This is a genomic window from Mycolicibacter senuensis (assembly GCF_002101885.1).
Lineage (GTDB): Bacteria > Actinomycetota > Actinomycetes > Mycobacteriales > Mycobacteriaceae > Mycobacterium > Mycobacterium senuense.
In genome coordinates this window covers 1-112,742 of the sequence record NZ_LQPS01000037.1, presented here as the reverse complement: position 1 = coordinate 112,742, position 112,742 = coordinate 1, and the positions used below count along the sequence as shown (strand labels likewise).

The following is a 112,742-nucleotide window of genomic DNA, read 5'->3' as shown; positions in this document are numbered from 1 at the left end:
AGTGGCACGATCAGCCCGGAGCTGCGGGCGACCTTGGAGCCGGTGCTGGCCAAACTGGCCGCCCCGGGGATGTGCAACGCCGCCGACGAGAAACCCTGCGTGTCCGGCACCGCCAGCCAGGACCAGATTGAGCACGATCACCGCAGCCGTGATCAACGCCAGCACGACGCGCTGCTGGCCGCCTTGCGCGCCGTGCTGGCATGTGGCGACCTCGGTCAGCTCAACGGCCTGCCGGTCACGGTGATCGTCTCGACCACCCTGGCCGAGCTGCAGGCTGCGACCGACCACGCACCTCACACCGATCAGCCGCGGCCCGAACCGGCACCGCCGGTAGGCGAGTCCCGTATCACCGGCAAGGCGTACACCGCAGGCGGCAGTCTGCTGCCCATGAGCGATCTGCTGCGCATGGCTTCGCACGCCTACCACTACCTGAGCATCTTCGACGGGAACGGACGGGCATTGTGGTTGGGCCGCGCCAAACGCCTCGCCTCGGCGGATCAGCGCATCGTGCTGCACAACCGCGATCGGGGCTGTACCCGGCCGGGATGCACCGTATCGGGATATCTGTCCCAGGCGCATCACCTACAGGATTGGTCGAACAACGGCCAGACCGACGTCGATGACCTGGCCCTGGTGTGCGCGCCGGATAACCGGATGGCCAGCGAACAGGGCTGGACCACCCGACTCGGCGAATCCGGCCGGGTCCAATGGATTCCCCCACCGAAACTTGACCACGGCCAACCCCGGGTCAATCCGTTCCACTTCATCGAAGCCGTCATCGACTACCACCGCCGCCCGCCGCCCGAGGAGCTGCCACCGCCCGACGCCGAGTGGCCGTGGCCCGACGACCCGGTTCGCGATGATCCATTGTTCGACGATCCATTGTTCGACGAGGCCGCCTACGAAGCGGTGGCCGTCGAGGGCCTCGCGCAACGACACATCTTCGAGGAAGACGACTGGGCGGAAGCCGGATGAGGACGGCGGCTAAGCCGATGCCGACGCCGCCGGCGGGTAGCGCAGCACCGCCGCGACGCCATCGGCCGGACGGATCGTGCCGCCCGCGGCCACCACGGCCGCGCCGACCGCGATCGCGCCCCACGGCAGCGCCTCATCGGCGCGAAGCGTATGTGCTGGCGCCGCACCGTATTCGGAGAGTACGTCGGCATCCGGCGCGGTAACGGTGAGGCCCGCGTCGGCCACCACCGTCGCATCGCCGATGTCGCCGATGATCAGCGTCTCCACCGCACCCTGGCTCAGCGCGGCGCATACCGCGGCGAGCCCTTCGACGGCCAGCCCGGACAGCCGGCCCGATTCGGCGGTGAAGCGCTGCACCGCCGCTTGGATGTCGGTGAGTTGCCGCCGCAGGCATTCGGCCTCGATCGCGTCCTGTATCTCACCGGCGTCGTGTCCCCGGGCGCCTACCGGAAGCTCCCGCGCCAGCGCCGTGATCCGCTTCGGCAAGGCCTCCAGCAATGCCGACCGAGACTGCACCTCGCCGACCAGGAAGACCGCGTCGTGGCCGGGCGGGTCGGCGAGTTCGGTAACCCGGGCGGCCACGGCACGGATGTTCTTGCGAGCGGCCTCCTCGACATGCGGTTGCGGATCCCCGTAGCCGGGGGTCTCCGCCCCGGCGGCCTTGTGGACCGGATAGCCGCCGCCGTCAACGGTTTCCGAGCGCAGTACACCGTCGGTGTGGACGGTGATGTCAGCGCCGGTCTGGTCGACTTCGGCCAACACGTAGTTCGGGTACTCGAAGCCGTGCTCGATGATCGGCAGCAGATAGGGGAGCCGGGACAGTCGAGCAGTACTCGCAGCGGGGGCCTGCAGATGCTCGTTGAGCACCACACCGTCGGCGCCGGCGATCACCGCGCGCCCAGTCTTGCCGACCGGCGGCCGCAGCTCCCGCACAGCGCGTTCGATCTCGCCGACCAACTGCTGGTCGGCGCCCTGCCGGGTGAGCTGCTCACCGACCTCACGCCAGGTGAGGTCGAGCTTGGTGGCCGCGTCCTCGGTGTCGTGCGAGTCCTCGAAGTACACCGAGACGAACGGGGCACGGGCGGTGAGCAATCCACGGAATCGTTCGGCATCCACGGCTATCCGGGTTGCCCGGTGACCGGCCCGGCAAACGTGGTCGCACTTTCGGGATGGTTGCCGAACCGGTTCGGGGGGTATGCAGACCGGACTGCAGTCGCTGATTGGAGGTCTCATGCCCAAGACGACGAAGAGCGGCGCCGCCAAGAAAGGCGAGTTGCCCAGCACGCTGCAACGATCCAGCGTGAAGGCGCAACGCACCTTCGCCAAAGCGCATGACGCGGCCGCCAAGGAGTACGGCAGCGAGCAGCGCGCGCACCGGGTCGCCTACGCGGCGCTCAAGCACAGTTTCGAGAAGGTCGGAGACCACTGGGAGCCCAAGAAGAAGCGCGGCCCGTCGGACAAGCGCGCCCAGGGCGGGGGCCCGAACAACTCGGGACCGTCCGCCGAGGGTGTCGACGCCAACGCCAGCAAGCAGCATCTGATGGACGTCGCGCGCCGGCTGGACATTCATGGCCGTTCGACGATGCGGAAATCCGAACTGGTCTCGGCGATCAAAAAGGAGAACCGCCGGGTCCGGGGCAAGTAGCCGCGGTCGGGACTCCGTTGATGACGGTGTAGGACGCCCGGATCAGCGGCTGGGCCACATTGCGCACCGGGACACCGCCGGCGGTGCGGCCGGCCTCGATGCCGGAGTGAGCGTGGCCGTGCACCGCCAGGTCGGCCCCGGCGTCGTCGATGGCCTCGGCGAGCAGACACGACCCCAGAAACGGATAGATCTCCGGCGGCTCACCCAGCAGGGTGTCGGCCACCGGGGAGTAGTGCAACAGCGCGATCCGGTAGTCGGCGCGCAGCGCACTCAGACCGTCAAGGCCATCGCGCAGCCGCGCCGCAGCCGTCGCGGTGGCGGCCACGAACGCCTTCATCTCCGGTTCGCCGAAGGCGGTCGCACACCTGCCGGCGAAACCGCCGCCGAAGCCTTTCACGCCGGCGATGCCCACCCGCCGGCCCGCAACCTCGACGGTGTGGGTCTCGCCTTCCAGGACGACGACCCCGGCGTCGCGCAACGCGACGGTGATCTGGTCCTGCTGATTCCGGTGATAGTCGTGGTTGCCCAGCACGCAGACCACCGGCACCGGGCACCCGGACAGTTCGTCGGCGACCACCCGGCCCTCGGCGGCGGTGCCGTGGCGGGTCAGGTCGCCGGCCACCAGCAGCATGTCGGCCCGATCGTCGATATCGTGCCAGCGCATAGTGCCGCGCGAGTCCTCGCCCAGGTGGATGTCGCCGACCGCGGCTACCCGGATCACCCGGTCACCTGCTCGACGGGTTCGCACAGCTGCACCACTTCGATGTCGTTGACCACCGCGCGCGGTTCGACGATGCCGCGAACCACCGCCTCGATCGTCGCGCGGCGTTGTGGGCCGTTGACCGACCCGGTCAAACACACGGTGTCGGAGCGTATTTCGATCCCGATGCCCAGCTCGCCGATCTCCGGGTCCTCGGCGAGCTGGCGTCGCACCACCGCCACCAGGTGATCCGGCTGCTCGGGTTCGGCGGTGTCATCGCCGTCGACGATGGACAGCCCGCACAACAACTGCCAGAACGCCTCGGCGAACGGTGAACCCCGCAACCGCAGCCGCAGCCGACCCCAATCCACCTGTTCGCGCAGGATGCGCGCCACGACGAGCAGCTCGGCGTAATCGCAGCGGTGGCAGTCCAGCACCGCGAGCTTCTGCACCATCAGATCGGTGGCGCTGATGACGCGCGCGGTCACCGAGCCGACCGGAAGCAGCGGGGCGCGCGCGATGGTCTCCGTGCTGACCGGGGTGCCGCCGAGCCGATGGATGAGATCGATGAGCACGTCGCCGTCGAACACCTTCAACAGCCAGTCCTCCGGCGGCTGGAACCGCGTCATTCCGGCTCGGGTGAGGGCTTCGGCGGCGCGTTCGGCGTCGGGCGGCTCCACCAGCAGATCGATGTCGTGCTGCGAGTGCGGACCGCCGCGGGCGTATACCGCCGCGCCACCGGCCAGCGCGAACGGCACATCGGCACGCTGCAGGGCGCCGACGGCCCGGATCAGCGTGGTCAGGAACGTAGCCTCATCCATGCCCGGGCCGCCCGTCGGCCAGGTCTGTGATCGGTGTCCGGTCCAGCTGTGCGAGCAGGTCCTCGGCGTTGTCGAAAACGCCCACGGCGCCTGCTTCTTCCAACTCGGCGCGGGACACGCCGCCGCTGAGCACACCGATACACCGCAGGCCGGCACGCACGCAGGCCTGCACGTCCCAGACCGCGTCGCCGACGAAAACCGCCCGCTCCGCCGTCGCGCCGATGCGATCCAGGGCGATCCCGATGATGTCCGGCTCCGGTTTGGCGACGTCGACGTCGGCAGAGGAGGTGACCGCGGCGACCAGGTCGTCACAGTCGAGCGCCTTGCGCAACACCGCCAGCTCGTCGTCGGGTGCCGAGGTGGCCAGCACCACCGGCAGGTCGAGGGCGGCGATGCGTTGCAGCAGCCGCCGGGCGCCCGGCAGCGGCGACAGCAGCGGCGCCGACTCCAGGTAGAAGCGCGAGTGCAGCTCTTTGAGCCGCCGCCGCACGTCTTCGGGCGCGTCATCGGACAGCAGTCGCACCAGCGCGGAACCATCCATTCCGATGGCGCGGTGGATGCGCCAGGACTCCACCTCGATGCGCTGCTCGGCGAACGCCCGCCGCCAGGCGTGCACATGCAGGTAGTTCGAATCGACCAGCGTGCCGTCGACGTCGAACAACACAGCCGATTGGGCCGTCACGGTCTTCCTCTCTCGTTTGCGGATGTCCCGGCTGGGATACCCACGCAGGGAATTCCCAATACGCCGACGAGAGGAACCGTGGTGGCTACCGACGACCCCAAGCAGCGACAGCTCGACGAGCACCGGTACGACCGGCAGTCCGGGCACCTGACCACCCAGCAGGGCCTGCGGGTCGACCACACCGACGACGCGCTGACGGCCGGGGAGCGCGGGCCCACGTTGCTGGAGGATTTCCACGCCCGGGAGAAGGTCATGCACTTCGACCACGAACGGATCCCCGAGCGGGTGGTGCACGCCCGCGGGTCGGGCGCCTACGGCTACTTCGAGCCCTACGACGATTCGCTCGCCGAGTACACCGCAGCGAAGTTCCTGACCACGCCCGGCACCAAGACCCCGGTGTTCGTGCGGTTCTCCACCGTGGCCGGCTTCCGCGGATCGGCCGACACCGTGCGCGACGTGCGCGGGTTCGCCACCAAGTTCTACACCGAGCAAGGCAACTACGACCTGGTGGGCAACAACTTCCCGGTGTTCTTCATCCAGGACGGCATCAAGTTCCCCGACTTCGTGCACGCGGTGAAGCCCGAACCGGACAACGAGATCCCGCAGGCGCAGTCCGCCCACGACACGCTGTGGGACTTCGTGTCGCTGCAGCCCGAGACGCTGCACGCCATCATGTGGCTGATGTCGGACCGATCCTTGCCGCGCAGCTACCGGATGATGCAGGGCTTCGGCGTGCACACCTTCCGCTTCGTCAACGCCAAGGGGCAGGGCACCTTCGTGAAGTTCCACTGGAAGCCCAAGCTCGGTGTGCATTCGCTGATCTGGGACGAATGCCAGAAGGTCGCCGGAAAAGACCCGGACTTCAACCGCCGGGACCTGTGGGACGCGATCGAGGCCGGCCAGTACCCGGAGTGGGAACTGGGGGTGCAATTGGTGCCTGAGAGCGACGAGTTCAATTTCGATTTCGACCTGCTGGACGCCACGAAAATCATTCCCGAGGAACAGGTTCCGGTGCGCCCGGTGGGCAAAATGGTGCTCAACCGCAACCCGGACAACTTCTTCGCCGAAACCGAGCAGGTGGCCTTCTGCACCGCCAACGTGGTGCCGGGGATCGATTTCACCAACGACCCGCTGCTGCAGTTCCGCAACTTCTCCTACTTGGACACCCAGTTGATCCGGCTCGGCGGGCCGAACTTCAACCATCTGCCGATCAACCGGCCGGTGGCGCCGGTGCACACCAACCAGCACGACGGCTACAGCCAACACGCCATCCCGGTCGGCAAATCCAGCTACTACAAGAACTCGCTGGGCGGCGGCTGCCCGGCACTATCCGGTTCGGGGGACGACGCCGAGGTGTACCGGCACTACACCCAGAAGGTGGACGGCGACAAGATCCGCAAACGGGCCGCGAGCTTCGAGAACCACTACAGCCAGGCGCGGATGTTCTATAAGAGCATGTCCGAGCCGGAGGCGAAGCACATCGTCGCCGCGTACGCGTTCGAACTGGGCAAATGCGAAACCATCGAGATCCGGCAGCGCGTCGTCGAGCAACTCAATCTCATTGACCACGACCTGGCGCGGCAGGTGGCCGAACAGCTGGGACTGCCGGCCCCCGACGAGCAACAACTCGACGCCGCAGCCGAGAAGGTCGGGACGTCGCCGGCGCTCTCGCAGCTGCACACCGCCACCCTGCCGCCGGAGGATCGGGGCACGCCAACCATCGAAAGCCGCAAGATCGCGGTGCTCGCCGCCGGCGGTGTCGATGTGACGGGTGTTCAAAGCTTCGTCGAGGCGATGCGCCGCCGCGGCGCCGTCGCCGAAGTGCTGGCGCCGACCGCCGGCGGTGAACTCGCCGGCGGCTCAGGTGGGAAGCTGGCTGTCGACCGGGCGATCACGACCATGGCCTCGGTGCTCTACGACGCGGTGGTGGTGCCGTGCGGTCCCGATGCGATGCGCACGCTGTCCGCCGACGGTTACGCCATGCACTTCATCACCGAGGCCTACAAACACCTCAAGCCCATCGGTGCGTTCGGAGCCGGTGTCGAGCTGTTGCCCAAGGCGGGGATCGCCGAGCGGCTGGCCGAGGACACCGGCGTCACCGTGTCGACCGGCGTAGTCACCACCACGGCGGCCGCCGGCGATCTGGGTGAGGAGTTCTTCGACGCCTTCGCCGCGGAGCTGGCCAAGCACCGCGCCTGGGACCGGACGGCCGACGCGGTGCCCGCGTAGGTCAGGTCACCGCGCGCAGCGGGCGGCCGGACTTCTGCACGTCGGCCAGGGCGTCGGCCAGCGAGGACACCAGCGGAAGGCGGGACTGCGGGTCGCAGATCCGCAGCACGCTGGTCACCGCCGGGCTCGGTATCACCATCAGCTGGGTCTGCGCCGCGGCGCAGCGGGCGCTGACCGATTGCAGCGCCGTAAACCCGACCGTCCCAATGAATGTCAACTCCGCCAGGTCCAAGACCAGCCATTCGCAGCAGTCGGCGCAGCGCCTGGCGTAGTCGGCGAACGGTCCGGCGTTGGCGGCGTCGATCTCGCCGTCCGCGGCGACGACGGCTCCCGACCGGCCCCAGTGGATGGTGAAAATCGCGGTGTGGCTCCGCCAGGCCTGGGTGGCTTCTGTTGCGGGAGTGGCGAAGGCGGTATCGGTAATCCTGCTGGTTGTCATTTGTGGCTCCATCAGTCGACGAATCGTGCTGTTGGATCACGTCAGCGTAATCTCTTGACGAGCTGCTTAAACACGGTGACGTTCAATTGCGGCTGTGAACTCAACCGGAGGAACCAGACGTTACCGATGCCTGCTTCGATTGGCAAAGAGATGAGCGACAAATTCCGCAAAATCCCAGTGAAAGCTTAACTTTCAAATTGCGAGTAACGACGATCTCTCCGTCGTCCAGGCCGCCATCATGAGGTCCGCGAGCCTGTTCTCGACGACATCACGGGCCCGCATGCCGAAAACCACGTCGGCCTCCAGGTGCGGCGCGTGACGTATCAGGTCGCCGACCACGCCGGTTCGCACCACCTGCTCGTGTACCGCGTCGGCCTCGACATGCTCGGCGTAGAACCCCACGCACGCGTCCGGCGCGCCCATCCGCCGCAGCGCGGCCACCAGGCGGCTCGAGCCGGGCGGCGAGGTGATCTCGGTCGAGGCGAAGTGCCCGACGGCCGCCCCCCGCCAACGGCGGTGCAGCCCGAACAGCGACATCAGGTTGACCACCGCGAGCGACTCGGCGGGAACAACGTCGAGGTAGGCGAGGTAATCGGCGTCCAAACCGGCAGCGGTGAGCAGGTCGGCGAAGAGTTGCTGGTGCACGCGCGGCCCCCGGCCGGCGCCGTACTCGTCGAACTCGACCGCGACGAAGGAGGCCTTGGCCTGGCCGGTCAGGCGGGGGATCGCCCAGGCGTGCGGATCGCCCTCCTTGAGGTGATACAGCGACCGGTGCACGAAGTACTCCCGGGCCTGTTCCCAGGTGCCGTGATCGCGCAGGTACCACGATGGGCCGCTGCCGTGCACGGGTTCGGTTGCTGCAGCGGCCATTTCGTCGTTCGCGCTGGTGTCCTGAGGTATCGGTCCGGCGTCCCGGCGAACACTATCGAGGAATACGCGCTCCATCCGCGCCCGCAGTTCCAGTAAGGTGGCGTCCCATTCCCACCCCGGGTCCACACCGGCGAAGCCGCGGTAGTGCAACTCGTAGCAGACGTAGAGCGCCAGCTGCAGGTCCCGCCCGTAGGGGTCGGCGCCGGTGGTCGCGACGGCGACGCCGCCGGTCGCGCCCGAGGGTCGGCGCAGCAATCCGCAGACCGTGGCCGACAGCGGCCCGCACGCCACCGGCAGCTCGGGTTCGAGGGCGGGATCGGTGCGCTGCGGTGCGATAGTCACGCTCGCGGGTACCCCGGCCGGGGCCGCGACCAAACGGCACCGCGGCGCATCGACCCGTTTCGGGCGTGAGCCGGCGGGGGTACCCGGGGAACCATGACACGGTTCGGCTACACCCTGATGACCGAGCAGAGCGGTCCCAAAGACCTTGTCCGTTACGCCGTCGCCGCCGAAGAACGAGGCTTCGACTTCGAGGTCTGCAGCGACCACTTCTCGCCCTGGCTGGCGTCGCAGGGCCACGCCCCGAACGCCTGGGCGGTGTTGGGGGCGGTCGCGCAGGCCACCGAACAGGTCGGCCTGTGCTCGTATGTGACCTGCCCGACGATGCGCTACCACCCGGCGGTGGTGGCACAACAGGCCGCCACCGTGCAGATCCTGGCCGACGGCCGGTTCACGCTGGGGCTGGGCAGCGGGGAGAACCTCAACGAGCACATCGTCACCGGCGCCGGCTGGCCGAACGTCGGGCGCAGGCAGGCCATGCTCGGTGAGGCGATCAAGATCATTCGTGAGCTGCTGATGGGGGAGACGGTCAACCTGTCCGGCGAACACTTCCAGGTCGACCGGGCGCGGCTGTGGGATCTGCCGGAGATTCCCGTCGCGCTGGCCGTCGCGGTCTCCGGGGACAAGGGCGTCGACAGATTCGCCACCGCCGCCGACGATCTGATCGCGGTGGCGCCCGACGCGGACCTGGTCAGCGCCTGGCACACCGCACGGCAGGCCTCGGGGCTGGGCGGCGGCCGGGTCATCGGGCAGCTACCGGTGTGCTGGGACCCCGACCGCGACACCGCGGTGCAGCGCGCCCACCGGCAGTTCCGCTGGTTCGGCGGCGGCTGGCTGGTCAATTCCGAGTTGCCCACACCGGCCGCGTTCGCCGCCGCCACCCAGTTCGTCACGCCGCGGGACGTCGCCCACGCCATCCCGTGCGGCCCCGACCTGGATCCGATCGTCGAGGCGGTGGGCGCCTACCGCGATGCCGGTTTCACCGACATCGCGCTCATTCAGATCGGCGGGGAGTCGCAGGAGGCCTTCCTCAAGGAGGCCGCGGAACCGCTGCTGGCGGCGCTGCGCGACGCCGCGGCCTGAGCCGCCCCGGTTTCGGGACCGCCCGCGGCGGGTACCAGAGAGCCATGGACGAGACCGAACACCCGATCGATGAGGCCCGCACCACGCGGCCGCGGGCCGGAATGATGTTCAAGGATCGCCGTGAGGCCCCCGGCCTGGGGATGCTGCTGATGGCGGTGCTGGCTCTGGTGGGCTTCATGAGCGCTGCCGTGCAGCATCACACCGGCTGGTCGCTGGGGTTCGGAATCCTGGCCCTGGCGCTGGCCGTCGGAGGTGTGGCCTGGATATGGGTCGGGCGAAACCGTGCCCTCCGGTCAACCGGTACCGGTAATCACCGGCGTCAGACCTAGCGCGCCGGCGGCGAACCGGGACACCGCCCGAGCCCCGGTCAGCGCCGCCTCCTGATGGCCCGGCCGGCTGCGGGTGGCGATGTCACCCGAGGCCGGGTTCAGTGTCACCTCGGCCAGCAACTCCCCGGTGGTCGGCTCGCAGACCGCCCACAGATACCGGGTGCCATCGGCCCAGCCGGCCTCCGCGTCGGCGACGTAGTCCGGGTCGGACTCCCCGAGCTCGGCCAGTGTCGGACGGTCATCGACGCGATCGTCGGCCCGTGGCATCCGTAGATACCACGGGCCGGCGTTGATCTCGATCGGCTCGATGTCGGACTACTTGATCTCGCAGAGCACCGTGCCCTGGGTGATGGCAGCGCCGGCCTCGGCCGCCAGGCCGGTGATCACACCGTCCTTGTGCGCGGTCACCGGGTTCTCCATCTTCATCGCCTCCAGGACGACGACCAGGTCACCGGCGGCGACCTCCTGGCCCTCCTCGACGGCCACCTTCACCACGGTGCCCTGCATGGGCGCGGTCACCGCGTCCCCGGACGCCGCCGCCCCGCCCTGCGCACCGCGCTTGCGGGCCTTGGGCTTCTTGCGAACGGCTCCCGCGGCGCCACCCGCGCCGCCGCCACCGAGGGCCAGGTCACCGGGCAGCGACACCTCCAGGCGCCGGCCGCCGACCTCGACGACCACCTTCTGCCGCGGCTGAGCGTCTGCTTCCTCGTCGAGCGCTCCGCCGCCGGTGAACGGCTCGATGGTGTTCTCGAACTCGGTCTCGATCCAGCGGGTGTGCACCGTGAAGCCGTTCTCGTCGCCGACGAACGCCGGGTCGCGCACCACTACCCGGTCGAACGGGATGACCGTGGCCAGCCCCTCGACGTGGAACTCGTCCAGGGCACGCCGGGCGCGTTCCAGCGCCTCGGTGCGGGTCGCCCCGGTGACGATCAGCTTGGCCAGCATCGAGTCGAACTGGCCGCCGATCACCGAACCGGTCTCCACACCGGAGTCCATCCGGATGCCGGGGCCGGTCGGCGGGTCGAAGCGGGTGACCGGGCCGGGGGCGGGCAGGAAGCCGCGGCCGGCGTCCTCACCGTTGATCCGGAACTCGATGGAGTGCCCACGCGGCTCGGGGTCTTCGGTGATGTCGAGCTGCTCGCCGTTGGCGATGCGGAACTGCTCGCGCACCAGGTCGATGCCGGAGGTCTCCTCGGTGACCGGGTGCTCCACCTGCAGGCGGGTGTTGACCTCCAGGAAGGAGATCAGCCCGTCCTGGCCGACCAGGTACTCCACCGTGCCGGCACCGTAGTAGCCGGCCTCCTTGCAGATCCGCTTGGCGGACTCGTGGATCTCCTTGCGCTGCGCGTCGGTCAAAAACGGCGCCGGCGCTTCTTCCACCAGCTTCTGGAACCGGCGCTGCAGCGAGCAGTCCCGGGTGCCCGCGACGACGACGTTGCCGTGCTGGTCGGCGATGACCTGGGCCTCGACGTGGCGCGGCTTGTCCAGGTAACGCTCCACGAAGCACTCACCGCGGCCGAACGCGGCGACCGCCTCGCGAGTGGCCGACTCGAACAGCTCGGGGATCTCCTCGATGGTGCGGGCCACCTTCATGCCGCGACCCCCGCCGCCGAACGCGGCCTTGATCGCGACCGGCACGCCGTACTCCTTGGCGAAGGCCACCACCTCGTCGGCGTCCTTGACCGGGTCCGGGGTACCGGGCACCAGCGGCGCCTTGGCGCGAGCGGCGATGTGCCGCGCGGTGACCTTGTCCCCGAGGTCGCGGATCGACTGCGGGCTCGGCCCGATCCAGATCAGACCGGCGTCGAGCACGGCCTGCGCGAAATCGGCGTTCTCCGAAAGGAAGCCGTAGCCGGGGTGGATCGCGTTGGCGCCGGACTGCGCCGCGGCGTCCAGGATCTTCTCGAAGACCAGGTAGGACTCCGCCGAGGTCTGCCCGCCCAGGGCGAACGCCTCATCGGCGAGCCGCACGTGCGGTGCATCGGCATCGGGCTCGGCGTACACGGCCACGCTGAGCAATCCGGCGTCGCGCGCCGCGCGGATCACCCGGACTGCGATCTCCCCCCGGTTGGCGACGAGCACCTTGGAGATCTTCGAGCTGGCATGGTTCGCCACTGGCCCTCCTGATGGCATGTTTAAGAAATGTCTTTAAGAATGTAGTTCACAGCAGTGTAAGGCGCGACCGCCGAACCTGTTCCAGGTGCCCCTTACGCGGCTTGCAGTCGCCGCTTGATCCGGGTCAGCATCGCCGACATCCCACGCAGCCGTAACGGGCTGATCAGCGCGGCCAGCCCCAGACTCGAGGCGAAATCCTCCGGCACCGCCAGGATGACGTCGGCCGGCTGCCCGTCCAGGCCGGCGGCCCAGATCGAGGCGAACCCGCGCGTGGTCGGCGCCTCCGGAGGAGCGCTGAAATACAACCGCACCCGCTGCCGGTCGGCGGCATCGACATGCAGGAACAACGGCGACTGGCACTCCGGCACCGGCTCCATGGCGGATTCGACCAAGTCGTCGGGCAGTTCCGGGAGTTCGTCGGAGAACTCCAGCAGCAGCTTGAGTTTGTCCTGGCCTTCGACTTCGGCGAAGTCGGAAACCACCTGCGCCAATCCCTCCGGCAGGCTCATCAGGCCGGCACGGCTCCCGGTGCTTCACCGTCGACGATCGGCACCCGCACCGTGTTGCCCCACTCGGTCCAGGAGCCGTCGTAGTTGCGCACGCCCGCCATGCCCAGCAGGTAGGTCAGCACGAACCAGGTGTGGCTGGAACGCTCCCCGATGCGGCAGTAGGCCACCGGATTGTCGCCCGGCTTCAAGAAGCCGTAGAGCTGTTCCAACTCCTCGCGTTTGCGGAACCGGCCGGCGTCGTCGGCCGCCTTGCTCCACGGAATGGAGACCGCGGTGGGGATGTGGCCGCCGCGCAGCACCCCCTCCTCCGGGTAGTCCGGCATGTGGGTGCGCTCGCCGGTGTACTCCTGCGGCGAGCGGACGTCGATCAGCGGCGCCCGGCCGATGATCTCCAGCACGTCTTCCTTGTACGCCCGGATCGGGGCGTCGTTGCGCTCGACGACGGGGTAGCCCGTGGTGGTCTTGCTCGGCACCTCCAGGGTGGTCTCCCGGCCCGAGGACACCCACAGGTCGCGGCCGCCGTCGAGCAGCCGCACGTCCTCGTGGCCGAACAGGGTGAACACCCACAGTGCGTAGGCCGCCCACCAGTTGGACTTGTCGCCGTAGATCACCACGGTGTCGTCGCGGGAGATGCCCTTGCGGTTCATCAGGTCGGCGAACTGCTCGCCGGTGATGTAGTCGCGGACCGGCGCGTCGTTGAGGTCGGTGACCCAGTCGATCTTCACCGCACCGGGAATGTGGCCGACGTCGTAGAGCAGCACGTCCTCGTCGGACTCCACCACGACGAGACCGGGTTTACCGAGATTTCCCGCGAGCCAGTCGGCGGTCACCAACCGTTCCGGGTGAGCGTAGGACTGCAGGGCGGGGCTGGGGTCGGCAGGCACTGGCACGGTGTCGAGCCTACTCACCCGATCGCGCGCGTCGCGGCTAGACGGCACCAAACACTCAGCCGCACCTCATCGGCGAGGCGCAAGCGGCGAATACCCGGGGGTACACGGCGGGGTTGGGGCCGCAGCGGGCGGGTACCCCCTTTCCGACGGCTGACGCACACACCGGAGGAACGTTTCATGGCTGACAGCGAACAGGACTCGGCAACCGCAGACGTCGTCGACATCCTCACCACCGACCACAACGAGATGATCGACCTGCTGACCGAAATCGAGGGCACTGTCGACACCGACACCCAGCGCGACCTCGCCGACACCGTGACCGCCGAGGTGATGCGCCACTCGGTGGCCGAGGAGATGTTCGTCTACCCGGTCGTGGAGGACAAGCTGCCCGGCGGTGCCGACGATGTGAAGCACGACAAGGAAGAGCACGACGAGCTCGTGCAGCTCATGAAGAAGCTCGAGGATGTCTCCGCGTCGGATCCGGCGTTCCTGGACCTGGCTGGACAGCTGAAGTCACTGCTGCGTCATCACGCGAACGACGAGGAATCCGAGCAGTTTCCCAAACTGCGGGAACACCTCTCGGCCAAGGAACTCGTCGAGATGGGCGAAAAAGTCCAGACCGCCAAAAAGGTGGCGCCCACTCGCCCGCACCCGCAGGCACCGCATTCGGAGTTGTTCCACAAGACCCTCGGCGCGGGGGTGGGAATGGTCGACCGGATCCGCGACAAGCTGACGGGACGACAAACCGGCTGAGCGCCCGGATTCTCAACCGCCGAGGTTGCGGACGGCGGTATTCAGCGCCCGAGCTTGGTCGTCGAGTTCCCGGTCCGAAACCGCTTCGCCTCCGCCGGTGCGCTCGATGATCTCGTCGCGGGAAGCGACCCGTAATGCGCCGCGATACTTACCCGATGTCAGCTCGGCGGCGGGCACGATTTCCAGGCGGCCCTCGATCAATACCAGCACCGGGTCGTCGGCCTCGTTGGCGCCGAGCAGCCGGCGTACGTCGTCTGCGGAGATGTCCATCACCGACACTGACTTCCCCGTCGGCGCGTCGCCTACACCGGGTTGGCCGCCCACAATGCGGCGACGGACAGGCCGGCACCGGCCAGCAGCGAGCGCGTCAACGGCAGGCTGATCCCGATGACGCTGGATGGGTCGCCGTCGACGCCGTCGATGAACCAGCCGCCCAGGCCGTCCAGCGTGAATCCGCCGGCCACCCGCAGCGGCTCGCCGGTGGCCAGGTAGGCCTCCAAATCCTCTCCGGTGGGTGTCCCGAATCGGACCGTGGTGACCGCAGTCGCGGCCGCACGATGCCGAATCGCGTTGTCCTGCAGCCGGATCAGGCTATGGCCGGTGTGTAGCTGTCCGGTGCGCCCGGCCATCGACCGCCAACGGTGGCGGGCCTGGTCCACCGAAGCCGGCTTGCCGGCCAATTCGCCGTCGATGTAGAGCATCGAATCGCAGCCGATCACCACGCAATCCCGCGCGACGGACCGGTCCAGAACGGTCGCGACGTGTTCGGCCTTGACGCGCGCCAGGGTTCGCACGACGTCGGCAGGGCCGGTACCGGGATCCAGGCCCGCCAGCACGGCGTCCTCGTCCACTCCGGACACCACGACCAACGGGTCGACGCCGGATTGGCGCAGCACGCCCAGCCGCCCCGGTGAGGCCGATCCGAGGACGAGGCGCGTCACCGACGCATATGTGTGCGCTCAAGCAGCGTGATCCGCTGCCAGCTGAACAGCGGGTACCGCAGTTTGTCGACCGGGTGCCCCCACATGTTGCGCTCCGGCGGGCCGGTGTCGGCCGCGCCGCCGCCGGCAGTGCCCAGCACCGCGACCAGGGCTGCCACTTCCTCGTCGGAGGGGTTACCCCGCAGCACCGTGATGTGCGGCTCGTTGGTCGCTGGAGTCTCTTCGGCCGGTGTGGTCGCCTCGCCGCTCATCGGATCTCCGCTCACAGGGTCTCCGCTGCTCGCGTCACTTGCGTCATTCGCTGCGCTCACTCCGCTCGATCCGCTCACAGGGGAATGTTCCCGTGCTTCTTGGGCAGCGGCTGGACGATCTTGCGTTCCAGCAACCGCAGCGACGTCGCGATGTAGCCGCGGGTGTGCGACGGCGGGATCACCGCGTCGACGTAACCGCGCTCGGCGGCGACGTACGGGTTCACCAGGGTGTCCTCGTACTCCTGCTGCAGTTGTAGGCGCAGCGCATCGACATCCTGGCCGTTCTCGGCCGCTTCCTTCAGCTGCGAACGGTAGACGAATCCGACCGCCCCGGAGGCGCCCATGACCGCGATCTGGGCGGTCGGCCAGGCCACGTTGACGTCGGCGCCCATCTCCTTGGAGCCCATCACGCAGTATGCGCCGCCGTAGGCCTTGCGGGTGATGACGGTGATCTTGGCCACGGTGGCCTCACCGTAGGCGTAGAGCAGCTTGGCGCCGCGGCGGATGATGCCGTTGTACTCCTGCTCGGTGCCGGGCAGGAAGCCGGGCACATCCACCAGCATCACGATCGGAATGTTGAAGCAGTCGCAGGTCCGGATGAACCGGGCGGCCTTCTCCGAGGCGTTGATGTCCAGGCAGCCTGCGAACTGGGTGGGCTGGTTGGCCACGATCCCGACCGTGCGGCCCTCGACGCGGCCGAAGCCGACGACGATGTTCTGCGCGTAACCGGACTGCACCTCGAGGAACTCGTCGTCGTCGAGGATCCGGGTGATCACCTCGTGCATGTCGTACGGCTGGTTGGGCGAGTCCGGGATCAGCGTGTCGAGCTCGACGTCCTCGTCGGTGAGGTTGTCCTCGATCGCGCCGTCGGGGGGCGGCACCGCATAGCGCGGCGGGTCGGCGTAGTTGTTCGGCGGCAGGTAGCTGAGCAGGTCGCGGACGTACTCGAAGGCGTCCTGCTCACCGGAGGCGACGTAGTGCGCGGTGCCGGATTTGCCCATGTGGGTGTGGGCGCCACCCAACTCCTCCTGGGTGACATCCTCGCCGGTGACGGTCTTGATCACGTCGGGGCCGGTGATGAACATCTGGCTGGTCTGGTCGACCATCACGATGAAGTCGGTCAGGGCGGGGGAGTACACGTGGCCGCCGGCGGCGGCGCCCATGATCAGCGAGATCTGCGGGATCACCCCGGAGGCCCGGATGTTGTTGTGGAAGATCTTGCTGTACAGGCCCAGCGAGACCACGCCCTCCTGGATGCGGGCGCCGGCGCCGTCGTTGATACCGATCAGCGGCCGGCCGGTCTTCATGGCCAGCTCCTGGACCTTGACGATCTTCTCGCCGTAGACCTCACCGAGGCTGCCGCCGAAGACGGTGGCGTCCTGGGAGAAGATGCAGACCTCGCGGCCGTCGACGGTGCCGTAGCCGGTGACCACACCGTCGCCGAGCGGGCGCTTCCCGGCCAGGCCGAAGTTGGTGCTGCGGTGCTTGGCCAGCGCGTCGAGCTCGATGAACGACCCCTCGTCGAGCAGGGCGAGGATGCGCTCGCGGGCGGTCAGCTTGCCCTTGGCGTGCACCTTCTCCACCGCGGCCTCACCGACCGGATGCAGCGTCTGCTCGGCGCGACGCTTGAGGTCGGCGAGCTTGCCGGCGGTGGTGTGGATGTCGACGACGTGCTCGCCTTGGGCTTCTACGGCGGACTCCCCGGAGTGCTCAGAAACACTGGTCATAAGAAATGATCTTAATCGCGAGCTATCGGATCACCCGCGCGGACCCGGTAACGCCACCGCAGAGTGGGGCGCGGGCGGCCGCCGGGCCGGTTTACCGGTTCGGTGTCAACGGGTACGCGGCCAGCTATGAAGCCCAACGTCGCGATCACTCACCCAGACCGGGTGCTCTTCCCGGCGTCCGCCACCCACGAGGCGATCACCAAGGGCAACCTCATCGACTACTACGCCGAACTCGCGCCGGTGATGGTGCCGCATCTGGACGGCCGCCCGCTCACGCTGACCCGGTTCCCCGGCGGCATCGACGAGGAAGGGTTCATCCAGCAGAATTTCGCCGCCTCGTTGCCGGACTGGATGGACCGGGTCGAGGTCGCCCGGACGTCCGGCGAGGGAACCGTCGTGCATCCGGTGGTGTCGCGGAGGGAGGCGCTGGTGTGGGCGGCCAACCAGGACTGCATCACGCTGCACTCCTGGCTTTCCCGGCATCCGCAACTGGAGAACCCCGATCGGCTGGTGTTCGACCTGGATCCCGCCGACGATGACTTCGCGGTGGTCCGGGCCACCGCCCGGGCGGTCGCCGACGTCCTGCAGGACCTCGGAATGACGGCCTACGTGCAGACCACGGGTTCGCGGGGCCTGCACATCGTGGCACCGCTGCGCGGCGACGCCGATTTCGACACCGCCCGTGAGTTCGCCCGCACCATCGCCGGCCTCGTCGTCGACGACGACCCGCTGCACCGCACCCGCGAAGTCCGCAAGGCCGGCCGCGGCGGCAGGGTGTATGTGGACGTGATGCGAAACGCCTACGGCCAGACCGGCGTTGCGCCGTACGCGGTGCGGGCTCGCGCCGGTGCGCCGGTGGCGGTCCCGTTGGATTGGGACGAGCTCGACGTCCCCGGGATGCGCCCGGACGGATGGACCCTGCGTGACGTGCCCAAGCGGATGTGCGAACGCGGCGATCCGGGCGATCCGTGGGCCGACATGTACCGCCAGTCGTGTTCGCTGGCTCCGCTGCGGAATCGGTTGGCCAAGCTCGGCGCCTGAGTAGCACGGCCCTGAGTAGCACGGCCCTGAGTAGCACGGCCCTGAGTAGCCGGCGAGGCCTCAGGCCACCGCCGTACCGGGTTCGGGCGGTTCGGTGACGTCGGTGACCTGCTTGACGAAGTCGCCGATGTAACGGATCGCCCGCCGGCCCTCCGGCAGCACATCGGCGGCCAGCGGGAAATCGTGAATCTGGCCGTCCCACAGGTGCAGCTCGCACGGCACGCCGGCGGTGCCCAGCCGCTCCGCCATGACCTCGGCATCGGGCAGCAGCAGTTCGTCGGAGCTGGCGTGGATGGTGACCGGTGGCAGTGCCGACAGGTCGGCATCCACCGGGGACACGACTTGGGCGCGGCGGAGATAGCCGGTGAACGCCGGTAGCGCCCCGCACGGGAACATCGCGCACCGGTGTGCGTTGCGGTGCTGCATCTTCGCCGTCGGATCGGCGTCGGTGAACGGTGAAACCACGCCAATGCCAGCAGGTTTCGGCAGATCGGATTGCGCCGCGGCCAGGGCGGTCATAAAGGCCAGATAACCGCCGGCCGAGTCGCCGGCAACCACGATGCGTTCCGGGTCGTAGCCGCGCCGGAGCAGCCATCGCAAGCCGCTCAACCCGTCCTCGATCGCATCGGATATCCGGTGCGAGGGCAACATTCGGTAGTCGATGTTGAGCACACAGGCCCCGGCCGCCCGCGACAGCCGGACCACCAGCGCACGGTGGGTGTTGAGTCCACAGGTCAGGAACGCACCGCCGTGCAGGTAGAGGATCGCCCGCTGCGCTGAGGTCTGCTTGGCCTGAACACGTTCGGCGACACAAGAACCCAGGCGGAAGCGTTCGACCGTCACGGCCGGCCGGTAGGGCACCCAGCCGGCGAACCGGTCCACCGAGGCCAGCTGCCACGGCATGTCGGGCCGAATCGCCCATGCCCGCACCACATTCTTGACGACGAGCCTGCTGGCCAGCGACACCGCAACCGATTGTGCGCTGTGACGACGGTGAATTCGTCGCGTCAACCCCCCGGTGACCACCTCGATCACCCCTCCAACGGGCCGGATACCCCGCGGTCGGGCGTTTCAACCGGCGGCGCGGTGGCGCCGGCTCTAGGCTTGCGAAATGAATGTTTCGCCGCTCGACGCAACCGCGCTGCGCGACGGGCTCACCGGGTCCGGCCGGCCGTGGCGCGCGCTGGACGTGGTCGCCGAGACCGGTTCCACCAACGCCGATCTGTTGGCCCGCTCGGCCGCCGCTGAGGACATCGACGGTGCGGTGCTGCTGGCCGAACACCAGACGGCCGGGCGTGGGCGGCACGGCCGGAGCTGGGTGGCGCCGGCCGGCAGCCAATTGGCCCTGTCGGTGGGGGTCGCCGCCGACCGGGTGCCGGCATCGGGCTGGGGCTGGCTGACGCTGGCGACCGGCGTCGCGGTGGCCGACGCGCTCACCGAGGTCTCGGGCCTGCAGGTCGGTCTGAAGTGGCCCAACGACGTCATCGCGGGCGCAGACCAGCAAGGCAAACTGGCCGGGATCCTGGCCGAGGTGGCCGCCCCCAAACCGCTCGTCGTGGTCGGACTCGGCCTGAACGTCACCATGACCGCACAGCAGGCGCCGGATCCGCGGGCGGTCTCATTGGCCATGCTGGACGCCGCGGTGATCGACCGAAACGTCTGGGCCGACAAGATTCTCCGGAACCTGGCGGCCCGGATCGCGGCCTGGCGTGCGGCCGGCGGGGCGGACCGGGCGCTGGTGGCGGACTACCGACGGCACAGCTGCACGCTGGGCGCCCGGGTGCGCGCCGAGATGCCCGGCGGCCGGCGGGTCGAGGGCCTCGCCCGCTCCATCGACGACACCGGCCGGCTGGTCATCGACACCGGCGGTGACACGGTCACGGTGTCGGCCGGCGACGTCACCCGGCTGCGGCCGGACAGCTAGGACCGGCCATGGGTTACCCCGAGAGCGTGCTGGCCGACGACGAGCAGGTGGTGCTGCACCGGCACCCGCACGTCAAACGCCTGATCGGCCCGGTGCTGGCGCTGCTGCTGACCACCGCCTGCGCCGGCTTCGCATCCGGGTTCGTCAACCCGAGGGCCTGGGACCCCAACGCCAAGAACGTGGTGTTCGCGGTGATCTGGGTGATCTGGCTGGTGGTGGTCGGCTGGCTGGTGCTCTGGCCCTTCCTGAGCTGGCTGACCACACATTTCGTCGTCACCGACCGGCGGGTGATGTATCGGCACGGGTTGCTGACCCGCAGCGGCATCGACATCGCGCTGGCGCGGATCAACAGCGTGGAATTCGTCCACGGGCTCATCGACCGGATGCTGCGCACCGGGACACTGATCATCGAGTCGGCGTCACAAGAACCGCTGGAGTTCTACGACATCCCGCGCGTGGAACAGGTGCACGCGCTGCTCTATCACGAAGTCTTCGACAACCCGTCCGCTGCGCGTTGATGCCGGTCCGGGCGCCGGAACAGGGTCACCACGCCGGCGTGGCCGTCGTCTGAGGACCCGGCGGTGTCTTCCAAGTCTTCCAAGTCTTCCAGGGTGTCCTCGAGGGCCTCGACGAGTGCGCCGCCCTCGATGGAGGCGCTCAACGCGGCGTCCTCGGTGCGCGCGAACTCGTCGGGGAAGACCCAGCGGCGGAACGCCCAGAACCGGAACGCCATCTGCAGCAGGTTGCCGATGATGTAGGCCGAGATGAAGTCGGCGATGTTCTCGATGGTCAGCGACACCATCGGCGCCCGCAGTTGCAGCACATAGCTGGAGAACCACAACGGCGCCATCGACAGCGCTACGCCGACACCGCTGACCCCGAAGAACAGCAGCGCCTCGTGGTGGCGCTCCCGGCCGCCCCGGTCCTTGAAACTCCACTCCCGGTTGAGGATGTAGGAGGCGATCACCGCGACGATCCCGGAGATGACCTTGGCCGTGACCGGCTTGGGCGACAGGATGGTCAGCTTGAGCGTGTAGAACAGCGCCGAGTCGATGACGAATGTGGTCGCGCCGACAATGGCGAACTTGATCAACTCGTGGTGGCGCTCGGCCAGCGGCCGGATCACACTCGGCAACCGGGCGATCGTGGCGTCGGTAAAAGACACAAGTTGCCAGTGTACGGACTTTGCCGGATCCCTGCCTAATGACTGGATAACGCCGTAGCCGAGGCGGCGTGACACGATATTGCCCGTGCCCGTGCCCTCCACGCCCCTGGCTGCCACGCCGGCGCCCGCAAGCGGGCGGTGTCCCCAGGTCGCCATGGTCGGCGGCGGCCAGTTGGCCCGGATGACCCACCAGGCCGCGATCGCGCTCGGCCAGCGGCTGCGGGTGCTGGCCGCCGCGGCCGACGAACCGGCGGCTCAGGTCACCCCCGATGTGGTGATCGGTTCGCACACCGACCTCGACGACCTGCGCCGGGTCGCGTCGGGGGTCACCGTATTGACCTTCGATCACGAGCACGTCCCCGGCGAGCTGCTGGACAAGCTGGTCGCCGAGGGCGTCACCGTGGCGCCGCCGCCGGCCGCGTTGCGCCATGCCCAGGACAAGCTGGTGATGCGACGTAAGCTGGCGGCGCTGGAGGCGCCGGTGCCCCGGTTCGCCGCGATCGAGACCGCTGCTGACATGGCGGCCCTCGAGGAGTTCGCGGCGCTGACCGGTGGCCCGATGGTGGTGAAGGCGGCCCGGGGTGGCTACGACGGCCGGGGGGTCTCGATCGTCGACGACGTCGTCCGGGCGCGGGCCGCGGCCGCCGACTACCTGGCCTCCGGGGTGCCGGTGCTGGTCGAGGAGCGGGTCGCGATGCGCCGGGAGCTCTCCGCGCTGGTCGCCCGTTCGCCGTTCGGCCAGGGCGCGGCGTGGCCGGTGGTCCAGACGGTGCAGCAAGACGGGATCTGTGTGACGGTGATCGCGCCGGCCCCCGAGCTGTCCGCGGAGTCGGCGGCCGCCGCACAGCGACTGGCGCTGCGGCTGGCCGACGAGCTGGGCGTGGTCGGGGTGCTCGCCGTCGAACTGTTCGAGACGATGGACGGCGAGTTGCTGGTCAACGAGCTGGCGATGCGGCCGCACAACTCCGGGCACTGGACCATGGACGGCGCGGCCACCAGCCAGTTCGAGCAGCACCTGCGCGCCGTCCTGGACTATCCGCTCGGCGCCACCGCCCCGGTGGCCGCGGTGACCGTGATGGCCAACGTGCTCGGCGCCCCGCAACAGCCGGCGATGACGATGGACGAGCGATTGCACCACCTGTTCGCCCGCTATCCCGACGCGCGGGTGCACCTCTACGGCAAGGACGAGCGGCCGGGCCGCAAGATCGGGCACATCAACCTGCTCGGTGACGATGCGGCAGGTTGCGCGGAGCTGCGTGAACGGGCCGAAAACGCGGCACACTGGTTGTCGCACGCGGAATGGAGCGATGGATGGGACCCGCATGAGTGAACACAAGCCCGGTCCCCGGGTCGGTGTGATCATGGGCAGCGACAGCGACTGGCCGGTGATGCAGGACGCTGCCATGGCACTGGCCGAGTTCGACATCCCGTTCGAGGTCGGGGTGGTCTCGGCGCACCGCACCCCGCAACGGATGTTCGACTACGCCCGCGACGCCGCCGGCCGCGGTATCGAGGTGATCGTCGCCGGGGCGGGCGGGGCTGCGCACCTGCCCGGGATGGTGGCCTCGGCCACACCGCTGCCGGTGATCGGCGTCCCGGTTCCGCTGGCCCGGCTCGACGGGATGGATTCGTTGCTGTCGATCGTGCAGATGCCGGCCGGGGTGCCGGTGGCCACCGTTTCCATCGGCGGCGCACGCAACGCGGGTTTGCTGGCGGTGCGCATCCTGGCCTCCGCCGATCCGGCCCTGCGGGCCCGGATGGAGACCTTCCAACAGCAGTTGGCCGACACCGTGCTTGCGAAGGACGCCGCACTTCAAGGTAAAGTTACCGGCGAGTAGCTTAGGAGGCTGTGATGGCTGGGTGGGCCGGGAATCCCTCGTTCGACGTGTTCAAACTTCCCGAGGAGCATGACGAGCTGCGGGCCGCGATCCGCGCCTTGGCCGAGAAGGAGATCGCTCCGCACGCCAAGGATGTCGACGAGGCGGCCCGCTTCCCGGAAGAGGCCCTGGCGGCACTGAACGCCTCCGGGTTCAACGCCGTGCACGTGCCCGAGGAGTACGGCGGGCAGGGCGCGGACTCGGTGGCGGCCTGCATCGTGATCGAGGAAGTCGCCCGGGTCTGTGCATCGTCGTCGCTCATCCCGGCGGTCAACAAGCTGGGCACCATGGGGCTGATCCTGTCGGGCTCCGACGAGTTGAAGCAGCAGGTGCTGCCGGGCCTGGCCTCCGGCGAGGTGATGGCCTCCTATGCGCTGTCGGAGCGCGAAGCCGGCAGTGACGCCGCGGCGATGCGCACCCGCGCCAAGGCCGACGGCGACGACTGGATCCTCAACGGCTCGAAATGCTGGATCACCAACGGCGGCAAGTCCACCTGGTACACCGTGATGGCGGTGACCGACCCCGACCTGGACGCCAACGGCATCTCGGCATTCATGGTCCACCTCGACGACGAGGGTTTTTCCATCGGGCCCAAAGAGCACAAGCTCGGCATCAAGGGCTCGCCGACCACCGAGCTGTACTTCGAGAACTGCCGCATCCCCGGCGACCGGATCATCGGCGAGCCCGGCACCGGGTTCAAGACCGCACTGCGCACCCTGGACCACACCCGCCCGACCATCGGTGCCCAGGCCGTCGGCATCGCGCAGGGCGCCCTGGACGCGGCGATCGACTACACCAAGGACCGTAAGCAGTTCGGCAAGAACATCAGCTCCTTCCAGGGGGTGCAGTTCATGCTCGCCGACATGGCGATGAAGATCGAGGCGGCCCGGCTGATGGTCTACTCCGCCGCGGCCCGCGCCGAGCGCGGCGAGACCGAGCTGGGCTTCATCTCGGCGGCATCCAAGTGCTTCGCCTCCGACGTCGCCATGGAGGTCACCACCGACGCCGTGCAGCTGTTCGGCGGAGCCGGCTACACCACCGACTTCCCCGTCGAGCGAATGATGCGGGACGCCAAGATCACCCAGATCTACGAGGGCACCAACCAGATTCAGCGTGTCGTGATGAGCCGGCACCTGCTGCGTTAAATTGGCTCGATGACATCCCGGATCGATATCGCCCGCGCGGCGCGCCAGGCGTTCATCGACACGGTCGACGGGCTCACCGACGCGGAGTTCGACCACGGCGCCACCTTGTGCGCGGGCTGGTCGCCGCGCGACGTGCTGGCGCACCTGATCGGCACCGCCGAGGTCGGCCGGTACCTGCGGGCGCCGTGGCGGTTGCACACGATCAACGCCGAGATCGTGGCGGCCGGACGGCTTCGCGACCGCGACGAGATCATCGCCGCCGGCCGGCGCTGGGCGCAGGTTCCCGACCGGGCCATGGCCGGGTTCTTGCTGGGCGACGTGGCCATGCACCACCAGGACGTGCTGCGCGGGCTGGGGCGGTCCCGGGACATCCCGCCGGCCGAAGAGGCCGCGATCCTCACCGAGGGCGTGAGCCTGACCGCCCAGAAGCTGCAGCCGACGTTGCTGCGGTATCGGGTGGAGCCCACCAACGGGATCGGCCGTCCCCGGGGCCGCGGCACCGTGGTCCGCGGCACCGCCGAGGCGCTGGGGCTGTGGCTGGGCGGCAGAGACATACCCGACGTCGAGATCGGCTCCGTTCGCCCCGCTTAGGAGAGCACCATGCCAGGACTGCTGCCCGACGTCGACCCCGACGGGTTGCTGGAGTATTCGGTCGTCTACACCGACCGGGCGCTCAACCACATGTCGGCGCGTTTCCGCGACGTCATGACCGACATCTCGGCCATGCTGCGCGAGGTGTACCGCGCGGATGCGGCAATCCTGGTGCCCGGCAACGGAACCTGCGGCATGGAGGCGGTCGCGCGGCAGTTCGCCAACGGCGCCGACGTGCTGGTCGTGCGCAACGGGTTCTTCAGCTACCGGTGGAGTCAGATCCTGGAGACCACCCGCATCACCGACGGCGTCACGGTGCTCAACGCGCGCCCGGCGGGCGACGGCGACCAGGCCCCCTGGACGCCCGCCCCCGTCGAGGAGGTCGAGGAGGCGATCGCGCGCACCCGGCCGGCGGTGGTGTTCGTCCCGCACGTCGAGACCGCCAGCGGAATCCTGCTGCCCGACGACTACCTGGCGCGCGTCGGGGCGGCGACGACGGCGGTGGGCGGCCTGTTCGTACTGGATTGCATCGCCTCGGGTGCGGTCTGGGCCGACATGACCGCCCTCGGGGTCGACGTGTTGGTCACCGCGCCGCAGAAAGGCTGGAGTGCCGAACCCGGCTGCGCGATGATCGGGCTGTCCGGCCGGGCGCTCGATGCCCTGGAGCGCACCCGGAGCACCAGCTTCGCCCTGGATCTCAAGAAATGGCGCGAGATCATGGCGACCTACGAGAACGGTGGCCACGCCTATCACGCGACCATGCCGACCGGGGTCATCGGCCGGTTGCGCGACGCCATGGCCGAGACCCGCGACCGCGGCTTCGGTGACGTCCAGGACCAGCAGTTCGCCCTGGGGCGCAAGGTGCGAGCGCTGCTGGCCGAACGCGGCTTTCCCAGCGTGGCCGCACCGGGCTTCGAGGCCCCCGGGGTGGTGGTCAGCTACACCACCGACCCCGACATCCGCACCGGCAGAAAGTTTCTGGGCCAGGGGCTGCAGACGGCCGCCGGGGTGCCGCTGCAGTGTGGCGAACCGGCGACGTTCAGCACCTTCCGGGTCGGGTTGTTCGGTCTGGACAAGCTGGCCGACATCGAGGGGACGGTGGCGCGCCTCTGCTCCGCGATCGACCGGATCAGCTGAGCGCGGCATGACCGAAGCCGATCCGGCCCACGCGTCGAGCATCTACCTGGCCGCCGCCGAGGGCGGCACCGGTAAGGCCGTCATCGCCCTGGGGCTGCTGGATCTGTTGGCCGCCTCGTCGGCACGGGTCGGGGTGTTCCGCCCGATCGTCCGCTCGCTCGACGGGCCCGACGAGCAACTCGAGCTGCTACTGGCGCACGCCACCGCCACGATCGACGACGACGGCAGCTGTCGCGGGGTCACCTACCAGCAGGTCTATGCCGACCGGGAAGCCGCGCTGGGCGAGATCGTCACCCGGTTCCACGATGTCGCGCGCCGATGCGACACGGTGTTGGTGGTCGGCAGCGACTACAGCGACGTGGTCAACCCGAGCGAGTTGACCTTCAACGCCCGCATCGCGGTGAACCTCGGTGCGCCGCTGGTGCTGGCCATCAACGGTCACCACCGCGACGCGGCGGACATCGGTGAGATCACCGCGCGCTGCCTGGCCGAGGCGGCGGGCGTCCACGCGCGCCCGGCGGCGGTGATCGCCAACCGCTGCGACCCCGACCGGTTGACGGAGATCACCCAGGCGATCTCGGCGCAGCCGGCCGCCGCCGACATCCCGGCGTTCGCCGTTCCGGAGGTGGCGCTGCTGTCCGCGCCGACGATGGCCGAACTCTGCGCGGCGTTGGACGGCACCGTCTACAGCGGTGACCCGGAGCTGCTGCGCCGCGAGGCGCTGAGCGTCATGGTTGGCGGCATGACCGCCGAGAACATCCTGGAGCGGCTCACCGACGGCCAGGTGGTGATCGTGCCGGCCGACCGCTCCGACGTGCTACTGGCATTGGTGAACGCCCATGACGCGCAGGGGTTTCCGTCCCTGGCCGGGATCATTCTCAACGGCGGGCTGCTGCCGCACCCGGCGATCGACAAACTGGTCAAGGGGCTGCGCCCCACCCTGCCGCTGATCGCCACCGGCCACCGCACCTATGACACCGCCGAGCAGGTGTCGCACACCGGGTCCCGGATCACCGTCGATTCGCTGCGCAAGATCGACACCGCGCTGCAGGTGATGGCCGACCACGTCGACGGTGCCGTACTGGCCGAACGGATCCGGGTGCCGGACTCGACGGTGGTGACCCCGCAGATGTTCACCTACCGGCTGCTGGAACGGGCCCGGGCCGACCGTCGCCACATCGTGCTGCCGGAGGCCACCGATGACCGGATCCTGCTGGCGGCCGGCCGGTTGCTGTCCCGCGGCATCGTGGACCTGACGCTGCTCGGGGTGGAGGATGCGGTGCGCCGGCGCGGCGCCGAACTCGGCGTCGACCTGGCTGCGGCGCAGGTGGTCGATCCGGCCAGCAGCGGCCTGCTGGACTCGTTCGGTGCGGAATACACCCGGCTGCGCGCCCACAAGGGGATGACCGAGGACCGCGCCCGCGAGATCATGCGCGACATCTCCTATTTCGGCACCATGATGGTGCAACTCGGCATCGCCGACGGCATGGTGTCCGGTGCCGCTCACACCACCGCCCACACCATCCGGCCCGCGTTCGAGATCATCCGGACCGCGCCGGGAGTGTCGACGGTCTCCAGCGTGTTCCTGATGTGCCTGTCGGACCGGGTGCTGGCCTACGGCGACTGTGCGGTGGTGCCCGATCCGACCGTCGAGCAACTCGCCGACATCGCCATCTCGTCGGCGGCCACCGCCGCGGCGTTCGGTATCGAACCCCGGGTGGCGCTGCTGTCGTATTCCACCGGCGAATCCGGGGCCGGGGCCGGCGTCGACAAGGTACGTGCCGCAACGCAACTGGTGCACCAGCGACGCCCCGATCTGCTCGCCGACGGGCCGATCCAGTACGACGCCGCGGTCGACGAGGGGGTGGCGGCGGCCAAGCTGCCGGACTCGGTGGTGGCCGGGCGGGCCACCGTGCTGGTCTTCCCGGATCTCAACACCGGCAACAACACCTACAAGGCGGTGCAGCGCAGCGCCGGCGCGGTGGCGATCGGTCCGGTGCTGCAAGGCCTGGCGAAACCGGTCAACGACCTGTCCCGCGGCGCGCTGGTCGACGACATCGTCTACACCGTGGCGATCACCGCGATCCAGGCGCAGGAGGTGGCCCGGTGAACACGGTGCCGGCCGGGCTGGTGCTGGTGCTCAACTCCGGCTCGTCGTCGATCAAGTTCCAGCTGGTCGACCCGGTGGCCGGCACCGCGGTGATCTCCGGGCTGGTGGAGCAGATCGGCGAACCCGGAGGGGCGATCCCCGACCATGCCGCCGGCCTGCGCCGGATCCACCAGCGCCTCGCCGACTCGCACGTCGATCTCGCCGCGGTCCGGGCGGTCGGTCACCGGGTGGTGCACGGCGGCATGATGTTTCACTCGCCGACGCTGATCACCAACGCGGTGCTGGCAGAGATCGAACGGCTCGCCGAATTGGCGCCGCTGCACAACCCGCCCAACGCGATAGGCATCGAGGTGGCGCGCGCCGACTTCCCGGACGTGCCGCACGTGGCGGTCTTCGACACCGGCTTCTTCCACTGGCTGCCCGAGGACGCCGCCAGCTACGCGATCGACCGGGACGTGGCCATCGAATACGGCATCCGCCGCTACGGGTTCCACGGCACCTCCCATGAGTACGTCTCGCGCGAGGTGGCGGTGCTGCTGGGCGCCGACCTCACCGAGATCAACACCATCGTGCTGCACCTGGGCAACGGGGCGTCGGCGTCGGCGGTCCGCGGCGGAGTGGCGGTCGAGACCTCGATGGGACTCACCCCGCTGGAGGGCCTGGTGATGGGAACCCGTTGCGGCGACATCGATCCCGGGGTGCTGATGCACCTGCGGCGCACCGCGGGCATGGGGGTCGAACAGCTCGACGATCTGCTCAACCGGCGCTCCGGGCTGAAGGGACTGTGCGGCAGCAACGACTTCCGGGAGTTGTTGGAACGCGTCGCGGACGGCTCGGCGCCGGCGAAGCTGGCCTACGACGTCTACATCCACCGGCTGCGCAAATACATCGGCGCCTACCTGGCGGTGCTGGGCCGCGTCGACGCGATCGCCTTCACCGCCGGAGTGGGGGAGAACGTCGCCGCGGTCCGCGAGGACGCGCTGGCCGGCCTGGACGGCCTGGGCATCGTCATCGACCCGCAGCGCAATCGCGCCGGCTCCGGCGCCCGGATCATCTCCGCCGAGCACTCGCGCAGCACCGTGCTGGTGGTTCCCACCAACGAGGAGTTGGCGATCGCCCGGGCGGCCTGGCAGTTCGTGTGACCGTCCCGGTGGACGCCGGCCTGCTGGTGGCTCAGCCCGGCGGTTCTTCGCCCAGCAGATCCGCGTTGTGCTGCCCCGGTGACGGCGGAGCGCCGGTGGCGACCGCCTCGAACGAGCGGTAGCGGGCCGGGGTGCGCACCACGGTGATCCCGTCGTCGTCGCCGCCGATGCGCAGCGCCAGCCGGTTCTCGGCGAACAGCGCGGTGTCGACCACCTGCTTCCAGGTGTTGGCCAGACAGGCCATCAGGCCGTTGCGCTGCAACCGGTCCACCCAGTCCGCCGAGGTCGCCGAGGCCAGCGTGGTCTCCAGCTCGTCGGTGAGCTCGGCGTAGTTGATCGACCGGGAGCGCTGATCGGCGAACCGCGGATCCTCGGTCAGGTCCGGCCGGCCGATGGTGCGACACAGGATGTCCCAGTGTTTGGGGGTGTAGGCGCTGATGACGACGTGGCCGTCGGCGGTGCGGAAGGCGTCCGACGGCTGGGTGGCGAAGCCGACGCCCTTGCGCCGCTTGGCCGGCTGACCGGCCGGCGGTCCGGCGGCCGAGGCCGCCGGCCGGTTCAGGTGCACGGCGAGCTGATTGGCCTGCAGCGCCACCGCAACGTCGTACATCGCCACTTCGACGACGTCGGCGATCCCGTGCCGCTCGCGGTTGAGCAACGCGGCCAGCACCGCCTGCGCCAGCACATGCCCGCTGGCGTTGTCGACCAGCTGGAACGGGATGATCTGCGGTTTGCCGTCCGGGGTGCGCATGCCCGAGGTCATCCCGGCTTCGGCCGCCACCATCAGATCGACCCCCGGCCGGTCGCCGTTGGGGCCGTTGCCGCCGTAGGCCGACAACCGCGCGTAGACCAGCTTGGGGTTTCGGGCACGCAGCTCGTCCGGCCCCAGCCCCAGCCGTTCCATCACGCCGGGCCGGAACGCCTCCAGCACCACGTCGGCGGTGTCGACCAAGGACAGGATCTGCTGTCTGGGTCCGTCGGCACCCAGATCGGCGGTCACCGATTTCTTGCCGCGGTTGTTGGGCAGAAAGTAGACGGCCAGCGGCGGGCGGCCCGGCAGCACCGAGGTGATCTGCCGGCTGGCCTCGCCGCCCGGCGCCTCCACCTTGATGACCTCGGCGCCCAGGTCGGCCAGCACCTGCCCGGCCAGCGGCCCGGCCACGTTCTGGGTGAAGTCCAGCACCCGGAATCCGTCCAGTGGTTTCGGGCCCGAATCGTCGGTCATCTGCCCAGCCCTCTCCGATGCGGGCCGGACGGCCCGGCGAACCGCCGTCCGGCGATGATGAGCAACACCATGAACACGATAGGCACAGTGCCCCGATCCCGGGCGTGGGCCGATGCCCCGCCCGCTCGACGGGAGTCAACGGTAAGGTTCGGTGCTGTGAAATCCGGCCGATGGTCTGTGTTGCCGACCCTGCTCGTTGTTGGCGCACTTGCCGTTTCGGCGTGCGGTGGCTCGACCGACGAGGCGGCCTCGCCGGCCGGGCCGGAGTCGACGGTCGATTGCGGGGGTAAGCAGGACCTGCATGCCGCCGGATCGGTGGCGCAGCAGAACGCGATCGCACAGTTCGGCTACGCCTACGGCCGGGCCTGCCCGGGGCAGACGCTGAACTACACCGCCAACGGCTCGGCTGCCGGGGTCGACGACTTCCTGGCCGCCGAGACCGACTTCGCCGGCACCGACGTGGCGCTGGACCCCGCCAAAGGGCAGCCGGAACGGGCCGCGGAGCGGTGCGGGTCACCGGCGTGGCACCTGCCGACGGTGTTCGCCCCGATCGCGGTCACCTTTCATATCAGCGGAGTCACCGATCTGAACCTGGACGGCCCGACGGTGGCGAAGATCTTCAACGGCACGATCGGCGCCTGGGACAACCCCGCCATCAAGGCGCTCAATGCCGGCATTGCGCTGCCGTCGACACCCATCCGGGTGGTGTACCGCAGTGACAGATCAGGGCTCACGGCCAACTTCCAGAGGTATCTCGAGAGCGCCTCGGAGGGCGCCTGGTACGCCGCGGACGGCGAGATGTTCAACGGCGGCGTCGGCGAAGGCGCCGCCGGCAACAACGGCACCTCGGCGGTGCTGCAGAACACCGACGGCGCCATCAGCTACAGCGAGTGGTCGGTCGCGGCGGGCAAACAGCTGCCGACGGCCCGGATCATCGCCGCGGCCGACGACCGCCCGGTGTCCATCTCCGCCGACTCGGTCGGCAAGACGATCGCCGGTGCGAAATTCGCCGCGGGCTCCGGGAACGGCAACGACATGGTGCTGGACATGGCGTCGCTGTACAAGCCGAGCGCGCCGGGCGCCTACCCGATCGTGTCGGCGACCTACCAGATCGTCTGCTCGAAGTACGTCGACGCCGCCACCGCAACGGCCGTCAGGGCATTCCTGCAGGCCGCGGTCGGTCCCGGACAGGACGGCCTGGAACAGTACGGATCGATCCCGCTGCCGGAAGCCTTCGCATCCAAGGTGCTGGCCGCGGTGAACGCCGTCTCGTGACCGGATGCGGGGCCGCCGCCGGTTAGGCTGATAGCCGGTCTTTCGCCGCGGCTTCGCGGCACGGTGGTGCGCAGCGGTCGAAGGGAGCGTCGTCGGTGAACAACACCGAGCCGGGTTCGCGGGTCGGGTCGCGGTTCGGCCCCTACCAGCTCGGCGACCTGCTGGGCCACGGCGTCGTGGGTGAGGTCTACCGGGCCGAGGACACCCGCAACGACGAGGTGGTGGCGCTGAAGCTGATCTCCGAAGCGCTCTCCGGCAGTGAGGCGTTCCGCAGCCGGCTGGAAGACGAGGCCGAAGCCGCCGGTCAGTTGACCGAACCGCATGTGGTGTCGATCCGGGCCTACGGCGAGATCGACGATCTGCTGTACCTGGAGACCGATCTGGTCGAAGGCACCGACCTGGCCACCGTGTTGGCCGACGGCGGCCCGCTGAGCCCGCCGCGGGCGGTGGCCATCGTGCGGCAGATCGCCGCGGCCCTGGATGCCGCCCACAACGCCGACGTCGTGCACCGCGACGTCAAACCCGCCAACATCCTGGTCACCGGCGATGACCTGGCCTACCTGATGGACTTCGGCGTGGCCGCGGCGATCGCCGACCCCGCGACGCCCGCCGACCCGGCGACCGGCCCGGTGGCCTACCTGGCGCCCGAGCGGCTGACCGGTGAGCAGGCCACCCACCTCGCCGATATCTACGCCCTGGCGGCCGTGCTGGCCGAGTGCCTCAGCGGGGTGCCCGCCTTCACCGCCGACACCGTCGAGGCCGCGCTGCAGGAACGCCGGACGGCCCCGCCCCCGCGTCCCGGCAAGCTGCGCCCGGGACGCGTTCCGGTCGCCATCGACGAGGTGCTGGCCCGGGGCATGGCCCGCAAACCCGAGGATCGCTACAGCAGCGCCGGCGAGCTGGCCGCGGCCGCCTACCAGGCGCTGACCGAGCCCGAACGCCACCAGGTGACCAGGATCCTGCGGCGAGGCGAGCCCGCCCTGCACCTGCCCGGCGGTCTGGAACCCGAGACCGGGCCTGACCCCCGCCCCGACACCGGGACCGGCGGCTGGGCCGATACCGCGGACCAGCCGGCGCCGGCCGGCCCGGGATGGCTGCTGTCTGGTGCGGACCCCGGCGCGCGGTTGGGCGGCCCGTTCCCGGTCACCCCGCTGCTGCAGTCCGACCCGGTCACCGAGGCCGAGCCGATGCCCACCGCGGCGCGTCGCCGCCGGCTGCCACGCAAACCCGTGCTGGTGGCGGGCGCTGTGCTGGCCGCGGTCGCCGTCATCGCCGCGGTAGGGCAGCTGGTGAGCCGGCCGTCGTCGGCGACACCGGTGGCGGCGCCCCCGCAGGACGTGCTGCCGTTCACCGACCTGGACTATCGGCTCTCGCCCGGCGGGGTGGCGCTGGACGCCGAGGGCAACGTCTATGTCAGCAGCGAGGGCATACACGGGCGGGTGGTCAAGCTGGCCGCCGGCTCGGACTCCTCGACGGTGCTGCCGTTCAGCGACCAGTACCAGCCGCGCGGCCTGGTGGTCGACGACATCGGCAACGTCTACTTCTCCGACGCCGCCCGGGTCGTCAAGCTGGCCGCCGGCGACGACTCCCACGCCGTGCTGCCGTTCGCGGGCCTGGACGATCCCGACGGGGTGGCGGTGGACTCCGACGGCAACGTCTACGTCGCCGACCGCGGCAGCGACCTGGTGCTGCGGCTCGAATCCGGCACGAACACCCAGACCGCGCTGCCGTTCGTCGGGCTCAACAAACCCGACGGGGTGGCGGTGGACTCGGCCGGCAATGTCTACGTCACCGATACCGGCAACAATCGGGTGCTCAAGCTGCTGGCGGTCTCCAACGAGCAGGTGGTGTTGCCGTTCGCCGGGATCGTCTCGCCGCGGGGCATCGCGGTCGACGACGGCGGCAACGTGTATGTCACCGAGCACAACCGCAACAAGGTGGTGAAGCTGGCGGCCGGGGCCGCGGTCCCGGTGGTGTTGCCGTTCACCGGCCTCAACGCCCCGTTGGATGTCGCGGTGGACAAGCACGGCAACGTCTACGTCGCCGACCGCGGCAATGATCGGGTGGTCAAGGTCGACGCCGACCGCTGAGAGCCGTTTCACGCCGGATCCTGCAGCTGAGCGGCCCGGCGGGCGGCCCGGGCCCGAAATGGGCGGTAGCATTTTTGTCGTGGACAGTCGCGTCGTGGGCCCCGATGCGGCCGTGAGCGGTTCGGTGAGCCCGGTGGGCGCCGGCCACGATCACGATCACGATCACGCCGGACATCGCACCGTCATCCGCCCGGTGTTCGACGCGGGCTGGTATCGCGCCGCGCTGTGGGCCCGGCGGCTGGCCTGGGTCAGCCTGCTGGTCGTCGGGGTGGAAGGCGTGGTCGGCATCTGGGGCGGCCTGGCGGCCGGCTCGATCGCGTTGACCGGCTGGGCGCTGGGCGCCATTCCCGAGGCGCTGGCCGGGGCCATCGTCATCTGGCGGTTCACCGGTGCCCGCACGCTGTCCGAGACCGCCGAGCGGCGCGCCCAGATCGGGGTGGCGGTGTCGTTCTGGATCAACGCCCCCTACATCGCCGCGGAGTCGGTCCGCCACCTGTTCGGCGACCACCGCGCCGAGAGCAGCGTCATCGGGATCGCGCTCACCTCGGTGGCGGTGCTGGTGATGCCGGTACTGGGCCGCGCGCAGCGACGGCTCGGCAACCGGCTGGGCTCGGCGGCCACCGTCGGCGAAGGCGTACAGAACTATCTCTGCGCGATCCAGGCCGCCGCGGTGCTGGTCGGGCTGACGCTGACCGCGCAGTGGACGGGCGGATGGTGGCTGGACCCGCTGATCGGGCTGGCGGTCGCGGCGGTGTCGGTGTGGCAGGGTTTCCGGTCCTGGCGCGGCGAGGGCTGCGGCTGCTGAGCAAAGTCCCGACTGTCCTGGAGCTGGTGGTGTTGCTCGACAGGAACAGTCGGGACGGAGACAGATTACGCCTCCGCGGGGCCGGATGTCAGCGGTTCGCGATCCAGCTTGTAGCGGATCAGCCGCGAACTGTTGGCGACCACCGCCACCGACGAGGCGTTGTGCAGGATCGCGGCCAGCACCGGTGACAGTGCTCCGCCGGCGCCGATCAGCAGACCGGCGGCGTTGACCGCGATCGACATGCCGTAGTTCTGCCGGATCACCTCGACCGCCCGGCTGCCCAGGTCGCGGACGTCCAGCAACCGCCGCAGATCGTCGTTGGCCAATGCCACGTCGGCGGTCTCCACCGCCACGTCGGTGCCGGCCAGCCCCATCGCGATGCCGATGTCGGCGGCGGCCAGTGCCGGCGCGTCATTGACACCGTCACCGACCATGCCGACGACATAGCCTTCGTCCTGCAGCTCGCGAACCACCTGCAGTTTGTCTTCGGGCAGCACCTCGGCGCGCCATTCGGCGATGCCGAGCTCGGCGGCCACCGCCGCGGCGGTCTCGGGGTGGTCGCCGGTGAGCATCACGACGCGGCGAATACCCTTGGCACGCAACTGCTCGAGCACCTCGTGCGCCTCCGGGCGCACCTCGTCGCGCAGGCTGATCAACCCGACCAGGGTGCCGTCGACGGCCAGCAGCAACGGGGTCTCGGCCTGGGCGCGCAACTTGGTGACCCAGCCCGCCGCCTTCTTCGAGATGCGGACCTTCTCGGCGCGCAGCAGATTCGGGCTGCCCAGCAGCAGGGTGCGACCGTCGGCCCAGGTTCGGATGCCCAAACCCACCAGGACTTCGCACTCCTCGTGCGGCGGGATCACGATGTGCCGCTCCTCGGTGGAGCGGATCACCGCCTCGGCCAGCGGATGCCGCGAGTGCAGCTCCGAGGTGGCGGCGTAGGCGAGCACCTGTTCGGGCTCCCAATCTTTGTGGACGGCAACGATATTCGTCACCACAGGCCGGCCCACCGTGAGTGTGCCGGTCTTGTCGAACACGATGGCGTCGACCCGGCCGGCCTGCTCGAGATGCGAGCCGCCCTTGATCAGGATCCCGCGCCGGGCGCCGTTGCCGATCGCCGCGCTGATCGCCGTCGGCGTGGCCAGCCCCACCGCGCACGGGCAGGCGATCAGCAGCATCGTCATCGCGCGGCGGACGTCGCCGGTCACCAGCAGGGTGAACGCCGACAGGATGAACGACGCCGGCACGAAACGGCGGGAGAAGTTCTCCCCGACGGTCTGGATCGGGGCGCGGTCGTGCTGGGCCTCCTCGACGCGGCTGATGATCCTGCCGATCACGGTCTGGCTGCCGACCGCGGTGGCGCGCACCACCACCCGGCCGCGCACCACCACCGACCCGGCGTGCACCGTCGTGCCGTCGACCACGCTGACCGGCAGGGTCTCGCCGGTGATCGCCGACTGGTCGACGATGGCCTCCCCGTCGATGACCAGGCCGTCGACCGGGATCGCGACGTGGTCGTGGACGATGACCTCGTCGCCGATCTGCACCGTGTCGATCGGCACCTGCACTTCAGTTCCCGCCATGGGGCCGTCGGCCAGTCGCACCCAGGCGGTGTCCTGACTGCCGCGCAGTAGATCCGAGATCGCGCGCCGGGTGCGCCGCAGCGTCAGGTCCTGCAGGTACTCGCCGATGTTGAGCAGCCACAGCACGGTGAGCGCGACCACGTTCTCCCGCAGGACCAGGCTGGCGATGGTCGCCGCCGTCACCAGCGCATCGGTGCCGGCCCGCCCGGATCGGATCGAGCGCAGCGCGCCGCGCAGGAACGGGTAGCCCATGAAGACCGTGGCGCCGGTGGCGACCAGTTGGCCGCTGGGCCCGAGCAGCGGCGGCCGGGCGAACACGTAGCGGCGCAGGCCCAGCATCGCCAGCGCGGCGCCGCCGATCACCATGCGCAGCACATCGGTGTTGCGGATGTCCGCCGAGCGCGGCGTGCGGGCCGGAATCAGGTCGGCCGCGACGTCGGCCGCCGCCCGGATGGCCGCCAGGACCTCGTCGGTGTCGCACCGGTTGGGGGAGTACCAGACCACCACCGAGCCGGTGCGCGGGTAGGCGTGCACGGTGCGCACCCCGTTGACCCGCCCGGCCGTCTCCTCCACCGCCACCGCGCGCCGCGAGTCGCCGCGGACCCAGGGGGTGTGCACCCGCATCCGGCCGGCGGCGTCGGAGACGACGATCAGCTCTGCGCTGTTGGCGGCGCTCACGTCGCCGCGATCAGTGGTCATCAATGGTCATGGTCGTGCGCGACGGCCACCGCCGGCGGGGTGGTCTCCTCGCCGATGCGTTCGCGTGCCTCGGCGACGACGTCGGCCACCTTGAGGCGCGCCGACTCGGCGACCTCTTCGGCTCGCCGGGTGCCGCGCAGGCTCCACTCGGTGGCGGTCACCGCGGCTTCGTGCAGCGGAGCCTTCTCCAGCGCCTTGCGTGCCAGCTCGTAGGCACTGACCCCGACCAGCCCGGTGAACACCGTTCCGGCCGCCTTCGCCAGCAGTCCCTGTACCGCCATGAGTCATCCCCTCCGTGGGTCCGTCTTAGTCAGCGAGGGTATCAGCATATAAGCATCTATGCATGAATGCCAGGGGTGGTACGGCGGTGAAAATGCGGCGAGTGTGCGGTTCAGTACGCGACACGCCGGGTGGATGCGTACCAAACCGCGCACTCGACGGATAAGGCGTTTCAGCCCAGGGTGCGGGTCACCTTTTCGGTTTCGCGGCGACGGTCCTGGACGTCCGGGTCCGGATTGCCGACCTGCACCAGGGAGGCGCCCACGGCGAAGACCGCCAGCATGTTGTCGATCAGCTCGGCGGGGGTGCGCCAGCCGTTGGCCGACCACACCCGATCCGATGCCGTCAAACCCGTTGCGGCCGCCGCTTTCTCGCACAATGCCAGCACCTCGTCGGCGGACGAGCCGGCCAGGGCGGCGCCGGGGGAGCGCTCGGCGTCGAGGTGGTCGCCGTGCACCCGGACCGCCGTCGCATAGTCGGTGACGCCCACCGGCAGGTCCGCGGCCGGCCGGCCGAACGGATCCAGCGACGCCACCACGACTTCACCGCCGGTGCCGGCCACCGCCGCATCGGCCTCGTCGAGTCGCTCCGCGGTGCACAGGGCGATATCGGCGTCCCCGCCGGATTCCAGCGGTTCAGCGAGCCCCGACGCAGGAGAGGCGAAGCTGGGACCGCTGCGTGAACTCAGCAGCACCTCGGCGCCGATCCACCACACCCCGAACATCACCGCCGCGGTCTGCCAGTGCGCCGGCAGCAATACCGCCACCCGGGTGCCCGGACCGGCGCCGAGTTCATCACGCAGCAGGTTGCCGGTCTTGGCGGCCCAGTTCGCCAGGGTCGCCGCCGACAACTCGATGCGTTCGCCGGTGGCGTCGTCGTAGTAGGTGATCCGTGGTCCCACCGGATCGGCGCGCACGATCGGATCAAGGATCGCCGAGCTGAGGTTGGTCACCTCACCGACGTTAGTTCACGCATTGCGGGTCGCCGGAACCCGCGGTCAGAACCGGTGGTGGAGGCGCGATTTCGGGCAGTCCGGCGTCTTCGATGCCGGAGATGCCGGCCATCGTGGTGTAGCCCCCGCCGCCCAGACCCGAACCCGGCCCGGTGTAGTCGTCGGCCAGCACCACGCGCACCGCACCGGCGGGCACCGACTCGTTGGACACCACCGGCAGTCCGCCGAGATCCTTGGCCACCGCCTGCGCGCCGGGGTCATCGGTGCTGGCGGCCTGCACCTGGCTGGCGGCCACCCGGGCAGCCTCGTTGTTGCCGACCGAGCCGGTGCCGAAGCCCTTGGCCCGCAGCACCCCCGAGACCGCCGCGGCCAAGCCGTTGATGTCGGTGTCGTTGTAGACGCTGGCGGTGGTGTGCTCCGGTTCGTAGGCCAGCTGCTCGGTCTTGCCCTCGTCCTGGTCATGCAGCAGCCCGGCCACCCAGTCGGCCACCTGGCCCGGATCGACCCGGACCACACTCTGCATGCCGTCGTCGCTCCAGCCGGACTCCTCGAGCACCGGGATGGTGGCGAACGCGACTTTGCCGCCCGCCAGATCCTGCAGCTGGGTGATGAAATCCAGCACGTCCCAGCCCTCCGACAGCACCACCGACCGCTGCACCGCCGCCTGCAGCCGCGACAGGGTGGCCGGGCTCGACAGCGTCTTTCCGGAGATGACCTTGTGGGCCAGCGACGCCATCACCGCCTGCTGGCGGCGCACCCGGTCCAGGTCGCCGTGTGGCAGCTCGTGGCGCTGCCGCACGAAGCTCAACGCCTCCGCGCCGCCGAGCCGCTGCCAGCCGGCCGGGAAATTTGCGCCGGAGAGCTCTTCGTACACCGGCTCCCGCAGGCAGACGTCGACGCCGCCGAGCGCGTCGGTGATCAGCGAGAAGCCCAGCAGACCGATCTCGGCGTAATGGTCGACGGTGACCCCGGTCAGTTCGGCCACCGTCTGGATCAGCGCCTCCCGGCCGGCCTGGGTGCCGCGGGCCTGGGCCTGGATCGGGTCCATCCCGGTTTCGACGAACGCGTCGGCGGTCTCCAGCCGGGTGGCGCCGTAGACGCCGTTGATCTTGGTCTTGTCCAGTCCGGGCGCCGCCACGTAGGAGTCGCGGGGGATCGAGATCGCGGTGGCCGACTTCCCGTTGTTGGGGATGCGGACCAGGATGATGGTGTCGGTGTTGGTGGCGTCGTCGTCGCCGACCCGCAACGCCGCCAGCTCCTCCGGTGTCAGTGGGTTGCCGTGCGCGTCGGTGCGGCTGTCCATCCCGACCAGCAGGATGTCGACCGCGCCGTCGGATCCGCCTTGGCCCAGGGCCAGTGACGCGACGTGGAAGATGCCGTCTTCGAAGGACCGGACCTGGCTCCAGGCCACCCCGGTCCCCAGCACGATGACGACGGCTGCCACGGTCGCGATCACACGAATCACACGTTGCGCAGGCATCACAACAGGCTACTTGCGTCACTGCCGTATCGGCGGTAGCCGCGGTCGGCGTGCCAGACTTGGGCCGCCGGCGACGGCGCAGGGCCGAAGCGATGTGGAGGAGTGGCGGTTAAGTGACAGTGACCCGGATCGTCATCACCGGAGCCCGCGGCCAGGTCGGCCGTTTCCTGACCGGCCGCGCCGCCGAGGCGGGCCGAGACGTGCTGGCGCTGTCCTCGGCGCAGTGCGACATCACCGATCCCGACGCCGTCGACGCCGTCGACCTGCGCGCCGGGGACGTGCTGGTCAACTGTGCTGCCTATACCCAGGTCGACGCCGCCGAGACCGACACCGACCGCGCCCACGCCGTCAACGCCGCCGGGCCGGGCCACCTGGCCGCCGCCTGCGCGCGGGCCGGCGCCCGGTTGATCCACATCTCCACCGACTATGTCTTCGACGGTGACTTCGGCGGCGCCCCGCCGCGGCCGTACGAGCCGGGGGACCCGACCCGGCCGCTCAGTGTCTACGGCGAAACCAAACTGGCCGGCGAGCAGGCGGTGCTGGCGGGGTCACCGGACTCCCTGGTGGTGCGCACCGCCTGGGTCTACACCGGCGCCGCGGGCGGGTCGGACTTCGTCGCGGTGATGCGGGCCCGCGCCGAGACCGATGCGACAGTCGACATGGTCGACGACCAGATCGGCTCACCGACCTACGTCGGGGACCTGGCCGACGCGCTGCTGCGGCTGGCCGAGGCGTGGCCGGCCGCGCGACTGCTGCACGCCGCCAACGCCGGCGCGGCGAGCCGCTACGAACAGGCCTGCGCGGTGTTCACCGCGCTCGGCGCCGATCCCGGCCGGGTGCGTCCGGTCAGCAGCGCCGCCAACCCGCGCCCGGCGGCCCGGCCGGCCTACTCCGCGTTGTCGGGGGTCGACTCGGCGCGGGCCGGCCTGACGCCGCTGCGCCCATGGCGCGATGCGTTGGCCGCCGCAGTGGCCAGATAGCCTCTACGCCGTGAGTGAGGCCCTGCCGGTGGTGACGGTGACCTATTCGCCGGGATGGCATCTGGACCGCTTCCTGGCATCTTTGTCCTTGGCCACCGACCGCCCGGTGCAGGTGGTGATGGCTGACAACGGCTCGACCGACGGTGCGCCGCAGGAAGCCGTACAGCGCTATCCCAATGTCGAACTGCTGGTCACCGGGGCGAACCTGGGTTATGGGGGAGCGGTCAACCGGGCGGTGTCCAAGCTCGCCGGCAACGACGAATGCGGTGAATTCCTTATCGTGGCCAATCCCGACGTGCAGTGGGGGCCGGGCAGCATCGACGCGCTGCTGGAGGCGGCCGCCCGCTGGCCGGACGCGGCCACGCTGGGCCCGCTGATCCGCGATCCCGACGGCTCGGTGTACCCCTCGGCGCGGCAGCTGCCGAGCCTCGTCCGCGGCGGCATGCACGCCGTCATCGGCCCGCTGTGGCGGAACAACCCGTGGTCGCGCGGTTACCGGCAGGAACGTCTGGAACCCAGCGAACGCCCGGTGGGGTGGCTGTCGGGTGCCTGCCTACTGGTGCGCCGGGCCGCCTTCGACGCGATCGGCGGCTTTGACGAGCGCTACTTCCTCTACATGGAAGACGTGGATCTGGGAGACCGGCTGGGCCGGGCCGGCTGGCTCAACGTCTACGTTCCGGGGGCCGAAGTGCTGCACCAGAAGGGTCACGCCACCGGCAAGGACCCGGCGGCCAACCTGGCGGCGCACCACCGCAGCACCTACACCTATCTGGCCGACCGGCACACCGGATGGTGGCGAGCGCCGCTGCGCGCGGCCATGCGGGGGGCGCTGGCGGTGCGCTCACACCTGGCGGTGCGAAACGCTCGCCGCAAACTGACGAGGGGACGCCCGTGACACTCAGCCAAGTCGACGCCGTCGTCCTGGTCGGCGGCAAAGGCACCCGGCTGCGGCCGCTGACGCTGTCGGCGCCCAAGCCGATGCTGCCGACCGCCGGCCTGCCCTTCGTGACGCACCTGCTGTCGCGGATCGCTGCGGCCGGCATCGAGCACGTCATCCTCAGCACCTCCTACAAGCCGGCGGTGTTCGCGCAAGAATTCGGCGACGGGTCCGCGCTGGGCCTGCAGATCGACTACGTGACCGAGGACGAGCCGCTGGGCACCGGCGGCGGCATCGCCAACGTCGCGCCCAAGCTGCGCCACGACACCGCGATGGTGTTCAACGGCGACGTGCTCTCCGGGGCGGACCTGGCCGAGCTGTACGCCTACCACCGTGAGCATCAGGCGCAGGCCACCCTGCATCTGGTACGGGTGGGCGACCCGCGCGCATTCGGGTGTGTGCCCACCGACGACGGCCGGGTCACCGCATTCCTGGAGAAGACCGAGGACCCGCCCACCGACCAGATCAACGCCGGCTGCTACGTGTTGTCCCGCAACGTCATCGACCGCATTCCGCGCGGCCGGGCGGTCTCGGTGGAGCGCGAGGTGTTCCCGGCGCTGTTGTCGGACGGGGACTTCAGCGTCTACGGCTACGTCGACACCAGCTACTGGCGCGACATGGGCACCCCGGAGGACTTCGTGCGCGGCTCGGCGGATTTGGTGCGCGGCATCGCGCCGTCACCGGCGCTGGGCGGCCGGCGCGGCGAGTCGCTGGTGCACGACGGTGCCGCGGTGGCGCCGGGCACGGTGCTGATCGGCGGCACGGTCGTCGGTCGGGGCGCCGAGATCGGCCCCGGCGCGCGGCTGGACGGAGCGGTGATCTTCGACGGCGTGAAGGTCGAGGCGGGCAGCGTGATCGAACGCTCGATCATCGGGTTCGGGGCCCGGATCGGGCCGCGGGCACTGATCCGCGACGGGGTGATCGGCGACGGCGCCGACATCGGGGCGCGCTGCGAACTACTGCGCGGGGCGCGGGTGTGGCCGGGGGTGTCGATTCCGGACTGCGGGATCCGCTACTCCAGCGACATCTGAACCCAGTTCTCCCGCTGACACTGCGCTCAGGGCGCACCCTTCTCGAACTTTTCCGCCATACGCGCAGTGTCAACGGGCGCGGCTATCCGCGACCGCCCGCCCCACCAGATACCGCAGCGCGTCGTCGGCATCCGGCGGCAGCGCGTCGACCGGCCACCAGCGCAGGTCGACCGATTCGGCACTGATGCCGATCTGCGCGCCGGCCGGTGCGTGCGCCACGAACTGCAGGTCCAGATGCCGGGTGGGAATCCCCAGCGAGCAGGTCACCGGATGCACGTGCACGGCCGCCAGCCGCGGGTCGAGCCGCAGCCCGGCGATACCGGACTCCTCGGTGGCCTCCCGCAAGGCGGCGGCGACGATGTCGGCGTCGGAGACCTCGCAGTGCCCGCCCAGTTGCAGCCAGCGGCCGACCCGCGGGTGCAGCGTCAGCAGCGCCCGCTCACCGGTGTGGTCGAGCACCAGCGCCGAGGCGGTGATGTGGCCGGGCACGCATTCACGCGCACACGCATCGGGCCGGGCGGCCAGGAACGCCAGCACCGCGTGGCGCAGCGCGTCCTGCCCCGAATCCGGTGCGGCCCAGCCCGTCAGCGCCTCGACGGCGGAGTCGTGCGTGCTCACCGACGTACCAGCAGGTCATCGACGGCGGCCGGCGGGCGCGGCTCGGGCGGCTCGGTGGCGTATCCGATGGCGATGGCGCCCAACGGTTCCCAATCCGCCGGCAGATCCAGCTCGGCCCGTACCAATTCCGGTGTGAAGATGGTGGAGCCGATCCAGCAACTGCCCACGTCGCGCACCGCCAGCGCCACCAGCAGTGCCTGGACGGCGGCGCCGACCGCGACGGTGAACATGGTCTGCTCGGCGGCGGTGCGGACCGCGTCGGGATAGTGGTGGGCGCCGTCGGGCACCATCACCGGGATCACGACCTCGGGCGCGTCGTAGAGGATCCGGCCGCGGGCGACCCGGGCCTCGACGGCCTCGGGGGACTTGCCGTCGCCGGTCAGGTCGGCGCGCCACTTGTCGGCCATGGCGTCGAGCAGCCGGGTGCGCACGCCCGGGCTCTGCAGCCAGACGAACCGCGCCGGCCGGGTGTGGTGTGGCGCCGGGGCGGTCAGCGCTTCGGCGATGGCATCGCTGATCGTCTCGGCCGGCACCGGTTCGGGGGAGAACGCGCGCACCGAGCGGCGCAACAGCTGGGCTTGCCGGCGCCCGGCCTCGATGGCCTCGGCGGTGCCGAGCCAGAACAGGTCCTCGGGACCGGAGCGCACCAGCGCGGCCGCGGTGGATCCGTTGTCGGGGCTGACGACACCGCGCACCACCGCCACCGGGACATCGGTGAGCTTGCCCTTGACCAGATCGGCGGCCGCCGCCAGTTCGTCGGCGACGGCCACCTCGGTGACCACCAGAGCATTGCCGTGCCGGTCGACCGCGCCGGCGTAGCCGTTGAGCACGGTCAGGCCCGCTGCCCCGATCGCGACGTCGATCTGCCCGTGGCGCCAGGCGCGGCCCATGGTGTCGGTGATCAGCACCGCGACCTCGACACCGAGCCGCTCGGCCAACCGGGCGCGCAACTTGGCAGCGCTGCCGTCGGGATCCACCGGCAGCAGCGCCAGTTCGTCGGAGCCGACGTTGGAGCCGTCCACGCCGGCGGCGGCCTGCACCAGGCCGAGCCGATTCTCGGTGATCCAGGTGCGGCCCTTGCGGGCCAGCACGCGCACCGCCTCGGCCTCGACCAGTTGGCGGCGCAGCGCGTCACGCGCTTCGGGGTCGTGGGGCGCCGGAACGATACGGCCCTCGCACTTGGAGACCACCTTGCTGGTGACGACCACGATGTCGCCGTCGGCCAGCCACGGTGCGGCCTGCGCCAGCGCGGCCGCCAGATCGTCACCCGGCCGGAACTCGCCCATGCCGGTGACCGGCAGGATCTCCACCTTGGCGGCACTGCCGTGCTCGGTCATGCCACGCCCGCGAGATCCAGCCCGGCGCGCACCATCTCGCCCGTCGCCGCCGGGTCGGTCATCAGCAGCGGAGCGCTGCGCACCGTGACGCCGGCAAGCTCGTCGGTGGTCTGCTCGCCCTCGTGCACCAGCCAGTAGTCGAGGATCCCGGTCCCGCTGCGCGCCCCGTAGTGGTGACCCACGGCGTGCGCGCTGGACTCCAGGCCGATCACACTCAGGCAGGTGTCGGCCATGCCGCGCAACGGCTTTCCGGCGATGATCGGCGAGTAGCCGACCACCGGTGCCGGGGTGGACCGCAGCGCTGCCCGGATGCCGGGAACGGCCAGGATGGCGCCGATGCTCACCACCGGATTCGACGGCGCCAAGAGCACGATGTCGGCGTCGGCGACGGCCTCGAGGACTTGCGGTGTGGCGTTGGCCTTCTCGGCGCCCACGAAGCCGAACCCGTGCGTGGGGACCTCGGCGCGGTAGCGCACCCACCACTCCTGGAAGTGGATCGCACGCTGGGTGTCGTCGGCGGGATCGGTAATCACGACATGGGTTTCGCAGCTGTCGTCGGTGACCGGCAGCAGCCTCGCGCCGGGCTGCCAGCGGTCGCAGAGCGCCGCGGTCACCTCCGTCAGCGGGTAGCCGCCACGCAACGCCTGGGTGCGCACCAGATGGGTGGCGAGGTCGCGGTCGCCGAGACCGAACCAGTCCGGTTGCATGCCGTAGCGGGCCAACTCCTCCATCGCGTGCCAGGTCTCGTCGCGGTGACCCCAACCGCGCTCGGGGTCCACCCCGCCGCCCAGGGTGTACATGCAGGTGTCCAGGTCCGGGCAGATGCGCACGCCGTGCATCCAGGCGTCGTCGCCGACGTTGACGACCGCGGTAAGCTCATGCGCCGCCGCGTCGGCGTCGCCGAACCGGCCCAGGCCCAGCAATTTCTGGACGCCGAGCAGGAACTTCGCGCCGCCGACCCCGCCGACGAGAACCGTGACCTTCACAGCGCACGACAGTACCGTTGGCGTGGATGCGACCGGTGTGCCGGACCGCCCCAGCGGCCGCGCAACCGCCCCGGTAAGACACGCCGAAACGGGGGTGTGGGGTAGATGACACGGACTCGCCGGTCTCGGACACGTCCGAAATCGGTCACGAGATGGTAAGGAATTTCGCCATTCGGCTTGACCGGACCAGTCAACCCGTGTCTAATCACATCAGTGTCATTTCCCGGTTGGCCAGCCGATTCCGGTGTCGCAGACCGAGATTCGATCACATGTTCGAATTGGGATGGTGAACATCGCAATACGGGCGACACATCAGAATCGCGCAACCAGGTGAGGAGGCGGAGCATGTCCTATGAGCACCTTTGGGGCGTAATGGGAGCGACACCGCATGCCAATACCGGATTTACGACACCAGCAGAGGTCGAACCGGCGCCCAGCCGGCCACACCTGAGCCTTGTCCCCGAGCTCGACGACTACGACGAGTTCGACCCGTTCGACCCCGCTTCGGCCACCAATGAGCAGTGGCAGGACCGCGCGCTGTGCGCGCAGACCGACCCCGAGGCCTTCTTCCCGGAGAAGGGCGGGTCCACCCGCGAGGCCAAGAAGATCTGCCAGCGGTGCTCGGTGCGCAGCGAGTGCCTGGAATACGCGCTGGCGCACGACGAGCGTTTCGGCATCTGGGGCGGCCTGTCCGAGCGTGAGCGCCGTCGCCTCAAGCGCGGCATCATCTGAGCGCGTCGAACACGCCCGCTAGTCCTCGATCGTCGGGTCGATGACGGTGGGTTCGACATCCAAGTACGTGGCGACCTGAGCCACCAGGATTTCATGCAATAAATCGCCGAGCTCGACGCTGTCATTGGCGCGTTGTTCTATCGGCTTGCGGAACAACAATATTCGCGCCCGCGTCGGGTTACCCCGGACATCGACCCCGGCAGGTATCAAGCGGGCCAGCGGAATCGGCCCGTCGGCGACCACCTCCGGGGGCCACTGCACACTGTCGGGATCTTTGGCGGCGATCCGGGGAATCTCGTCGACCGCGACGTCGAGCGCCGACAGTCGTTGCTTCCAGCGTTGCTCGATGGGCTCATAGGCCTCCAGCACCGCCATGTCGAACCGTTCGGCCCGGGTGCGCCAGCCGGGCACGGTCGGCGGCAGCAGCGGCCCGCGGGGTTCGCGGCCGCGCCATAGGCGACGCGTGGCGATCACGGAAGAAGATGGTAACGGTTGCGCATAGGGTGCCCACCCGTTGCGCGTGTCCGGCGCCGCCGGGCTGCGCGGCCACGATAGCCTCACGAGCGTGAACGTTCCCCGCCGCTGCTGTCGGCCAGGGTGTCCGCACTATGCGGTGGCGACGCTGACGTTCGTCTACTCGGACTCCACCGCCGTGGTCGGCCCCCTGGCGACCGCCGCCGAGCCCCATTCGTGGGACCTGTGTTTCAGCCACGCCGGCCGGATCACCGCCCCGCGGGGCTGGGAGCTGGTCCGTCACCCCGGCCCGTGGGTGTCCCCCGAGGAGGACGATCTGATCGCGCTCGCCGAAGCGGTGCGGGAGGGCCAGTCCGGACCGGCCGGACCGGCGAAGGGATGGTATCCGCAGACCGGCCCGGCGGATTCCGGTTCCCGGGGCGCGTCCACGGGCACTCCCGGCGGCGGCGTGCTGGCGCCGCCCGGACCGCCCGGCAAGAGCAACGGCAGGCGCCGCGGCCACCTGCGCGTGTTGCCGGACCCGTCGGACTGATCGCAGGTTCCGGGCTAGGCTTGAGCGTCAAGCGTCCACTTCGTCAGGAGCCCTGTCCATGTCTCGGCCCGCTGCGGCTGTCCACCGTGTGATCAAGGCGTACGACGTACGTGGCCTGGTCGGTTCGGAGATCGATGAATCCCTGGTCGCCGAGGTCGGCGCTGCGTTCGCCCGGCTGATGACCGACGAGGGCGCCCGGCAGGTGGTGATCGGCCATGACATGCGGGACAGTTCGCCTCCGTTGTCGGCGGCGTTCGCCGAGGGGGTGATCGCCCAGGGCCTCGACGTGATCCGGATCGGGCTGGCCTCCACCGACCAGCTCTACTTCGCCTCCGGGTCGCTGGACTGCCCGGGAGCGATGTTCACCGCCAGCCACAATCCGGCCGCCTACAACGGCATCAAGCTGTGCCGGGCGGGCGCCAAGCCGGTCGGCGCCAACTCCGGCCTGGACCGGATCCGTGATGAGCTGATCGCCGGGGTGGCGCCCGACGCGGGCCGGGCCGGAGCCCGCGGGACCGTCTCCGATCGCGACGTGCTGGCCGACTATGCGGCGTTCCTGCACTCCCTGGTCGACATCTCCGGCGGGCGCCCGCTGCGGGTGGCCGTGGACGCCGGCAACGGCATGGCCGGCCACACCGCGCCGGCGGTGTTCGGTTCGGTGCAGGCGATCACGTTGCTGCCGCTGTATTTCGAGCTCGACGGGAACTTCCCCAACCACGAGGCCAACCCGCTGGACCCGGCCAACCTCACCGACCTGCAGGCCTTCGTCCGCGACAACGGTGCTGACATCGGGCTGGCCTTCGACGGTGACGCCGACCGGTGCTTCGTGGTCGACGAGCGCGGCGAGCCGGTCGCTCCGTCGGCGGTGACCGGCCTGGTCGCGGCCCGCGAGTTGGCTCGCGAACCCGGCGCGACGGTGATCCACAACCTGATCACCTCCCGCGCGGTCGCCGAACTGGTGGCCGAGCGCGGCGGCACGCCGCTGCGGTCGCGGGTCGGGCACTCCTATATCAAGGCCGTGATGGCCGAGACCGGCGCCATCTTCGGCGGGGAACACTCGGCGCACTACTACTTCCGGGACTTCTGGGGGGCCGACTCGGGGATGCTGGCAGCGCTGCATGTGCTGGCCGCGCTCGGCGAGCAGCAGCGGCCGCTCTCCGAGCTGACCGCCGACTACCAGCGGTACGCGGCCTCCGGCGAGATCAACTACACCCTGGCCGAAGGCGTCGACGCGCAGGCCTACGCGGACGCGGTGGTGGCGTCGTTCGGGGAGCAGGCGTCCGTCGACCATCTCGACGGGGTGACCGTCGACCTGGGCGGAGGCAGCTGGTTCAACCTGCGCAGCTCCAACACCGAACCGCTGCTGCGGCTCAACGTGGAGGGCCCCGATTCGGCCGCCGTCGAGGCGGTGGTGGCCCGGGTCGGCGAACAGGTGGAGGCCGTCACCGCCGCCGAGAAGTCACGGTCGTGAACGCGTTCTCCGGATCCTTCTCCTCCACCGTCGATCTCGACGACGCCGAGGCGTTGCTGGCCGCTGACCACGACGGGGCGCTGTGGGCTGCGTCGATGGCCGGGGCGCAGGTGCGCGCCACCGCCGCCGCGGTCGCCGAGGGCGCCCTGGACACGGTGCGCAGCGACATCCGGGACTATCCGGCGCGCACCGTGATCTGGGTGTCGACCCGCGGCGCGGCGGCGACGGCGGGAAGCCTGCTGGCCGCGGCCCGCGGGGATTCGGCTCGCGAACCGCTGGTGCAGGCCGGCGAGGCGCCGGCCTGGATGGGGGCGCTGGACGTGCTGGTCGTCGCCGGTGACGACCCCGGAGATCCCGCGCTGGTCGCCGCGGCCGCCGCCGGGGTGCGGCGCGGCGCACGGGTGGTGGTGGCCGCTCCCTACCAGGGCCCGCTGCGCGATGCCACCGCCGGCCGTGTCGCGGTGCTCGAGCCGCGGGTCGGGGTCCCGGACGAGTTCGGGCTGCCCCGCTACCTGGCCGCCGGGCTCGCCGTGCTGGAGGCCGTGGAGCCGGGGAATCCGGCCGCGCAGATCGACCTCGGTGTACTGGCCGACGAACTGGATGCCGAGGCCCTGCGCAACAGCGCCGGACGCGAGCTGTTCACCAACCCGGCCAAGATCCTGGCGGACCGGATCGTCGGCCGCGCCGTCGCCCTGGCCGGTGACTGCGCGGCGTCGCTGGCGCTGGCCCGGCACGGTTCGGCGATGATGCTGCGGATCGGGGGGACCGCGGTGGCCGCCACCGGGCTGGCCGACGCGGTGAGCGCGCTGCGCGCCCGGGACGCGGCCGGCGCCGGTGGATCCGCTGATATTTTTCATGACGAGCAGATCGACGGGCCGGCTGCCGAGCGGCTGCGGGTGCTGGCCTTGGCACTGTCGTCCGAGCGGACGGTGGTGGCGGCCCGGATCAGTGGGCTCCACGATGTCGACCTCGTCGGCGCGGGGGATGTGCCGCTGACACCGGGGGCAGCGGAGGAGACGTCGGCGCCGGCGGCTGTGCCGGCGCCGGCCGGGGCGGGCCGGGCCGAACAACAGCTTGCGGTACTGGCCGTGCGGTTGGAGATGGCCGCCGCCTATGTGCGACTTTTACGAGGTTGACGGGAACAGTGGAACCACTACGCGGCGCGATACGGACCTACGCCTGGGGATCGAGGACCGCCATCGCCGAGTTCACCGGGCGGCCGGTCCCGGCGGCGCATCCGGAGGCCGAGCTGTGGCTGGGCGCCCACCCCGGCGACCCGGCCTGGCTGGACACCGCCACCGGCGAGGTGTCGCTGCTGGAGGTCTTGACCGCCGACTGGAAGGGCCAGCTCGGTCCGGTGGCCCACACCCGCTTCGGTGACCGGCTGCCGTTCCTGGTCAAGGTGCTCGCCGCCGACGAGCCGTTGTCCCTGCAGGCCCACCCCAGCGCCATGCAGGCGATCGAGGGCTACGAGCGCGAAGAGCGGCTCGGGGTGCCGGTGTCCTCACCGATCCGCAACTACCGCGACACCAGCCACAAACCCGAACTGCTGGTGGCGCTGCAGCCGTTCGAGGCGCTGGCCGGCTTCCGCCCCGCGGCCCGCACCATCGAGTTGTTGCGCGCGCTGGCGGTATCGGACCTCGATCCGTTCATCGACCTGCTCGGCGGCTCTCCCGACGGTGCCCCTACAGAAGTCGCCCAGTCCGACGCCGACGGGCTGCGGGCACTGTTCACCACCTGGATCACCGCGCCCCAGCCCGATCTCGACGTCCTGGTGCCCGCGGTGCTCGAGGGGGCCATCCAATACCTGCATTCGGAAGCCGGCGAGTTCGCCGCCGAGGCCAAGACCGTGCTCGAACTCGGTGAGCGCTACCCGGGCGACGCCGGCGTGCTGGCCGCGCTGCTGCTCAACCGGATCAGTCTGGCGCCCGGCGAGGCCATCTTCCTGGCCGCCGGCAACCTGCACACCTACCTGCAGGGTGTCGGGCTGGAGGTGATGGCCAACTCCGACAACGTGCTGCGGGGCGGCCTGACCCCCAAGCACGTCGACGTGCCCGAACTGTTGCGGGTGCTGGACTTCACCCCGACCACCGAGGAGGCGCTGCGGCCGGCGATCCACTGCGACGGGCCCGAGGTGGTCTACCAGACCCCGGCCGAGGAGTTCGCGGTGTCACGGTTGACGCTCGACGGCGCCCACCTCGGTCATGAGCTGGACGCCCCGGCCCACCACGACGGCCCGCAGATCCTGCTGTGCACCGAGGGCTCGGTCACCGTGCACGCCAAGTCGGGGAGCCTGACCCTGCGCCGCGGCGAGTCGGCCTGGGTGCCCAGCGACGACGGGCCGATCCGACTGCGGGCCGAGCAGCAGGCCGTGCTGTTCCGGTCGACGATAGGTCTGTGAGTGTCCACCTCCGGTAGCACCCGGGCGATCCTGGCGGCGCTGCTGGCCAACGCCGGGATCGCGGTCGCGAAGTTCACCGGGTACGTGATCACCGGCAGCGCCGCCATGCTCGCCGAGGCGGTGCACTCGGTGGCCGACACCTCCAACCAGGCGCTGCTGCTGTTCGGCCAGCGGGCCGCCGCCAGGGCCCCCGACGAGCTGCATCCGTTCGGGTACGGCCGCAGCCGCTACTTCTGGTCGTTCGTGGTGGCGCTGGTGCTGTTCAGCCTGGGCTCGATGTTCGCGCTGTACGAGGGCTACAAGAAGGTCCACCACCCGGTCGAGTTGAGTTCGCCGGTGGTGGCGATCGTGATCCTGGTGGTGGCGATCGGCATGGAGACGTTCAGTTTCCGCACCGCGGTGGTCGAGTCCCGGCCGTTCAAGGGCGAGGCCAGCTGGCTGCGGTTCCTGCGCACCTCGCGCACCCCGGAACTTCCGGTGGTGCTGCTGGAGGACACCGCCGCGTTGATCGGCCTGGTGCTGGCGCTGATGGGCGTGGGCTTGAGTGTGGTCACCGGCAACCCGGTGTGGGACGGCGTGGCCACCTTGGGCATCGGCGTGCTGCTGGGCGTCGTCGCGGTGTTCTTGATGGTCGAGATGCACAGCCTGCTGATCGGGGAGGGCGCCACGGTCGCCGAGGACCGGGCCATCCGCGCGGCGCTGGAGCAGACCCGGAACGTGACCCGGCTGATCCACATCCGCACCCTGTACCTGGGGCCCGACGAGATGCTGGTGGGCGCCAAGATCGCACTGCATCCGCAGCTGGATCTGGCCGCCGTCGCCGACACCATCGACGATGCCGAAGCCAACGTCCGCAGGGCGGTACCGGCAGCCCGGCTGATCTACCTCGAACCCGACCTGGACCGCAGCGCTGTGCCAGACTCGCGGCAGCAGAAAGGTTGATCGCTTTGTCCAGCTTCTCCTACCGGCAGCTCACCGCGGCCTGCCAGGCCGGCGGTGCCAGCACGCTGAGCGTGAACACCGAACTGGCCCCCGCCGGCGGGCCGCACGTCGCGATCAGCCCGGCCCACCGCGCCGGACGTGGCCCGGCGGCCCTCGCCCACGAGACCCGGCTGATCGACGGCGCTCCGACCACGTCGGTGATCGTCGACGACAACCAGAGCCAGATCCAGCGGGTGGAGGCCGCGATCCTGCAGGGCATCCGCGATCAGCATCCGGTACTGGGCCGGGTGCCGCGGCTGGAGGTGTCCTACGAAGGCGGCCGGACGGTCTACACCGATCTTGAGCTGCCGCAACGGATTTTCGACGGCCACTTCTTGACCGGCTCGATCGGCGGCAAGCCGGCGATCGCCCACCCGGCCTACCGGGCCGCGCGCGAGAGCACTCCCGAGAATGCTCGCGCGGTGGCCGAGTTGAGCCCGGGCAGCCTGGTTTTCGGTGCGATCGACGCCGCCCGCGGCACCGGCCAGAGCCGCTTCCGCGGCGTGTTGTCCGGCGAGATCATCGGCGTGCTCGTCGACGGCGCGCCGGCGGATGCGCGCGCCGCGGCCGATTCCGGTGTCTGCTGCAGCCGCATCATTCGCACCCAGGTGCTGAGCTTCGCCGCGCTGCGGCAACTGCGCTTCGACTGCGGGATCGCCGGGGACGAGGCCGGTCGGGCGCTGCTGGCCGCCTACGCGCTGGCCGGTTTGGCGCGCTCGAATGCCGAGTTGAGCATCCGGGCCAACTGCGATCTGGTCGAGACCGGCCCCACGACGCTGAGTCTCGACGCCCGCGACGGCGAATTCGTCGAGTTGGCCGCGCTGTCGATCGAGCAGGCCGACGAACTGCTGGAGCGCGCGCTCATCGAGGCCTACCGGGAGGCCGACATCACCTGGCGCGGCCAGGTTTTGCGCGTCACCGGCAACGCCGGGGCCTACGCCGCGGCTCAGAACGGGGGAGTGGCCCAGGAAGCGCCGGACGCGCACGAGCCGCGCCGGTTCCGGCTGCCGCACTTCATCGCCGAGCGGCGGCTCAGCCCGCGGCGCTGAGCAGCAGCCGGGCCGACTTCTCCAACCGGTCGGCGATCTGCTGGTAGGAGCCGTACCCCATGCCGGCCCGCACCAGCGCTCCCGAGTAGAGCAGTTCCAGGGAATCGACCAGGTCCGGTTCGTCGCGGGGGCCGATCGCGGTGGCCAGCCGGTCGTGGATCTCGGTACCGATCCGGCGGCGCAGATGCTCGACGTCGGGGTCGCTGCCGAGCAGCGCAGCGGTGACCGCACCGGCCAACTCGGCCTCGTCGGCGACCAGCAGCGCGATGTGGCGCAGCACGGTGACGACCCGGACCGTGCGGTCGGGGGAATCGACCGTCGGGGCTGGTGCCAGGGCCAGCCGGCGCCAGAAGATCTCGGCGACCAGGTGCTCTTTTGACGAGAAGTACGTGTAAGCGGTTGCGGCGCCGATCCCGGCCTCGGCGGCCACCATGCGAATCGTCAGGCCGGAGAATCCCTCCCGGCCCAGCACCGTCATCGCGGCGCGACTCAGCCGCTCGACGGTGTCCGCCTGTTTGGCCGTCAGCCGACGACGCGTCGACTCCCGAGCCACCGGACTGGACACATGTCCGGACGCTACTACAACAGCGTGGGCGACGCTAGCGTAGTTTGCCTGCATGGCATCTGATGAGACCCAGCGACTGTTCGCCCTGGCCGAGCAGGTGACCGGCTTCATGCCCGAGGACGAGGGCCGGGCGCTGCACCGGGCCGCGGTCGATGCGCTCGACGGCGGTGTGGCGGTGGAGATCGGCACCTACTGCGGCAAATCCACCGTGCTGCTCGGCGCTGCGGCGCAGCAGCGCGACAGTGTGCTCTACACCGTCGACCACCATCACGGATCCGAGGAGCACCAACCGGGCTGGGAGTACCACGACGTCACCATGGTCGACCCGCACAGCGGCCGGTTCGACACGCTGCCGGCGTTCCGGCGCACCCTCGATCAGGCCGGCCTGGACGACACCGTGGTGGCGGTGGTGGGCAAGTCCAGTGTGGTGGCCCGGGGCTGGCGCACTCCGCTGCAGCTGCTGTTCATCGACGGCGGCCACAGCGAGGCGGCCGCGCACCAGGACTTCGACGGCTGGGCGCGCTGGGTTGACCGCGGCGGCGTGCTGGTGATCCACGACGTCTTCCCCGATCCGGCCGACGGCGGGCGGGCCCCCTACCAGATCTATTGCCGGGCAATCGAAAGCCGGCAGTTTGAACAGGTGGCGGAGTCGGGGTCGCTGCGGGTGCTGCGGCGTGCGTCCGGTGCTGCCGGCGACGGCGTCTAGCGCGGCAGTCCGGCGCAGGCGCAGTCGTAGTCGCCTTCCAGTCCGCGGGGCAGGTCGGCGCCGCGGAAGATGCCGGCGCCGGCCGTGGTGTCCGACAGCGCGTCGGCGGCCAGGATCACCGCGGCCCCGGTCCAGGTGGTGCGCTCCACCGGCCAGCGTTTCCCGTCGGTGAAAACCAGTCCGGTCCAATAGGATCCGTCCGCCTCACGCAGGTGCTGCATCGCGGCGAGCTGGGTGCGGGCCGCATCGGCCCGGCCCATCGTGTCCAAAGCCAGGACCAGTTCACATGTTTCGGCGCCGGTGACCCACGGCCGATCGTCGACGCACCGGATACCCAGGCCGTCGACGACGAAGGCGTCCCAGCGCGCGGCGATCCGTTCATCGGCCGCCGGGCCGCGCAGTGCCCCGGTGAGCACCGGGTAGTACCAGTCCATCGCGTGATGCGGCTTCTCGGTGAACGCGCCGGGGTGCGCGGTGATCGCGTGCCCGAGCCGGCCCAGCGCCACCTCCCACTCGGGTTGCGGCGCACCGAGATAGTCGGCGAGGGCGAGTGCGCAGCGGATGCTGTGGTAGATGCTGGCGCATCCGGTCAGCAACGCCTCGGGGACCGGACCGGCCGGTGACGCCGCCCAGCAGATCTCCCCGGAACCCCGCTGCAGTCCCAGCACGAAGTCGATCGCGGCCGCCACCGTGGGCCACATCGCCGCGGCGAACGGCCGATCTCCGGTGACCAGCACGTGGTGCCAGACCCCGGTGGCGATGTAGGCGCAGAAGTTGCTGTCGCTGTTGGCGTCCTCGATCTCACCGGCGCGCAACTGAATCGGCCACGACCCGTCGGCGCGCTGGGAATCCCGGGACCAGTCGAACGCCGCGCGGGCCGGCTCGATCAGTCCGGCCGCGGTGAGCGCCATCGCGCATTCGACGTGATCCCACGGGTCGGTGTGACCGGTGGCCGACCACGGGATCGCCCCGGAGGACTCCTGCACCGCGGCGATCGAGGCCGCGGTCTGGCGGCACTGCTGCGGGGTGAGCACACCGGGAACGCCCGGCGCGCCGGTCTCAGCGGAGCGCACGGGTTCTCGCCGGGTCGGTGAAGTCGGCCTTGGTGAAATATAACGCGACGCTTTTGCCGACCACCGGATTGAGCACCGCCTCGGCGACCCGGGTGGCCGACGGCCGCGACACCATGTCCCAGACCAGCAGTTTGTGGTAGGCCGACACCAGCGGATGATCCGGTTTATCGACCCCCACAGCGCATTTGAGCCACCAGAACGGTGCGTGCAGCCCGTGCGCGTGATGCGATCCGGTGAACCGCAGCCCGGCCCCGGTGATCTTGTCGCGCAACGCCGATGCCCGGTAGATCCGGATGTGACCGCCCTCGTTGCTGTGGTACTCCTCGGAGAGCAGCCAGCAGACCTGTTCGGGCAGCCAGCGGGGCACGCTCACCGCCAGCGTGCCGCGGTCGGCGAGCACCCGGATCAGCTCGGCGATCGCCGCACCGTCGGCCGGGATGTGCTCGAGGATCTCCGAGGCGATCACGACATCGAAGGCGCCGTCGGGGTAGGGCAGTGCCAGGGCGTCGCCGACCACTGCGCGGGCCGTCGCGCTCGCCGGGGCCTCTCCGGCCTCGGCCATTGCGGTGAACATGGTTGCCACACCGTCGATCTCGTCGGCATCCTGGTCGAACGCGATGATGTCGGCGCCACGGCGGTAGGCCTCGAACGAGTGCCGTCCGGCGCCGCAGCCCACGTCGATCACCGTCGTCCCGGGACCGATCCCCAGCCGGTCGAAGTCCACGGTCAGCACGTTGCCGCGCTCCGTTCGATGGCGTCGCGGTAGACCGCGACGGTCGCCGCGGCGACGGCCGGCCAGCTGTAGACATCCAGGGCTCGACGGCGGCCCGCCGCACCGAGCCGGTGGCGCCGGTCGGGATCGTCGAGCAGCGCGCCCAGTGCGCGCGTCAGCGCCGCCGCGTCGCCGGGCGGCACCAGCTGCGCGCAGACCCCGTCGTCGCCGAGCACCTCGGGCAGGGCGCCGGCCCGGCTGGCCACCACCGGGGTGCCGCTGGCCATCGCCTCGACCGCCGGCAGCGAGAACCCCTCGTAGAGCGAGGGGATGCAGACCAGTTCGGCAGAGGCCAACACCTCCGCCAGTTGCGCGTCGGTCAGGCCGCTGGAGACCGTCACGATGTCGGCGATGCCGAGTTCGGCGATGAGCTTCTCGGTCAGCCCGCCCCGCTCCAGCTTGGCCACCAGTTGCAGCTCCACGTCACGCTCGGTGCGCAGCTTCGCCACCGCCGCCAGCAGATGGGCCACCCCCTTGAGCGGCACGTCGGCGCTGGAGATCGCCACGATGCGCCCGGAGACCCGCGGTTGCTCGCGAGGCCGGAACACCTCGGTGTCCACCCCCAGCGGCACCACCTTGAGCCGAGCCGGATCCAGCTCGAAGTCGTCGGCGATGTCGGCGGCCGAGGTGCTCGAGACGGTCAGCAGCTCGGGGAGCCGGCGGGCAACCCGCTTCTGCATCTCGGCGAAGCCGTACCAGCGGTGCACCGCCGGTTTGCGCCACCAGGGCGCGGCGGCCAGGTCCAGCCGCCGGTCGCGGGTGATCGGGTGGTGCACGGTGGCCACCACCGGCAACCCGGTCGCGGCGATCCGCAGCAGGCCGGTGCCGAGGCACTGGTTGTCGTGGACGACGTCGAAGTCGTCGCGGCGGGCGGCCAGCAGCCGGGCGGCACGCAGGCTGAAGGTGCGCGGCTCAGGGAACCCGGCGGTCCACATGGTGGTCAGCTCCAGCAGGTCGATGCCACTGCGGATCTCGCTGGGCCGCGGCACCCGGAACGGGTCCGGTTCGCGGTACAGGTCCAGGCTGGGCACCTCACGCAACAGCACCGCCGGGTCGAGCCGCTCGGGGTAGGGCTGCCCGGAGAACACCTCGACGTGGTGGCCGAGCTCGGCGAGCCCCCGGCTCAGGTGCCGCACGTAGACGCCCTGACCGCCGCAGTGCTCCTTGCTGCGATAAGACAGCAGCGCGATCCGCAGACGCTCGACATCACCGGCTGGCTGTCTGGACATGTGTCCAGATATTAGGTTGCTTAGCTAAGTGACGCAATCAGCGCGTCGCGCCGCCGGTCAGGCCGGCGGGTCGACGGCGGCGAAGTTCACCGTCGCGGTCGCGGCGAGCTGTTCGTCGTTGCCGCGGTAGATGTCGACCTGAACGACCACCGAGCGCCGGCCGGTGCGCAGGATGGCCGCCACGGCACGGGCCGGCCCGACCTTGATCGGCCGCAGATACCGGATGAACAGGTCGGTGGTGGCGATCGCATTGCCGAACGCGGTGCTGCGGGAGGCGAGCTGCCCGGCCGCCACGTCGGCCATGGTGGCGATCAGCCCGCCCTGCAGCCCGCCGGCGGTGTTGACCACCCGCTCGTCGACCGGCATCTCCATGGCCAGGGTGCCGTCGGCCGAGGGCACCTCCTGCAAGCCGAGTTGGGCGAACAGTTCCCTGATGGACTGGGGTGCGGTCATGACTCGGTCAGCGCGCCTGGGCGCCGTCCCAGACCTGCGACATGGTGCGCAGAATCTCCTCGGCGCGACCCAGTCCGCCCAGATGACTCTCGCCGGGCAGCGCATAGAGCTGCGCGTCGGGCAGCAGCGAGACCGCGTGCTCGCCGTGGGAGAACGGGACGATGTGGTCGGCGTCCCCGTGCCACCAGTGCACCGGCACCTTCACCTCGTCGAGCCGGAATCCCCAGTACCGGGCGAACAGCACCGCGTCGGCGATGGGCGCGGCAAGCTGCTTGCGGGAGCCGTTGAGCAGGTCGTCGAGGAACATCGCCTTGAACTCCGGCCGGGCCAGCATCCGGCGGTCGCCCTCCGGGGAGACCAGCGCGTAGAGCTCCAGCGCCGGCTCGGCGACCGGCCTGATCATCCGGATCAGGCCGGTGGCCAGGATGCCGATCGGGCGCCCGGCGCGATGCAGCACCGGCTCGGCGATCCGGGCCAGCCTCATCAGGCCGCTGTCGATGGCATCGGGGCCCACGGCCGGGGCGACACCGCCCAGGATCCCGGCGGCCACCACCCGCTCGGGCATCGCCGCGGCACACGCCAGGGTGTACGGGCCGCCGCCGGACAGTCCGATGACCGCCATCTTGTCGATGCCGAGGGTGTCGGCCACGGTGCGCAGATCGTCGGCGAACTGCGACACCGTCTGGTACTGGTACGGCGTCGAGGAACCGATACCGGGCCGGTCCACCCCGATCAGCCGGATGCCGGCCTCCTTGGCGACGACCCGCGCCTCGACCGGGATCTGCCGCCGCGCGCCGGGGGTGCCGTGCAGCCAGAACATCGCTCGGCCCTGCGGGGCGCCGAACTCGGCGAAGCCGAGCTGACGGTCTTCGCCGACGGCGATGTTGCCCTCGATCTGAGGTCGGGCGATCGCGTAAACCATGCCCAGAGTGTGGCATGGCCGTGGGAGCTGGGTCACATCCCGGTGGCCGGCACCGGGATCGGCTCGCCGGTCGGCATGGACATCACGGTGGGTTCGGCGCGCCCGCGCAGCACCGCCGTGTCGTGTTGTGCCCACCGCGCGCGCTCGTCGTCGTCGGCGCGTTCCAGTGCCGTCTGGGAGCACAGCGCGCGGGCGCTGACGGTCTTGGCGCGATCGGCCAGCCGCGCGGCCTCGTTGACGGCGTCGCCGACCACGGTGTACTCGTAGCGGTTCTCGCTGCCGATGTTGCCGGCGAACACCGGCCCGGCCGAGACGCCGATCCCGAAGTCCACCAACGGCAGCCGGCGCAGCTGGGTGAGCAGGGTCCGGGCGGTGGCCAGCGCCGCCGCCGCCGCACCCTCGGAGGCGACCGGCGCGCCGAACACCGCCAGCGCCGCGTCGCCCTGGAACTTGTTGATCGAGCCGTGGCGCGCGTCGACGGCGGCTACCACGATGCGGAAGAAGTCGTTGAGCACCGCGGCGACCTCGTCGGGCGGGTGGGTGGCCGCCAGTTCGGTCGAACCCGCCAGGTCGATGAACAGGATCGCCGCATCCTGCACCTGGCCCGACAGCGCGACATCCCGCTCCACCGCCAGCCGGGCCACGTCCGGTCCGACGTGCCGGCCGAACAGGTCCCGCAGCCGGTCGCGTTCGCGCAGGCCGGCCACCATGCGGTTGAACCCGGTTTGCAACCGGCCGATCTCGGAGTGCTCGTAGACGCCGACGACGACGTCCCGCTCGCCGTGCTGAACCCGGGCCATCGCCCGTACGACCTCGCCGACCGGATCGGAGATCGACCGGGCCACCAGGATCATGGCGCGCATCCCGAGCAGCACCGCCACCAGACACAGCACCAGCGCCGGGGTCTCCACCGAGGCGGTTCGGTCGATGACCCATCCCATCCGCCGGCAGACGATGAGTATGACGATCGCCGCGGCGGGCAGCGCGCAGGTGATGAACCACATGCTGACCAGCCGGGACAGTACCCCCGGGGCGTTCTCGCGGATCTCGGTCTCGCGCCAGGCCGCCGCCACGATCGGCCGGAAGGTGCGATGGGTGAACAGCATGCTGGTGCTCACGGTGGCGGTGCCGCCGAAGACGATGACCAGGCTCTGCAACAGGATCATCCCGGCGTCACTCGAGCGCATGGCGGCCAGGCCGATCGCTCCGGCGGCCACCCAGGTGCCCAACACGACCGCCGACTGGCGGCGCACGATGTGCAGAGCGGCGCGGCGTTGCTCGGCGTCGGGCTGCTGTCCGGCGGTGTACCAGCGCAGCGACGAGGCGATGCCGGCGGTGCCCGCGACGGCCACCACGACGGTGCTGACGATGACCAACACCCCGGTCAGCACCACGGTCTCGGTGTTCCAGATGGTGGTGCCGCGGTGGGTTTCGCCGCTCAGCGACATCACCACCGCGATCGCCTCGGTGCTGGTGAGCAATTGTGCGAAGGCCAGCCCGGCCGCGTAGTGGATGCCGAGCCGCAGCGCTGTGGGCGGCCGCGAATCCGCCCCCGGCCCTGCAGTCGTCATCGCGGTGGTGCCCATCCGTGAGTGGGTTGTGCACTCAAAGTTATACGGCCGTGTGGATGCAGTTGCACCGAACCTCGGTGTACAAATGGATATCAAATGTCTAGACAGCGGACGGAACGCAAGGTAATGTCCATCCGCAACGGTGGTTGAGCTCACAAGGAGGGCATGAATTGAGCACCGAGGCCGCAGCGGAGGTCTGGCGAGACAAGAAGCGCTATCTGTGGCTGATGGGCCTGATCGCCCCCACGCTGCTGTTCACCATGCTGCCGATGATCTGGTTGCTGAACCGGCTCGGCTGGCACGCCGCCGCCCAGGTGCCGTTCTGGATCGGCCCGATCCTGGTCTACCTCCTGTTGCCTGCGCTGGATCTGCGGTTCGGCGCCGACGGCCAGAATCCGCCCGACGAGCTGATGGCGCAGCTGGAGAGCGACCGGTACTACCGCTACTGCACCTACGCCTACATCCCGTGCCAGTACGCCAGTGTCGTCATGGGTGCCTACCTGTTCACCGCAACCGATCTGAGCTGGCTGGGCGCCGAGGGGTCGCTCAGCTGGTTCGCCAAGATCGGGCTCGCATTGTCGGTGGGAACCCTCGGCGGCGTCGGCATCAACACCGCACACGAGCTGGGGCACAAGAAGGATCGGCTGGAGCGCTGGCTGGCCAAGATCACCCTGGCGCAGGTCTGCTACGGCCATTTCTACATCGAGCACAACCGCGGCCACCACGTGCGGGTGGCCACTCCGGAAGACCCCGCGTCGGGCCGGTTCGGCGAGACATTCTGGGAGTTCTTGCCGCGCAGCGTGTTCGGCGGGCTGCGCTCGGCCTGGCAGCTGGAGGCCGCACGGCTGCGCCGGCTCGACAAGAACCCGGCCGATCCGCGAACGTGGCTGTCCAACGACGTGGTCAACGCCTGGCTGATGTCGGTGCTGCTGTGGGGCGTGCTGATCGCGGCGTTCGGTCCGGCACTGATCCCGTTCGTGATCATCCAGGCCGTCTACGGCTTCTCGCTGCTGGAGTCGGTGAACTACATCGAGCACTACGGCCTGCTGCGCCAGACCAAGGCGAACGGTCGCTACGAGCGCTGCACACCCGAGCACAGCTGGAACTCCGACCACCTGGTGACCAACCTGTTCCTCTACCACCTGCAGCGGCACAGCGACCACCACGCCAACCCGACGCGCCGCTACCAGACCCTGCGCAGCATGGACGAGGCGCCGAACCTGCCCAGCGGGTACGCCTCGCTGATCGGGCTGACCTACCTCCCGCCGTTGTGGCGGGCCCTGATGGACCACCGGGTGCTGGCGCACTACGACGGCGACATCACCCGGGTCAACATCTCACCGCGCCGGCGGGCGAAGATCCTGGCCCGCTACGGCGCGCCCCGGGGCGAACGGGCGGCCGCGTGATGGCGAGCTACCGCTGCCCGGGCTGCGACTACGTCTACGACGAGGCGCTCGGCGCACCCCGCGAGGGATTTCCGGCCGGCACCCGGTGGGCACAGGTGCCCGACGACTGGTGCTGCCCGGACTGCGCGGTGCGCGAGAAGGTGGACTTCGAACCGGTCCGCGCGTGATACCCGCTAATCTCGCGGTGGTGAAACGCGTCCCCTACGCCGAGGCATCCCGGGCGCTGCTGCGCGACTCGGTCCTCGATGCGATGCGGGAGTTGCTGACCAGCCGGGACTGGTCGTCGATCACGCTCGCCGCGGTGGCCGAGGCGGCCGGTGTCAGCCGCCAGACCATCTACAACGAGTTCGGCTCGCGGCAGGGCTTGGCGCAGGGCTACGCGATCAGGCTGGCCGACCGGCTCGTCGACGCCGTCGAACGCGCCATCTACGACAACGTCGGTGACGTCCACGCCGCGTTCCTGGAGGGATTCCGGTCCTTCTTCTCCTCCTCGGCCGCCGACCCGCTGGTGATCTCGCTGCTGACCGGTGCCGCCAAGCCCGACCTGCTACAGATCATCACCACCGACAGCGGCCCGATCATCACCCGCTGCTCGGCCCGGCTCACCTCGTCGTTCATGCACAGCTGGGTCAAGGCCAGCGAGGAAGACGCCGGAATCCTGGCCCGGGCCATCGTCCGGCTGGCCATGAGCTATGTCTCGATGCCGCCGGAAGCCGACCATGATGTGGCCGCTGACCTGGCCCGATTGTTCACCCCGGCGGCCGAGACCTATGGGGTCCTGGAAATCTGACTGACGTCGATTGACCCGCGCGAGCAGACTCGGCCTCCCGCCGGTAGCTTGTAGCGGAGCTGATTTCACCGAACCTACGGGGGCGCACTGATGAGTTTGACCGCGGACAGCCGCAACGGCATCGATTACAAGGTCGCCGACCTGTCGCTGGCCGAATACGGCCGCAAGGAGATCCGGCTGGCCGAGCACGAGATGCCCGGACTGATGGCGCTGCGCGACGAGTACCACGGCGTCAACCCGCTCAAGGGCGCCCGCATCACCGGTTCGCTGCACATGACGATCCAGACCGCGGTGCTCATCGAGACCCTGGTGGACCTCGGTGCTGAAGTCCGATGGGCGTCCTGCAACATCTTCTCCACCCAGGACCACGCCGCCGCCGCGGTCGTCGTCGGCGCGCACGGCACCGTCGAGGAGCCCAAGGGCACCCCGGTCTTCGCCTGGAAGGGCGAAACCCTGGAGGAGTACTGGTGGTGCGCCGAGCAGGCGCTGACCTGGCAGGGCGAGCCGGCCAACATGATCCTCGACGACGGCGGCGACGCCACCATGATGGTGCTGCGCGGCGCCCAGTACGAGAAGGCCGGCGTGGTCCCGCCCGCCGAAGACGGCGACTCGGCCGAGTGGAAGGTCTTCCTGAACACGCTGCGCGAGCGTTTCGAGACCGACAACACCAAGTGGACCAAGATCGCCGCGGCGGTCAAGGGTGTCACCGAGGAGACCACCACCGGCGTGCTGCGGCTGTACCAGCTGGCCGCCGCCGGCGAGCTGGTGTTTCCGGCGATCAACGTCAACGACTCGGTCACCAAGAGCAAGTTCGACAACAAGTACGGTTGCCGGCACTCGCTGATCGACGGCATCAACCGCGGCACCGACGCGCTGATCGGCGGCAAGAAGGCCCTGGTCTGCGGCTTCGGTGACGTCGGCAAGGGCAGCGCGGAGTCCCTCAAGGGCCAGGGCGCCCGGGTGACCGTCACCGAGATCGACCCGATCAACGCGCTGCAGGCGCTGATGGAGGGCTACGACGTCGCGACCGTCGAGCAGGCGATCGGCGACGCCGACATCGTCATCACCACCACCGGGAACAAGGACATCATCACCCTCGAGCACATGAAGGCGATGAAGAACCAGGCCATCCTGGGCAACATCGGCCACTTCGACAACGAGATCGACATGGCCGCCCTGGAGTCCTCCGGCGCCACCCGCGACACCGTCAAGCCGCAGGTCGACGTCTGGACGTTCGGTGACACCGGCAAGTCGATCATCGTGCTGAGCGAGGGCCGGCTGCTCAACCTGGGCAACGCCACCGGCCACCCGTCGTTCGTGATGAGCAACAGCTTCTCCAACCAGGTCATCGCCCAGATCGAGCTGTGGACCAAGGGCGACGAGTACGACAACGAGGTCTACCGGCTGCCCAAGCACCTCGATGAGAAGGTGGCCCGCATCCACGTCGAGGCCCTGGGTGGCACGCTGACCAAGCTGACCAAGGACCAGGCCGAGTACATCGGCGTCGACGTCGAGGGTCCCTACAAGCCGGACCACTACCGGTACTGATCTTTTCTCTCGCCGGATTAGGCTCGGCGCGTGCTGATCGCGATCGAAGGCGTCGACGGCGCCGGCAAGAACACCCTCACCAACGGGCTGCGCGCGGCGTTCGAAGCCGCCGGGATGTCGGTGACCAGCCTGGCCTTCCCGCGCTACGGCGTGTCGGTGACCGCCGATGTCGCCGCGGAGGCACTGCGCGGCGAGCACGGCGACCTGGCGGACTCGGTGTATGCGATGGCGATGCTGTTCGCGTTGGACCGCGCCGGCGCCAAAGACCAGATCGAGGGTCTGTGCGCGAGCCACGACGTGGTGATCCTGGACCGGTATGTGGCCTCCAGTGCGGCCTACAGCGCCGCCCGGCTGCGCCAGGACGCCGGCGGCGAGGTGGTGGCCTGGGTGCGCGAGCTGGAGTTCGACCGGCTCGGGCTGCCCGCGCCGGACTGGCAGGTGCTGCTGGATGTCCCCGCCGAACTGGCCGCCCAGCGTGCCCGGGACCGTGAGGCGCACGATACCGCCCGGGCCCGCGACAGCTACGAACGCGACGACGGCCTGCAGCGCCGCACCGGCGAGGTGTACCGCGGGTTGGCCCGCGCCGGCTTCGCCGGACGCTGGCAGCAGGCCGGTCCGGCGGTCACCGCGGCCGAGCTCGCCGGCGCTCTACGCGGTTAACCTGCGAAACGCGGGTGTGGTAGCAGCGTTTTATCTCGATCTGGTGACACCATGTACGCCATGAGGCAAAGGATTCTCGTCGTCGATGACGACGCTTCGCTGGCCGAGATGCTCACCATCGTGCTGCGCGGGGAGGGTTTCGACACCGCGGTCGTCGGCGACGGCACCCAGGCGCTCACCGCGGTGCACGAGTTACGGCCCGATCTGGTGCTGCTGGACCTGATGCTGCCCGGCATGAACGGCATCGACGTGTGCCGGGTGCTGCGCAAGGACTCCGGGGTCCCGATCGTGATGCTGACCGCCAAGACCGACACCGTCGACGTGGTGCTCGGGCTGGAGTCGGGTGCCGACGACTACATCATGAAGCCGTTCAAACCCAAGGAGCTGGTGGCCCGGGTGCGTGCACGGTTGCGCCGCAACGACGACGAGCCGGCCGAGATGCTCTCGATCGCCGACATCGACATCGACGTGCCGGCACACAAGGTCAGCCGCGGCGGCGAGCAGATCTCCCTGACCCCGCTGGAGTTCGACCTGTTGGTGGCGCTGGCACGCAAACCCCGCCAGGTGTTTACTCGTGAAGTGCTTCTCGAACAGGTCTGGGGATACCGGCATCCGGCCGACACCCGGCTGGTGAACGTGCACGTCCAGCGCCTGCGGGCCAAAGTGGAGCAAGACCCGGAGAACCCGACCGTGGTGCTGACCGTTCGAGGAGTGGGTTACAAGGCCGGACCTCCGTGATCCCTGCGGCGGGGCGCAGGTGATCTTCAGCTCCAGACGGCGCCCGCGGCGATCAGGTCCGCTGCTGCTCGGCGTCAACACGCTGCGCCGCGCGGTGCAGATCGCCTGGCGCCGGTCGCTGCAGCTGCGGGTCGTGGTGCTGACGATGGGTTTGTCGGCCGCGGTCATCCTGGCGCTCGGCTTCGTGCTGACCAGCCAGATCACCGACCGGGTGCTCGACGTCAAGGTTCGGGCGGCCACCGAACAGATCGAGCGGGCCCGCGTCGCGGTCGGCGGCATCGTCGGCGGTGAGGAGGCCCGGTCGCTGACCTCGAGCCTGCAGTTGGCCCGCAACACGCTGATGAGCAAGACCGACCCGGCTGCTGGCAGCGGAACCGCGGGCGTGTTCGACGCGGTGCTGGTGGTGCTCGGCGAGGGCCCGCGCGCCGCGACCACCGCCGGGCCGGTCGACCAGGTGCCGGCCGGGCTGCGCGAATTCGTCAAGGCCGGTCAGGTCAGCTATCAGTACGCCACTGTGCACGTCGAGGGGTTCTCCGGCCCGGCGCTGCTGATCGGAACGCCGGCGGCGTCGCGGATCACCAACCTGGAGCTCTACCTGATCTATCCGCTGGGCTCCGAGCGCAACACCATCTCCATGGTGCGCGGCACCATCGCCACCGGGGGCCTGGTGTTGCTGGTGCTGCTGGCCGGGATCGCCCTGCTGGTGTCGCGCCAGGTGGTGTTGCCGGTGCGGTCGGCCTCGCGGATCGCCGAACGGTTCGCCGAGGGACACCTGTCCGAACGGATGCCGGTGCGCGGCGAAGACGACATGGCCCGGCTGGCGGTGTCGTTCAACGACATGGCCGAGAGCCTGTCGCGTCAGATCACCCAGCTCGAGGAGTTCGGCAACCTGCAGCGCCGGTTCACCTCCGATGTCAGCCACGAGCTGCGGACCCCGCTGACCACGGTGCGGATGGCCGCCGATCTGATCCACGATCACAGCGAAGACCTGGAGCCCTCGCTGCGGCGCTCCACCGAGTTGCTGGTCAGTGAGCTCGACCGGTTCGAGTCGCTGCTCAACGACCTGCTGGAGATCTCCCGCCACGACGCCGGCGTGGCCGAACTGTCTCCTGAGTCGGTGGACCTGCGCTCGACGGTCAACAGCGCGCTGGACAACGTCGGTCATCTGGCCGCCGAAGCCGGCGTCGAACTCAGGGTCAATGTGCCCGGCGACCCGGTGATCGCCGAAGTCGACCCGCGCCGGGTGGAGCGGATTCTGCGCAACCTGATCGCCAACGCCATCGACCACGCCGAGCACAAGCCGGTGGTGATCCGGATGGGCGCCGACGAGGACACCGTTGCGGTCACCGTCCGGGATCACGGGGTCGGGCTACGGCCGGGGGAGGAGAAGCTGGTGTTCAGCCGGTTCTGGCGCGCCGACCCGTCGCGGGTGCGGCGCTCCGGGGGCACCGGGCTGGGACTGGCGATCAGCGTCGAGGACGCCCGGCTGCACCAGGGCCGGCTGGAGGCGTGGGGCGAACCCGGCAAGGGCGCCTGCTTCCGGCTCACGCTGCCGCTGGTCCGCGGCCACAAGGTCACCACCAGCCCGCTGCCGATGAAACCGGTGAGCGCCGCCGAGCGCCGGGAGCGCCGGCAGCGCGCGCGTGAGCACGCCGAGAGGAGCGGGTGATGCGCCGGGTTCATGCGGCGGTCCCAGCTTCGCCTCTCCTCCGTCGAGCCTCGCTGAACCGCCGGGTTCATGCGGCGGTCCCAGCTTCGCCTCTCCTCCGTCGAGCCTCGCTGAACCGCCGGCGGACTCCGGTGGCGGTGCTGGTCGCCCTGTTGAGTGCGGTGCTCGTGCTGGCCGGCTGCGCCGGGGTGCCCAGCAACTCGGCCCCGCAGGCGATCGGCACCGTGCAGGCGCCGCCGCCCTCGGTGCTGCCCAAACCCACCCCGGGCATGGACCCCGATGTGCTGTTGCGCGAATTCCTCAAGGCGACAGCCGATCCGGCCAACCGGCACCGCGCGGCGCGGCAGTTCCTCACCCAGTCGGCGTCGGACGCCTGGGACGACGCCGGCAGCGCGCTGCTGATCGACAACGTGGTGTTCGTCGAAACCCGTAGCGCCAACCGGGTCGCGGTCACCATGCGCGCCGACATGTTGGGTTCGCTGTCGGATATGGGGGTCTTCGAGACGGCCGCGGGGCCGCTGCCGACCCCGGAGCCGATCGAACTGCTCAAGACGCCCGACGGCTGGCGCATCGACCGGCTGCCCAACGGAGTCTTCCTGGACTGGCAGCAGTTCCAGGCCACCTACAAGCGCAACACGCTGTATTTCGTGGACCCGACCGGCAAGACGGTGGTTCCCGATCCGCGTTACGTGGCGGTGTCCGACCCGGATCAGCTGGCGACCGAATTGGTGTCCAAACTGATCGCCGGCCCCCGCCCGGAGATGGCCGGGGTGCGCAACCTGCTGGCGGCGCCGTTGCGGCTGCGCGGGCCGGTGACCCGCGCCGACGGCGGCAAGAGCGGCGTGGGCCGCGGCTACGCCGGGGCGAAGATCGATCTGGACAGCTTGTCGACCACCGACCCGAACAGCAGGCAACTGCTTGCCGCCCAACTGATCTGGACGCTGGCCCGGGCGGACATCAAGGGGCCGTATGTGATCACCGCCGACGGCGCGGCGCTCGACGACCGGTTCCCCGACGGCTGGACGACCTCGGATGTGGCCACCACCGACCCGGGCGCCTCCGATGGCGCCGGCGCCGGAATCCACGCCCTGGTGGGTGGGTCGCTGCTGGTGCTGGACGGCCAGCACGCCAACCGGGTGCCCGGGGCGTTCGGCCGCGAACCCGACCAGCAGTCGGCCGCGTTGTCCCGCAACGGTCGTCAGGTGGCGTCGGTGGTGGTGCACCCCGGCGATCCGGAGGCCACGCTGTGGATCGGCGACCTCGGCGGTGAGGCGGTGCAGGCCGCCGAGGGGCACACCCTGTCGCGGCCCAGCTGGTCGCTGGACGAAGCGGTGTGGGTGGTGGTCGACGGCAACTACGTGCTGCGGGCGATCCAAGAGGTCGCCTCGGGCCGGCCGGCCCGGATCCCGGTGGACTCCGGGGCGATCAACGCGCGGTTCCCGGGACCGATCAGCGAGCTGCAGCTGTCGCGCGATGGCACCCGGGCCGCCATGGTGATCGAAGGGCAGGTGATCCTGGCCGGTGTCGAGCAGACCACCGCCGGCCAGTTCGTGCTGAACTATCCCCGCCGGTTGGGCTTCGGGCTCGGCACCTCGGTGGTGTCACTGAGCTGGCGCACCGGCGACGACATCGTGGTGAGCCGATCCGATCCCCAGCATCCGGTGTCCTACGTCAACATCGACGGGGTGAACTCCGATGCGCCCAGCGGCAATCTGCAGTTGCCGGTGTCGACGATCGTCGCGGACCCCTCCACGGTCTATGTGGCCGATCCGCGCGGGGTGTTGGCACTGTCGTCATCGAGGGCCGAAGACGAGCAGAACTGGTCGCCGCTGGGGCCGTTCATGGTCGGCGGCGCGCTGCCCGTGCTGCCGGGCTGATCGCACCAAAGCGGGACCGTCGATTACATGTGAATTACATATGTAAACACCGTGTAAACCATCTCGTGACGAGGCTTGCAGTGGCCCGAAACCGCCGGCGAAAACCCGGCGGATCATCTCGGATGTGACCTGCTCCGATCTCGCTGCCCAGGCTGGAATAAGCACAAGAAGAACTTGCGCACCATCCATTCTGGCCGAGTATCAGACCTGGCAGCATTCATAGCCAAACTATTTGGAATTGTCGCGTTGGCAAATTTATCGGCTCCCGTGCTGCACCGGTTCCGCCGGGCGTATGCGCTGGAAGCAGCGTGGTAAGCCAGCCGGAGGCCGGCAAGTTGTCGAAAGGCGGGACTGTTCGGAAAAACCTGGATAATCCATCAAATTGACAATTTGCCCATTCTTTGACCGACTCGGCCCCCGATGTAAAGGGCCTGTACACCGTGACCAGAAGAATATAACAAAACGATGACGAATCAATCACGGTGACATAACGATGTCGAATTCGACATTAACCTAAGAAACGCCTGTGCCATACGCTGCCCGAATCGCCGATCTTTCGCTGACCGGCCCCACCGTCAGGAGCGGATCATGCAACAGGCACTTCGTCCGTACATCACGACCGGCGTCGTACTTTTCGGGGCCGCCGTCATCGCCGTCGCACCGGTCAAGCCGCTGCCCGCCGACATGCAGATGCGGGCCGTGACGCTGACCGGCGACGCCGCGGACGTCATCGGGCCCTACCAGGAGCTTTACGCCGAGACCCTGGCAAACCTGCAAGCCATGAACCAGCAATGGCTTACCCAGCCGTTTCCGGTGCTGCAACAGATGGCCACCAACTGGACGGGCTATTTGGAGCAGCTCAGCGCCGACCCGCAGTCGATCGGCGCCGTCGTGGAGAACATCTCCAACAACCTGCAGCAAGTGAGCAGCCTGCTAGCAGCCCTGTTCCCGGTGATCGGCGCCCAGGTCCTTCCTCTCCCGGCGCCGATCTCGGTAGAACTCTCGACGCCGCTGGCCATGTTGATCGCTGGTCTGGGACCGACGGTGACCACCCTCAACGAGCTCAACGGAATCATCGGAGCCGTCCAGACGGCCACCGACCCCGACACTGCGCTCACCGCGCTGCTGACCGCGCCAGCCCTGCTGCTGAACGCCTACCTCAATGGCTCGGACAGCCTCGATGTGTTGGGGGTGAGCATCCCCGCCTTCAACGGCCTGCTGGTTGCCCCACAGATACTTGACACCCAACTGTCCGTCGGAGACCTGCTGACCCAGCTGGACGGCTTGCTCGGCGGCTTGGGCACGGTGCTCAACGCCGTGGGCGGCGACGATATCGATCTGGGCGGACTGCTCGATCATGTGCTGACCACGCCGCTGCCCGGACTGCTGGGTGACCTGGGGCTGGGCGGCTTGACGCTGGGCGGGCTGCTCGACGGCGTCGGGATGGGCGGCCTGGGTCTCGACCAGCTGCTGGAGACTATCGGGTTGGGTGAGGTGACGCTGCCCGACGTGCTGGGTGACCTGGGGTTGGGCGGCTTGACGCTGGGCGGGCTGCTCGGCGGCGTGGGCCTGAACGGCGTGATGCTGGGTGACCTGCTGGCGGATGTGGGCATGGGCGATATGACGTTGACCGGGCTGCTGGGCGGCGTGGGCCTGGGCGACACCACGCTGGCGGAACTCTTGAGCGATGTCGGTGTGGGCGACACGGCACTGTCGGAGCTGCTGGCCGATGTGGGGCTGGGCGGCGCCGGGCTGGCCGGCCTGATGGAGGACCTGGGACTAAGTGATCTGTCCTTGGTCGGACTGTTGGACGGCGTCGGGTTGGGTGACCTGACGCTGCCCGCCCTGCTCGGCGGCGCCGGGCTGGGGCATATGACGCTGCCCGGCCTGCTGGACGGCGTCGGGTTGGGCACCACCACCCTGGTCGGATTGCTAGATGGTGTGGGCTTGGGCGGCCTGAACGTCAGCGCGCTGCTGGGCGCGGTCGGGTTGGGCGGGACCACGCTGCCCGACCTGATCGAGGACCTAGGACTGGGCGACACCACACTGACCGGGCTGTTGGACGGTATCGGGCTCGGCGACATGACGCTGCCCGGGCTGCTCACCGGCGCCGGGCTGGGTCATATGACGCTGCCCGGATTGCTCGACGGCGTCGGGTTGGGTGACACCACGCTGGTCGGGTTCCTCGACGGCGTCGGACTGGGCAACCTGAACGTCAGCGCGTTGCTGGCTGACATCGGATTGGGTGGGACCACGCTGCCCGAACTGGTCGACGACCTGGGAATGAGCGATCTGACCCTGGGCAGCCTGCTCGCAGGGCTGGGCACCGCAGACGTGACGCTGGGTGGTCTGGTGGGCACCTTGAACCTGACCGACCTGAGCGTGGGCAACCTGGTCGGTGCGGTCGGCCTGGACAACCTGGATCTCAGTGGACTGCTGACCGGCATCGGCTTGGGCGCCACGACGCTGCCCGGCCTGATCGGTGACCTCGGGCTGAGCGATATGACCCTGGGTGGGCTGGTCGGCGGCATCGGCGCCGGCGGCACCACGCTGCCCGAGCTGTTGGGCGACCTGGACATGGGCGACATGACGCTGTCCGGTGTGGTCGGCGCCCTGCTGGGAACCACGACGCTGCCCGGCGTGCTCACCAGCCTCGGGCTGGGCGGCCAGAGCCTGGGCGGCCTGCTGGGCGACCTGGGTCTGGGCGGGATGAGCCTGCACACCCTGCTCTACAACCTGGACATGAACGGCCTGGTCGTCAAAGACATGCTGAACAACCTCGGGCTGGGCGACATCAGCATCGGCACCATGATCACCAACATGGGGTTGGGCACCATGGGCCTGCACAGCCTGGTCAACAACCTCGGTATGGGCAATTTGACCCTCGTGGATGTGTTGAACACGGTCGGCGTCGGGCAGCAGGGCCTGGGCGGGCTGCTGCACGATTTCGATGTGACCCTGGGTGTGGGCTCGCTGTTCAGTGCCTTGGGGATCGACCTCGGGTTGATCAACGACGCCCTGGATGCCGTCAACCTCAACGGCGCCATCGATGCGACCGGTATCACCGTCGGCGGTCTGCTGGACTTCTTCGGCCTCAACGTGACCCTGGACGCGCTGCTGGGCAACATCGCCGAGCAGGGCGCCGGAGTGAGCCTCAGCGGCGTGTTGCACGGCCTGGGGCTCTACGACATGACATTGCCGCTGATCATGTTGAACCTGGGCTTGGGCAATTTCCGTCTGGGCTGGATCGGACACAACGGCCTGCTGCAGGTCTTGGGGCTAGAACACATGAGCCTCAACGGCCTGCTGAACGCGGTGGGCCTCGGCGACGACAACCTGGTCGGCCTACTGAACAACCTGGGTCTGGGCGTGAGCCTGCCGCAACTGCTCGACAACCTGGGCATCGGATCCATGTCACTGAACGATGTGGTCGGCAGCCTGACGTTGGGGGCGATGAACCTCGACGGTCTGCTGGGCGCCCTGGGTATCGACGACGTGAACCTGGCCAACTTGCTGCAAAGCCTGGTCGGCAACCTCACGCTGCCGGGCCTGGTCAACAACCTGGGGCTCGGCGACATGACGCTGGGTGCGCTGGTGGGCAACCTGGCGACGGGCGACCTCACCCTGGGCGCCCTGCTGGGCAACCTGAACCTGAGCGACCTGACGCTGGGCGGGTTGCTGGACAACCTGCAGCTGAGTGATCTCGGCCTGGGGTCTCTGCTGGGCGGGCTGAACATGGGTGGCCTGACGTTGCCCGGGCTGTTGGAAGGGCTGGGCCTGCAGGACCTCACCCTGGGCGGGCTGCTGAGTGATCTGGGCACCGGCAACTTCACGCTGTCGGGGTTGCTGACCGATCTGGGGCTGGGTGACGCGACGCTGCCGTCGCTGCTGAGCGATCTGGGCCTGGGTGACGCGACGCTCGCGGGCCTGTTGGGCAACCTCGGCATCGGCGGCTTCTTCCTGCCCGGTCTGCTGGAGAACCTGGGCCTGGGCGACGTCACGCTCGCGGGGGTGGTCGGCAACCTGGGTGTGGGCGATCTGACTCTGAGCGAGGTGCTCGGTGACTTGGGCACCGGTGACTTCACGCTGTCGGGGTTGCTGACCGATCTGGGGCTGGGTGGCGCGACGCTGCCGTCGCTGCTGACCGATCTGGGGCTCGGTGACGCGACGCTGTCGGGCCTGCTGAGCGGTCTGGGCATCGGTGGGGTGTTCGTGCCCGCCCTGTTGACCGATCTGGGCCTGGGCGATCTGACTCTGCCCGGTCTGCTGGGCGGCCTGGGTGTGGGCGATCTGACGCTCGGTGAGCTGTTGGCCAACCTGGGTACCGGTGCCTTCACCCTGCCGGGGCTGCTGGATGCGCTGGAACTGGCCGACGTCACGCTGCCCGGGTTACTGGCTGATCTGGGCATGGACGACCTGACCCTCGATGGGCTGTTCGACGGCCTCGGGCTGGGCGACCTGAACCTGCCCGCCCTGCTCGGCGATGTCGGGCTGGGGGAGATGACGCTGCCCGACCTGCTGAGCGGCGTCGGGCTGGGCGACATGACACTGGGCGGTCTGCTCGGTGGGCTGGGCACCTGGGACCTCGGGCTGGGCGACCTGCTGGGTGACCTGGCAGGCAACCTGAACTTGGGCGGACTGCTGGACGGCTTGGGCCTGAGCGACTTCGACGCCTTCACCCTCGACGGTGGGTGGTTCGGCGGGCTGATGCCGCTGCTCTTCAACGACCTGCCGCAACAGATCGCCGAGTTGCTGGGCGCACCGGCCGCCGGCGCAGCCGATGCCACGGACTTCGCCTCGGGCGCAGCAGCCGACCTGTGGTCCGCCCTGGGGAACGACCTGGTGCCGGAGTTCGCTGGTTCCTTCTGACCGCGAGCCGCGGCGTTGATTCAGGCGGTGCCGGCTGCCAGCGAAAGGTGCCGGCGCTTGGCTTGCTCCCGCAGCGTCTTCCGTCGCTTGGCACTGGACAGCAGGCGGGCCACCGCCGTCTCGATGCTGCGGGCGAATTCGTCGACGTCGGGCATGGTGTCGTAGTCGGCCAGGACTCCGAAGAACAGGCTCTCGGCGTAGCTCAGCATCGCCACCCCGGACCGCAACTGCAGCGCGATCGGCGGCACCGGAAGCACCTCGAGCACGGGGCGGCCCATGATGTGCAGGGTCTCCGACGGCCCCGGCACATTGGTCGCCAGCGTGGTGACACCCTGCTGAGGCAGCCGCGTCAACAGCCGCACCGCCCACGCGGTCAGCGGGAACGGAATGTGGTTGGCCGCCGAGACGAACACGCTGCCGGCTTGGCGCTGCCCGGTGCGCTTGGTTCGGCTCAGCCGCGCGTGCACCAGCTTCAGCCGCCGCACCGGGTTGTCCTCCTCCACCGGCAGGCAGGGCAGCATCACCGACACCCGATTGTCGGTCGCGCCGACGGCATCGCCGCCGCGCGTGGACACCGGGACCAGGGTGCGCAGCGTTTCGGGCAGCGGGCGTTCGCCGCGGCGGTTCAGCATGCCGCGGTAGGCCTCGGTCAAGCCGGCCAGCGCGACATCGTTGAGGGTCACGTCGAACGCCTGACAGATCTGACTGATGTCGGCGAGCGATACCTTCGCCGAGCTGTACCGGCGCATGGCGCTCATCGGTCCGTTCAACGCGGTGGGGGTGCCGGAGCGTAGCAGCCCGGCGGTCAGCTCGACGGTGCCGCGGGCCGCCCGCACCGCCGCTGCGCTGATCGCGGTCGACACATTCCACAGCTCGGCGGCCCAGGCCGCAGGGCTGCTGTTCACGGTGGGAAGTCCGAAATGCCATTCGCCCGAATGTGATTCGTGCGAGCTAGGAAGGTGGCCGGCGAAACTCGCCACCCGGTCGCCCAGGTCGCCGCTTTCATCGCAGAGCCCGGTGAACAGGTGCGACGTCGCGATCCCGTCGCCCACGCAGTGATGGACCTGGATCAGCATGGCCCACCGGTCATCGGTCAGCCCCTCGATCACCCAGATGTGCCACAGCGGTCGATCCCGGTCCATCCGGCGGGCCATCTGGTCGGCGACGAAGCGGAACAGTTCGGCGTCGTCGCCGGGGCGCGGCAGGGCGACTCGACGCACATGGTGCGCCATGTCGAAGCCGGGGTCGTCCACCCACCGGGGCGGCACCAGGTCGAGCGGATGCAGCTGCAGCTTCTGGCCGAACCGCCGGCAGCCGCTGATCCGGGCACCCAGGGTGGAGATCAGCGTGGCGTAATCCGGTGGCGGGCCCTCCAAGACGATCAACCCGCCGATCGCCAGACTGATGTGGCGGTCGGAGTCCTCGGCCTCCAAGAAACCTGCGTCCAGTGTCGTCAATTGCTCCACGATGCTGACCTCCTGCACTGGTCCAGGTCTTATGATCCGCGCGAGCCGGGCGAACCGGCAGGGCCACAAGTCCCGAGTGCGCAAGGCCCAACGGCGTGGCGGCGCGGGCCTTCCTCCCCTGTCCGGGTGCACGGTGGAAAGACGATGCTCAAAGGGTCACGGGCTCTGGCAGGCTCGCCGAATTCAGCCCGGGGCCCATGACCGCAGAAAGGGGGCCCGGACCGTGGATGAACAGCCTGCTGGCTACCAAGCCACCGCGGCCGTTCGGGAGACCGTTCGCACTGCGCTGCAGCTGGCAGCCCGCGCACCGTCGGTGCACAACTCCCAGCCGTGGCGCTGGAAGGTGCAGCTGGCGACACAGCAGCCTGTACTGGAGCTGTTCGCCAACCCCGATCTGCACCTGCGCAGCGTGGATCCCGACGGCCGCGGTCTGATCTTGAGTTGCGGTGCGGCGCTACACCATTGCGTGGTCGCACTGGCCGCGCTGGGCCGGCGGTGCAAGGTGCACCGGCTGCCCGATCCGGCCGACCCCTACCATCTGGCCACCATCGAGCTGTGCGACACCGATCCCGGACAGCAGCCCGAACACGCCCCCGATCAGGTGGACGTCGCACTGGCCGCGGCGATCCCGCGCCGGCGCACCGACCGCCGGTGCTTCAGCGGCTGGCCGGTGGCGGCGGCCGACATCGCGCTGATGGGCGCCCGCGCCGCCCGCACCGGGGTGATGCTGCGCCGAATCGACGCGCTCGACCAGCTGAATACCGTGGTGGCTCAAGCTGTTTTCGCCCACCGGACCGACTACGACTACCTCGCCGAGCTGACCACCTGGAGTGGTCGGTACGGGTCGGTGGCCGGCGTCCCGGCACGCAGTGTTCCGACGCCGAGTACCGGCGCGCCGATTCCGGGGCGGCTGTTCGCCGACCCGCTGCTGGCCCAGCCGCCCGGAGCCAACCCGGCCGAGGACCGCGCGGTGATGCTGGCGTTGGGCACCGAGCACGACGACCGGCTGTCGCAACTGCGTGCCGGTGAGGCCACCAGCGTGGTGTTGCTGACCGCGACGGCGCTGGGGCTGGCCAGCTGCCCGGTCACCGAGCCGCTCGAGATCGCCGAAACCCGTGCCGCGGTACGCCGCGACGTCTTCGGCACCAGCGGCTATCCGCAGATGCTGCTGCGGGTGGGCTGGGCCCCGATCAACGCCGACCCGCTGCCGGCGACCCCGCGGCGTTTCCTCAACGACACCGTGGAATGGCTGACCGCCGGTGATCGGCCGGCCAACCCGGCTGAAGCCGGGAACCTCGCGGTGTGTGTCTGAGGGTGCCGCCGAGGGCTATAGCGTCAGCGGCGCGGACCAGCGCACCAGCGTGCCACCGCCCGGTGCCGCTTCGATGCCGAACGTCCCGCCCGCCTGCTCGGCACGCTGCTGCAGATTGGCCAGACCGCTGGGGGTGATCACCTCCGGCATCCCGCGGCCGTTGTCGGCCACCTCGATGGCCAGGTCGTCTTCGACCTTGATCTGCACCGTCACCTCGGTGGCGCCGGAGTGCCGGACCGCATTGCTGACCGCCTCGGAGACCACCGCCTCGGCGTGGTCGGCCAGCACCGGTTCGACCACCGACAGCGGGCCGATGAACGCAACGGTGGTGTGCAGGCCCGAACCGGAGAATTGGGCGACGGCGTTGTCGAGGCGTTGCCGCAGCCGGGTCACCGTCGACGAGGTGCCGTGCAGGTCGAAGATGGTGGTGCGGATCTCGCCGATGATCTCCTGCATGTCGTCGACCGCGTCGGTCAGCCGGCGCCGTACCACGGCGTCGCGGGCCCGCGGAATGGTGCCCTGCAGCGACAACCCGACCGCGAACAGTCGCTGGATGACGTGGTCGTGCAGGTCGCGAGCGATCCGGTCGCGGTCGGTGAGCACGTCGAGTTCATGTATCCGGCGCTGCGAGGAGGCCAGCTGCCAGGCCAGCGCGGCCTGGTCGGCGAACGCGGCCATCATGTCGAGTTGTTCGACGCCGAACGGGATGGTGCCGTGGCGCATCACCACCACCACGCCGGCCACCGCTTCGGCGGCGCGCAACGGCAGGATCAGTGCCGGACCGGTCGCGTCGATCCCGGGCAGCGCAAGCCGGGGAACCTGCCGCGGCTTGCGCTGGGAGAACGCCTCGCCGACCGGGGTGCCGAGGACCGGGAGGGTGTCGCCGTCGATGGGCGCCATTGCCGCGCCGATGGTTTCGACCACGAGCAGCTCGTTGATCTCGGCTTCGGGGGCGTCGTCATCGAGCGGGATGGCGACCAGCGCCGACTCGGATCCGGTGAGCTTGCGGGCTTCCTCGGCGATCATCCGGAACACGGTGCTCGGATCGGTTCCGGACAGCAGTTCGGTGGCGATGTCGCGGGTGGACTCGATCCAGGACTGCCGCGCCTTGGCCTGGGCGTACAACCGGGCGTTGGCAATGGCGATCCCGGCGGCGGCGGCCAGTGCCTGCACCAGCACCTCGTCGTCCTCGCTGAACGGCAGTCCGTTGGCCTTCTCGGTGAGATACAGATTGCCGAAGACCTCGCCGCGCACGCCGACCGGCACCCCGAGGAACGTGCGCATGGTCGGGTGCCCGGACGGAAATCCCACCGCCGAGGGATGTTTGGTCAGATCATCGAGCCGCAGCGGTTTGGGGTCCTCGATCAGCAGGCCCACCACACCCAGCCCCTCGGGCAGACGTCCGATCCGCGCGAACGTGTCGTCGTCGATGCCCTCGTGGACGAACTCCAGCATCCGGCGGTCATTGTCGTGTACTTCCAGCGCACCGTATTTGGCATCGACCAGGTTGGTGGCGGTCTGCACGATGGAGCGCAGTGTGGCGTCGAGTTCCAGCCCGGAGGTGACCACCAGCATCGCGGCCAGCAGGCCGTCGAGGCGATCGCGTCCCTCTACGATCTGTTCCACCCGGTCTTGGACGCCGACCAGCAGTTCGCGTAGCTGTAATTGAGATAACTTGTCGCGCAGCGGGTTCGGGCCGTCCGCGGGTCCGTCGTCAGTCATTCCGGGAGCGCTCGAGCTTGGTGGCGAACACCGCGGCCTGGGTTCGCCGTTCCATTCCCAGCTTGGCCAGCAGCCGCGACACGTAGTTCTTGACGGTCTTCTCGGCCAGGAACATCCGGTCGGCGATCTGCTTGTTGGTCAGGCCCTCGGCGAGCAGGCTCAGCAGGGTGCGCTCCTGTTCCGAGAGCCCGGACAGCGGATCGGGCTTGGCGGTGGCACCGCGCAGCTTGGCCATCAGCGCCGCCGCGGCGCGGTTGTCCAGCAGCGAGCGTCCGGCGCCGACGTCCTTGACGGCACGGGCCAGCTCCATGCCCTTGATGTCCTTGACGATGTAGCCGCTGGCGCCGGCCAGGATGGCGTCGAGCATGGCCTCATCGGAGGTGAACGAGGTCAGGATCAAACACCGCAGCTCGGGCATGCGGGACAGCAGCTCACGGCAGAGTTCGATGCCGTTGCCGTCCGGCAGCCGTACGTCGAGCACCGCCACGTCGGGGCGCAGCGCCGGGATGCGCGCCAGCGCTTCGGCGACCGAACCGGCCTCGCCGACCACGTCGAGCTCCGGATCGGCGCCGAGCAGGTCGATCAGGCCGCGGCGCACCACCTCGTGGTCGTCGACCAGAAAGACTGTGACCACATTGCGTCCTCTCCGCTGACGGCACTGACCACCGTAGCGGCGCAGCCCGCGGATTCACAGGGTAAAAAGCCCCGATCCGCTGCCCGGAAGTAGTATCGGCAATCCCCGACAAGGAGGTCGCAGTGGACCGGTCCGCCCTCAACGCGTTGTTCGACCTGACCGGCCGCACCGCCATCGTGACCGGAGGTACTCGCGGCATCGGATTGTCGGTGGCGCACGGCCTGGCCGCCGCCGGCGCGAAGGTCGTCGTGGCCAGCCGCAAGAGCGATGCGTGCGAGCGCGCCGCCCGACAACTCTCCGCGGCCGGCGCCGACGCCATCGGAGTGCCGACGCATCTCGGCGACGTCGACGCGATCCAGCAGCTGGTCGACACCGCGGTCGAGCGGTTCGGCGGCATCGACATCGTCATCAACAATGCGGCCAATGCGCTCGCCCAGCCGTTGGGCGAGATCACCCCCGAGGCATTGAGCAAGTCGTTCGCGGTGAATCTTCAGGGGCCGGTGCTGCTGGTTCAAGCGGCGCTACCGCACCTGCGCGCCAGCGGCCGGGCCGCGGTCCTGAACATGGTGTCGGCCGGAGCCTTCGTCTATTCGCCGGCGACGTCGATGTACTCGGCGGCGAAGGCGGCACTGGTTTCCTTCACCCGATCCATGGCCGCGGAGTTCGCCTCATCGCGGATCCGCGTCAATGCGCTCGCCCCGGGACCGGTCGATACCGACATGGTGCGCAACAACCCGCCGGAGTTCATCGAATCATTGCGGGCTGCCACTTTGCAGCGGCGCATCGCCGACCCCGAGGAGATGGTCGGCCCGGCGCTGCTACTGGTCTCCGACGCGGGCAGCTTCATCACCGGGCAGACCCTGCACGCCGACGGCGGGATGGTGGCCCGCTGACCGCCTCAGTCGGCTGTGGTATCCCGCTCGGTGGCACGCAGCGCCTGGGCCGCGCCGCCCAGGAACGGCGTGATGATGTCTACCGGCAGCGGGAACACCACCGTCGAGTTCTGGTCGGCGCCGAGTTCCAAAAGGGTTTGCAGATAACGCAGTTGCAGCGACGCCGGATTACGCGACAGTGTCTCGGCGGCCTGGCTCAGTTCCTCGGAGGCCTGCAGTTCACCACGGGCGTTGATGACCTTCGCCCGGCGTTCACGCTCGGCCTCGGCCTCGCGGGCCATCGCCCGCTGCATCGATTCGGGGATCTCGACGTCCTTGATCTCGACCACCCGGACCTGCACGCCCCACGGCTCGGTCTGCTTGTCGATGATGGTGCGCAGGTCGGCGTTGAGGTCGTCACGGTGGGCCAGCAAGGTGTCCAGGTCGGCCCGGCCCAGCAGTGAGCGCAGGGTGGTCTGGGCGATCTGGGAGGTGGCGACCGCGTAGTTCTCGACGGCCAGAATCGCTTTGAGCGGATCGACCACCTGGAACATCACCACCGCGTTCACCCGGGCGGGAACGTTGTCGCGGGTGATCACCTCCTGCGGCGGGATGGTGAGCGTCACGACCCGTTCGTCGACGCGGATCATCTTGTCCACCAGCGGAATCAGGAACCGCAAACCGGGCTGGTAGAGCGGACGGGCATGGCCCACCCGGAAGACGACGCCCCGTTCGTATTGCGGCAGCACCCGAATAGAGAAGTAGGCCAGCACAGCCAGCGCCGCGATCACGAGCACCACCACGGTGATGAGCCCTTCACTCATTTGCGTGCTGCCTTCCTGGTCCCGGCCGTCGACGAACTCTCCGAGAAACCGCCCCACCGGGTGGAGTACCGGTCGATGGCCGCTTCGACCTGCTCGACCTGCGCTTGCCCGCCGGCCGGGCCCGGCGTCTCGGTGGGGGCGTTCGACGGAGTGTTCCACAGATGCCGCACCAGTGGGGAACCGCCGGCCAGCACGATCAGGATCGTCGCACCCAGCACCAGGACGTCGCCGGACCGGTGGTTGGCGATCAGCGTCGCCAGCGGCATGACCACCCCGAATCCGGCTACCGCACAGGCGATGCCCCGGTGGAACCGGCCCGCCTCCGAATGCGGCCACGGGTCCACCGGACGGCTGATCTCCCGGCCGTGATTCGACGTGGTGCAGGTGTCCTTGACCGGGCAGGCGTTGCAGATCGACGGCGTGGCGCGGTAGCGCATCACCCGGTTGTCCGGGTCGAACGACGTCGGCCAGAGCCACTGGTCCTCCGGGCATTTCCAGGCGTCGTGATCCTCGTGGTAGGCGAACTTGCCGGTGCGCCACTGGGCGGCGCGGCCGGAGGTCCGCCTGGCCATGGCGTCGAAGCCCCATGCGAAGACGAGCAGGAGCAGGGCGTAGCCGGACATCAGCCACACCCACGCTCCCGGCATCGTCATCGTCGTCAGCTCTCCGTTTCGGAAGCGTCAGCATCCGCGCCGACCGTCACCGTGGCGTAGAGCGGGTGCTCCGGCAACTCGTCGACCGTCTCACCGGAACGGAAGTTGCGCAACGCGATCCAGGCGATCCAGCAGAAGGGCAGCACGCCGCCGACGATGACGATCAAGTCGCCCGGCAACCGCATCCACTCCAGCAGGGCGTTGCCCGGCTTGGTGATGTAGCCCAGCGACCGTGCCTCGAAGTAGCCGGCGTTGACCGAGTGGAACAGCTGCAGCACACCCAGCGGCAGCAGCGTGACGAACACCATCCAGGCCAGTCCGATGTTCATGCTCCAGAACGAGAGTCGGGCCAGCTTGTTCGGCCATTTGTCCGCCGGGATCACATAGCGGAACGCGAACATCGCCAGCGCCACCGCGAGCATGCCGTAGACCCCGAACATCGCCGCGTGCGCGTGGTTGGCGGTCAGCGCGGTGCCGATCTCGTAGTAGGACACCACCGGGAGGTTGATCAGGAAGCCGAAGATGCCCGCCCCCAGGAAGTTCCAGAACCCGACCGCGACCAGGAACATCACCGCCCAGCGGGCCGGGAAGTTGTGCTCGCCGCCGGCTTCCTGGCGAGCACCCAGCTGCAGGAACGCCCACGCCTCCACGGTCAGGAAGGTCAGCGGGATGACCTCGGCGGCGGAGAAGAACGCGCCCAGGGCCATGTGCTCCACCGGGGTGCCGGAGAAGTACAGGTGGTGCATGGTGCCGATCACGCCGCCGGCGGAGTACAAGATGATGTCGAGGAAGATCACCAGCAGCGCGACGCGCTCACGTACCACCCCGAGCTGCACGAAGAGGTACGCCACCATCGCCGTGGTGAACAGCTCCAGGAAGTCCTCCACCCACAGGTGCACCATCCAGAACCGCCAGAAGTCGGCGACCGAGAAGTGTGTTTCGCTGCCGGCGAGCAGGCTGACCGCGTAGAAGGCCGGGATGGTCAGGCCGGTGAAGAAGAACACCCAGGGCAGATTCAGCTTCGAGGTGGACGCCAGCTTGGCGCGCATGCCGCGCCAGATGATGAAGATCCACAGGAACAGGCCGATGATCAGCAGCACCTGGAACACCCGTGGCAGGTCCAGGAACTCCCACTGCTGGGAGAGGGCGGTGCCCGGCTCGATCATCCCGAAGATCGACAGCGCCTCGAATGCCATGGATCCGAAGACCACCACCGCGAGCGCGCCGAGCAGCCCGTAGACCAGCCACGACTGCTTGGTGGGTTCGCGGCGGGTGATGAACGGCACCAGGAAGATCCCGCCGGCCAGGAACGCCGCCGCCGTCCAGAACAGCGACAGCTGCAGGTGCCAGGTGCGGGCCAGGTTGTAGGGCAGCAGCTTGGCCAGGTCGATGCCGTAGAACTCCGCCAGGTCCGCGCGGTAGTGCTCGACGGCGCCGCCCAGCAGCGTTTGGATCAAGAACAGCACCGCGACCACGGCGAAGATCCAGATCGCGGCACGCTGCGAGCGGGTCAGCGGCACCTCGCCGGGCTGGCGAAACTTGAGCTTGGTCGTCTCGGCGCCGTGCCAGCCGATGTTCTGGCTCCACCGGCCGTAGATGGTGAACATGATCCCGATCCCGCCGAGCAGCGCGATCAGCGACAGCACCGACCACACCACGACCGATCCGGTGGGACCGTTGTCGACGCGGGGCTCCGACGGCCAGTTGTTGGTGTAGCTGTAGTTGTGGCCGGGTCGGTCGGCCGCCGCGGCCCAGGCGGTCCAGGCGAAGAACGCGGTCAGGTCGTGGATCTCACCCGGGTCGGTGATCATGTTGGGCAGCAGACCGTATTTGGTGGTGGCCTCACCGAAGTACTCGGCGTAGTGGCGCGTGATGTCGTCGAACGCGCGGGCCTGCTTGTCGGTGAAGACCAGCGTTGACGTGTCGGCGTTGTAGCGGTTGGTCCGGAACTCGGCGACCACTTCCTCGTGCGGGTTGACCACGCCCTCTGCTTCGAACTGGGCGGTCACGTTGTCGGTGGCCAACCGCAGGTATTCGGCGGTGTAGTCCGGGCCGAGGTAGGCGCCGTGGCCGAGGATCGAGCCGTACTGCATCAGACCGCGGGCCTGGAACAGCGTCTGGCCGCGGGTGATTTCGTCGCCGGTGAACAACTGCTCGCCGGTCTCGGTCACGACCTTGTCCGGCATCGGCATGGATGCGGTGTAGGTGCGGTAGGCCAGGATCCCCATCACCAGGAACCCGAAGATCATCACCAGGGCCACGCCCTGGGCCCAGCCCTTGCCGACCAATGCTTCGGCGCGCCCGGAATCGCTGCTCGGGGTGCCCATCTCTGTCGCTTCGGTGGTCATGGACGGGGACGCTAACAGCAGCGGCGGCAAAAATTCGTGAATCTGTTAGTGAGCTCACGGTTTTGGGGTCCGGCGTTAGCATTGTTGCTGACCAAGGCCCCTTGACACCGAAATACGACATCGCGTAGTAGGCGCCGATTGTCGGTGGGCGATGGCAGTTTCGCCGTTGTGCTCGACCTCGTGCTTCCCCGGCAGTGTGGTGGCTGCGGCGCCCCGGCGACCCGGTGGTGTCCCGGCTGCGCGGCGCAGCTGGCCATCGGGCCCGACGAGCCGCGGCTGGTGAGTCCGCGGCTGGACCCGCAGGTGCCGGTGTTCGCGCTGGGCCGCTACGCCGGAGCCCGCCGGGCGGCGATCGTCGCGGTGAAAGAGCACGGGCGCACCGACCTGATCACCCCGCTGGCGTCGGCGCTGGCTGAGGCGCTGCACCGGCTGCTGTGCTGGCGGATGGTCGACCTGCCGCTGACGCTGATTCCCGCGCCCACCCGGCGCAGCGCGGCCCGCCAGCGCGGCGGTGACCCGATCGGGCGGATAGCGGCCGCCGCGACGGCGCGCCGGCCCGGTATGACCGTGGTGCCCGCGCTGCGGATGCGCGCGCTGACCCGCGACTCGGTCGGGCTGGGCAGCGGTGCCCGGGAACGCAACATCGCCGGCCGGGTGCTGTTGTGCCGCCGCAGGCTGCCCGCCGCCGGCGGCGATGTCGTGATCGTCGACGACGTCGTCACCACCGGCGCCACCCTGGCCGAGTCGGTGCGGGTACTGCGGGCCGGCGGCGTTCGGGTGATCGCCGCGCTGGTGATCGCGGCCGCCTGATGCCGTCACGGCAACCAACCGGCAACGGGTCCGTCAAACCGGTGGCACGTATCCGGCGGCATGGCTACGGTCGTCATCAAGAGGTTCGCTGGACCGTAAAGGCGCAGCAGTACGTGGTCGAGACGACGAGAAAAGAGTGTCGAGCATGGCAAGTCAATTCGTGGAAACCAGTCGTACGCAGGTCGACGCCGACGACAGCCCGGAGCAGCCGACCGGAGCGGAGATCGTGGTCAAGGGCCGCAACGTCGAGATCCCGGACCACTTCCGGGTCTATGTCGCCCAGAAGCTGGCCCGGCTGGAGCGGCTGGACCGCTCCATCCGGCTGTTCGACGTCGAGCTCAAACACGCCAACAACCGCCGGCAGCGAAAATCCTGCCAGCAGATCGACATCACCGCGCACGGTCGCGGGCCGGTGATCCGCGGCGAGGCCCGCGCCAACAGCTTCTACGCCGCGTTCGAGGCCGCGATCGACCGGCTGGAGGGCCGGTTGCGGCGCCACAAGGGCCGCCGCAACGTCTCCTACGGCGACAAGACGCCGTTGTCGGTGGCCGAGGCGACCGGTGCGACGACGCTGGACCCGGAGTTCCTCGCCGCGGCGTTCAACCGGGACGGCACCGCCGAGCCGGACCGCGACGGGTCCGCGCACGGCCATCCCTTTGATGGGCACGGTCACGATCACGAGCCGGGCCGGATAGTGCGCACCAAGGAGCACACCGCCACGCCGATGTCGGTCGATGACGCGCTCTACGAGATGGAGTTGGTCGGCCACGACTTCTTCCTGTTCCACGACAAGGAGAGCGACCAGCCGTCGGTGGTGTACCGCCGCCACGCCTACGACTACGGACTGATCCGATTGGTCTGACGCCGCCCGAACCGACGCTGCGGGAAAGCCGTCCTGACACTGCTCGGCCGCGGCAAAACCGGGCTGCGCAGCAGCGTCACCTACCATGGGTGACGCTCGTAATAGACGAAGACTGAGTAGGGGACCAGCCGTGCTGTCCAAGTTGCTGCGTTTTGGTGAAGGCCGGATGGTCAAACGGCTCAGGAAGGTCGCCGACTACATCGACACGCTGGCCGATGATGCCGAGGCCCTCACCGACGCCGAACTGCGGGCCAAGACCGACGAGTTCCGGGAGCGGCACCAAGCCGGCGAATCCCTCGATGACCTGCTGCCGGAGACGTTCGCGGTGGCCCGCGAGGCGGCCTGGCGGGTGCTGAGCCAGCGGCCCTTCCACGTGCAGCTGATGGGCGGCGCGGCGCTGCACTACGGCAACGTCGCCGAGATGAAGACCGGTGAGGGCAAGACCCTGACCTGTGTGCTGCCGGCCTACCTCAACGCGATCGCCGGCAAGGGCGTGCACGTCGTCACCGTCAACGACTACCTGGCCAAGCGCGACAGCGAGTGGATGGGCCGGGTGCACCGGTTCCTGGGCCTGGAGGTCGGGGTGATCCTGTCGGCGATGACCCCGGACGAGCGGCGGGTCGCCTACAACGCCGACGTCACCTACGGCACCAACAACGAGTTCGGCTTCGACTACCTGCGTGACAACATGGCGCATTCGCTGGACCAGCTGGTGCAGCGCCCGCACAACTTCGCCATCGTCGACGAGGTCGACTCCATCCTGATCGACGAGGCCCGCACCCCGCTGATCATCTCCGGGCCGGCCGACGGCAGCTCCAACTGGTACACCGAGTTCGCCCGGATCGTGCCGTTGATGGAGAAGGACGTCCACTACGAAGTCGACCTGCGCAAGCGCACCATCGGGGTGCACGAGCTCGGGGTGGAGTTCGTCGAGGACCAGCTCGGGATCGACAACCTCTATGAGGCGGCCAACTCGCCGCTGGTCAGCTACCTCAATAACGCCCTGAAGGCCAAGGAGCTGTTCAACCGCGACAAGGACTACATCGTCCGCAACGGCGAAGTCTTCATCGTCGACGAGTTCACCGGCCGGGTGCTGGTGGGACGGCGCTACAACGAGGGCATGCACCAGGCCATCGAGGCCAAGGAGCAGGTGGAGATCAAGGCCGAGAACCAGACGCTGGCCACCATCACCCTGCAGAACTACTTCCGGCTCTACGACAAGCTCGCCGGGATGACCGGTACCGCCGAGACCGAGGCCGCCGAGCTGCACGAGATCTACAAGCTGGGCGTGGTGCCGATCCCGACCAACAAGCCGATGGCGCGCACCGACCAGATCGACCTCATCTACAAGACCGAGGAGGCGAAGTTCGCCGCGGTCGTCGACGACCTTGTCGAGCGGTACGAGAAGGGCCAGCCGGTGCTGATCGGTACCACCAGCGTGGAACGCTCGGAGTACCTGTCCAAACAGCTGACCAAGCGGCGCATCCCGCACAACGTGCTCAACGCCAAGCAGCACGAGCGCGAGGCGCACATCATCGCCGAGGCCGGCCGGCGCGGCGCGATCACGGTGGCCACCAACATGGCCGGCCGCGGCACCGACATCGTGCTCGGCGGCAACCCGGACTTCCTGGCCGATCAGAAGCTGCGCAGCCGGGGTCTGGACCCGGTCGAGACCCCCGACGAGTACGAGGCCGCCTGGGACGAGACGCTGACCGCGATCAAGGCGGAGGCGGCCGCCGAGGCCAAGGAAGTCATCGAGGCCGGCGGACTGTACGTGCTGGGCACCGAGCGGCACGAGTCGCGGCGTATCGACAACCAGCTGCGCGGCCGGTCCGGCCGGCAGGGTGACCCGGGGGAGTCGCGGTTCTACCTGTCGCTGGGCGACGAGCTGATGCGACGGTTCAACGGCGCCGCACTGGAGTCGCTGCTGACCCGGCTGAACCTGCCCGACGACGTGCCGATCGAGGCCAAGATGGTCAACCGGGCGATCAAGAGCGCCCAGACCCAGGTCGAGCAGCAGAACTTCGAGATCCGCAAGAACGTGCTGAAGTACGACGAGGTGATGAACCAGCAGCGCAAGGTGATCTACGCCGAGCGCCGGCGCATCCTCGACGGCGAGAACCTCGCCGAGCAGGCCCACGACATGCTCGTCGACGTGATCACCGCCTACCTCGACGGCGCCACCTCCGAGGGCTACGCCGAGGACTGGGACCTGGAGCAGTTGTGGACCGCGTTGAAGACGCTGTACCCGGTGGGCATCGACTATCACGAACTGCTGCACGCCGCCGATGTCGGCGAGGCCGACGACCTGTCCCGCGAGGAACTGCTGGAGGCGCTGCTCGCCGACGCCGAGAACGCCTACGCCGGGCGTGAGGCCGAGGTCGACGGCAAAGCGGGTGCCGGGGCCATGCGGGAGCTGGAACGCGGTGTGCTGCTGTCCGTCCTGGACCGCAAGTGGCGCGAACACCTCTACGAGATGGACTACCTCAAGGAGGGCATCGGCCTGCGGGCGATGGCCCAGCGCGACCCGCTGGTGGAGTACCAGCGCGAGGGCTACGACATGTTCACCGGCATGCTCGAGGGCCTCAAGGAGGAGTCGGTCGGCTTCCTGTTCAACGTCGCCGTCGAGGCCGCGCCCGCCCAGCCGCAGGTGGCGCCGGTGGCCGCCCCGGAGGGGTTGGCGCAGTTCGGGTTGCGCGCCAAGGGAGTCGACGGCGCCAATGGCGCCGACGGCGCCGACGGCACCCCGGGCCTGACCTACTCCGGGCCGGATGAGGACGGCTCCGCGCAGGTACGGCGCAGTCGGGATCTGCAGCCGGCGGGCGCCTCCTCGCGCCGTGAACGCCGGGAAGCGGCCCGCCGCGAGGGCCGCGGGCCCCGGCAGCCGAAGACCCCGCCGAAGGGCTGAGACCCGCCCTCAGCCGATGTGCAGGGCGACGATCTGCCAGGCCATGCCCGGTCCGTTCGCGGCCACCTGCTCGATACGACAGGCCAGCGCGTGGGTACGCCGGCCGCGCCGGTAGGTGCCGAAAGCCTCGACGGCGGTGGCCGGCTCGGCTGATCCGGTCGGTTGCACGCGCACCCGCTGCAGTGTCGCCGGCCCGCTGCGGGCGGCCGCGCCGGCGCGCACCGGCAGCACCGACTCGGCCAGTCCCGCGGCGAGTAGCGGATACATATGCGCCGCTGAACGGCGACCATCGATGACCTCCAGAACCCGGCGCAGCGCGGCGTCGGCGAACACGACGGCCGACTGCAACGGTGGCGGCAGCCGGTGACGCGGGGGCCGGTCCGGCCGAACTCCGGGGGGATGTCCGCGCCGGGGCCGGGGCCCGGCCGGTGGCCAATGGTGCGCCGGCCGGCGCTGCGCCGCCGTACGGGCCGGTGGCTCGTAGTCGATCACCGGGGCGACGGTCGGGTGTACGGGCGGGGATGGGTCCACGGTCACAGCAGCTCTCCACGATCGATCCGACGGATGACCCTGCTGGAGAGTGGCAGGATGTGTGGCGATCATCGCACAATCACGGCGCGGCCGTATCCGGGTGCGCGGCGCTCCGGCGGCGGGCTACCGTGAGCGGCAGTGTTTCTCCGGTTCTGGTTCCGGTGGGTGTCGCGCGCCAGGCCGAATCGAGTCAGCAGGGAGGGCGGGCGGCGATGGTGAACCGGCTGTCGGCGACGGATGCGGCCTTCTACCGGCTGGAGAACACGACCACGCCGATGTACGTGCAATCGCTGTTCATCCTGCGCCGGCCGCGCGGCGGGTTGGGCTATGAGCAGCTGCTGGGCACCGTCGAGCAGCGGCTGCCGCAGATCCCGAATTACCGGCAGAAGATCCGCGAAGTCACGATGAGCCTGGCCCGGCCGGTGTGGGTCGACGACCACGAGTTCGACATCACCTATCACGTGCGCCATCTGGCGGTGCCCTCGCCGGGCAGCGACCGCCAGCTGCACGAGCTGATCGCCCATCTCGGGCAGCAGCCGCTGGATCGGCACCGGCCGCTGTGGGAGCTGTACCTGATCGAGGGGCTGGCCGACAACCGCATCGCGCTCTACATCAAGTCGCATCAGGCGCTGGTCAACGGAATGGCGGCGCCGGCGCTCGGGCACGTCCTGGTCGACCGGACCCAGCGCCCCCCGCCGTTCGACGAGGACATCTGGGTTCCGCGGCGCGAGCCCGGCGCCGTCGAACTGGTCCTCGGGGCGGTCGGGGACTGGGTGGCCGCACCTCGAACCCAGCTGCAGGCGGTGGGATCGACGTTCAGCGACCCGCTGACCTGGGTGGGCCGCAAGGCATTCGACACCGCCCGGGCGATGATGCGCGGCACCGCACCGCATACCCCGCTCAACACCCAGGTGTCGCAGAACCGCCTGTTCACGGTGGCGCACGGTGCGCTGGAGGACTATCGCACGGTTCGCGCCCGCTACGACTGCGCGATCAACGACGTCGTGCTCGCCGTGATCACCGGGGCACTGCGCAACTGGCTGCTGTCCCGGGGCGAGCCGGTGTCCTCGACGCGGACGGTGCGGGCGATGGCGCCGCTGTCGGTGTACCCCGACCACGAGTACGACACCGCGGGCCAGCCGATCGGCGCGGTCACCCCGTTCCTGGTGGATCTGCCGGTCGGAGAACCCAATCCGGTGGTGCGGCTGTCCCAGATCGCCTACGCCACCGAATCGCACCCGACGTCGACCGGCCTGGTGGATGCTCGCACCATCTTGACCGTGTCGGGCTTCGCGCCGCCGACGCTGCATGCGATGGGCGTTCGGGTGGCCACCGCGTTCGCCGGCTTCTCCGGGCGGGTGTTCAACCTGTTGATCACCAATGCGCCCGGGGCGCAGCGGCAGCTGTACGTCTGCGGCGCCAAACTGCTCGAGACCTACAGTGTGCCCCCGCTGCTGCCCAACAAGGCGTTCACCATCGGGGTCACGTCCTACAACGGCACGCTGTACTACGGGGTCCACGCCGACCGCAAGTCGATGAGCGACGTCGGGCTGGTCTCGGCGCTGTTGGACGAGGCGCTGGCCGAACTGTTGGAGGCAGCCACGTGAGCGGTGCGCAGACCCCGATCGCCGACGATGTGTACGAGGCCGAGTTGCTGCGCCTGCAGACCGAATTCGTCAAACTCCAGGAGTGGGTGCGGGGCTCCGGCGCCCGAGTCGTGGTGATCTTCGAAGGCCGCGACGCGGCCGGCAAAGGCGGTGTGATCAAGCGGATCACCGAGAGCCTCAACCCGCGGGTGGTCCACGTGGCGGCCCTCCCGGCGCCCACCGAACGCGAACGCGGGCAGTGGTACTTCCAGCGTTACGTCGCCGCGCTGCCGGCGCGTGGCGAGATCACCCTCTTCGACCGGTCCTGGTACAACCGTGCCGGCGTGGAGAAGGTGATGGGGTTCTGCACGGCCGACGAGCATGCGCGCTTCCTCGAGCAGGCCCCGGTCTTCGAGCAACTGCTGATCGACGACGGAATCCTGTTGCGCAAGTACTGGTTCTCGGTATCCCAGGACGAACAGCTACGTCGGTTTCGCAAGCGGCGCAACGATCGACTCAAGCAGTGGAAGCTGTCCCCGATGGACCTCGAGTCGGTGAATCGCTGGGACGACTACTCGCGGGCCCGAGACGAGATGATGGCGCACACCGACGTCGCGTCGAGCCCCTGGTACGTCGTCGAGTCCGAGATCAAGAAGCACGCGCGGCTGAACATGATGGCGCACCTGCTGTCGACGATTCCCTACCGCGAGGTGGCGCTTCCGCAGGTGGAACTGCCGGATCAGCCGGTGGCCGGCGATGGTTACCAGCGCCCCGACCGCGGAAACTACCGCTACGTCGAGGACTACGCGGCGACGCTGCCGGCCGCGACGACCGGCGGTGCTTGATGGCCGCGACCCTCCCCCGCAAGTGGGACGTGCCCCCAGTCGCCCGGCTTCGCCGCGCTCGCGATCGCGGCTAGGGTCTTCGCTCATGCGGGTCTACATCCCGGCAACGCTGGCCATGCTCGGCCAACTGGTCGCCGACGGGTCACTGCGGGCGGTCAGCGGGACCGCGTTCGCCGTGACACCGGCGCTGCGGGAGTCCTATGCCCACGGCGACGACGAGGAACTGGCCGAGGTGGCACTCGGCGAGGCGGCGCTGGCCTCGCTGCGGTTGCTCGGTGCCGCCGGCGCGGGTCCGGACGACGAGTCGCCGCCCACCCGCCGGGCGGTGCTGGTCGCCGAGGTCGACGGAGCCGCTGTGCGCCCCGATCTCGATACCGCCGTGGTGCGGTTGGCCGGGCCGGTTGAGATCGGCGACGTGGTTGCGGCCTACGTGGACAACGCGGCCGCCGAAGCGGCGGTGCGCGCGGCGGTGGCGGCGATCGATGACGCCGACCTCGGCGACGAGGACGCCGAACTGACCGTCGGCGATGCCCAGGACCACGACCTGGCCTGGTATGCCACCCAGGAACTGCCGTTCCTGCTCGACCTGCTCTGATGTCGGCCGGGCCGGGTTACGCTACCGTAGGTTTATCGTGAGCAAGAAACATTCCGCGGTCACCGCGAACATCGGCGACACCAAACGGCCGACCGTCGCCGGCGCCGACCGGCATCCGGGTTGGAACGCGTTGCGCCGCATCGCCACGCGGATCACCACGCCGCTGCTGCCGGATGACTACCTGCGGTTGGCCAACCCGCTGTGGTCGGCCCGTGAGCTGCGCGGACGGGTGCTGGAGGTGCGGCGTGAGACGTCCGATTCGGCGACGCTGGTCATCAAACCGGGCTGGGGTTTTCACTTCGACTACCGGGCCGGTCAGTACATCGGCATCGGCCTGCTGGTCGACGGCCGCTGGCGCTGGCGGTCCTACTCGCTGACCTCCAGCCCGGTGACCGGGGCACGCACCGTCGCGATCACCGTCAAGGCGATGCCCGAGGGCTTCCTGTCCAGCCATCTGGTGGACGGCGTCGCCCCGGGCACCGTGGTGCGGCTGGCCGCCCCGCAGGGCGAGTTCGTGCTGCCCGATCCGCCGCCGGCCACGGTGTTGTTCCTGACCGCGGGGTCCGGCATCACCCCGGTGATGTCGATGCTGCGGACTCTGGCCCGCCGGGACGGCATCACCGACGTGGTGCACCTGCACTCGGCGCCCACCGCCGCCGACGTGCTGTTCGCCGACGAGTTGGCGGACCTGGCGCGTGCGCACCCCGGCTACCGGCTGCTGTTGCGCGCCACGCGCACCGAAGGCCGGCTGGATCTGTCGGGCCCCGGCCCGCTGGACGTGGAGGTGCCCGACTGGCGCGGCCGGCAGGCCTGGGCGTGCGGGCCGGCGGCGCTGCTGGCCGACGCCGAGCGCATCTGGGCGGCCGCCGGGATCGCCGACCGGCTGCATATCGAGCGATTCACCCTCGCGCGTACCGCCGTGTCCGACGGGGGCGGCACGGTTAGCTTCGCCGCCAGCGGCAAGAGCGTGGTCACGGATGCGGCGACGACGCTGCTCGAGGCCGGTGAGAGCGTCGGGGTGCAGATGCCGTTCGGCTGCCGGATGGGCATCTGCCAGTCCTGTGTGGTGGAGTTGACCGCCGGCCAGGTCCGCGATCTGCGCACCGGTGCCGATCATGAGCCGGGCACCCGCATCCAGACGTGCATCTCGACGGCGGCGGGCGACTGCGAGCTGGACGTCTGAGGGTTACCCGCTGGTAACCTACGTCAACGTAGGTTACGATAGCGTAGGTCTAAAGTTTTGGTATCACGTGCCCGAAAGGCGGTTCGATGGCGGTAACCGACGTCGAGGTGTTCGCGCATCTCAGCGACGCCGATGTGGAGAATCTCGCCGCTGAGCTCGACGAGATCCGCCGTGACATCGAGGCATCCCGCGGTGAGCGTGACGCCCGCTATATCCGTCGCACCATCGCCGCGCAGCGGGTGCTCGAGGTGACCGGCCGGGTGATGCTGGCCGCCGGCTCGCGACGCTCGGTCCGCTGGGCCGGCACCGCGACGCTGGGCGTCGCCAAGATCATCGAGAACATGGAGATCGGCCACAACGTCATGCACGGCCAGTGGGACTGGATGAACGACCCGGAGATCCACTCCAGCGGCTGGGAGTGGGACATGGCGGGGTTGTCCAAGCACTGGCGCTTCACCCACAACTTCCAGCATCACAAGTACACCAACATCCTCGGGATGGACGACGACGTCGGCTACGGCCTGCTGCGGGTCACTCGTGACGCGCCCTGGAAGCGCTTCAACCTGTTCAACCTGTTCTACAACACGATGCTGGCGGTCGGGTTCGAGTGGGGAGTCGCCTTGCAGCACCTGGAGGTCGGCAAGATCTTCATGGGCCGAAGCGATCGTGCGGCGACGCTGGTGCGGCTGCGGGAGTTCGCCGCCAAAGCCGGTCGGCAGTTGTTCAAGGACTACGTCGCGTTCCCGGCGCTGACCGCGCTGTCGCCCGGCGCGACGTTCGGTTCGACGCTGAAGGCCAATGCGATCGCCAACGTGATCCGCAACGTGTGGTCCAACGCGATCATCTTCTGCGGTCACTTCCCGGACGGCGCAGAGAAATTCACCAAGACCGACATGGACGGGGAGACGCGCGGCCATTGGTATCTGCGGCAGTTGTTGGGCAGTGCCAACATCGACGCCGGGCAGCCGATGCGGTTCTTCAGCGGCAGTCTGTCCCATCAGATCGAACACCACCTGTACCCGGACCTGCCCAGCAACCGCTACCCCGAGATCGCGGTGCGGGTGCGCGAGATCTGCGAGCGCTACGACCTGCCCTACACCTCGGGCCCCTTCCTGGTGCAGTACGGCAAGACCTGGCGCACCATCGCCAAACTGTCGCTGCCGGACCGATTCCTGCGTGACACCGCCGATGACGCCCCGGAGACTCGCAGCGAGCGGATGTTCGCCGAGCTGGGCCCGGGGTCGACCGGAGCCGACCCGGTGACCGGCCGGCGTCGCGGGCTCAAGACCGCGATCTCGACCGTGCGGAGTTGGCGGCGCGACAAGCAGGCCGGCCTGGCCGCCTGACCTCCGGTTGTGGCGCGCTAACCCTCGCGGAGCGTGGACAGTAGGTGTCGCGCGGCGGTGACCCGCCGTGCAGCGGGTCCGGAGAGCGCATCCAGGACGCACTCCGGGTCGGCCGGCGGCCCCAGATGCCCACAGCCGCGCGGACATTCGGTGATCGCCTCGGCGAGGTCGGAGAACGCCATGAGTACATCGTCGGGCGCGATGTGGGCCAGGCCGAACGAACGGATGCCGGGGGTGTCGATCACCCAGCCGGATCCGGCCAGCCGCAGCGCCACCGACTGGGTGGAGGTGTGCCGCCCCCGGCCGATGTCGGTGACCTGCCCGACCGCTCGGCCGGCTTGCGGGACAAGGCGATTCACCAACGTCGATTTGCCCACCCCGGAGTGACCCAGCAGCACCGTGACGTGGGACTGCAATAGCGGCGCCACCGCGTCCAGCGGATCGTCACGCCCTGCGGTGACCACGGTGAGATCCAGGTCGGCGAACTGGCCGGCGAACGGCTCCGGATCGGCCAAGTCCGTCTTGGTCAGGCACAGAATCGGCACCAGCCCGCCGGCGTAGGCGGCGATCAGCGTCCGCTCGACCAGGCCGGTGCGCGGCGGCGGGTCGGCCAGGGCCACCACGATCAGCAACTGGTCGGCGTTGGCGACCACCACCCGTTCTGTCGGGTCGGTGTCATCAGCGGTGCGGCGCAACACCGTTCGCCGGGGGCCGCGCCGGACGATGCGGGCCAGCGTGTCGGGCCGGCCGGACAGGTCGCCGACGACGTCGACGTCATCGCCGACGACGATCGGCGTGCGGCCCAGTTCCCGGGCGCGCATCGCGGTGATCTGGCGGTCCGGCTCGCCGTCCAGCACGCACCCCCAGCGGCCGCGGTCGACGCTGATCACCATGGCCGACCGGGCGTCGGCGTGTTCGGGGCGGATCTTGGTGCGCGGCCGGGAGCCGCGGCCGGAACGGACCTTGACGTCGGATTCGTCGTAGTCGCCGGGCTTCAAGCGCTCGAACCCGAATCGGCCAGCATGTCCGCCCACATCCGGGGGAACGCGGGCAGGGTCTTGGCGGTGGTCTCGATGTCCTCCACGTCGACGTCGGCCACCCGCAGGCCGATGATCGCGCCTGCGGTGGCCATCCGGTGATCGGCATAGGAGCACCAGGTTCCGCCGTGTAGTGGCGCCGCGGTGATGATCAGGCCGTCGGGCGTTTCGACGGCGTCGCCGCCCAGCCGGTTGATCTCGGTGGTCAACGCCGCCAGCCGGTCGGTCTCGTGCCCGCGCAGGTGCGCGATACCGCTCAGTCGCGACACCGATCCCGGTGCCGCCAGTGCGGCCAGCGCGGCCACGGTCGGGGTGAGTTCGCCGACCGTTCGCAGGTCGACGTCGAATCCGGCATAGCTGGGTGGCCCCTGTACCTGCAGCTGTGAATCGGTCTGGCGGATCGTCGCGCCGGTCCTGCCGAAGATGTCGATGACGGTGCCGGAAGGCTGAACGCCGGCGGTGGGCCAGTCGGTGATGCGCACCTCGCCGCCGGTGACCACGGCCGCGGCCATAAATGGGGTGGCGTTGGACAGGTCCGGCTCGATCTCCCAGTGCCGGGCCGCCACGGTGGCCGGCGACACCCGCCAGCGGTTGCCGGTGGTGTCGTCGATGTCGATCCCGGCCTGGCGCAGCATCGTGACGGTCATCGCGATATGCGGCGCCGACGGTAGCGACGCGCCGGTGTGCACCACGGTCAGACCGTCGTCGAATGCCGCCGCGGCCAGCAGCAGGCCGGAAACGAATTGTGAGGACGCCGAGGCGTCGATCTCCACGGTGCCGCCGGCGACGGACCCGGTGCCCTTGATCGTGAACGGCAGGGTGTCACCGTCGACCGCGATGCCCAGGCCGCGCATCGCATCCAGCAGCGGAGCGATGGGCCGAGCCCGGGCCTGCTCGTCGCCGTCGACGGTCACGGTGGCGGTGCCCAGCGCGGCCAGCGGCGGTACGAATCGCAGCACGGTGCCGGCCAGGCCGCAGTTCAGCCAGGTGTCCGGCTCGGGGTCGATCTCGCCGCTGACGGTCACCTGGTGGGCCACCGCCTCGACCCGCAGGCCCAAGGCTCGCAGCGCGTCGAGCATCAGGTCGGTGTCGCGGCTGCGCAGCGCCCCGGCGAGGGTGGAGACCCCGCCGCCGCGCGCGGCCGCCAGCGCCGCCAGCACCAGCGCCCGGTTGGTCTGGGATTTCGACCCCGGCACGGTGACCGTGGCGTCGACAGGGGTGGTGGTGGTCGGTGCCGGCCAAGTCGTCACGGTTTCATCCTGCCAGCGTTTGGCTCCGGCGCTGGTATTCGGTGGTTCAGCGAGGCTCGACGGAGGAGAGGCGAAGCTGGGAGCGCCGCATGAAACGGTGGTTCAGCGAGGCTCGACGGAGGAGAGGCGAAGCTGGGAGCGCCGCATAAACCCGGCGTGCCGCGGTGTGCTGGGCGCGTTCTTTGCCGTTTGGCCGCTTTGCAGCACCCAGCCGTTCACCCGGGATCGTTACCATCGCGGCATGGCTCTGGCAGCGGGCTCAATTTTTGCTGAGTACACCATCCTCAAACTGTTGGGTGCCGGCGGGATGGGCAAGGTCTACCTCGCTCAGCACCCCCGGCTCCCGCGCCGTGATGCGCTGAAGGTTCTCCGCCGGTCGCTGAGCGCTGACGACGAGTACGAGGAGCGCTTCCGTCGGGAAGCCGAAGCCGCCGCGGTGCTGGATCACCCGAACATCGTGCGGGTGCACGATCGCGGTGAGTACCGGGGACGATTGTGGATCGCCATGGAGTACGTCGACGGCGAGAGTCTCGCGGAGCTGATCACCCGCAGGTTCCCGGCCGGTATGCCCCCTGAGGCCGTCCTCCCGATCGTCGCGACCATCGCCGACGCGCTCGATTACGCGCACCGGCAAGGCGTGGTGCACCGCGACGTGAAACCCAGCAACATCCTGGTGACCGAATCGGACACCGGCGAACTGACCGCCGTGCTGGCCGACTTCGGCATCGCCCGGCAGCTGAGCGGCCCCACCGGGTTGACCGCGAGCAATCTGGCGATCGGCACCGTCGCCTACGCCGCGCCGGAGCAACTGATGGGCGCCGAGGCGCTGCAGTACGCCGATCAGTACGCGCTGGCCGCCACCGCCTTCCAGATGCTCACCGGTACGCCGCCGTTCCAGCACGACAACCCGGTGACCGTCATCAGCCACCACCTGAACACCCCGCCGCCGCCGCTGAGCGCGCAGCGCCCCGAGTTGGAAGAACTCGACGACGTGCTGGCCGCGGCGCTGGCCAAAGATCCCGCCGAGCGGTTCCGCACCTGTTCGGATTTCGTCGCGGCGCTGGCCGAGCGGCTGGGCGATCCGGACGCGATGGACGCTCCCGACGTCGCCAGCACCGTCGTCCGGGGTATTCCGCGAGCGGTGCCGCGCTCGGCGCCGCGGAGCCGGCTGGCGACACTGGCCCGGCCTGCCGTCGTCGTGCCGCTGGCGCTGGTGCTGGTCGGCTCGGTGGCGACCGTCGTCCCGCGCATGCTGGGCGACGAGCAGGCCGAGACGACCGCCGCCGCCGGTGGCGAGCCGGCCGCCGCGGTGGTGCCGCCGGTCAAGGCGCCGGAGTTCGACGGGACCTACCGGGTGGACGCCAACCGGGCGGGGGAGAAGTACAACGGCGTCCCCAACCCGCACCCGCCCAACGTGAGTACCTGGTGGGCGGTCCGCACGTCCTGCGACGAGAAGGCGTGCACCGCCTCGGCGACGATGCTCGACCAGAAGGATCACCGGAAAGCGGCGACGCTGCCCGACGGCGGCACCCGGATGATGCTCGAATACGCCAACGAGACCTGGCGGTCCGAGCCGCAGCAGCTGGAGGGGCCGTGCATGGCCCCCGACGGGCGGGTGGGCACCCACACCACCACGCAGGTGCTGACGCTGTCACCGACCATCCCGGGCGTGATGCACGGTGCGATGGTCGCCACCGTCGACACCAACGAATGCTCCCAGCGCGGCGCCCAGATCTGGGTTCCGGTGGTGGCCAGTCGATTCGGCGATGCGCCGAAGGAGGTCGTCGGCGCCGTCGACACCGGCGCACCCGTCAAACCCGCCAAACCGGCCTGAGCTTTCCGCCGCTGCCGTCAGGTCCTGCTGCCGCTTGTCGTGCGCGGCCCGGCGGTCGGGTAGCGGTGGCGCTTACCCGGCGCTGGGCGGGCGGTTCATGACGCGGTGGCGGTAGCCGTAGCGCGGAACGAAGCGGAAACCGCTGACCCCGCCACCGCCACCGGCACCGGCGGCGGCCGCGGGCAGAGCCGCCAGGCCCGCCATACTGCCCATACCGGCGCCGCGGGGCATCGCTCCGGCCTCCGAAGCCGCGGCGCCGCTGGACGCGGCCATCCGGGACACCAGCGTCGCCGCAGCTTGATTGGCCCCACTCGGGGCGACGGGCCAGCTCTGCGGCACGGACAACGCGCCGAGCTGGATACCCCGGCCCACCGCGGCGGACGGCGCCGCGGGAGTGAAACCCGACGTGCGGGTGGCGGCGGAGCCGGCGCTCTTGGCCGCTTCCTCGGCGGCCTTCGCCGAGTCGGCCAGGAACGTGCGCACACCGGCAGGGCCGGAGCCCGCGTGCTGCCAGCCTTTGAAAACCTCACCGGCCGGATGCATGTACCGCGTCGGCAGCAGGGGGTTGCCCCGCATGCCGTCGAGTGGCTTCATCGCATCGACGAACCTCTGCAGGAACGCGGTCAGCGGCGACACCGGTTCTCCGGGCGGCGCGGTGCCCGGTGGCACCGGGGTGCCCGGGGTGGTGGGCGTCCCGCTGGCGGTGCCGGCCTGGGCGAGCGACTGGTGCAACGCCTGCGTCGCCGCCGAGTTCCCCGCAGCGTTGCCGGTCGCGGCCGCCTGTTCGGCGGACCCGGCCGGATTGGTGAGCTGCGGCGGCGAGGTGAACTCCGACAGCTGCGTGGCTGCCGCCGAACCACCGGCGTAGGTGTACATCGCCGCGGCGTCCTGCGCCCACATCGCCGCGTACTGGGCTTCATTCGCCGCAATCGCCGGGGTGTTCTGACCGAAGAAGTTGGTGGCGACCAACGTCATCAGCTGGACCCGGTTGGCCAGCACCGCCGGCGGCGGCACGGTCATGGCGAACGCGGCTTCGTAGGCGGCCGCCGCGGCCTTGGCCTGCAGGGCCGCCTGCTCGGCTTGCGCGGCGGTGGTCTGGAACCAGGTGGTGTAGGGCAGCGCGGCGGCCGCCATGGCGGTTGCCGACGGCCCCCGCCACGGACCACTGGTCAGGTCGGTGATGGTCATGTGCACCGCAGCGGCGGTGATGCTCAACTCCTGGGCCAGGACATCCCAGGCCCCCGCAGCTGCCAACAGCGGACCGGAGCCGGCTCCGACGTACATGCGTGCGGAATTGACCTCCGGCGGCAGCGCCCCGTAGTCGATCACTGAGCTCCTCGGTCTATCCGCCGAACGGACGACGCGGCATGACTGTCAACGGAGTTCCGTAGCGCGGTGCGCCGAACCCCTTGAAGCCGGCTCCGGCCGCACCCGCGGCACCCGCCGGCATGCCGGCCATCCCCATCGGGGGCGCCATCGGTGTGTTGCCGAGGATTCCGCTCCCGGCAGCGCCGCCGATCGGCTGCCACGTGCCGCCCGATACCGGCCCCAGCGCGCTCAACGGCGCTGTCGGCGGCGCCCAAGCGGGGGGAACCGACAGGTTGCCGATCGAACCAGCAGCACCCGAGGCGGCGCTGGCGGCACCTGAGGCGGCGCCGGAGGCGGCTCCGGCGGCACCCGAAGCGGCGCCCTTGGCGGCGTCGGCGGCGCCGGAGGCGGCCTTGGCAGCGTCCTTCGCCCCATCGGCGAACATCTTCTGCAGCCCGGTGAGACCGCTCATACCACGCCAGACCGCACAGAGGTTGTTCGAGTGCATGGTGATCTGACCGGTGGCCATGCTTATGGCCTCGTCGCCCAACTGGTAGTTCGGGTCGTCGAGGATGTCCCCCGCGGGGCTGCCCGTGCTCTCGGCCGACATCGGGCGGAACAGGTTCTGCAAGGCGCTGGACGCCCTCGCCGCCTGCCCCGTCGCCGCGTTCCCGGTGGCGGTCTCGCCGCCCGGGTTGGTCGGGTTCGGCGGCGGGGCGAACTCGTTGAGCTGGGTGGCCGCGCTGGACTGGGCGTGATAGCCGGACATCGCCATGGTGTCCTGCGCCCACATCTCGCCGTGCTCGGCCTCGGTGGCCGCGATCGACGGGGTGTTCTGCCCGAGGATGTTGGTGGTGACCAATTCGTCGAGCAGCTCGCGGTTCGCGTAGACGGCCACCGGCGGCACCGTCTGAGCGTGTGCCGACTCGTAGGCGGCGGCGGCGGCGCGACCCTGGGTGGCGGCCTGCTCGGCCTGCGCGGCGGTGAGCTCCATCCAGTTCACGTAGGGCGTGACCGCGGTGACCATCGTCGCCGAGGCCGGCCCGAGCCATTCCTCCGAGGTCAGCTGACCGATGACCGCCCGGTACTGGGCAGCAATCGATTTCAGCTCCGCGGCCAGCGAACTCCAGGCTGAGGACGCCACCACCATCGGCTGCGAGCCGGGCCCGGAGTAGATCAACGTGGAGGTGACCTCCGGCGGCAGGGAAAGATAATTCATGGCCGTCGCCTAACCGGCCGCGGCTGCGTTGGCAGCCTCGGTCGCGGCGTAGGCGTTGGCGCCGTTGCTCAGTGCCTGGACGAACAGTTCGTGGACGGCCACGGCCTGGGCGCTCACCGCCTGGTAGGACTGCCCGTGATTGGCGAACTGAACTGCCGTCAGCGCGGAAACCTCGTCAGCGGCCGCCGGCGCCACACCAGTGGTGGGGCTGGCGGCTGCGGCACTGTGGGCGGCCAGCGACGAACCGATGGCCCGCAGGTTGGCGACCGCAGCCAGTAGTGCCTCGGGCTGCGTGGTGACGAACGACATGAACGCTCCTCATCGAAGTTCATCGTGATCCGCGATCGCCAGGTTGCGAATCGCGTGCGCGGTTGGGCGCAGCTCCGACGCTAAGCGACCTGAACCCTGAAACCCAGTCGGGAGGCGGGCTTTTCGGAGAGTGTCAGCAGTTGTTCATCGACCGTTCGGAACGGCACCCGAATCATTCACCCAGCGGCCCGCCGATGTTGCCTTGCCGTCACTTTTCGTTCACCTTGTGCGGCAGGGCGCCGGCCACCAATTCCAGGGTCGATTCACGGCCGGGCGAGGCGGCGGGATCGGCACCCTGCCGGGCCGAGGCGACCGGGTTGAGCATCAGTTCGTCCACGCCGAACCGGGCGGCGAGCTCACGCAGCTGCGCCAGCGCCTCCGCGGGTGTTCCGACCACCGCACGCGCCAGTTCGGCTTGGGCGATCCGGTGCTGCTCCGGGGTGAGCGGGGTTTGCTGGGCCTCCTCGACGAGCGGCACGGGCGCCGGTGGATGGCCGGTGGAGGTCCGCGCCTGCATGTGCAGGTACGGAAGTATCAAAGCCGTTGCCTCCTGGTGTGTTTCGGCGACAACGGTGTTGACGGTCAGGAACACCGTCGGCTCGGTGGCCAGCTCGCTCGGCACGAACTCCGACCGGTAGTACGCCAGTGCCTCGGCGGTCTGCTCGCCGAACAGGTGGTGGCCGAACACATAGGGCAGCCCCTTGGCCGCGGCGACCCCGGCCGAGTGCACCGACGAGCCCAGCACGAAGACCCGCGGCGTGGTCAGTGCGCGCGGTGTCGACTTGAGCACATAGTTGCGATCGGTCAGCTGCACCGACACCCCGGCGGGTCCCAGCAGGGCGATCACGTCATCGAGGTGATCGGGGAACTGGTCGACGACGCTGTCGTCGCGGCCGCTGCGCAGCACCGTCGACGCAACCGGGTCGGCGCCTGGGGCGCGCCCGATGCCCAGGTCGATGCGGCCGGGGTGGGCGGCCTCCAGCAGCGCGAACTGTTCGGCCACCGCCAGTGGCGCGTGGTTGGGCAGCATCACCCCGCCTGCGCCCACCTGCAGTCGTGAGGTTGCGGCCGCGAGCATCGCGACCAGCACCGCCGGGTTGGTCGCCGCGACGGAGGGGAGGTTGTGGTGCTCGGCGGCCCAGTACCGGGTGTAGTCCAGGCTGTCGGCCAGCTTCGCGAGCCGAATGGTCGCCGCCAGCGCATCAGGACTGGACTGGTCGGTCCGTACCGGCGCTAGGTCGAGGACTGAGAGACGCACATCGGCGATCTTGCCATTCCCGGCTCGGGGACCGACGCCGGTAACCCGGCGTTCCGGTTTCGTTAACTTCGGTCACGCACAGTGGGCCGATGAGCAGCGACGCCGAGTTCGCCGGCGAACCGGCCGCGGGCCCGCCCGAGCCCTGGGACATCGGCCGCCCGCAGCCGGTGGTGCAGCAACTGGTGGCCTACGGCGCGCTGCGCGGTGAGGTGCTCGATCCCGGCACCGGGCCGGGACACCATGCGATCCACTATGCGTCGCAGGGCTATCCGACGACCGGGATCGACCTGTCACCGGCCGCCATTGCGCTGGCGCAGCGCAACGCCGCGGCGGCCGGGGTGACGGTGAACTTCCAGGTGGCCGACGCGGTCGACCTCGCCGGGTTCGACGGCCGTTTCGACACGGTCGTCGACAGCGCGTTCTACCACGTGTTCCAGGACGACGAGCAGACCCAGCTGCGGTATGCCCGCAGCCTGCACCGGGCCACCAAACCGCAAGCGCGGCTGTACATGTTCGAGGCCGGACGCCACAACGTCAACGGCTGGCAACTGGACGGGCTGTCGCCCGAGCGTTTCGGGCCGTTGCTCGCCGAGGCCGGCTGGCGGATCGACCACATCGGCCCCACCACCTATCAGGGCACCTTCGACCCCAACTCCTTCACCGAGATGATCACGGTGATGGAGGCGCTCGGCCGTGAAGATCTGCTGGACGGCGTTCGCGCGCTGGCCGAGCGGTTCGCCTACCTGCAACCGCTGCTCGAGGACAACGTGGTGCACATGCCGTTTTGGGCCGTGACCGCCACCCGCCTCGACTAGCTGCCACCATGAAGACATGTGCGGGCGCTTCGCGGTAACCACCGATCCGGCGCTGCTGGCCGAGCGGATCGGGGCGATCAACGAGGTTCCGGCGGACGCTGATCGGGGACCGGACTACAACGTGGCACCGACCGACGCCGTCGCGGCCGTGGTCAGCCGCCACACCGATCCCGACGATGAGCCGACCCGCCGGGTCCGGTCGATGCGGTGGGGCCTGGTGCCGCCGTGGACCAAAGCCGGCCCCGACGGCGCCCCGGTGAGCGGTGGCCCGCTACTGATCAACGCCCGCGCCGACAAGCTGACCACCTCGCCGGCCTACCGCTCCGCCGCCGAACGCCGGCGCTGCCTGGTTCCGATGGACGGCTTCTACGAGTGGCGCGCCGAACCCGCCGGATCCGGCGCGAAGAAGGCGCGCAAGACACCGTTTTTCATCCACGGTGATGGCGAGCTGCTGTTCGCGGCCGGCCTGTGGTCGGTCTGGCGAGGCGGCCCTCGGTCGGACCCGCTGCTCAGTGTCACGATCATCACCACCGGAGCGGTCGGAGAGATCGCCGGCATTCACGATCGGATGCCACTGCTGTTGCCCGAGAATAGTTGGGACACTTGGCTGGACCCGGACGCACCGGTCGACACCGAGCTGCTGACCCGCCCACCGGACGTGTCGGGCATCGTGTTGCGTGAGGTTTCGACGCTGGTCAACAGCGTGCGCAACAACGGACCGGAGCTGATCGCGGCCGCCGCGCCGCAGCCCGAGCAGGGCTACCTGCTGTAGCCGCGCACCGGCGGTGCCGTCAGTGACCGACCAGGGCCCGCTTCTCGGCGGCGTATTCCTCATCGGTGAGCACGCCGGCGTTGCGCAACTCGGCAAGCTCACGCAGTTCGATGTCGGCCCCCATCAGCAGACCGAACGCCGATTCCGGCGTCAGCTCCGGCAGCTCGTTCGGCTGCTGTTCGCGGGGCCGCGGCGTGGTGGAGCCGGTGGTCGGGACGCGGTGGCCGCGGGTGGCACCCGCGCTGGCCCGGCCCGCCAAGCCGGCCGCGGCCATCCCCGCGGCGGGGACCACCGTCTCACCGGCGATGGCCGGGGCGGCGGAGCTACCGGCCGAGGCCAGCGAGACTCCGACCTGCCCGATCACCGATGGCACCGCCGATGCCCAGGCCAGCGGCACTGACAGGCCGCTGATCGAGGCCGCCGAGGCCATGCTGGCCGTTATCGGCAACGCACCGGACATCGCGGCCCGGAACAGTTCCTCGGTCACCCCGAAGACGCCGAGCGGATCGATCAGGAACGAACCGAGGGCGTCGATGCCGAAGGTGCCTATCGAGTCGACGACGACCTCGAGACCGGCGTCGACGAGCTCGATGGTGTGTGCGCTGGACGCTGCCGCGGCGGTGAGCGGCCCGATGACGCCGGCCAGCGCCGAAGCGCCCGTCGACGAACCGACGGCGGTCGGCAGGGTGGAATTCGGCAGGGCCGGGGTGACCCCGGCGAGAAGGCCCTCACCCTGGCCCTCGGCGGCGGTGGCGGCGGCCTGCCCCACGGCTTTACCCAGTCCGGTGGCGTGACCCACGGATTTGACGCCGGTGGCGTGACCCAGGGTCTTGCCGATTCCGGTGGCGTGACCCACGGCTTTACCCATTCCGGCGGCCTGGGCGGCGCCCGCGGCGGGGTTGGTGGTGGGCGGCGGCTGGCCGAACGGATCGAGCCGGGTTGCTGCTGCGGCTCCGGCGGCGTAGCCGGACATGGCGGTGGTGTCCTGGGCCCACATCTGGGCGTAGTGCGCTTCGGTGGCCGCGATCGCGGCGCTGTTCTGCCCCAGGAAATTGGTCGCGACCAGGGTCATCAACAGGCTGCGGTTGGCGGCGATGACCGGTGGCGGCACCGTCATGGCGAACGCGGCCTCGTACGCGGCGGTGGCGGCCCTGGCCTGGATGGCGGTCTCTTCGGCCTGGATCGCGGCGCTACGCATCCAATGGACATACGGCGCGGCGGCCGCGGCCATGGCGGCGGCGCTGGGCCCGGCCCAGCCGGACGACAGTTCGGTCAGCACCGATTCGTAGGCAAGGCCCGCGGTGTTCAATTCGGCGGCGAGGGCATCCCACGACGATGCCGCCGCCAGCAGCGGACCGGCACCCGCGCCGGCATACATCCGGCCCGAGTTGATCTCCGGCGGTAAGAACGCGAAATCCATGGGTGTTACCGGCCGAGTAGGCGCCGTTTCTCTTCGGCGAACTCGTCTTCGGTGAGGATGCCGGCGTCGCGCAGCTCGGCCAACTCCCGCAGTTCGCCGGAGATCCGGGTGATCGGCCCGTTCAACGGTCGTGCCGGTGGCGACTCCGGCTTCCCGACCGGGGCGCGTTGCTTGACGACCGGGCGGGCCGGCCGCGTGGCGGTTGCCTTCGTGCTCGCCCTGGCGGTCGCGGCGCCGCCGCGGCCCCGCCCGGCGCCGGCGGTGGCCCGGCCGGCCAGCCCGGCGGCGGCCATCGCGGCCAACGGCAGCGCGGTGGACCCGGCCGCGGCCGGCACGGCTTCTTCGGCGGCCGTCGGCAAGGCCCCGCCCACCTGCTGAATCACCGTGGTGGTCGGGGCGGTGGTGGCCCAGGTCTGCGGTACCGACAGCCCGCTGAGCGTGGCGGCCTCGCCCAGTTCGGCGCTGACCGGGGTCACCGCGCTGGCCAGCGCCATCTCCGGGAGCAGTTCGCTCTCGATCTCGCCGATGCCGATCAGGTCGATGCCGAAGGAACCGGCCGCGTCGACGCCGAACGTGCCGGCGGAGTCGATGACGAACGTACCGAACAGGCTGGCTGCCAGCGCCGCGTAGGACGCCGCCAGACCCGGCTCGAGCGCCGCCGCCGAACCGATGGAACTCATCAGCGACGCGTTCGTACCGGCCGCGGCCGAGCCCGGGGCGGCGAGGCCCTGCAAGGTCTGGGTGACCGCAGCGGCCACGGTGTTGGCCTGGTTTCCGGCGGCGGTGGCGGTCGCCTGCCCGACCGCGCCGGCCTGGTTGGCGGCGCCGGCGGGGCTGGTGGTGGGCGGTGCCTGCGTGAACGGGGTGAGCCGGGAGGCCGCCGCGGAGGTCGTTGCGTAGCCGTACATCGCGGTCGCGTCCTGGGCCCACATCTGGGCGTAGTGGGCTTCGGTGGCTGCGATCGCGGCGGTGTTCTGGCCCAGATAGTTGGTGGCCAGCAGGGTCATCAGCTGGGCGCGGTTGGCGGTGACGAGCGGGGGAGGGACCGTCATGGCGAACGCGGATTCGTAAGCGGCGGCTGCCGTTCTGGCCTGTGACGCAGCGTGTTCGGCCTGTGCCGCGGTGGCGTGCATCCACTGCGCGTAGGGCATGGCGGCGGTGGCCATCGCGGTGGCGCTGGGTCCGGCCCAGCCGCCGGACAGCTCGTCGATCATCGATTCATAGGCCACGCCGGCGGTGTTCAGTTCGGCGGCCAGGGCACTCCAGGCGGTGGCGGCGGCCAGCAGCGGCCCGGCACCGGCCCCGGTGTACATCCGGGCTGAGTTGATCTCTGGTGGAAGTGTTGCGAAATCCATTGCTAGCCAGACCCGTTAGTGACAGGCGTCATGATGCCTCCTGAATCTTCGGGGTCGCTCCGGCCGCCGCGCGGACGCAGCACTGACCGAGTAACGGCGACGCTAGATGGTGAACTTGAAGTGAACCTGAAGATGCCGCCGGTCGACGAGAACCGGCCTGCGGAAGCTCCCCAATCCGGGCGCGGCGGTGTTATCAATGGACCATGGCCGATTCGCGGTCCGCCGATCGGCGAGGCGGTAATCCCTCGGCGCGCGGCGCCGAGACCTTCAGCGTGGGGACGCCGCGGGTGCTGGTGGTGGAGGATTCCGAGACGATCCGCGAGATGGTCAGCGAGGCGCTGGCCGACGCCGGCTATCTGACCGAAGCCCAGCCCGACGGCAGCGGGCTCGAGGAGGTGCTGGACGGCTTCCGGCCGGATCTGGTGGTGCTCGATGTGATGTTGCCGGGCCGCGACGGGTTCGACCTGATGGAGGTGATCCTGCGCTGGGGTGAGGTGGGGGTGGTGCTGCTCACCGCGCGTGACGGACTGCCCGACCGGCTGCACGGCCTCGACAGCGGCGCCGACGACTACGTGGTCAAGCCGTTCGAGCTGGCCGAACTGGTGTCGCGGGTCGGTGCGGTGCTGCGCCGGCGGGGCCGGCTGCCGTCGGCCGTGCAGTTCGGCGATCTGATGGTCGACGTCGACGCCGGGGTGGCTTCCCGCTCGGGGGCCCCGCTTGGGTTGACCGCGACCGAGCTGCGGGTGCTCGTCTACCTGGTGGAACAACGTGGCCGCATCGTCAGCAGCGCACAGATCCTCAATGCGGTGTGGGGATATGAGGCCTACGATCCCAACCTGGTACAGGTCCACATCAGCGGGTTGCGGCAGAAGCTGGAAACGCACGGGCCGCGGATCCTGCACACCGTGCGCGGGATCGGTTACCGGCTGCAGCTGTCGGCATCATGACCGCCACACCGTCATTGCGCCGGCGTTTGACGGTGATGGTGGTCGCGCTGCTGGCCGTGTTGATGCTGACCATGGGGCTGGTGATCAACGCCACGCTCACCGCGCTGGAGAATCGCAGCCTGCACGAGCGGCTGGCGGTTGCCACCCAGCGCGCGGATTCCCTCGTCGCACTCGGTATTTCGCCAGAACAACTGGCCGATCAACTCAACGGCGGCATCGTCAGTGCACTCGTGGTCGCCGTGGACGGGTCCAGCTACGGCGACCCTGCGATCGAGCCGGACGCGACCACCGGGTCGAGATTGCCGCCCCCGCCGCTGGAGCCCGACGACACCTCGACGGTCCTGGTGCATCCGCTGGGCGACGGCGGACGGGTGATTCTGGTCGCCGACACCACCGAGGCCGCCGAGACGCTGAGCCGGTTGCGGCGCCTGATGGTCGGCGCCGGACTGGCGATCCTGCTCATCGCGTCGATCCTGTTGGCCGGGGTGAGCCGGGCCATGCTCGCACCGCTGGATCGGCTCACCGATCTGGCCCGTGACATCACCACCGGCGACCGCGGAAGACGGCTGCGTCCCGACCGTCCGAGAACCGAACTCGGCCGCGCGGCAAGTGCTTTCGACGACATGCTCGACGAGCTGGAGGATTCCGAGAAGCGCGCCCAGCGAGCCGCCGAGGCTGCCCGGCGCGCCGAGGCCGCGGTCCGGCGATTCCTCGCCGATGCCGCCCACGAGCTGCGCACCCCGATCGCCGGCATGCAGGCCGCCGCCGAGCAGATCGCCGGCAATGTCGGCCAGGATGTCGGGCAGGATGTCGGGCTGGACACCGTCGAGCCCGAAGTGCTGCGCCAGCACCGCCGCGCCACCATGCTGCTCACCGAGGCCCGCCGCGCCACCCGACTGGTCACCGACATGCTCGACCTGAGCTATATCGACGCCGGGCTGCCCCTGGAACTCAAAGACGTCGATCTGGTCGGCATCGTCGAGACCCAGTTGGAGCGGGCGGCGTTGCTGGCGCCGCAACTGCACCTGGGCCGCACCGGGATGGACGCCGTGTCCGTCCGGGCCGATCCGACCCGACTGGCCCAGATCCTGTCCAATCTGCTGGACAACTCCCGCCGCTACACCCCACCCGGCGGGAGCATCACCGTCGACGTGGAGCGCCTCGGCGAGCGCGTTGAGGTGACTGTCACCGACACCGGGATCGGGGTGCGCAGCGAGGACGCCGAGCGGATCTTCGACCGACTGGTGCGCCTGGACAGCGCTCGCGGCCGGGATCACGGAGGCGCCGGTCTGGGTCTGCCGATCGCGCGGGCACTGGCCGACGCCCACGGCGGCCGGCTGAGCTGTGTTCCGCAGGAAGGTGGCGCCTGTTTCCGGCTATCCCTGCCGTTGCGGGCCGTTTCCGGCCGATAGCTGGCAGATGCCTGGCAGATTGGGTACAACGGTGCGATGGACAGTTCGCCACCGATGTGGAATCGCTCGCCGATGTTGCACGAGGCCATGGCCCGGCGGCTGTATCGCAGGTCCGAGGCCACCGGGCGCATCAAGCTGCCGGCGGTTCCGGGCATGCTCGATGAGTACGTCCGGATGTGCGAGACGATGTTCGCAGCGCTGGGCACCGCGCTGGACGCCCAGCAACGGGATCACCTGCAGAAGGCGCTGCGGACCGAGTTGGAAGCGGCGTTTGCGGCTTCGCCGCGGTCGCACATCGTCATCAGCTATGAGGCGCCGATCGGCAACGTCCTGAACTACTGGGTCCGGGCCGAATGGCAGTCGATCGAAGCGGGGTACGAGAGCTGGGTCGCGCTTCGCCAGCCGCCCTTGTTCGGCACCGAACCCGATGCCCGCGTCTGGGCGCTGGCCGGCGAGACCGCCGATCCGCAAAACTGCCGGGTACTCGACATCGGTGCCGGTACCGGACGCAACAGCCTGGCGCTGGCCCGGCGCGGGCACCCGGTGGACGCGGTCGAGATGACGCCGCTGTTCGCCGACAACATTCGTGCGGACGCGCAGCGCGACGGACTCGGCGTCCGGGTGATTCAACGGGACGTCTTCACCGCCGGCGACGAACTGGGCAGTGACTACCGGTTGATCGTGCTCTCGGAGGTCACGCCGGACTTCCGAACCACCCGGCAGCTGCGCGACATGTTCGAACTGGCCGCCCGGCGGTTGGCCCCGGGCGGGAGCCTGGTGTTCAACGTGTTCTTGGCCCGGGACGGCTATCTGCCCGACGCGGCCGCCGTCGAACTGAGCCAGCAGTGCTACAACATGCTCTTCACCTGGGACCAGATGCACGCAGCGGTCGACGGGTTGGGCCTGCAGCTGGTCGCCGATGACTCGGTTCACGACTACGAGAAGACCCATCTGCCCGAGGGCGCCTGGCCGCCCACCGGTTGGTACGCCGAGTGGACCCGCGGTCAGGACGTGTTCGATGTCAAACCGAACGCCTGCCCGATCGAGATGCGCTGGCTGGTTTATCGCAAGCCTGCCGGAGCCGACGAGGCTACGATGTCGCGATGAGCGCCACGTTGACCGCCCCCGACGCGCAACGGCGGGACTTCTGGAGCGCACTGTGCCCCCAGCTGTCGATCGACGGCGATGCCGTTGCGGTACCCGCGGCGGTCGGTGAGACCGACCCGTTGCTGGTGACCCTCAAGCGCGAGGGCTACATCCGGGTGCCCGGCGCACTGCCGGAAACGGTGGTCGCGCCGATGCGCGACGCGGTGGCGACGCTGTTCGAGCTCGGCATTCCGTTGCCGTTCGTGTTCGTCTACGACCAGTTATGGCTGGCGTTCCAGGGGATTTCGGAGTTCCTGACGGCGGTGCTCGGCGACGGTTATCGGGCGTTGCCCGACTTCTGGGTCTGGCACGTCAAGCCTGACGAGAGCGCGGCGGGCTGGGGTCCGCACCGCGACCGGGTGATGCCGACGCTCGATGCCGACAACTCGCCGCACACCCTGACGGTGTGGCTGCCGTTCAGCGACGCCACCCCGCTCAACGGGTGCATGTACTTCCTGCCCGCCCATCTCGATGATCGGTTCCGGCAGCGGCGTTGGGACGGCACCGACAACACCCTGGTCTCCAACCTGCAGGACATCCGCGCCGTGCCGGCCACCGCCGGCACCCTGATGGCCTGGAACCAGGCGGTGCTGCACTGGGGCGGGCGGGGCAGCCGCCTGGGCGAAGCCCCGCGGATCAGCGCGGCGTTCGAATTTCAGCGCGCCGACTCGCCGGCGTTCAACACGCCGTTGCTCGACCCGGGTCGGCTGCCGACGTTCGGCGAACGGCTCGGGCTGATCGGCAAACAGGTGCTGCAGTATCGGCACATGTACCCGCTCGGCGACGACGTCGCCGCCATCGCCACCTCGCTGGTGGAGCGCTTCATGCCCGGCGTCGCCCCGGTGGGGGATTCGCCGTCGGTGGGAACTGCCGCGTCGTTCTGACCGGACGTGCGCTACGGCTGCACATACCCGGGCGGGTTGACGGTGTCCACCCACAGGTCCACACCCAGGTCGCTGCCCGGCACGCAGTCATAGACCGAGAGATCGGCGACGCCCGATTCGACCAGCACGTCCTCGCACAGCACCGTGTTGCCGGTGTATTCGGTCGCCGGTTTGGTCAAGATCGCGTAGGCGGCGTCGGCGTAGACCTCGGGGGTGCGGGCCCGGGCCATCGCCTCGTCGCCGCCGAGCAGGTTCTGCACCGCGGCAGTGGCGATCAGGGTGCGCGGCCACAGGGTGTTCGACGCGATGCCGTGCGAGCGCAACTCCTCGGCGATACCCAGCGCGCACAGCGTCATCCCGAACTTCGCCATCATGTAGGCGGTGGGCTTGAGCCATTTCGGTTCCAGGCGAATCGGCGGCGACAGCGTGAGGATGTGCGGGTTGTCCCGGCCGATCATGTGCGGGATGCAGGCCTGCGACACCGCGTAGGTGCCGCGTACCTCGATGCCGTTCATCAGGTCGAAGCGCTTCAGCGGAACCTCGAGGATCGACCCGAGGTTGATCGCCGAGGCGTTGTTGACGCAGATGTCGATGCCGCCGAACCGCTCGACGGTGGCCGCCACCGCACCGGTCACCGAGTCACCGTCGCGGATGTCGCCGACGATCGGCAGCGCCTGCCCGCCGGCCTCCTCGATCTCGGTGGCCGCGGTGTAGACGGTGCCCGACAATTTCGGGTGGGGTGCGGCGGTTTTGGCGATCAGCGCGATGTTGGCGCCGTCCCGCGCGGCCCGCTTGGCGATCGCCAGGCCGATGCCGCGGCTGGCACCCGAGATGAACATGGTCTTGCCGTGAAGCGGAGCTGCGTTTGCCATGAACACCACCCTATGCCTAACCGCCGCCGGGTCCGTCCGCTGCGCTAGAAGGGCGGTGGATCGTTGCAGGCTGCGAGCGCGCGTCGTTTCGCGGCTTCGGCGGCTTGGGTGGCTTGGGTGGCGATGCGGGCCTGGTTGTGGTTGCGTTCCAGCCAGATCCGGTAGGCCCGATCCTGTGCTCTGGTGCGCGTGCGGGTCGGCATCATCAGCCC

General features: G+C 69.7%; 104 protein-coding genes. 56 read left to right on the top strand and 48 right to left on the bottom strand.

What is annotated here, in order from left to right:
- The coding region (locus tag AWC24_RS11875) for an HNH endonuclease signature motif containing protein (RefSeq protein WP_133055720.1) at positions 1-975 on the top strand (975 nt) is incomplete at its 5' end.
- Between the two features lie 9 nt (positions 976-984).
- On the opposite strand, the gene AWC24_RS11870 is transcribed toward AWC24_RS11875, so the two are convergent.
- Positions 985-2,091, bottom strand: coding sequence for an Rv2629 family ribosome hibernation factor (locus tag AWC24_RS11870; RefSeq protein WP_085085140.1), 1,107 nt, complete (start codon positions 2,089-2,091; stop codon positions 985-987).
- Between the two features lie 115 nt (positions 2,092-2,206).
- On the opposite strand from AWC24_RS11870, the gene AWC24_RS11865 reads away from it, so the two are divergent.
- A complete protein-coding gene (locus AWC24_RS11865) occupies positions 2,207-2,620 on the top strand; it encodes a ChaB family protein (protein WP_085085171.1) in 414 nt (137 codons plus the stop codon).
- Here AWC24_RS11865 and AWC24_RS11860 read toward each other — a convergent pair.
- Genes AWC24_RS11860 through AWC24_RS11850 form a run of 3 tightly spaced genes read right to left on the bottom strand, consistent with a single transcriptional unit; the run spans position 2,586 to position 4,823 of the window.
- Positions 2,586-3,341, bottom strand: a complete 756-nt coding sequence (locus AWC24_RS11860) for a metallophosphoesterase family protein (RefSeq protein ID WP_085085138.1) — start codon at positions 3,339-3,341, stop codon at positions 2,586-2,588. The two genes, AWC24_RS11865 and AWC24_RS11860, sit on opposite strands and share 35 nt — an antisense overlap.
- Positions 3,338-4,141 carry a nucleotidyltransferase gene (locus AWC24_RS11855; RefSeq protein WP_085085136.1) on the bottom strand — a complete coding sequence of 268 codons (804 nt, stop codon included), beginning with the start codon at positions 4,139-4,141 and terminating at the stop codon, positions 3,338-3,340. The genes AWC24_RS11860 and AWC24_RS11855 overlap by 4 nt, the downstream gene beginning before the upstream one ends.
- Positions 4,134-4,823 (bottom strand): HAD family hydrolase, encoded by a 690-nt coding sequence (locus tag AWC24_RS11850; RefSeq protein ID WP_085085134.1) that lies wholly within the window; start codon positions 4,821-4,823, stop codon positions 4,134-4,136. Before AWC24_RS11850 ends, AWC24_RS11855 begins: the two co-directional genes overlap by 8 nt.
- A 78-nt stretch (positions 4,824-4,901) precedes the next feature.
- On the opposite strand from AWC24_RS11850, the gene AWC24_RS11845 reads away from it, so the two are divergent.
- On the top strand, positions 4,902-7,052 hold the full coding sequence (locus AWC24_RS11845) for a catalase (RefSeq protein WP_174813592.1): 2,151 nt from the start codon (positions 4,902-4,904) through the stop codon (positions 7,050-7,052).
- Position 7,053: 1 nt separating this feature from the next.
- Here AWC24_RS11845 and AWC24_RS11840 read toward each other — a convergent pair whose 3' ends face one another.
- Positions 7,054-7,491 carry an STAS domain-containing protein gene (locus AWC24_RS11840; RefSeq protein WP_234807339.1) on the bottom strand — a complete coding sequence of 146 codons (438 nt, stop codon included), beginning with the start codon at positions 7,489-7,491 and terminating at the stop codon, positions 7,054-7,056.
- A gap of 192 nt (positions 7,492-7,683) precedes the next feature.
- Positions 7,684-8,703: an iron-containing redox enzyme family protein gene (locus AWC24_RS11835; RefSeq protein WP_085085167.1), complete on the bottom strand. Its 1,020-nt coding sequence runs from the start codon at positions 8,701-8,703 to the stop codon at positions 7,684-7,686.
- 93 nt (positions 8,704-8,796) lie between these two features.
- Between AWC24_RS11835 and AWC24_RS11830 the strand changes: the two genes are divergently transcribed.
- Together AWC24_RS11830 and AWC24_RS11825 are read left to right on the top strand one after the other, a co-directional pair.
- Positions 8,797-9,783, top strand: a complete 987-nt coding sequence (locus AWC24_RS11830; RefSeq protein WP_085085130.1) for a TIGR03557 family F420-dependent LLM class oxidoreductase — start codon at positions 8,797-8,799, stop codon at positions 9,781-9,783.
- A 44-nt stretch (positions 9,784-9,827) separates the two neighbouring features.
- Positions 9,828-10,112, top strand: coding sequence for an MFS transporter (locus AWC24_RS11825; RefSeq protein WP_085085128.1), 285 nt, complete (start codon positions 9,828-9,830; stop codon positions 10,110-10,112).
- On the opposite strand, the gene AWC24_RS11820 is transcribed toward AWC24_RS11825, so the two are convergent.
- The 4 genes from AWC24_RS11820 to AWC24_RS11805 form a co-directional block, all read right to left on the bottom strand.
- Positions 10,077-10,421 (bottom strand): hypothetical protein, encoded by a 345-nt coding sequence (locus AWC24_RS11820; protein WP_085085126.1) that lies wholly within the window; start codon positions 10,419-10,421, stop codon positions 10,077-10,079. The two genes, AWC24_RS11825 and AWC24_RS11820, sit on opposite strands and share 36 nt — an antisense overlap.
- A 6-nt stretch (positions 10,422-10,427) precedes the next feature.
- Positions 10,428-12,227 carry an acetyl/propionyl/methylcrotonyl-CoA carboxylase subunit alpha gene (locus tag AWC24_RS11815; protein WP_085085124.1) on the bottom strand — a complete coding sequence of 600 codons (1,800 nt, stop codon included), beginning with the start codon at positions 12,225-12,227 and terminating at the stop codon, positions 10,428-10,430.
- A 92-nt stretch (positions 12,228-12,319) separates the two neighbouring features.
- Entirely contained in the window at positions 12,320-12,736 is a 417-nt protein-coding gene (locus AWC24_RS11810; protein ID WP_085085123.1) for a SufE family protein, read from the bottom strand.
- Positions 12,736-13,626, bottom strand: coding sequence for a sulfurtransferase (locus AWC24_RS11805; RefSeq protein WP_085085121.1), 891 nt, complete (start codon positions 13,624-13,626; stop codon positions 12,736-12,738). Before AWC24_RS11805 ends, AWC24_RS11810 begins: the two co-directional genes overlap by 1 nt.
- Positions 13,627-13,803: 177 nt before the next feature.
- Here AWC24_RS11805 and AWC24_RS11800 point away from each other — a divergent pair, with 177 nt between their 5' ends.
- A complete protein-coding gene (locus AWC24_RS11800; RefSeq protein ID WP_085085119.1) occupies positions 13,804-14,379 on the top strand; it encodes a hemerythrin domain-containing protein in 576 nt (191 codons plus the stop codon).
- A 12-nt stretch (positions 14,380-14,391) separates the two neighbouring features.
- Here AWC24_RS11800 and AWC24_RS11795 read toward each other — a convergent pair whose 3' ends face one another.
- The 4 genes from AWC24_RS11795 to AWC24_RS11780 all read right to left on the bottom strand — a co-directional run bounded on the left by AWC24_RS11795 (position 14,392) and on the right by AWC24_RS11780 (position 17,298).
- Positions 14,392-14,649 (bottom strand): hypothetical protein, encoded by a 258-nt coding sequence (locus AWC24_RS11795; protein WP_085085117.1) that lies wholly within the window; start codon positions 14,647-14,649, stop codon positions 14,392-14,394.
- 32 nt (positions 14,650-14,681) lie between these two features.
- Positions 14,682-15,320 carry a Maf family protein gene (locus tag AWC24_RS11790; protein WP_085085115.1) on the bottom strand — a complete coding sequence of 213 codons (639 nt, stop codon included), beginning with the start codon at positions 15,318-15,320 and terminating at the stop codon, positions 14,682-14,684.
- A complete protein-coding gene (locus AWC24_RS11785; protein WP_085085165.1) occupies positions 15,317-15,571 on the bottom strand; it encodes an acyl-CoA carboxylase subunit epsilon in 255 nt (84 codons plus the stop codon). Before AWC24_RS11785 ends, AWC24_RS11790 begins: the two co-directional genes overlap by 4 nt.
- Positions 15,572-15,645: 74 nt before the next feature.
- Positions 15,646-17,298: an acyl-CoA carboxylase subunit beta gene (locus tag AWC24_RS11780; protein ID WP_085085113.1), complete on the bottom strand. Its 1,653-nt coding sequence runs from the start codon at positions 17,296-17,298 to the stop codon at positions 15,646-15,648.
- A 126-nt stretch (positions 17,299-17,424) separates the two neighbouring features.
- On the opposite strand from AWC24_RS11780, the gene ligD reads away from it, so the two are divergent.
- Positions 17,425-18,339: a non-homologous end-joining DNA ligase gene (gene ligD / locus AWC24_RS11775; protein WP_085085111.1), complete on the top strand. Its 915-nt coding sequence runs from the start codon at positions 17,425-17,427 to the stop codon at positions 18,337-18,339.
- A 60-nt stretch (positions 18,340-18,399) separates the two neighbouring features.
- Here ligD and AWC24_RS11770 read toward each other — a convergent pair whose 3' ends face one another.
- Complete coding sequence (locus tag AWC24_RS11770; RefSeq protein ID WP_085085109.1) at positions 18,400-19,305, bottom strand: alpha/beta hydrolase; 906 nt, start codon at positions 19,303-19,305, stop codon at positions 18,400-18,402.
- Positions 19,306-19,450: 145 nt separating this feature from the next.
- Here AWC24_RS11770 and AWC24_RS11765 point away from each other — a divergent pair, with 145 nt between their 5' ends.
- Both AWC24_RS11765 and AWC24_RS11760 read left to right on the top strand, forming a co-directional pair.
- The gene (locus AWC24_RS11765) at positions 19,451-20,263 is read left to right on the top strand and encodes a biotin--[acetyl-CoA-carboxylase] ligase (RefSeq protein ID WP_085085107.1); all 813 of its coding nucleotides are present in this window, start codon (positions 19,451-19,453) and stop codon (positions 20,261-20,263) included.
- Positions 20,264-20,271: 8 nt separating this feature from the next.
- Positions 20,272-20,781 carry a PH domain-containing protein gene (locus AWC24_RS11760; protein ID WP_085085105.1) on the top strand — a complete coding sequence of 170 codons (510 nt, stop codon included), beginning with the start codon at positions 20,272-20,274 and terminating at the stop codon, positions 20,779-20,781.
- Here AWC24_RS11760 and AWC24_RS11755 read toward each other — a convergent pair.
- A complete protein-coding gene (locus AWC24_RS11755) occupies positions 20,745-21,428 on the bottom strand; it encodes a GtrA family protein (RefSeq protein WP_085085103.1) in 684 nt (227 codons plus the stop codon). The genes AWC24_RS11760 and AWC24_RS11755 overlap by 37 nt on opposite strands.
- Before the next feature lie 85 nt (positions 21,429-21,513).
- Between AWC24_RS11755 and AWC24_RS11750 the strand changes: the two genes are divergently transcribed.
- The 7 genes from AWC24_RS11750 to AWC24_RS11720 are packed head-to-tail and all read left to right on the top strand — an operon-like array spanning position 21,514 to position 29,430.
- The gene (locus tag AWC24_RS11750; protein WP_085085101.1) at positions 21,514-22,758 is read left to right on the top strand and encodes a 5-(carboxyamino)imidazole ribonucleotide synthase; all 1,245 of its coding nucleotides are present in this window, start codon (positions 21,514-21,516) and stop codon (positions 22,756-22,758) included.
- Positions 22,751-23,266, top strand: a complete 516-nt coding sequence (gene purE, locus AWC24_RS11745) for a 5-(carboxyamino)imidazole ribonucleotide mutase (RefSeq protein ID WP_085085099.1) — start codon at positions 22,751-22,753, stop codon at positions 23,264-23,266. Before AWC24_RS11750 ends, purE begins: the two co-directional genes overlap by 8 nt.
- 14 nt (positions 23,267-23,280) lie before the next feature.
- Positions 23,281-24,450, top strand: coding sequence for an acyl-CoA dehydrogenase (locus AWC24_RS11740; protein ID WP_085085097.1), 1,170 nt, complete (start codon positions 23,281-23,283; stop codon positions 24,448-24,450).
- A 9-nt stretch (positions 24,451-24,459) separates the two neighbouring features.
- Complete coding sequence (locus tag AWC24_RS11735) at positions 24,460-25,041, top strand: maleylpyruvate isomerase family mycothiol-dependent enzyme (RefSeq protein WP_085085095.1); 582 nt, start codon at positions 24,460-24,462, stop codon at positions 25,039-25,041.
- 9 nt (positions 25,042-25,050) lie between these two features.
- Positions 25,051-26,178, top strand: coding sequence for an aminotransferase class V-fold PLP-dependent enzyme (locus AWC24_RS11730; protein WP_085085093.1), 1,128 nt, complete (start codon positions 25,051-25,053; stop codon positions 26,176-26,178).
- Positions 26,179-26,185: 7 nt separating this feature from the next.
- Positions 26,186-28,288: a phosphate acetyltransferase gene (gene pta, locus AWC24_RS11725; RefSeq protein WP_085085091.1), complete on the top strand. Its 2,103-nt coding sequence runs from the start codon at positions 26,186-26,188 to the stop codon at positions 28,286-28,288.
- Positions 28,285-29,430 carry an acetate kinase gene (locus tag AWC24_RS11720; protein ID WP_085085089.1) on the top strand — a complete coding sequence of 382 codons (1,146 nt, stop codon included), beginning with the start codon at positions 28,285-28,287 and terminating at the stop codon, positions 29,428-29,430. Before pta ends, AWC24_RS11720 begins: the two co-directional genes overlap by 4 nt.
- A gap of 31 nt (positions 29,431-29,461) precedes the next feature.
- Here the strand turns inward: AWC24_RS11720 and AWC24_RS11715 are convergent, their stop codons facing one another.
- Entirely contained in the window at positions 29,462-30,655 is a 1,194-nt protein-coding gene (locus AWC24_RS11715) for a CoA transferase (protein WP_085085087.1), read from the bottom strand.
- Between the two features lie 156 nt (positions 30,656-30,811).
- On the opposite strand from AWC24_RS11715, the gene pstS reads away from it, so the two are divergent.
- The 3 genes from pstS (at position 30,812) to AWC24_RS11700 (ending at position 34,825) form a co-directional block, all read left to right on the top strand.
- Positions 30,812-31,930: a phosphate ABC transporter substrate-binding protein PstS gene (gene pstS / locus AWC24_RS11710; protein WP_085085085.1), complete on the top strand. Its 1,119-nt coding sequence runs from the start codon at positions 30,812-30,814 to the stop codon at positions 31,928-31,930.
- Positions 31,931-32,025: 95 nt separating this feature from the next.
- Positions 32,026-34,020, top strand: coding sequence for a serine/threonine-protein kinase PknD (locus AWC24_RS11705; protein ID WP_085085083.1), 1,995 nt, complete (start codon positions 32,026-32,028; stop codon positions 34,018-34,020).
- A gap of 184 nt (positions 34,021-34,204) precedes the next feature.
- Positions 34,205-34,825, top strand: a complete 621-nt coding sequence (locus tag AWC24_RS11700) for a cation efflux transmembrane domain-containing protein (RefSeq protein ID WP_407663437.1) — start codon at positions 34,205-34,207, stop codon at positions 34,823-34,825.
- Between the two features lie 65 nt (positions 34,826-34,890).
- On the opposite strand, the gene ctpC is transcribed toward AWC24_RS11700, so the two are convergent.
- The 4 genes from ctpC to AWC24_RS11680 all read right to left on the bottom strand — a co-directional run bounded on the left by ctpC (position 34,891) and on the right by AWC24_RS11680 (position 39,818).
- Complete coding sequence (gene ctpC / locus AWC24_RS11695; protein ID WP_085085081.1) at positions 34,891-37,107, bottom strand: manganese-exporting P-type ATPase CtpC; 2,217 nt, start codon at positions 37,105-37,107, stop codon at positions 34,891-34,893.
- Entirely contained in the window at positions 37,107-37,388 is a 282-nt protein-coding gene (locus AWC24_RS11690) for a DUF1490 family protein (RefSeq protein WP_085085079.1), read from the bottom strand. The genes ctpC and AWC24_RS11690 overlap by 1 nt, the downstream gene beginning before the upstream one ends.
- A gap of 170 nt (positions 37,389-37,558) precedes the next feature.
- On the bottom strand, positions 37,559-38,338 hold the full coding sequence (locus tag AWC24_RS11685; RefSeq protein WP_174813593.1) for a TIGR03089 family protein: 780 nt from the start codon (positions 38,336-38,338) through the stop codon (positions 37,559-37,561).
- Between the two features lie 10 nt (positions 38,339-38,348).
- Positions 38,349-39,818, bottom strand: coding sequence for an LCP family protein (locus AWC24_RS11680; RefSeq protein ID WP_174813594.1), 1,470 nt, complete (start codon positions 39,816-39,818; stop codon positions 38,349-38,351).
- Between the two features lie 113 nt (positions 39,819-39,931).
- On the opposite strand from AWC24_RS11680, the gene rfbD reads away from it, so the two are divergent.
- From rfbD to manB, 3 genes are read left to right on the top strand one after another with little or no spacing between them, the layout of a single operon-like run.
- A complete protein-coding gene (gene rfbD, locus AWC24_RS11675; RefSeq protein ID WP_109560422.1) occupies positions 39,932-40,798 on the top strand; it encodes a dTDP-4-dehydrorhamnose reductase in 867 nt (288 codons plus the stop codon).
- A gap of 10 nt (positions 40,799-40,808) precedes the next feature.
- Positions 40,809-41,693, top strand: coding sequence for a glycosyltransferase family 2 protein (locus tag AWC24_RS11670; protein ID WP_085085075.1), 885 nt, complete (start codon positions 40,809-40,811; stop codon positions 41,691-41,693).
- Entirely contained in the window at positions 41,690-42,766 is a 1,077-nt protein-coding gene (gene manB / locus AWC24_RS11665; RefSeq protein WP_085085074.1) for a mannose-1-phosphate guanylyltransferase ManB, read from the top strand. The genes AWC24_RS11670 and manB overlap by 4 nt, the downstream gene beginning before the upstream one ends.
- 69 nt (positions 42,767-42,835) lie before the next feature.
- On the opposite strand, the gene AWC24_RS11660 is transcribed toward manB, so the two are convergent.
- The 3 genes from AWC24_RS11660 to cofD are packed head-to-tail and all read right to left on the bottom strand — an operon-like array spanning position 42,836 to position 45,707.
- On the bottom strand, positions 42,836-43,384 hold the full coding sequence (locus tag AWC24_RS11660; RefSeq protein WP_085085072.1) for an NUDIX hydrolase: 549 nt from the start codon (positions 43,382-43,384) through the stop codon (positions 42,836-42,838).
- The gene (locus tag AWC24_RS11655) at positions 43,381-44,721 is read right to left on the bottom strand and encodes a coenzyme F420-0:L-glutamate ligase (protein WP_085085070.1); all 1,341 of its coding nucleotides are present in this window, start codon (positions 44,719-44,721) and stop codon (positions 43,381-43,383) included. Before AWC24_RS11655 ends, AWC24_RS11660 begins: the two co-directional genes overlap by 4 nt.
- Entirely contained in the window at positions 44,718-45,707 is a 990-nt protein-coding gene (gene cofD / locus AWC24_RS11650) for a 2-phospho-L-lactate transferase (RefSeq protein WP_085085068.1), read from the bottom strand. The genes AWC24_RS11655 and cofD overlap by 4 nt, the downstream gene beginning before the upstream one ends.
- Before the next feature lie 372 nt (positions 45,708-46,079).
- On the opposite strand from cofD, the gene AWC24_RS11640 reads away from it, so the two are divergent.
- Entirely contained in the window at positions 46,080-46,439 is a 360-nt protein-coding gene (locus tag AWC24_RS11640; protein WP_234807342.1) for a WhiB family transcriptional regulator, read from the top strand.
- A gap of 18 nt (positions 46,440-46,457) precedes the next feature.
- Here AWC24_RS11640 and AWC24_RS11635 read toward each other — a convergent pair whose 3' ends face one another.
- Positions 46,458-46,910, bottom strand: coding sequence for a metallopeptidase family protein (locus AWC24_RS11635; RefSeq protein WP_207568320.1), 453 nt, complete (start codon positions 46,908-46,910; stop codon positions 46,458-46,460).
- Positions 46,911-47,004: 94 nt separating this feature from the next.
- Here AWC24_RS11635 and AWC24_RS11630 point away from each other — a divergent pair, with 94 nt between their 5' ends.
- Genes AWC24_RS11630 through AWC24_RS11605 form a run of 6 tightly spaced genes read left to right on the top strand, consistent with a single transcriptional unit; the run spans position 47,005 to position 53,347 of the window.
- Positions 47,005-47,445: a DUF3499 domain-containing protein gene (locus AWC24_RS11630; protein ID WP_085085156.1), complete on the top strand. Its 441-nt coding sequence runs from the start codon at positions 47,005-47,007 to the stop codon at positions 47,443-47,445.
- A 58-nt stretch (positions 47,446-47,503) separates the two neighbouring features.
- The gene (locus tag AWC24_RS11625; RefSeq protein ID WP_085085062.1) at positions 47,504-48,916 is read left to right on the top strand and encodes a phosphomannomutase/phosphoglucomutase; all 1,413 of its coding nucleotides are present in this window, start codon (positions 47,504-47,506) and stop codon (positions 48,914-48,916) included.
- Positions 48,913-50,052: a TobH protein gene (locus AWC24_RS11620; protein ID WP_085085060.1), complete on the top strand. Its 1,140-nt coding sequence runs from the start codon at positions 48,913-48,915 to the stop codon at positions 50,050-50,052. The genes AWC24_RS11625 and AWC24_RS11620 overlap by 4 nt, the downstream gene beginning before the upstream one ends.
- Before the next feature lie 8 nt (positions 50,053-50,060).
- The gene (gene manA / locus AWC24_RS11615) at positions 50,061-51,317 is read left to right on the top strand and encodes a mannose-6-phosphate isomerase, class I (RefSeq protein ID WP_085085058.1); all 1,257 of its coding nucleotides are present in this window, start codon (positions 50,061-50,063) and stop codon (positions 51,315-51,317) included.
- A complete protein-coding gene (locus AWC24_RS11610) occupies positions 51,318-52,259 on the top strand; it encodes a cation diffusion facilitator family transporter (protein ID WP_085085056.1) in 942 nt (313 codons plus the stop codon).
- A 5-nt stretch (positions 52,260-52,264) separates the two neighbouring features.
- Entirely contained in the window at positions 52,265-53,347 is a 1,083-nt protein-coding gene (locus AWC24_RS11605; protein WP_085085054.1) for a type I-U CRISPR-associated protein Cas7, read from the top strand.
- Here AWC24_RS11605 and AWC24_RS11600 read toward each other — a convergent pair.
- The gene (locus tag AWC24_RS11600; RefSeq protein ID WP_085085052.1) at positions 53,331-53,912 is read right to left on the bottom strand and encodes a TetR/AcrR family transcriptional regulator; all 582 of its coding nucleotides are present in this window, start codon (positions 53,910-53,912) and stop codon (positions 53,331-53,333) included. The two genes, AWC24_RS11605 and AWC24_RS11600, sit on opposite strands and share 17 nt — an antisense overlap.
- Before the next feature lie 52 nt (positions 53,913-53,964).
- On the opposite strand from AWC24_RS11600, the gene AWC24_RS11595 reads away from it, so the two are divergent.
- Positions 53,965-54,618, top strand: a complete 654-nt coding sequence (locus AWC24_RS11595; protein ID WP_085085050.1) for a class I SAM-dependent methyltransferase — start codon at positions 53,965-53,967, stop codon at positions 54,616-54,618.
- Here the strand turns inward: AWC24_RS11595 and mmpH are convergent.
- The 6 genes from mmpH to AWC24_RS11565 form a co-directional block, all read right to left on the bottom strand.
- Positions 54,615-55,691, bottom strand: coding sequence for an MMP endo-(1,4)-3-O-methyl-alpha-D-mannosidase (gene mmpH / locus AWC24_RS11590; RefSeq protein ID WP_085085048.1), 1,077 nt, complete (start codon positions 55,689-55,691; stop codon positions 54,615-54,617). The genes AWC24_RS11595 and mmpH overlap by 4 nt on opposite strands.
- The gene (locus AWC24_RS11585; RefSeq protein ID WP_085085046.1) at positions 55,678-56,424 is read right to left on the bottom strand and encodes a class I SAM-dependent methyltransferase; all 747 of its coding nucleotides are present in this window, start codon (positions 56,422-56,424) and stop codon (positions 55,678-55,680) included. The genes mmpH and AWC24_RS11585 overlap by 14 nt, the downstream gene beginning before the upstream one ends.
- Positions 56,418-57,659: a glycosyltransferase family 4 protein gene (locus tag AWC24_RS11580; RefSeq protein WP_085085154.1), complete on the bottom strand. Its 1,242-nt coding sequence runs from the start codon at positions 57,657-57,659 to the stop codon at positions 56,418-56,420. Before AWC24_RS11580 ends, AWC24_RS11585 begins: the two co-directional genes overlap by 7 nt.
- Positions 57,660-57,749: 90 nt before the next feature.
- Positions 57,750-58,145, bottom strand: a complete 396-nt coding sequence (locus tag AWC24_RS11575; protein WP_085085044.1) for a PaaI family thioesterase — start codon at positions 58,143-58,145, stop codon at positions 57,750-57,752.
- Positions 58,146-58,152: 7 nt separating this feature from the next.
- Positions 58,153-59,067: an alpha/beta fold hydrolase gene (locus AWC24_RS11570; RefSeq protein ID WP_085085042.1), complete on the bottom strand. Its 915-nt coding sequence runs from the start codon at positions 59,065-59,067 to the stop codon at positions 58,153-58,155.
- 32 nt (positions 59,068-59,099) lie between these two features.
- A complete protein-coding gene (locus AWC24_RS11565) occupies positions 59,100-60,638 on the bottom strand; it encodes an adenylate/guanylate cyclase domain-containing protein (protein WP_085085152.1) in 1,539 nt (512 codons plus the stop codon).
- Positions 60,639-60,865: 227 nt separating this feature from the next.
- Here AWC24_RS11565 and AWC24_RS11560 point away from each other — a divergent pair, with 227 nt between their 5' ends.
- The 9 genes from AWC24_RS11560 to AWC24_RS11520 all read left to right on the top strand — a co-directional run bounded on the left by AWC24_RS11560 (position 60,866) and on the right by AWC24_RS11520 (position 74,195).
- Positions 60,866-62,044 (top strand): alkane 1-monooxygenase, encoded by a 1,179-nt coding sequence (locus tag AWC24_RS11560; protein WP_234807341.1) that lies wholly within the window; start codon positions 60,866-60,868, stop codon positions 62,042-62,044.
- Positions 62,044-62,211, top strand: coding sequence for a rubredoxin (locus tag AWC24_RS11555; RefSeq protein ID WP_085085038.1), 168 nt, complete (start codon positions 62,044-62,046; stop codon positions 62,209-62,211). Before AWC24_RS11560 ends, AWC24_RS11555 begins: the two co-directional genes overlap by 1 nt.
- Before the next feature lie 20 nt (positions 62,212-62,231).
- Positions 62,232-62,834, top strand: a complete 603-nt coding sequence (gene alkX / locus AWC24_RS11550; RefSeq protein ID WP_085085150.1) for a TetR family transcriptional regulator AlkX — start codon at positions 62,232-62,234, stop codon at positions 62,832-62,834.
- A 90-nt stretch (positions 62,835-62,924) separates the two neighbouring features.
- Positions 62,925-64,382, top strand: coding sequence for an adenosylhomocysteinase (gene ahcY, locus AWC24_RS11545; RefSeq protein WP_085085036.1), 1,458 nt, complete (start codon positions 62,925-62,927; stop codon positions 64,380-64,382).
- 30 nt (positions 64,383-64,412) lie between these two features.
- Positions 64,413-65,042 (top strand): dTMP kinase, encoded by a 630-nt coding sequence (locus tag AWC24_RS11540; protein ID WP_085085034.1) that lies wholly within the window; start codon positions 64,413-64,415, stop codon positions 65,040-65,042.
- Between the two features lie 51 nt (positions 65,043-65,093).
- Positions 65,094-65,780 (top strand): two-component system response regulator MtrA, encoded by a 687-nt coding sequence (gene mtrA, locus AWC24_RS11535; RefSeq protein ID WP_013829915.1) that lies wholly within the window; start codon positions 65,094-65,096, stop codon positions 65,778-65,780.
- 19 nt (positions 65,781-65,799) lie between these two features.
- On the top strand, positions 65,800-67,449 hold the full coding sequence (gene mtrB / locus AWC24_RS11530; protein WP_085085032.1) for an MtrAB system histidine kinase MtrB: 1,650 nt from the start codon (positions 65,800-65,802) through the stop codon (positions 67,447-67,449).
- A 137-nt stretch (positions 67,450-67,586) separates the two neighbouring features.
- Entirely contained in the window at positions 67,587-69,326 is a 1,740-nt protein-coding gene (gene lpqB / locus AWC24_RS11525; RefSeq protein WP_474630503.1) for an MtrAB system accessory lipoprotein LpqB, read from the top strand.
- A gap of 588 nt (positions 69,327-69,914) precedes the next feature.
- A complete protein-coding gene (locus AWC24_RS11520; RefSeq protein WP_085085028.1) occupies positions 69,915-74,195 on the top strand; it encodes a hypothetical protein in 4,281 nt (1,426 codons plus the stop codon).
- Between the two features lie 20 nt (positions 74,196-74,215).
- On the opposite strand, the gene AWC24_RS11515 is transcribed toward AWC24_RS11520, so the two are convergent.
- A complete protein-coding gene (locus AWC24_RS11515; protein WP_085085148.1) occupies positions 74,216-75,661 on the bottom strand; it encodes a WS/DGAT/MGAT family O-acyltransferase in 1,446 nt (481 codons plus the stop codon).
- Between the two features lie 223 nt (positions 75,662-75,884).
- On the opposite strand from AWC24_RS11515, the gene AWC24_RS11510 reads away from it, so the two are divergent.
- Positions 75,885-76,973 (top strand): Acg family FMN-binding oxidoreductase, encoded by a 1,089-nt coding sequence (locus tag AWC24_RS11510; RefSeq protein ID WP_085085026.1) that lies wholly within the window; start codon positions 75,885-75,887, stop codon positions 76,971-76,973.
- Between the two features lie 15 nt (positions 76,974-76,988).
- On the opposite strand, the gene AWC24_RS11505 is transcribed toward AWC24_RS11510, so the two are convergent.
- Positions 76,989-78,695, bottom strand: coding sequence for a GAF domain-containing sensor histidine kinase (locus tag AWC24_RS11505; RefSeq protein ID WP_085085025.1), 1,707 nt, complete (start codon positions 78,693-78,695; stop codon positions 76,989-76,991).
- Complete coding sequence (gene dosR, locus AWC24_RS11500; RefSeq protein ID WP_085085023.1) at positions 78,688-79,329, bottom strand: hypoxia response regulator transcription factor DosR/DevR; 642 nt, start codon at positions 79,327-79,329, stop codon at positions 78,688-78,690. The genes AWC24_RS11505 and dosR overlap by 8 nt, the downstream gene beginning before the upstream one ends.
- 122 nt (positions 79,330-79,451) lie before the next feature.
- Here dosR and AWC24_RS11495 point away from each other — a divergent pair, with 122 nt between their 5' ends.
- The gene (locus AWC24_RS11495) at positions 79,452-80,222 is read left to right on the top strand and encodes an SDR family NAD(P)-dependent oxidoreductase (protein ID WP_085085021.1); all 771 of its coding nucleotides are present in this window, start codon (positions 79,452-79,454) and stop codon (positions 80,220-80,222) included.
- Positions 80,223-80,227: 5 nt separating this feature from the next.
- On the opposite strand, the gene AWC24_RS11490 is transcribed toward AWC24_RS11495, so the two are convergent.
- From AWC24_RS11490 to AWC24_RS11480, 3 genes are read right to left on the bottom strand one after another with little or no spacing between them, the layout of a single operon-like run.
- Positions 80,228-81,025, bottom strand: coding sequence for a slipin family protein (locus AWC24_RS11490; protein ID WP_085085019.1), 798 nt, complete (start codon positions 81,023-81,025; stop codon positions 80,228-80,230).
- Positions 81,022-81,678 carry a hypothetical protein gene (locus AWC24_RS11485; RefSeq protein ID WP_085085017.1) on the bottom strand — a complete coding sequence of 219 codons (657 nt, stop codon included), beginning with the start codon at positions 81,676-81,678 and terminating at the stop codon, positions 81,022-81,024. Before AWC24_RS11485 ends, AWC24_RS11490 begins: the two co-directional genes overlap by 4 nt.
- A gap of 5 nt (positions 81,679-81,683) precedes the next feature.
- A complete protein-coding gene (locus AWC24_RS11480; RefSeq protein WP_109560425.1) occupies positions 81,684-84,005 on the bottom strand; it encodes a nitric-oxide reductase large subunit in 2,322 nt (773 codons plus the stop codon).
- Between the two features lie 189 nt (positions 84,006-84,194).
- Between AWC24_RS11480 and AWC24_RS11475 the strand changes: the two genes are divergently transcribed.
- The 3 genes from AWC24_RS11475 (at position 84,195) to secA (ending at position 88,606) form a co-directional block, all read left to right on the top strand.
- Positions 84,195-84,836 carry a ComF family protein gene (locus AWC24_RS11475; protein WP_085085146.1) on the top strand — a complete coding sequence of 214 codons (642 nt, stop codon included), beginning with the start codon at positions 84,195-84,197 and terminating at the stop codon, positions 84,834-84,836.
- A gap of 145 nt (positions 84,837-84,981) precedes the next feature.
- On the top strand, positions 84,982-85,698 hold the full coding sequence (hpf, locus tag AWC24_RS11470; protein ID WP_085085013.1) for a ribosome hibernation-promoting factor, HPF/YfiA family: 717 nt from the start codon (positions 84,982-84,984) through the stop codon (positions 85,696-85,698).
- 130 nt (positions 85,699-85,828) lie between these two features.
- On the top strand, positions 85,829-88,606 hold the full coding sequence (gene secA, locus AWC24_RS11465) for a preprotein translocase subunit SecA (RefSeq protein WP_085085011.1): 2,778 nt from the start codon (positions 85,829-85,831) through the stop codon (positions 88,604-88,606).
- A 9-nt stretch (positions 88,607-88,615) separates the two neighbouring features.
- Here secA and AWC24_RS23035 read toward each other — a convergent pair whose 3' ends face one another.
- Complete coding sequence (locus AWC24_RS23035) at positions 88,616-89,143, bottom strand: Rv3235 family protein (RefSeq protein ID WP_234807337.1); 528 nt, start codon at positions 89,141-89,143, stop codon at positions 88,616-88,618.
- Between the two features lie 206 nt (positions 89,144-89,349).
- On the opposite strand from AWC24_RS23035, the gene AWC24_RS11455 reads away from it, so the two are divergent.
- The 5 genes from AWC24_RS11455 (at position 89,350) to AWC24_RS11435 (ending at position 94,692) form a co-directional block, all read left to right on the top strand.
- Positions 89,350-90,744 carry a WS/DGAT/MGAT family O-acyltransferase gene (locus AWC24_RS11455; RefSeq protein WP_085085007.1) on the top strand — a complete coding sequence of 465 codons (1,395 nt, stop codon included), beginning with the start codon at positions 89,350-89,352 and terminating at the stop codon, positions 90,742-90,744.
- Entirely contained in the window at positions 90,741-91,568 is an 828-nt protein-coding gene (gene ppk2 / locus AWC24_RS11450; RefSeq protein ID WP_085085005.1) for a polyphosphate kinase 2, read from the top strand. The genes AWC24_RS11455 and ppk2 overlap by 4 nt, the downstream gene beginning before the upstream one ends.
- Before the next feature lie 85 nt (positions 91,569-91,653).
- A complete protein-coding gene (locus tag AWC24_RS11445) occupies positions 91,654-92,163 on the top strand; it encodes a DUF6912 family protein (protein WP_085085003.1) in 510 nt (169 codons plus the stop codon).
- Positions 92,164-92,200: 37 nt separating this feature from the next.
- Positions 92,201-93,346 carry a ferredoxin reductase gene (locus AWC24_RS11440; protein ID WP_085085001.1) on the top strand — a complete coding sequence of 382 codons (1,146 nt, stop codon included), beginning with the start codon at positions 92,201-92,203 and terminating at the stop codon, positions 93,344-93,346.
- Between the two features lie 86 nt (positions 93,347-93,432).
- Positions 93,433-94,692: a fatty acid desaturase family protein gene (locus AWC24_RS11435; RefSeq protein WP_085084999.1), complete on the top strand. Its 1,260-nt coding sequence runs from the start codon at positions 93,433-93,435 to the stop codon at positions 94,690-94,692.
- A gap of 17 nt (positions 94,693-94,709) precedes the next feature.
- Here AWC24_RS11435 and rsgA read toward each other — a convergent pair whose 3' ends face one another.
- Positions 94,710-95,690, bottom strand: a complete 981-nt coding sequence (gene rsgA / locus AWC24_RS11430) for a ribosome small subunit-dependent GTPase A (RefSeq protein WP_085084997.1) — start codon at positions 95,688-95,690, stop codon at positions 94,710-94,712.
- Entirely contained in the window at positions 95,687-96,979 is a 1,293-nt protein-coding gene (aroA, locus tag AWC24_RS11425) for a 3-phosphoshikimate 1-carboxyvinyltransferase (protein ID WP_085084995.1), read from the bottom strand. The genes rsgA and aroA overlap by 4 nt, the downstream gene beginning before the upstream one ends.
- A 241-nt stretch (positions 96,980-97,220) precedes the next feature.
- On the opposite strand from aroA, the gene AWC24_RS11420 reads away from it, so the two are divergent.
- The gene (locus AWC24_RS11420) at positions 97,221-98,813 is read left to right on the top strand and encodes a serine/threonine-protein kinase (RefSeq protein WP_207568317.1); all 1,593 of its coding nucleotides are present in this window, start codon (positions 97,221-97,223) and stop codon (positions 98,811-98,813) included.
- Positions 98,814-98,885: 72 nt separating this feature from the next.
- Here AWC24_RS11420 and AWC24_RS23340 read toward each other — a convergent pair whose 3' ends face one another.
- The 4 genes from AWC24_RS23340 to AWC24_RS11400 all read right to left on the bottom strand — a co-directional run bounded on the left by AWC24_RS23340 (position 98,886) and on the right by AWC24_RS11400 (position 102,907).
- Positions 98,886-100,139, bottom strand: a complete 1,254-nt coding sequence (locus tag AWC24_RS23340) for a PPE family protein (protein WP_085085144.1) — start codon at positions 100,137-100,139, stop codon at positions 98,886-98,888.
- Positions 100,140-100,155: 16 nt separating this feature from the next.
- Positions 100,156-101,340: a PPE family protein gene (locus tag AWC24_RS11410; protein ID WP_085084991.1), complete on the bottom strand. Its 1,185-nt coding sequence runs from the start codon at positions 101,338-101,340 to the stop codon at positions 100,156-100,158.
- Between the two features lie 9 nt (positions 101,341-101,349).
- Entirely contained in the window at positions 101,350-101,649 is a 300-nt protein-coding gene (locus AWC24_RS11405; protein ID WP_085084989.1) for a PE family protein, read from the bottom strand.
- Positions 101,650-101,857: 208 nt separating this feature from the next.
- Entirely contained in the window at positions 101,858-102,907 is a 1,050-nt protein-coding gene (locus AWC24_RS11400) for an MsnO8 family LLM class oxidoreductase (protein WP_085084987.1), read from the bottom strand.
- 89 nt (positions 102,908-102,996) lie between these two features.
- Here AWC24_RS11400 and AWC24_RS11395 point away from each other — a divergent pair, with 89 nt between their 5' ends.
- Both AWC24_RS11395 and AWC24_RS11390 read left to right on the top strand, forming a co-directional pair.
- Positions 102,997-103,722: a class I SAM-dependent methyltransferase gene (locus tag AWC24_RS11395; RefSeq protein WP_085084985.1), complete on the top strand. Its 726-nt coding sequence runs from the start codon at positions 102,997-102,999 to the stop codon at positions 103,720-103,722.
- Positions 103,723-103,738: 16 nt separating this feature from the next.
- Positions 103,739-104,494, top strand: a complete 756-nt coding sequence (locus AWC24_RS11390; RefSeq protein ID WP_085084983.1) for an SOS response-associated peptidase — start codon at positions 103,739-103,741, stop codon at positions 104,492-104,494.
- A gap of 19 nt (positions 104,495-104,513) precedes the next feature.
- On the opposite strand, the gene AWC24_RS23335 is transcribed toward AWC24_RS11390, so the two are convergent.
- Together AWC24_RS23335 and AWC24_RS11380 are read right to left on the bottom strand one after the other, a co-directional pair.
- A complete protein-coding gene (locus AWC24_RS23335) occupies positions 104,514-105,914 on the bottom strand; it encodes a PPE domain-containing protein (RefSeq protein WP_085084981.1) in 1,401 nt (466 codons plus the stop codon).
- A 5-nt stretch (positions 105,915-105,919) separates the two neighbouring features.
- Positions 105,920-107,269, bottom strand: a complete 1,350-nt coding sequence (locus AWC24_RS11380; protein WP_085084979.1) for a PPE family protein, SVP subgroup — start codon at positions 107,267-107,269, stop codon at positions 105,920-105,922.
- 203 nt (positions 107,270-107,472) lie between these two features.
- On the opposite strand from AWC24_RS11380, the gene AWC24_RS11375 reads away from it, so the two are divergent.
- The 4 genes from AWC24_RS11375 to AWC24_RS11360 are packed head-to-tail and all read left to right on the top strand — an operon-like array spanning position 107,473 to position 111,658.
- Positions 107,473-108,216, top strand: a complete 744-nt coding sequence (locus AWC24_RS11375; protein WP_085084977.1) for a response regulator transcription factor — start codon at positions 107,473-107,475, stop codon at positions 108,214-108,216.
- Positions 108,213-109,628: a sensor histidine kinase gene (locus AWC24_RS11370; protein WP_085084975.1), complete on the top strand. Its 1,416-nt coding sequence runs from the start codon at positions 108,213-108,215 to the stop codon at positions 109,626-109,628. The genes AWC24_RS11375 and AWC24_RS11370 overlap by 4 nt, the downstream gene beginning before the upstream one ends.
- A 36-nt stretch (positions 109,629-109,664) precedes the next feature.
- Positions 109,665-110,735 carry a class I SAM-dependent methyltransferase gene (locus AWC24_RS11365; protein ID WP_085084973.1) on the top strand — a complete coding sequence of 357 codons (1,071 nt, stop codon included), beginning with the start codon at positions 109,665-109,667 and terminating at the stop codon, positions 110,733-110,735.
- A complete protein-coding gene (locus tag AWC24_RS11360; protein WP_085084971.1) occupies positions 110,732-111,658 on the top strand; it encodes a phytanoyl-CoA dioxygenase family protein in 927 nt (308 codons plus the stop codon). Before AWC24_RS11365 ends, AWC24_RS11360 begins: the two co-directional genes overlap by 4 nt.
- Positions 111,659-111,669: 11 nt before the next feature.
- On the opposite strand, the gene AWC24_RS11355 is transcribed toward AWC24_RS11360, so the two are convergent.
- Positions 111,670-112,530 carry an SDR family oxidoreductase gene (locus AWC24_RS11355; RefSeq protein WP_085085142.1) on the bottom strand — a complete coding sequence of 287 codons (861 nt, stop codon included), beginning with the start codon at positions 112,528-112,530 and terminating at the stop codon, positions 111,670-111,672.
- Between the last annotated feature and the right edge of the window lie 212 nt (positions 112,531-112,742).

Bases quoted from the DNA above. Each gene is read 5' to 3' on its own strand.
- AWC24_RS11865 (WP_085085171.1), top strand. From the start codon at position 2,207: ATGCCCAAGACGACGAAGAGCGGCGCCGCCAAGAAAGGCGAGTTGCCC.
- AWC24_RS11855 (WP_085085136.1), bottom strand. From the start codon at position 4,141: ATGGATGAGGCTACGTTCCTGACCACGCTGATCCGGGCCGTCGGCGCC.
- AWC24_RS11840 (WP_234807339.1), bottom strand. From the start codon at position 7,491: ATGACAACCAGCAGGATTACCGATACCGCCTTCGCCACTCCCGCAACA.
- AWC24_RS11830 (WP_085085130.1), top strand. From the start codon at position 8,797: ATGACACGGTTCGGCTACACCCTGATGACCGAGCAGAGCGGTCCCAAA.
- AWC24_RS11825 (WP_085085128.1), top strand. From the start codon at position 9,828: ATGGACGAGACCGAACACCCGATCGATGAGGCCCGCACCACGCGGCCG.
- AWC24_RS11810 (WP_085085123.1), bottom strand. From the start codon at position 12,736: ATGAGCCTGCCGGAGGGATTGGCGCAGGTGGTTTCCGACTTCGCCGAA.
- AWC24_RS11800 (WP_085085119.1), top strand. From the start codon at position 13,804: ATGGCTGACAGCGAACAGGACTCGGCAACCGCAGACGTCGTCGACATC.
- AWC24_RS11795 (WP_085085117.1), bottom strand. From the start codon at position 14,649: ATGGACATCTCCGCAGACGACGTACGCCGGCTGCTCGGCGCCAACGAG.
- AWC24_RS11785 (WP_085085165.1), bottom strand. From the start codon at position 15,571: ATGAGCGGCGAGGCGACCACACCGGCCGAAGAGACTCCAGCGACCAAC.
- AWC24_RS11780 (WP_085085113.1), bottom strand. From the start codon at position 17,298: ATGACCAGTGTTTCTGAGCACTCCGGGGAGTCCGCCGTAGAAGCCCAA.
- ligD (WP_085085111.1), top strand. From the start codon at position 17,425: ATGAAGCCCAACGTCGCGATCACTCACCCAGACCGGGTGCTCTTCCCG.
- AWC24_RS11765 (WP_085085107.1), top strand. From the start codon at position 19,451: ATGAATGTTTCGCCGCTCGACGCAACCGCGCTGCGCGACGGGCTCACC.
- AWC24_RS11760 (WP_085085105.1), top strand. From the start codon at position 20,272: ATGGGTTACCCCGAGAGCGTGCTGGCCGACGACGAGCAGGTGGTGCTG.
- purE (WP_085085099.1), top strand. From the start codon at position 22,751: ATGAGTGAACACAAGCCCGGTCCCCGGGTCGGTGTGATCATGGGCAGC.
- AWC24_RS11740 (WP_085085097.1), top strand. From the start codon at position 23,281: ATGGCTGGGTGGGCCGGGAATCCCTCGTTCGACGTGTTCAAACTTCCC.
- AWC24_RS11735 (WP_085085095.1), top strand. From the start codon at position 24,460: ATGACATCCCGGATCGATATCGCCCGCGCGGCGCGCCAGGCGTTCATC.
- AWC24_RS11730 (WP_085085093.1), top strand. From the start codon at position 25,051: ATGCCAGGACTGCTGCCCGACGTCGACCCCGACGGGTTGCTGGAGTAT.
- pta (WP_085085091.1), top strand. From the start codon at position 26,186: ATGACCGAAGCCGATCCGGCCCACGCGTCGAGCATCTACCTGGCCGCC.
- AWC24_RS11715 (WP_085085087.1), bottom strand. From the start codon at position 30,655: ATGACCGACGATTCGGGCCCGAAACCACTGGACGGATTCCGGGTGCTG.
- ctpC (WP_085085081.1), bottom strand. From the start codon at position 37,107: ATGACCACTGATCGCGGCGACGTGAGCGCCGCCAACAGCGCAGAGCTG.
- AWC24_RS11690 (WP_085085079.1), bottom strand. From the start codon at position 37,388: ATGGCGGTACAGGGACTGCTGGCGAAGGCGGCCGGAACGGTGTTCACC.
- AWC24_RS11680 (WP_174813594.1), bottom strand. From the start codon at position 39,818: ATGCCTGCGCAACGTGTGATTCGTGTGATCGCGACCGTGGCAGCCGTC.
- AWC24_RS11655 (WP_085085070.1), bottom strand. From the start codon at position 44,721: ATGACCGAGCACGGCAGTGCCGCCAAGGTGGAGATCCTGCCGGTCACC.
- AWC24_RS11640 (WP_234807342.1), top strand. From the start codon at position 46,080: ATGGGAGCGACACCGCATGCCAATACCGGATTTACGACACCAGCAGAG.
- AWC24_RS11625 (WP_085085062.1), top strand. From the start codon at position 47,504: ATGTCTCGGCCCGCTGCGGCTGTCCACCGTGTGATCAAGGCGTACGAC.
- AWC24_RS11595 (WP_085085050.1), top strand. From the start codon at position 53,965: ATGGCATCTGATGAGACCCAGCGACTGTTCGCCCTGGCCGAGCAGGTG.
- AWC24_RS11575 (WP_085085044.1), bottom strand. From the start codon at position 58,145: ATGACCGCACCCCAGTCCATCAGGGAACTGTTCGCCCAACTCGGCTTG.
- AWC24_RS11570 (WP_085085042.1), bottom strand. From the start codon at position 59,067: ATGGTTTACGCGATCGCCCGACCTCAGATCGAGGGCAACATCGCCGTC.
- AWC24_RS11565 (WP_085085152.1), bottom strand. From the start codon at position 60,638: ATGACGACTGCAGGGCCGGGGGCGGATTCGCGGCCGCCCACAGCGCTG.
- AWC24_RS11560 (WP_234807341.1), top strand. From the start codon at position 60,866: ATGGGCCTGATCGCCCCCACGCTGCTGTTCACCATGCTGCCGATGATC.
- AWC24_RS11555 (WP_085085038.1), top strand. From the start codon at position 62,044: ATGGCGAGCTACCGCTGCCCGGGCTGCGACTACGTCTACGACGAGGCG.
- ahcY (WP_085085036.1), top strand. From the start codon at position 62,925: ATGAGTTTGACCGCGGACAGCCGCAACGGCATCGATTACAAGGTCGCC.
- mtrA (WP_013829915.1), top strand. From the start codon at position 65,094: ATGTACGCCATGAGGCAAAGGATTCTCGTCGTCGATGACGACGCTTCG.
- AWC24_RS11520 (WP_085085028.1), top strand. From the start codon at position 69,915: ATGCAACAGGCACTTCGTCCGTACATCACGACCGGCGTCGTACTTTTC.
- AWC24_RS11505 (WP_085085025.1), bottom strand. From the start codon at position 78,695: ATGACTGACGACGGACCCGCGGACGGCCCGAACCCGCTGCGCGACAAG.
- AWC24_RS11490 (WP_085085019.1), bottom strand. From the start codon at position 81,025: ATGAGTGAAGGGCTCATCACCGTGGTGGTGCTCGTGATCGCGGCGCTG.
- AWC24_RS11485 (WP_085085017.1), bottom strand. From the start codon at position 81,678: ATGACGATGCCGGGAGCGTGGGTGTGGCTGATGTCCGGCTACGCCCTG.
- AWC24_RS11480 (WP_109560425.1), bottom strand. From the start codon at position 84,005: ATGGGCACCCCGAGCAGCGATTCCGGGCGCGCCGAAGCATTGGTCGGC.
- hpf (WP_085085013.1), top strand. From the start codon at position 84,982: ATGGCAAGTCAATTCGTGGAAACCAGTCGTACGCAGGTCGACGCCGAC.
- AWC24_RS11455 (WP_085085007.1), top strand. From the start codon at position 89,350: ATGGTGAACCGGCTGTCGGCGACGGATGCGGCCTTCTACCGGCTGGAG.
- AWC24_RS11445 (WP_085085003.1), top strand. From the start codon at position 91,654: ATGCGGGTCTACATCCCGGCAACGCTGGCCATGCTCGGCCAACTGGTC.
- AWC24_RS11435 (WP_085084999.1), top strand. From the start codon at position 93,433: ATGGCGGTAACCGACGTCGAGGTGTTCGCGCATCTCAGCGACGCCGAT.
- AWC24_RS11420 (WP_207568317.1), top strand. From the start codon at position 97,221: ATGGCTCTGGCAGCGGGCTCAATTTTTGCTGAGTACACCATCCTCAAA.
- AWC24_RS11410 (WP_085084991.1), bottom strand. From the start codon at position 101,340: ATGAATTATCTTTCCCTGCCGCCGGAGGTCACCTCCACGTTGATCTAC.
- AWC24_RS11405 (WP_085084989.1), bottom strand. From the start codon at position 101,649: ATGTCGTTCGTCACCACGCAGCCCGAGGCACTACTGGCTGCGGTCGCC.
- AWC24_RS11395 (WP_085084985.1), top strand. From the start codon at position 102,997: ATGAGCAGCGACGCCGAGTTCGCCGGCGAACCGGCCGCGGGCCCGCCC.
- AWC24_RS11390 (WP_085084983.1), top strand. From the start codon at position 103,739: ATGTGCGGGCGCTTCGCGGTAACCACCGATCCGGCGCTGCTGGCCGAG.
- AWC24_RS23335 (WP_085084981.1), bottom strand. From the start codon at position 105,914: ATGGATTTCGCGTTCTTACCGCCGGAGATCAACTCGGGCCGGATGTAT.
- AWC24_RS11380 (WP_085084979.1), bottom strand. From the start codon at position 107,269: ATGGATTTCGCAACACTTCCACCAGAGATCAACTCAGCCCGGATGTAC.
- AWC24_RS11375 (WP_085084977.1), top strand. From the start codon at position 107,473: ATGGCCGATTCGCGGTCCGCCGATCGGCGAGGCGGTAATCCCTCGGCG.
- AWC24_RS11370 (WP_085084975.1), top strand. From the start codon at position 108,213: ATGACCGCCACACCGTCATTGCGCCGGCGTTTGACGGTGATGGTGGTC.
- AWC24_RS11365 (WP_085084973.1), top strand. From the start codon at position 109,665: ATGGACAGTTCGCCACCGATGTGGAATCGCTCGCCGATGTTGCACGAG.
- AWC24_RS11360 (WP_085084971.1), top strand. From the start codon at position 110,732: ATGAGCGCCACGTTGACCGCCCCCGACGCGCAACGGCGGGACTTCTGG.
- AWC24_RS11355 (WP_085085142.1), bottom strand. From the start codon at position 112,530: ATGGCAAACGCAGCTCCGCTTCACGGCAAGACCATGTTCATCTCGGGT.